Origin of the sequence: Streptomyces sp. 2-1, assembly GCF_048564895.1 — a bacterium.
In the GTDB taxonomy this organism is placed as follows: domain Bacteria; phylum Actinomycetota; class Actinomycetes; order Streptomycetales; family Streptomycetaceae; genus Streptomyces; species Streptomyces phaeochromogenes.
Genome location: NZ_CP183383.1, coordinates 2,975,267 through 3,089,241 on the forward strand (window position 1 = coordinate 2,975,267; position 113,975 = coordinate 3,089,241).

Sequence of the window (113,975 nt, forward strand, 5' to 3'; positions counted from 1 at the left end):
TCTTGAAGAACCGGTCGACGCTGTTCGCCGGGGGTGGTCCGGCGCTCGGCCGGTCTGCCACCTTCTCAGTTTCGGACATGGCGGATGCTCCTCGTTACCTGCGTGTTCAGAGTGCGGATGCTGGCTGGATTGTTCCCTCGTTGAACCGTTTTCAGGTTTTCCCCGTGTTACGGAATCGAGTTCGGCCCGCCATACGATGTTCGAAGCGCTGTACGAGCGCCTGATACTCTCTCGGATCTCGCCCCACAGGACACCGTTCCTTCACACCCGCAACGCAGGGGCCGTATACGCACGTACCCCGTGAGAGCCGTCAGGCGTACCGCGCAGGAACCGACAGGGAGAGGTCGCCCGTGGGCACTGTCGTCGACGACGCCGCCTCCGTGGAGTTCCACGATTTCTTCGAGCGCCACTACGCCGAACTGGCCCGCCTGGCCCATCTGTTGACGGGCGAGCCGGACGCCGCCGACGATCTGGCGGCGGACGCGCTGCTCGCGCTGTGGCACCGCTGGGACCGGGTGCGCGCGGCGGACCACCCGGTGGCGTACGCGCGTGGTGTGGTCGCCAATCTGGCCAGGAGCCGGATCCGCAGCGCGGTGCGTGAGCGCAGACGGATCACGCTGTTCTGGTCGCAGCGCGAGGACAAGACCGAGAATCCTGACATACCGGGCATGGTCGATGTCCAGGAGGCCCTGCGCAGACTGCCGTTCCGCAAGCGGGCGTGCGTGGTTCTGCGGCATGCTTTCGACCTCTCGGAGAAGGACACCGCGCTCTCGCTGGGAATCTCGGTCGGTACGGTGAAGAGCCAGACGTCGAAGGGGATGGCGGAGCTGCAGCGGTTGCTGGGGTCCCAGGAGACTCCGCGGCGGGTGCACGCGGCGGTACTGCGTGCCACCGGAGCCGAAGGGAGGGATCGATGAAGGACGTGCACGAGGAGCTGCGCGCCACACTGCGGGACGCGGCCGAGGCGTATGAGCCCGACCGCGCGCGCATCCTGGCGCGTGTCGAACGCGGCATGGCCGGTACGGAGAGTGCCCGGCACCCCTCCCCGCGGTCGTCCCCGCTCGGCTGGTTCCGGGTCGTCGGCGCCACGGCTGCCGCCGCCGGTGTGCTCGCGGTGGGCGGCTACGCGGTCGCGTCCGCGGTGAAGGACGACAAGGCGGCCGACCAGACGGTCGCGGTCTCCCCCACGCCCGATCCGTCGCCGGAGGCGACGAGCCGCGCCCCGGTCCCGCCGGACCCGGGCAAGTCGTCGCCCCCGCCGGACAGGCCCAGTGCGCCCAACTCCCCGACGGCCGGACCGACTCGGACCGCCCCGGTCGCTCCGCCCGCGAAGGCGGACACCGAGGACGGCCCGCTGTGGTCGGACGGGTCGGTCGACCCGCACAGCAACGAGTTCTGGGCGCAGAGCAATGTGACCCTGAGGACGAGCAAGCAACTCACCTCGCTCACCGTCGTGTTGAAGGTCAAGCAGACCGGCGGGGTCACCTCGGCGGGCGCCTGGCGCTCGGCGCCCGAGGACGACTTCACGGTGACGGTCGCCGAGAAGGACGGCTTCCTCGTCTACACGTGGGTGCTCAAGTCGGGCCGCACGGTGTGGCCGGGCGAGTGGGTGTTCGCCGGCCAGTACGACCACGACCGCGGCGGACGCGACGCCGGAGACGACACGTACGCGGTCGGCGCGCGGGCCGGGGCTCAACAGCTGGGCGTGGCGGGCGACTTCGCGCGTGACGCGTCCGACGACGGCAGCGACAGCTCCGGCGACGGCGACTCGTAAAAAAGTTCCGACGGGCGGCAACCCCCGCCTTCCGGGTGGCGACCAGGAGAAGCAAGGTCACTCTCCCCCCACCTGAAGGAATCGGGACATGACTTCACGCGTGGAACCGGAACGCCGTGCACGGCACCGTCGCAGGGCCGGCCGGAGGCGTGCCGTCGTCGGCGGGCTCTCCGCGTTCGCCCTGACCGGGGCCGCCGTCGTCACCAGCACGATGATGTCGTCGTCGGCGAGCGCCGCCACCACCTGGCCGACCGCCAACGGCAGCGAGGCCGTCTCCGCGACGATCCCCGTGTCGGGGACCCGGGACGGCGGGATGAAGCGCTACTACGGCAGCGGCGATCTGGCCGGTGACGGCCAGGAGGAGGGCCAGGACCCGATCTTCCGGCTCGCCGACGGCGCGACGCTGAAGAACGTCATCATCGGCAAGCCGGGCGCCGACGGCATCCACTGCCAGGGCAGCTGCAATCTGCAGAACGTCTGGTGGGAGGACGTCGGCGAGGACGCGGCCACCTTCCGGGGCGGCAACTCGGCCACCTACACCGTGTACGGCGGCGGTGCGAAGAAGGCCGCGGACAAGGTCTTCCAGCACAACGGCGGCGGCAAGCTCGTCGTCTCCAAGTTCGCCGCCCAGGACTTCAAGACCCTGTACCGCTCCTGCGGCAACTGCTCGACGCAGTACAAGCGCACCTCGATCTTCAACACCATCGAGGTGACCGCGCCCGGTTCGCGGCTGGTCGGCATCAACACCAACTACGGCGACACCGCGGCCCTGCGGGGCATCACGATCATCGGCGACAGCGGCAAGAAGATCGTCCCCTGCCAGAAGTACATCGGCAACAACACCGGTGCCGAGCCGCCGACGAACGGCTCCGGGCCCGACGGCACGCACTGCAACTACACCACCTCCGACCTCACCTACCAGTGACGTACGACCAGGAGCACCGCACTTGAGCACGCACAAGAAGCACCTCACCCGCCGTCGGCTGCTCGCCTCGTCCGCCGTGGGCGTGGCCGGCACCGGCGCGGCCGTCGTGACCGGCACCGGGCTGCTGTCCTCGGCCTCGGCAGCGACGTTCGGGTACACGGACGACGGCTCCAACTACGTGATCGACACGGGCGCCTCGCTCGTCCTCAAGGTGTCCAAGTCGACCGGCGACCTCAACTCGCTTGTCTACAAGGGCAAGGAGTACGAGGGCTTCGAGGGCAAGCACTCGCATGTCGAGACCGGGCTCGGCGCCTCCACCGTCACCATCAAGCAGGTCGGCACGACGATCCTGGTGAAGGTCGCACACGGATCGATCACCCAGTGGATAGCGGCCCGCAGCGGCCAGAACAACGTCTACCTGTGGACCGACAAGGCCGACTCGTCCTTCACCGCGACCCGGTTCATCGTCCGCATCAAGCCGGACATCTTCCCCAACTCGGGTGCCGACGCCTGGACTTCGACCGACACGACCATCGAGGCCTCGGACGTCTTCTCCCGCTCGGACGGCACGACGCACTCCAAGCACTACTCGGGCAAGCGCGTCATGGACTACGAGCACATCGGCTTCACGACCGGTTCGGCCGCGCTGTGGCTGGTGCGGTCCAACCACGAGAAAGCCTCCGGCGGCCCGTTCTACCGCTCGCTGCTGCGCCACACCAACTCCACCAGCGCGGCTCTCTACGAGATCCTGCACTACAACCAGTCGCAGACGGAGCCCGAGCGGTACGGGCTGCAGGGGCCGTACGTCCTGAGCTTCACCGACGGCGGCGCGCCCTCCTCCTCGCTGTTCCACGCCAACCTCGACACGTCCTGGGTGGACGGCCTGGGCATCACCGGCTGGGTGGGCAAGTCGGGGCGCGGCAAGGTGGCGGGCGTCGGCCTCAAGGGCATGGACGCCGACCACGCGTACACCGTGGGCTTCGCCAACTCCGCCGCCCAGTACTGGGCGAAGGCCGCCTCCGGCACGGGTGCCTTCTCGTGCCCGGGGATGCTCCCGGGCACGTACACCCTGACGGTCCACAAGGGCGAACTCGCCGTCCACACACGGGAGGTGACGGTCACGGCGGGCGGCACGACGGCCCTCAACAGCATCACGATCAGCGGTGATCCGAGCAGCGCGGGCACCATCTGGCGGCTCGGTGACTGGGACGGCACGCCCGGCGAGTTCAAGAACGCCGACCTGATGACGTACGCGCATCCGTCCGACGGCCGTGCCTCGAAGTGGACCGGCAACGTCACCATCGGCAGCGGCGGCGAGGCCGCGTCGTTCCCCTGCTACATCTGGAAGGACGTCAACGACGGCATCCTCGTCTACTTCAAGCTGACGGCCGCGCAGGCAGCCGCCGCGCACACCTTGCGCGTCGGGGTGACGACGGCGTACATCAACGGCCGTCCGAGGGTGACGGTCAACGACTGGGTGTCGGCGATTCCGGCCGCGCCGTCACAGCCCTCGACCCGGTCCCTCACCACGGGCTCGTACCGGGGCAACAACCACACGTTCACCTACAACATCCCGGCGACCGCCTGGAAGTCGGACACCAGTCAGTACAACGTCCTCAAGCTGAACGTGGTCAGTGGTTCGACGGGATCGGCGTTCCTGAGTCCGGGCACGTCCTTCGACTGTCTGGACCTGCTGGCCTGAGCTCAGAGCCCGTCTCGCGCCCCGGGGACGTAGAACCCGGCGGAGCTGTTGCCGTAGGCCTCGTTGTCGTCGAGGACGTGAGCGACCGAAGCACCACCTCCGCCGAGTTCGAACCCGTGGCCGCCGCCCTCGAAGGCGGGGTCCTTCCAGCGGTTCTTCCCGTTCCCGTAGGCCGACGAGTGCTCGACGGTGACCGGGCTGGAGAACTGCCAGAGGTCCAGGCCGTCGTCGGAGTTGTCGTGGAGCCGGGCGCCGATGATCCTGTTGCCCGTGCCGGAGCCGAACTTCACGCCGATGCCGTCGGCGTTCCGGCCGTGCCCCGCCGCGTCGTAGTTGCCGTAACTGCGCAGGTTCTGCACGAGGTTGTCCGTCGTACCGTCCCCTCGCAGCGTGAATCCGGAGTCGCCGTTGTCCGCGGTGACCAGGTTCTTGAAGACGCCTCCGACGGACGAGGTGGCGACGAAGCCGAGGGCCGGCGAGTTCTGCCAGGTGATGTCCTGGACGGTCCAGTGGTCGCCGTCGATCCCGGCGAGCGAGGATCCGGCGGCCAGCTTCGCCCCGTCGATCCGTACCTTCTCGCCGTCGTGGGCCCGGAGTGTGATCCGGTCCGAACTCGTGCCGTTCGCCGCCGACTTGAGGGTCCGTGTCGGGTAGTACGTGCCGCCACGCACCCGGATGGTGGTGCCGGCCGTGGCGTTCCTGACGGCGGACTCCAGCTGCGCCGCGGTCGACACGGTCACCGTCGTACCGGCGGCGCTCGCCCCGTCGGGCGAGAGGCCGAGATAGACGCCTCCCGCCCCGGAGGCGACGACCACCGCCGTCGCGACAGAGAGGGTGCCGGTCCTGCGGTGCCGTCCGGTGCCGAGACGCACAGGGACGTTCCTTTCCTGGGCAGCAGGGACAGAGGCGGGGCCGGGGCCGCTTTCTTTACTCGGCCCCGCCTCTGATCCCTGGTCGCCGCCTGCCCTCAAAAGGTTGCCGGGTTCGCGCGAAACGAATCGAAACTTTCGCTCGCCCCGGGGCCGCTCCCACCGATTGACGGCCCCTCCGCCACTGGTGACACTCCGAGGGCAGCCCATCCCAACAGAATCCACCAGACCCCCACAGGATGTGTCATGCGCCCCCGCACCGTGCGAACGCTCCTGATCCCCCTCCTCGCCCTCCTCCTGAGCCTGCTCGCCGCCCCACCGAGCCCGGCGGCCCAGCCCCAGGCCCCACCCGAAGCCCCATCCGGAGCACCTCACGTGACCAAACAGAAGTACGCCGGCTATCTCTTCGCCTACTTCACCGGCGAGGGCACGGCGGACGGCGAGCAGATCCGCTACGCCCTCAGCCGGGGCAACGACCCGCTGCACTGGCGGGAGTTGAACGGCGGCAAGCCGGTGCTCACGTCCACGACCGGCGAGAAGGGCCTGCGCGACCCGTTCGTGATCCGCTCCCCCAAGGGCGACAAGTTCTTCATGATCGCGACCGATCTGCGCATGTACCAGAACTCCAGCGGCAGTTGGGACGACGTCCAGCGCCACGGCAGCAGGTCCATCATGGTCTGGGAGTCCACCGACCTGGTCCACTGGACCGACCAGCGCCTGGTGAGGGTCTCCCCCGACAGCGCGGGCAACACCTGGGCTCCGGAGGCCTATTGGGACGACAAGCTCGGCGAGTTCGTCGTCTTCTGGGCGTCCAAGCTGTACGCCGACGACGACCCGGACCACACCGGCTCGACGTACAACAAGATGATGTACGCGACGACGAAGGACTTCCGTACCTTCAGCGAGCCGAAGGTCTGGGACGACCCCGGCTACTCGGTGATCGACTCGACCGTCGTGAAGAACAAGGGCACTTACTACCGGTACACGAAGGACGAGCGGGACCCCACGTCCTCCAGCCCCTGCTCGAAGTTCATCACCGCGGAGAAGTCGACCTCCCTCACGGACACCTCGTACGACTTCGTGTCGGACTGCATCGGCAGTGGCTCGATCGACCGCGGTGAGGGGCCGACGGTCTTCAAGTCCAACACCGAGGAGAAGTGGTACCTGTTCATCGACGAGTACGGCGGCCGCGGCTACGTGCCCTTCGAGACCACCGATCTCGACTCGGGCCGCTGGACGATGTCGAAGAACTACCAGCTGCCCGCGAGCCCGCGGCACGGCACGGTCATGCCCGTCACGCAGGCGGAGTACGACCGGCTGCTCGCCGCGTATCCAGTCAGCGGCACCTCGGTCGTGGACGCGACGGTGAAGGACCAGAAGGGGTACGCGATCGTCACCGAGGCGGCCTCGAAGGTCGTGCTGCCGATGAAGCCGGGCGAGAACCTCGCGCGGCTCGCACCGAAGCTCTGGCTCGGCGAGGGCGCCACGGTGAGCCCGGCCTCCGGTACGCGCCGCGACTTCCGCAAGCCGCAGAAGTACCAGGTGACGGCGGCCGACGGCACGACCCGCACCTGGACCGTCGAGGCCGTGCCCACCCGTAGCCCGGTCCTGCCGGGGTTGTACGCCGACCCCGACATCCAGTACCTGGACGGCCGTTACTGGATCTACCCGACCACCGACGGCTTCCCGGGCTGGAGCGGCACGAAGTTCAAGGCCTTCTCCTCGAAGGACCTGGTCCACTGGAAGGACCATGGCGAGATCCTCGACCTGGGTCCTGATGTGTCGTGGGCGGACAAGAACGCCTGGGCGCCGGCGATCGCCGAGCGCGACGGCAAGTACTACTTCTACTTCTGCGCCGAGCAGCAGATCGGCGTGGCGGTGGCCGACTCCCCCGCGGGCCCCTTCAAGGACGCCCTCGGCAAACCCCTTGTGGCGAAGGGCGGTTCGCTGCGGGGCCAGATGATCGATCCGGCGGTCTTCACGGACGACGACGGGACGTCGTACCTCTACTGGGGCAACGGCCACGGTTACGTCGTCCCGCTGAACGACGACATGGTGTCGTTCGACGCGTCGAAGATCCAGGACATCACCCCGGACAACTTCCGGGAGGGGTCCTTCGTGGTCAAGCGCAAGGGCACGTACTACTTCATGTGGTCCGAGGACGACACCCGCAGCGAGAACTACCACGTCGCCTACGCGACCGGCCCGTCCCCGCTCGGCCCGTGGACCAAGCAGGGCACGATCCTGTCCAAGCGACCGGAGTACGGCATCCTCGCCACGGGCCACCACTCGGTGGTCAACGCGCCCGGCACGGACGACTGGTACATGGTCTACCACCGGTTCGGCCTGAACGGGCCGGGCCTGGCGGGCGGGGACGGCATGCACCGGGAGACGACCGTCGACCGCATGAAGTTCGCGGCCGACGGCACGATTCTGCCGGTGGTGCCGACCCTGGAGTCGATCAGGCCCGTACGCCGTTAGCGCCGGCTCAGTCCATCGTCGCGCCGATGGTGGTGCTGCCCGTGGTCAGGAACGTGGTCACGGGCAGCGCGCCGTTCGACTGGCGGGCGTTGTACGTGGTCGTCGCGCTGGTGGACCGGAAGGCGGGGGTCGAGATACCCGAGTCCCAGTTGTTGCCGGACGAGACGACCGAGGAACCCTTGCTCACCGAGCCGCCGCTGTTGCCGACCGCCAGGTTCTTGCCGAGCCTGGCGGCGCCGGTGGCGAAGTAGTAGCCCCACTTGGCGTTGGCGTAGGCGGTGGTGCGGTTGATGACGATGGCGCCCTTGTTGCTGTTCTCGGTGAAGCCGTTGCCCGCGTTGTCCCAGGCCGCGGAGTTGTTGACGACATGGGCGACGACCTCGCCGTCGCCGCCCAGCTTGTAGCCGTTGCCGTCGCCCGCGAACGCCGAGTCCGACCAGCGGTTCTTTCCGTTGCCCATGGCCCAGGTGTGCTCGACGGTGACCGGCGACGAGAACGACCAGAAGTCCAGGCCGTCGTCCGAGTTGTTGTAGAGGCGCGCCCCGGTGACGAGGTTGCCGCTGCCCGAGCCGAACTTGATGGCGATGCCGTCCGCGTTCTCGCCGTGGGTGGCGGCGTCGTAGTGGCCGTAGCTGTCGATGTTCCGGACGGTGTTGTTGGTGGTGCTGTCCCCGGTGAGCGTGAAGCCGGAGTCACCGCCGTTGATCGTCTTGATGTTGTCCCAGACGGTCGAGGCGCAGGACTGGCAGACGACCGCGCTGTCCGGGGAGTTCTGGAAGGTGATCCCCGAGACGGTCCAGTAGTCGGCGGTGAGCTTGAAGATCCAGTCCCCGTCGGGAAGGTTCGAGCCGTCGATCTTCACGGTCTCGGAGCCGTACGGCTGGAGGTAAATGCGGCTGGACGACGTGCCGTTGGCGGTCGACTGGAGGGTCGCCGTCGGGTAATAGGTGCCGGCGCGCACCTGGATGATGGTGCCCGCGGTGGCGTTCTTGATGGCGTTGGACAGGTCGGTGGAGTTGCTGACGACCACGGTGGCGGCGTGGGCGTGGGTGGGGATCACGGCGAGTCCGGCACCGAGGGCGAGAACTGCACCTAAAGACAGAGCGGTTCGACGGGACATGGGTGTGGGGACCTTTCGTCGAGTTGTGTGGGGAGATTGCAGGTCACAGGACGGAGTTCAGCCATGCGGGAACCTCGTCCTGCCGGGGTCACGGGGGGGCTACTCAGGACTGGCACTCATAGGGCCTCCAGTCCCCGAGATACGTCTCCCGGGTGTGCGACTCGGCCTCCGCGTCCGTGAGCTGCGGCCGGTTCTCCGGCACCGAAATCACCGCGCCGGGACCGGAGTTGGCGTATTCACGGAAACGCATGGTCTGCCACGGATACGCCTCGCGCATGTTGATGTAGGGCTCCACGGCGTCGATTCCGGGCCCCAGCCAGGTGTCCCGCACGACGAGCGAGGGCCAGGCGGTCGTCTCGTACGAGGGCACCCACGGCCGGGCGATCCTGTACGCGGCGTCCTCGGCACCCGAGGTGATCCGGCACCGCACGGCGAGGAAGCCGTACGGATTCGCGCGGGCCGTGGCCGGGGCGAACACCATGCCCTCGGGTCTGAAGGTGACGTCCCGGTCGAGGGTGTGGAAGTGGCACCGCTCGAAGACCGCCCGTGCCCGCCCGAAGACGAAGTCCACGTCACCCTCGACATAGCAGTCCCGGTAGTACTGCCGGTCGAAGGCGTCGAGCGCGGTGGTGTCCGCGAACAGCGTGTCCTGGTGACCGAGGAACCGCACCCGCTCGAAGCGCGACCGGTCGCCGGTGACGTACGCCGCCACGGCCTGGGTGCCCGTGATGTCGGGGTGGTCGGCGCGCAGCCAGTCGTTGGCCAGGGTGAGGTCCCGGACGGTCAGGCCGGGCGCCGCCGAGGTGAGGGTGGCGGAGCCCGCGGTGCCGTAGGTGCCTCCGCCGGGCCTGGGGGTGCCGTTGGCGTTGTCGAAGACGACCACGGCGGCCCGCGGATCACGGGACGCGCCGCGAAGCGTCAACTGCCCTTTGCCAGCAGGGATGTTGACGACCTCGCGATACGTGCCGGGGTGCACGACGATCGTCCACCCCTCCCCCTCCACGGCGTCCACCGCGTCCTGGACGGAGCCGCCGGGGCGGACGTGCAGGACGCGGCGCCGGGCCTCCGCGAAGGCGGGGGTCGTGCCGACGGCCACCAGGCCACCGGCGATCCCGGTGAGCAGTGTGCGCCGGCGCATGTCAGCACCCCTTCCACGGGGTCCAGTCGCCGAGGTAGGCCTCCCGGGTGTGCGACCGGGCCTCGGAGGAGGTGAGCTGGGGCCGGTTCTCCGGTACGGAGACCACGGCGCCCGGCCCCGTGTTCCGGTACTCGGCGAACCGCTGGTCCTGCCACGGGAAGCCCGACGACATGTTGGTGTAGGGCTCGACCGCGTCGATCCCGGCGCTCATACGGGTCCCGCGCACGGTCAGCATGGGCCGGGCGGTGGTGTCCGAACTGGGCACCCACGGGCGGGCCAGCTTGTAGTAGGCGTCCGGCGCCTCGCTGGAGATCCGGCCACCGGTCACCAGGTAGCCGCGCGGGTTGGCGCCAGCGGTGGAGGGCGCGAACACGAACCCGTACGGTGCCCCGGTCAGGTCATCCCTGATCAGCGTCCGCAAGTGGCAGTTCTCGTAGACGGCCGTGGCCCGCCCGAACACGAAGTCCACGTCACCCTCGACGTAACAGTCCCGGTAGTACTGCCGGGCGAAGGTGCCGAGGGCCATCGAGTCGGCGTACAGGGTGTCCTGATGCCCGAGGAACCGGCACCCCACGAACGCGGACCGGTCGCCCTGCACCTTGATGGCGACGGCCTGGGTGCCGCTGATCCCGGGGTGCTCGGCGCGCAGCCAGTCGTTGGCGAAGGTGAGGTCCCGCGCGGTGAACCCGTCTGCCTGCACGAGGGTGGTCGCCGACCCGGTCGTACCGTACGTGCCGCCGCCGGGCTTCGGAGTACCGGCCGCGTTGTCGTACACGACCACGACGTCCCGCGCCTCGCCGGAGGCCCCGACCCAGGTCATCTCCGTACGGGCGACGCTCACGGAGACCGTCTCCCGGTACGTGCCCGGGGCGATGACGAGGGTGTACCCGCTGCCGCTCGCGGCGTTCACGGCCGCCTGGACGGTGGTGTGGTCGCCGAGGCCACCGGGGTGGACGTACAGGGTGCGCTCGTCCAACCGCGCCGACGGCGAACCGTACCGCCCGAAGGGGCCCCGCCCACGCACGTGGGCCTGTGCCTGTGCCTGAGAGGAGACCCCCAGTGCGAGCGCGGCTCCCACGCTCGCGACGACGAAGGACCGTCTACTGACCGGTGCCGGAAGGGTCATGGTCAGCAGACCTTTCCGGCACCCGCACCGGCACGGCCGCCGACGATGCCGGGCACGGCCCGCGGCGAGTCGACCTTCGTACGGAGGGTCGGGGTCCACCCGGCCCCCGACTGGAGGGTCTCCCCCGGGATCTCGGCGTTGTGGACGGCGATGAGATCGGTCAGCTTCCCGTTGACGTAGTTGTTCTCGGCGGTGAGCGGCGCCTCGTTCCACTTCTTCAGGGTCTTGGCGGCGCTGACACCGGCGGGCAGCGAGAACGCGTTGTCCGAGGCGTACAGCTGCGAGGAGGCGCCGATGCCGAAGGTGTATCCGTACGACTGCCCCTTCGCCACGACGAAGTGGTTGTTGTACGCGTCGACCTGCCCGAACCGGACACGCGGCGCACGCTCCACGATGCCCTCGAAGCGGTTGTGGTGGAGCGTGACCTTGAGCTTGCCGGTGTCGGTCGATCCGGCGCTGTCGCTGTTGCCGATCAGCATGGTCTTGTCGTGGTCCTCGACCGAATTCCAGGACACCGTGACGTAGTTGGCGCCGCGCACGACGTCGAGCAGACCGTCGTGCTGCTGGTAGGTCTGGCCGTAGTACGTCGGCAGGGTGCTGTCCGGGTAGCGGCCATCGGTCAGGGTGTTGTGGTCGACCCACACATGGGTGGAGCCGTAGACGACGACCGCGTCGTACTCGGAGTTCCAGGCCCCGGTGTCGGTGTCGGTCGGGTCCCACTGCGGGAAGCAGTCCAGCGGGGCCTCGATGGTGAGGTTGCGCAGGATGACGTTGTCGACGCCCTTGATCTGCAGGCTGCCGCCTCTGATCCCGGCGTTCTTCCCGACGCCGACGATGGTGGTGTTGGCGGGTACGTTCGCCTTGATCGCCTTGTCCTGGTTGGCGGCGGAGGCGGCCCGCAGGCCCTCGGGGCTGTCGGCGGGCTCCCCGGACAGGTCCTTGTCGAGCCCCCAGTTCTCCGGCGAGTACTTCTCCAGATACGCGTCGAAGTCGTACCCCGGCGCCGCGAAGGAAGCACACCCCTCGGCCACCGGATCGATGACCCCCTTGACCTTGATGATCTTCGGCGCGTCACCGCCGGCCTTCAACGCGGCCTTGAACTCCGCCCAGTTGGTGACGGTGTAGACGTGCTCGGCGGTGGCGGCGGCACCGCCCGTGGTGCTGGTCCCCTCGGATCCCCAGCCATCACCGACGGCGAGGGTCTCACGCCCGAGGTCACGCCCCTGGGCGGCCTGAGGGGCTTCGGCGGCCTGGGCATGGGCGACGGTCCCGGTGACACCGAGGACGAGGGCGGTGCATCCAACGAAGGATGTCATGACATGGGCATGCCACATACGAGAACGCATGAGTGCGGGTTCCTTCCAAGCGAGGAGCAGGGCAACTTACTCAGGGGCGCGGGGAACTGCGCGACCAGCCACAACCGACGGACGGCTATAAACGAACCTTCAGCCGCAGTACTACGACTCGGGCCAACTGATCCAAGACTCAGGAATGACCTCGTCGAGCCGCCGAACATCCCGACGCACCAAAACCCGCCGACGCAGCAACTCCGCACCCACCATCCGAGCCACAGCAATGGCCCCCGGCGGATTGAAATGCGTGTTGTCCTGCTCGGTGGCAGTCCAGTTGAAGTACTTCTTGGTCTCCTCGACACCGAGCCGCTGCCAGAGGGCAATCGACAGCGCCTGAATATCGAGCAAGGCCACCCCCTCCTCCGCGGAGAGGGCCCGAACCGCAGCGGGATATTCACCATGGGTCCCCACGGCATTCCCGTCGGCATCGAACTTCCGCCGCTCCACGGACGTGGCCAGCACGGGCCGCGCCCCCCGAGCCCTCGCCCCGTCGACGTACTGACGGAGATAGTCCTGATACGTAGTCCACGGCTCGGTGTACCGCGTGGGATCGGCGACCTTGGAGTCGTTGTGCCCGAACTGGATGAGCAGGAGATCACCGGGCCGGATCGCGGCGAGAATGACGTCGAGACGCCCTTCGTCGATGAAACTCTTCGAACTGCGCCCGTTCACCGCATGGTTGGCGACAGCCAACCGCTCCCGCAGAAAGAACGGAAGGGCCATGCCCCAGCCGGTCTCGGGCGCGGCATCGGCGTATTTCTGGGCGGCGGTGGAATCACCGGCGATATACAGCGTGCGCTCTCGGGGCCGCCCCTGCGGGGAGGCGGCGGCAGCGGGCCCCGTCGCCGCGACGGCGAGGGGAACAGCGGCAAGTGCCGCGGTGGTGACCTGTCTCCGGGTGAGTGACACGACGATGTGCCTTTCGGACATGGAAAAGCTGCGGTTGGTGCAGGAGGTGGCTCCCAAGTCGCGCCCCTTCAGGGGCGCGGGGAACTGCGCAGTCTTTTAGGGGCGTGGGGAACTGCGCGACCAGCACAACGGCCCCGCAGCTCCCCACGATCGACCCCTGCGAAGGAACAGCGAAGGGGCTATCCCTTCTGCTCGTTCCACTCCGTCTGAGCCGCATTGAGCTGATCGGCCAAGGTGTCCAGGAAGTCCTTGGCACTCATGGACCCGTTCATGACCTTCTGGAACGCCGGCTCGTTGTCCGTCTTGGAAATGGTGTTCCAGTCGGGCAGGTAGTAAGGCAGCTGAACGATGGTCGTAGACCCATCACTCAACGCCTCGGCGGCAAGCTTCGTGGGCTCGGCCTTCGAGACCCACGCGTCCTTCGCGGCGTCGTTGTTCGACGGCACCTGCCCCGCGGCCTCGTTGAACTTGGAGTTCTCCGCCTTAGAGGTCGCGAAGTCGATGAACTTCCAGGCGGCGTCCTTGTTCTTGGAGCTCTTGAACAGGCCAAGACCGTCCACGGGGTTGGAGACCTGGACCCGCTTGCCACCGGGTCCGACCGGCTGCGGAATACCGCGGAACTTGTCGACGCCGAGCGCCTTCACATGGTCCTGGTAGGAGCCCAGGTTGTGGTTGAGCATTCCGATCGTGCCGGAGTCCCACTGGGCGACCATCTTGGTGAAGTCGTTGTTGAGGTCGGCTGCCGGGGTGACCTTCTTGAAGAGGCCCACGTACTTCTCCAGGGCCGCCACGTTCTTCGGGTCGTTGACCGTGGTCTTCTCGTTGCCGCTGTCCCAGAAGGACGTGATGCCGGACTGCCCGTACATCGCGTCGAGGGCCTGGGCTATGGAGCCGGCGCCACCGCGGATGGTGTAGCCGAACTCGTTCTTGCCCTTGTCGGTGAGCTTGTCGGCGGCCTCGTAGAAGTTGTCCCAGGTGGTCGGCTCGTCCAGGCCCGCCTGCTTGAACAGGTCGGTCCGGTAGTAGAGGACGCCGTTGTTGGCGGAGGTCGGGATCGAGTACAGCGTGTCGTCCCGGCCGCCGGCGGCCTTCAGCGACTTGACCATGTCCTCGTTGAGCTTGCCGTTGAGGGAGGACTTGCCGAGTCGGCTGTCCAGCGGCTCCAGCGCGTTCTGGGCGGCGAACCCGGCGAGCATCGCCGCGCCGACACCGCCGACGTCCGGCAGCCCGCCGCCCTGGAGGGCGGTGTCGACCTTGGACTGGTACTCGGTGGCGGCGATCCCGACGTACTCGACCTCGATGTCCGGGTTCTCCTTCTCGAAGTCGGCGATGATCTCCTTCCAGATGTCGGTGCGGACACCGCCGTTGTTGTCCCAGAAGACGACCTTGCCCTTGCCGCTGCCGTCGGCGCCCTTGTCGCCCGCGGACCCGCTGCCGTCGTCGCCGCAGGCCGTTGCGGTCAGCGCGAGTACGGCACTCACGGCGACGGCGGCGGCGGAGCGGCGCGCTCCTCTACTGCTCCTGCGCATACTGGTCTTCATGATCGGCTCTCTTCTTCTGGATCCAACGAGGGTTGTGTCGCTGTGACGTTGTGAAGCTGTGGGGGTCAATGGCGGGCGTGGGGCGCCCGGTTGCCGGTCCCGGCGGGACGGTCTGCAACGGTGTGCGTGCCGAGCCCCCTCTGCGGACCGGAGAACTTGGACACGAGCGCGGGGACGGCCGCCGCCGGGTCGAGCCGGTAGTCGTAGAAGTCCCGCGGGTCGAAGGCCGCGCCCCACGTCTCCTGGCGCCCGCTCGTGTTCTTCAGGATCGACCCGCGCTGCACCAACTCGGCGGTGGCGTCGGCCTGGTAGGGGTGCTGGACGTCCTGGTAGTAGCTGTTCTCGATGACCATCCTGGTCTTGCCGCGCGACCAGTTGCCGTACGTCCATACGGGGTCGCCGGGGTCCGCCTGGGCGGTCATGTAGTTGTTGTAGAGGTGTGCGTAGGCGCAGTTGTCGGCCGACGGGTTGCGCTGCTTCGTGCCGCGGAACCAGTTGTGGTCGATGGTGATCTGCGTCTTCACGTTCGGCGTCCAGCCGATGCCGAAGGTCTTGTTGTTGTTCTCGAAGCGGTTGTAGGAGACGGTGACGTACTCGCTGTCCTTGCGGATGTCGAGCTGCCCGTCGCAGATCCGTGAGAAGCGGTTGTGGTCGATCCAGACGTGGTGGACGGTGTCCATCTGGATGCCGTCGAAGTCGGTGTCCTTGCAGTCCCAGTTGCCCTCGACGTACGAGTCTCGGATCGTCAGGTTGCGGATGATCACGTTGTGGGTGCCGGGCGTGAGGTGCAGCTCGCCCTGGACGAGTTCCCCGGCCGTGCCGACGCCGATGATGGTCTTGTCCGAGGCCACGACGACGTTCGCGCCGAACGGCTCGGCCTTGATCGTCCCGGCGACCCGGATGACGTACGGCTCCTCGGCGGCCGCGTAGCGCTCCAGGTCGGCCTGGGTGGTCACGGTGACGACTTCGCCGCCGGCGCCTCCCGTCGTACCGCCCTCCAGCGACGCGAAACCGTGGGCCTCGGCGGTCCGGCCGGCACTCTCGGACACCGCCTCGGCCGGGGCGACGACCCCGAGCCCCAGTGAGGCCACCAGGGCGGTGACCGTGACCAGGGTCCGGCCGAGGCCAGGGCCGGGCCCGGCACCGAGCCCCAGCCCGGAACCCGGTCCGGGCAAGCGCTTGCTGCTACGGAAGTGCGTCATTGCGGCTCCCAACAGGCTTACTACGGTGATGACTTGAAGCGGTCAGGCAGGTGGTGCGGTGATGACTTGAAGCGATCAGGCAGGTGGCGCGGTGATGCGGAACCGCGTGAACGTGGCCGCTCCGGCGTGTCCTCCGCCGTTCGGCGCGAGTGCGACGAGGCCGAGCAGGGCGCCGACCCAGCGCCAGGGGGTGGCGGCGAAGACCTGACCGGAGGGCTCCCAGCCGGCCCCGAGGTCATGGGAGAAGCGGCAGCGCGCCCCGGCGCCGCTCTCGATCCGCAGCCGTACCCGCCCCTCGGGCGCGAGTCGCGGATGGGCCGCATCCCTCTCCCGCTCGGCGACCGACTCGGCGAACCGGTGCACGAGGTGGACCGTCCCGTCGGCCCCCCGTTCGAGCCCGATCCAGCTGAACGCGTCGCCCAGGACGGCGAGTCCGGCCCGCGCGCCCGGCTCCTCGGCGTCGAGCCTCAGCTCGACCTCGACGGTGCACGGAGTCCCGGGCAGCCGCTGGGTGAGCACGTTCGGTAACTTGCGCAGATCCTGCGCGTCGACCGTCCGTACGCAGGCCAGCCGCAGCCCGTCGCCCGAGTGCTGGGTCGCCCAGCCGTCCTGCGGGTTGGCGGTCCACTGCCACTGCCGTCCGAACCGCCCGCCGGGGAAGTCGTCGTCGGTGGCGGGCGCCGACAAGGGCTGCCGCGGCAGGTCGGGCTTGCGGTGTACGGCGACGGGGGCGCCCTCGTCCCCGAGGACCGGCCAGCCGTCCGTGCCCCAGCGCATCGGCTGGAGGTGGACGACCCTCCCGTACGCGCCCTTCTCCTGGAAGTGCGCGAACCAGTGCTCGCCGGACGGGGTGGTCACCCAGCCGCCCTGGTGGGGGCCGTTGACGTCGGTGTCGCCCTGCTCCAGGACGACCCTCTCCTCGTACGGTCCGAAGAAGTCGCGGGAGCGCAGCGCGCCCTGCCAGCCGGTCTCGACGCCGCCGGCCGGGGCGAAGATCCAGAACCAGCCGTCGTGCCGGTACAGCTTCGGCCCTTCGAGGGTGAACCAGCCGGGTATGCGGTCGCCGTCGACGATCACCTTGCCGTCGTCGAGCAGCCCGGTCGCGTCGGGCCGCATCCGATGGCCGGTGATCCGGTTCTTGATGCCGGAGCGGGACTTGGCCCAGGCGTGCACGAGGTACGCCTCGCCGGTCTCCTCGTCCCACAGCGGGCAGGCGTCGATGAGTCCCTTGCCCGCCTTGACCAGGTGGGGGCGGGTCCAAGGCCCCCGTATCTCGGGGGCGTTGACCTGGAAGATGCCGTGGTCGGGGTCGCCCCAGAAGATCCAGAAGCGGTCCTCGTGGTGGCGCAACGACGGAGCCCAGACACCGCGGTCGTGCCGTGGCTTCCTGAACTCCCGTGCGGGTTCCAGGAGTTGTAAAGCGTGGCCGACGAGTGTCCAGTTGACGAGGTCGCGGGAGTGCAGCAGCGGCAGGCCCGGGACGCGGCCGAAGCTGGAGGCCGTCAGGTAGTAGTCGTCGCCGACGCGGATGAGGTCGGGGTCGGACCAGTCGGCGTTCAGGACCGGGTTGCGGTACGTGCCGTCGCCGAGGTCGGCGGTGAAGGCGGGTGTGCTCTGGCCGCTCATGGGCTCACCGCCTTGCGGACCAGGGCCGCGGCCTCGCCCCGGTCGAGGCGGCCGTCGGCGACGACGGTGACGACCCGGCGTACGACGGTCTCCCCGGCCGGGATGGGCAGCCGTTCCTCGTGGGCGAGGGACGAGCCGACGCCCGGGTACTCGGCGGTGCGCACGAACCACGGGTCGCGGCGGGTCTGCTCGGTGGCCCCGGCGAACACCAGCGTCCAGTTGGTGCCCACGAGCGCCAGCCAGTCGGCGCGTGCGCCGTGCACGGTCTCCTCGCCCTCGGTGCCGGCCGTGAACACCGCGGGCGCGTCGGCCTCCTTGCGGGCCCGCCAGAAGAAGCCGCCGTAGGCCGCTCCGGGTCTGCCGTTGGTCGCCGGGCTGCCGATCGACAGGGGTTCGGCGGTCGTGTTGGTGAGCGAGAACGTGAAGTCCAACGCCCAGGCGGTGTCGGTGAGTTCGGTCGCCGCGGCCGTACGCCGCTCGCGCAGCAACTCACCGCCCGCCGCGATCCAGCGCAGCTCCTCCACGAAGCCGTCCGGGTCGCGCAGCTGGAACGTGGAGTGCCGCTGGGCCCCGTGGTTGTCCAGCTCGGTCGGCCCCTGGTCGCGTACGTACGTGCGACCGCCCCAGAAGTTGAACCCCTCGACGTCGGGAACGGCGACACCGACGCCGAGGTGGTGGATGTGGTCGGCGGGGCTGAGCTCGGTGACAGCCGTGCCGGCCAGGGTGGTGACGGGGTGGAAGTACGGACGCGGCGACAGCTTCGGCGGCAGCTCGGGCCGGGTGACGTAACGGCCGACCGGGCGGCCCGCGACGCGCAGGACCAGCGACTCGTTGTTCATCAGGTGCTCACCTCTTTCGGGAGCGCCCAGGAGGCGCCCAGCTCGGAGTAGAGGGCGAGGGTGTCGGCGGCGGCCGTGACGAGTCCGTCGACTCCGTGCACGATCCGGCGGTTCTCGTCAGCCTTCAGGTACCAGGCGTCGGCGGGCAGCGCGACGGGGTCCGGCGCCTGTCGAATCGCTTCAACGACCTTCATGAAGGCGCCCGTCGAGTCCGGCGCGACCAGCAGGTCGGCCCGGCCTTCGAGGTGCTCGACGAGGTTCTCCAGCAGGTCGGTCCTGTCGTACGTGATCTCCTGCGGACCGTGCCCCGACCGCTGGACGAGGACGCGGTCCTGCTTGTACCAGAAGGTGATCCGGCCGCTGGTGCCGTGCACGAGGACGTACGGCTCGTCGGGGTGCTCGGCGCACAGGGTCGCGGCGACGGTGATCCGGTGGCCGGCCGCGGTGGTGACGCGGACGCAGGAGGTGTCGTCGGACTCGATGTCGTTGGCGCGCAGCAGCTCGGTCTCGATACGGGTGACGTCCTCGGCGCGGGTGGCGCCGTCGAGCGCGAGGGCGGTGGCGACGGCGTGCGCGAGGGGGTTGGTCAGCACCCCGTCGACAACGTCGGCCCCGTTCATCCGGCGCCGCCCGGCCCAGGGTGCGCGGTGGTAGTACTCCTCGGCGCGCGCCCAGGCTCCGGCCCCGCCGATGCCGTCCACCCGGCCGATCGTGCCCTGCGCGATCAGCTCCCGGATCGCGGGCACGGCGTGCGAGCCCATCGACTGGAAGCCGATCTGGCAGACCACCCCGGCCGCGGCCACCCCGTCGGCCATCCGCCGGAATTCGGCGTACGAGGGCGCGGGCGGCTTCTCCAGCAGGACGTGTACGCCCCTGGCCGCGGCCGTCAGCGCGAGGTCGGTGTGGGTGGGGATCGGCGTGCAGATCACGGCGATCGCGGCGCCGGTGGAGTCGAGCAGGGCGCCGAAGTCGGCCGACTGCTCAGGGAGTTCGCCGGGCGCGGTGAAGCCGTCCAGCTCCGCCTCGGTGAGCGGGGTCAGCTCGCAGATCCCGGCGAGGCGGACCAGGCCCTTGTCCTGGAGGCGGCGGATGTTCGCGAGGTGCCAGTGGCCGTGACCGCGGGCGCCCGCGAGGACGACGGGGAGGGGGGACTCGTGCGAGGGCAGGGACCCTGAGGAAGAGATCATGGGTCCTATCGAAGCGGTTCCGGGACCGGTGGCGGTGCTCATCGACCCGGTGGCGGCGCTCATCGCGCCTGTGGCGGTGCTCGTCGGGCCTGTGACGGTGCCCGTCGGGCCTGTGGCGGCGTTCATCGGATCCGCCCCGCTCCCGCGTCGCGCTCGGCTCATCACCCCTTCACCGCCCCGGCGCTGAAGCCCGTGATCAGCCACTTCTGGATGAAGGCGAAGACGATCACGACGGGCACGGCCGCGATGATGCCGCCGGCGGCGAGCGCGCCCAGGTCGACGCTGTCGGCGCTCATCAGGCTGTTGAGGCCGACGGGGATCGTCTGCTTGTCCTGGTTGCTGAGGAACATCAGGGCGAACAGGAAGTGGTTCCAGGAGTGCACGAAGGCGAAGGAGCCGACCGCGATCAGCCCGGGCCGCAACAGCGGCAGGACGACGACCCGGAAGCCCGTGAAGCGGTTGCAGCCGTCGACCCAGGCGGCCTCTTCGAGCGAGTACGGCACGTTCCGGATGAAGCCGCTGATCAGGATCATCGACAGCGGCAGCTGGAAGACGGTCTCGGCGATGATGACGCTGCCCAGCGAGTTGATCATCTGGAGCTCGGCGAAGATCTGGAACAGCGGGACCAGGAGCAGCGCGCCCGGCACGAACTGGGAGCAGAGCAGCGCCAGCATGAAGGCACGCTTGATCTTGAAGTCGAAGCGGGCGAGGGCGTAGCCGCCGGCCAGTGCGACGAGCGTGGTCATGAAGAGCGTGGCGACGCCGACGTAGACGCTGTTCTCGAAGTACGTGCCGAAGCTGCGCTCGTTCCACACCTTCTCGAAGTGCTCGAAGGTCATGGGCCAGGGCACGAGCGAGGTCGAGCCGGGCTTGCGGAGGGCGAAGAGCAGGATCCAGTAGAAGGGGATGAGCGTGAAGAGCAGGTAGATGCCGAGCGGGACGTAGATCTGCCAGCGCGGGGCCTCGTCCCAGGCGCGCCTGCGCTTCCCCGGGCGCTGCGGCGGCTCGTCGGCCACCGGTGCGGGCACGGCCGGAACGACGGTGTCGATGTCCTTGGTGATCACTTGTCCCCGCCTCCGAACTTGCTCAGCCGCAGATAGACCATCGAGAAGAAGAGAAGGATCACGAACGCGACCGTGGTCAGGGCCGAGGCGTAGCCGAAGTTGTGTGCGTCGACGCTGGTGTTGGCGATGTAGAGCGGGAGTGTCGTCGTCTCGCCCGCGGGTCCGCCGCCGGTGAGTGTGTAGAGCAGGTCGACGTTGTTGAACTCCCAGACCGCGCGCAGCAGCGTGGAGAGGATGATGGCGTCCTTGAGGTGCGGCAGCGTGATGTGCACGAACTGCCTGAAGCGGCTGGCGCCGTCGACCTCGGCGGCCTCGTACAGGTCCTTCGAGACGGACTGGAGGTCGGCGAGGATGAGGATCGCGAAGAACGGAACGCCTCGCCAGAGGTCGGCGACCACCGCCGCCGGGAAGACCGTCGAGGTGTCGGAGAGCCAGCTCGTGCCGTAGTCCCCGATGCCCATGTCGGCGAGGTAACGGGTGATGCCCGTCTGGGAGTTGTAGAGGAGCACCCAGATCGCGGAGGTGAGCACCCCGGAGACGGCCCAGGGCGAGAAGACCAGGGCGCGGCCCAGCGAGCGGCCCACGAAGGTCTGGTTGACGATCAGCGCGAGCGCCAGACCGAACAGCAGCTGCAATCCGACCTCGACGACGACCCACTTGGCGCTGAAGACCAGCGTGTCCCAGAACTGCGGGTCCTCGGTGAAGGCGTGCACGAAGTTGTCGAAGCCCGCGAAGCCGTTCCGCCACGGCTTGGTGGGGTTGTAGTTCTGCAGGCTGTAGTAGAAGACGCTGAGCACCGGGTATGCGATGAAGCCCAGCATCAGCAGGCCCGCCGGGGCGATCAGCAGATACGGGAGCCTGCGGGGCGTCGCCGAGCCACGGCGCCGCCGGGGTGGCGCGGGCTTCTTCGCCACGGCTGCGGCTTGGGCCATGACTGTTCTCCGTTCTCGGGGGTGTGCGGGTGGTGCTGTGCGGGTGGCGCTGAGCGCTCGTTCCGTTCGTTTCTTCGCTTCTGTGGAAGCGCTTGCTATCAAGGCAGTGCTGGGTGAAGCGCTTCGCATGCGTCGTTCGAGATCTCGGACAGAAGAGAGCGCCCGATGGGCCGGTCCCTCAGCCCGCGTACGGGTCCTGCACCTTGCCCGGCCGCGCGAGGAACGCGAAGTCGCAGCCGGTGTCCGCCTGGGTGATCTGTTCGTTGTAGAGCGCGCCGTAGCCGCGCTCGTAGCGCTCGGGCGGCGCGGTCCACTCCGCCCGGCGCCGCGCCAACTCCTCGTCGTCCACATTGAGTTGGAGCGCGCGCGACTCGACGTCGAGCGTGATGGTGTCGCCGGTGCGGACCAGGGCGAGCGGCCCGCCGATGTACGACTCGGGCGCCACGTGCAGCACACACGCGCCGTAACTCGTGCCGCTCATCCGGGCGTCGGAGATCCGCAGCATGTCTCGTACGCCCTGCTTCAGCAGGTGGTCGGGGATGGGCAGCATCCCGTACTCGGGCATGCCCGGGCCGCCCTTGGGTCCGGAGTTGCGCAGCACCAGCACGGTGTCGGCCGTGATGCCCAACTCCGGGTCGTTGATGGTGCGTTGCATGGTCCGGTAGTCGTCGAAGACGACCGCGGGACCGGTGTGCTTGAGCAGGTGCGGCTCGGCGGCGATGTGCTTGATGACCGCGCCGTCGGGGCAGAGGTTGCCGCGCAGGACGGCGACTCCTCCCTCGGCGGCGACCGGGTTCTGGCGGGTGCGGATGACGTCGTCGTTGTGCACCTGCGCGGACGCGAGCTGTTCGCGCATGGTGTCGTACGAGACGGTCGGCCGGTCGAGGTGCAGCAGGTCGGTGATCCGCGACAGGAACCCGGGCAGTCCGCCGGCGAAGTGGAAGTCCTCCATGAGGTACGTCCGGCCGCCGGGCCGTACGTTCGCCAGGACCGGCACCGTACGGGCGATCCGGTCGAAGTCGTCGAGGGTGAGCCGGACCCCGGCGCGTCCGGCCATGGCGATGAGGTGGATCACGGCGTTGGTGGAGCCGCCGAGTCCGAGGACCGTCGTCACCGCGTCCTCGAAGGCGTCCGCCGTGAGGATGTGGGACAACTTCCGGTCCTGGCGGACGAGTTCGACGATCCTCAGGCCCGAGGCGGCGGCCATCCGGTCGTGTCCCGAGTCGACGGCGGGGATGCTGGAGGCGCCCGGGACCGTGACCCCGAGGGCCTCGGCGGCGGCGGTCAGCGTGGACGCCGTACCCATGGTCATGCAGTGCCCGGGCGAGCGTGCGAGGCCGCTCTCCAGCTCGGTCATCTCGCAGTCACCGATGAGCCCGGCGCGCTTGTCGTCCCAGTACTTCCACATGTCGGTGCCGGAGCCGAGGACCTCGTTGCGCCAGTGGCCCGGCAGCATCGGTCCGGCGGGCACGAAGATCGCCGGCAGGTCGACGGACGCGGCGCCCATGAGCAGCGCGGGCGTGGACTTGTCGCAGCCGCCCATGAGGACGGCCCCGTCCACCGGGTACGACCGCAGCAGCTCCTCGGTCTCCATCGCGAGCATGTTGCGGTAGAGCATCGGGGTGGGCTTCTGGAAGGTCTCGCTCAGCGTCGACACCGGGAATTCGAGCGGGAAGCCGCCGGCCTGCCACACGCCCCGCTTGACCGCCTGGGCACGGTCGCGGAGGTGGACGTGGCAGGGGTTGATGTCGGACCAGGTGTTGAGGATCGCGATGACCGGCTTGCCGAGGTGTTCCTCGGGGAGGTAGCCGAGCTGGCGGGTGCGGGCGCGGTGACTGAAGGAGCGCAGGCCCTCGGTGCCGTACCACTGGTGGCTGCGCAACTGCCTTGGCGTGTCCGGGACTTGGCCCTCATCCGGGGTGCCGTCGGCGCCCGGCGCCATTGGGTTGGCGTCGGTCATATCGACCACCCCGCGGCGATGGCGGCGACCTCGGCCCGTTCGGACTCGGGGAGCTGCCTGCTCGGCGGGCGGACCTCGCGACGGCACAGGCCGAGCGAGGCCAGGGCCTCCTTCACGACCGTCACGTTGTTGGCGGAGTTGTTGGCCGCGCGCAACTCCTCGAAGCGGCGGATCTGCTCCCACACCTTCATGGCACCCGCGTAGTCGCCGGATCGAAGCGCTTCGATCATGTTCAGCGAAACCGCAGGGGCGACGTTCACGAGGCCCGAGGTGAAGCCCGTCGCGCCCGCCGAGAAGTACGAGGGCGCGTACGGTTCGGCGAGTCCGGCCACCCAGACGAAGCGCTCCAGCCCGGCGTCCCGCGCGAACGCGGCGAAACGGGCCGCGTCCGGCACGGCGTACTTCACGCCGATGACGTTCGGGCAGGCGTCGGCCAGTTCGGCGAGCCGGGCGCCGGCGAGCACCGGGTTGCGGATGTACGGGACGACGCCCAGCTCGGGGACCGCCTCCGCGATGGCCCGGTGGTAGTCGACCCAGCCGCCCTCCGAGACGTACGGGTGGACGGGTTGATGGACCATCACCATCTGTGCGCCGAGCTCGCGGGCGTGGCGGGCGGAGGCGACGGCGGTCGGCACGTCGTGCCCGACACCGACCAGGATCGTCGCCCGGTCCCCCGCCTCCTCGATGGTCAACTCCGTCACCGTGCGCCGCTCTTCGGGGCTCAGGGCGTAGAACTCACCGGTGTTGCCGTTGGGCGTGAGGATGCGTACGCCGCCGTCGAGCACCCGGCGCAGCAGGACGCGGTGGACCTCCTGGTCGATGGAGCCGTCCTCGGCGAACGGGGTCACGGGGATCGCCACCACGTCGGCGAGAGCGGCCCGTCCGGCCTCGAACGCGGTCGTGGTCGCGGTCATTCCTGCTCACCCTTTCCCTGGGCCTCGGGGAAGGCCCGTTGCACGAACGAGGCGATGTGCGAGTGCAGGGCGCGGGCCGCGCCGTCCGAGTCGCCGTCGAGGGCGAGCCGCAGGATCTCCCGGTGCTCGGTGGCCTCGCGCTCCCAGGACGGGTTGGCGGCCCAGGCGACCGCGGAGACCAGGGCGGCCTGGTCACGGACCTCGTCGAGCATCCGGCCGAGCAGCGGGTTGCCGCAGCGGACGTAGAGGGAGCGGTGGAACTCGCGGTTGGCGAGGGAGCGTTGGGCGGTGTCGGTGGCGGCGTCGGCGCGTTCGAGCGCCTCGCGCGCCGTGTCGAGGGAGGAGCCGCGCCGTACGGAGCGCCGCAGCGCCTCCGGCTCCAGGAGCAGCCGCACGTCGTACACCTCGCGCGCCATGTCCGCGTCCACCATGCGCACCGTGACGCCCTTGTACTGGTTCATCACGACGAGCCCGGTACCGGCCAGGGTCTTGAGCGCCTCGCGCACCGGGGTCTTGGACACCCCGAACTGTGCGGCGAGCTCGGTCTCGACCAGAGCCTGTCCCGGGGTCAACTGCCCGGTGAGGATGCGGTGTTTGATCCCTTCGAGCACGAACTGCGTGCGGGAGGGGATCGGCGTGGGCACAGAGGTCATGCGCGCCTCTCGGGGTAACGGAACCCCCGACGAATCAGGGGCTCGCGTATCTGATCTCACGTATCGCGTCTCATATATGACGTACGAAGTACGACGCGATGAAAGTAGGAGCACCCCGGAGTTTCGTCAACGCTTCTGACAAAAGAAGTTCGGGCCTTCTGGCAGAAGAAGGCCCGTCCCGACGGCCGTTGGGCTCAGCGGTGGGCTCAGCCGGTGGGCGCCCACCCCGGGTCCCGGCCGCTCAGACCGATCACCCGGTCCAGCAGGGGCGCCCCCTCCGGCACGGGCACGACGGGCCCGAAGATGGTTCCGCGCGACGGGTCGTCCACCGAGGGCGCGAGCATCGCGTACGCCGCGTTCAGGGCCGCCGCGTCGGGGGCGTACGGCTGGCCGGTCGCCCGGGCCAGGTCCCAGCCGTGCACGACGAGTTCGTCGGCGGCGACGACGCCCGCGATCTCGCCGGGCAGCTCCACACCGCCCGCCCGGGTCTCGCCCGTCCACGCGGCCGGATCGCGCCAGGCCTCGGCCAACTCGCCGAGCACCTTGGGCAGTTCGGCGCGCCAGCCGGGCGTCACGTCCGGCAACTGGGAGGTGGGGTCGGTGTCCGTCGTGGCCCCGAGGTCCTTGCGCCCGGCGTCCCGGAAGGCCGTGGACAGCCCGGCCAGATGCCCGAGCAGATGGCGCACCGCGTACTCCGGACACGGCGTCACGGCGTCCAGCTGTTCCTCCCCCACCTCCTCCGCGAGGCGCGCCACGATCAGGGCCTGCGGCCCCAGGTCAAGGATGCTGGGAGTGGTACCGCCGTCGCCCATGCCGGGCTCCTCTCGTCAGTGGGTCTTCAGGGGGTAGACCGTCGGCCGTACGAAAACTCATCGCTCCCGCCCCCAAGATCGTGCTCAGGAGTCTGGTCAGGCGTTCGAGCCGTCGGGATGCTCGGTGCAACCGGGATACCCGGTGCCCGGGACCGCGAAGGGGAGCCACGCCATGAAGGCGATCGTTCAGGATGCCTACGGATCAGCGGACCTCCTGGAACTGCGCGACATCGACCGCCCCGTGCCCGGCGACGACGAGGTGCTCGTCGAGGTGCGTGCGGCCGGTGTCGGCCCCGAGGTGTGGCACCTGATGACCGGCCGGCCCTATGTGGCGCGCGTGGCCCTGGGACTCCGTAAGCCCAAGAACCCGGTACGGGGCTGGGACGGCGCCGGACGGGTCGAGTCCGTCGGCGCGAAGGTGACCGAGTTCAAGCCGGGCGACGAGGTCTTCGGCAACTGCGAGGGCTCGTTCGCCCAGTACGCGCGCGCCAAGGCCGCGAAGATCGCCCTCAAACCGGCCAACCTCACCTTCGAACAGGCCGTCGCCCTCCCCGTCTCCGGCATGACGGCCCTCCAGGCCCTCAGCGGCAAAGGCCGTCCGCAGCCGGGCCAGAAGGTCCTCGTCATCGGCGCCTCCGGCGGTGTCGGCTGCTACGCCGTCCAGCTCGCCGCGATGTACGGCGCCGAGGTCACCGGTGTCTGCGGCCCCACGGGCGCTGACTTCGTACGTTCCCAGGGCGCCTCGCACGTCATCGACTACACCCGCGAGGACATCACCGACGGCCCGCACCGCTACGACGTCATCGTCGACAACGCGGGCCTCCGCCCCCTGCCCGTCCTCCGCCGCGCCCTCGCTCCGCGCGGCACCCTCGTCATCGTCGGCGGGGAGGGCGGGACCAGCTTCTTCGGCGGTATGAGCCGCGGCCTGCGGGCCGTCACGCTCTCGCCGTTCATCGGCCAGAACCTCCGCAACCTCATCTCGGTCGCGCGCCGCGAGGACCTGCTGACCCTCAAGGACCTCGCCGAACAGGACAAGATCACCCCGCCGATCGACCGCACCTACCCTCTGGCCGAGGCGGCCGACGCCCTCCGCCATCTGGAGAAGGGCCATCCCCGGGGCAAGATCGTCCTCACTGTCTGAACCGGGCGAGGGCCCGGCGGGAGCCGTGCGAGGACCAGGCGAAGGCCCGGCGGGGCTCCGGCGGGGCTCCGGCAGGGCTTCGCCTCATCCCGACGACCCCGCTGCCGCTCCCGCGGTGTCCCCGCTAAGGCACCTGCCCGATGCCCGGCCCGGGGCCTTAGCCCCACGATGACCAGGCATGACGACATGGACATGGGCATGGACACAGACATGGGCGGTGACCCGTGTCCTGCGAGACCGCAACGCGGGTCTGTACCTCGGCGGAGTCGTGGTCTCCGGTTTCGGCTCGTCGGCGATGTGGCTGGTGTCCGGGATCTGGGTGAAGGACCTGACCGGCTCGGACGGCCTGGCCGCCCTCTGCATCTTCGCCCTCTGGGCGCCCACGCTGATCGGCCCGGCCCTCGGCACCCTCACGGACCGCACCCGCCGCCGGCCCCTGCTGGTGTGGACGAACCTGGGCCTGGCCGCACTCCTGCTGCCTCTCTTCATGGTCGACTCCCCCGGCACCCTGTGGATCCTCTTCGCCGTGCTCCTCGTCTACGGAGCGGCCGGCGTCGTCCACGACGCGGCAGAGTCGGCCCTGGTGGCCACGGCCGTCGACAAGCAGCTCCTCGGCGACTTCAACGGCCTGCGCATGACGGCCAACGAGGGCATGAAACTCCTCGCCCCGCTCGCCGGAGCGGGCCTGTACGCGGCGTACGGGGGCGCCCGCGTCGCACTCCTGGACGCGGTCACCTTCGCCCTGGCCGCGGGCCTCTACACCCTCCTGCGCGTCCACGAGCCGAAGCCGCTCACGGCCCCCGCCCCGGCCGGCTGGCGCGCCCAAACCGCCGAAGGCGCGCGCTACTTGTGGAGCCACCCGACCCTGCGCCCACTCGTCCTCGCGGGCGGCACGACCATGCTCTTCTCGGGTCTCAACGGCGCGTTGATCTACGCGGTGGTGGAGGGCCTCGGCCACTCCCCCGCGTACGTGGGTGTCCTGTACGTCGCCCAGGGCGTCGGCTCGGTGGCGGTCGGGCTGGCCGCGGGCCCGCTCCTGCGCCGCCTGGGCGAACGCCGGTTCGCCGGGTACGGCATCGCGCTCACCGCCGTGGCCGTGACGGCCCGCGCGCTCCCCTACGACGCGGTGGTCCTCGCCTCGGCCGCGGCGGTCGGCGTCGGACTCCCCTGCGTACTGATCGCGGCCCTCACCGCGGTCCAGCGCGAGACGCCGGACGCCCTGCTGGGCCGTACGACGGCGACCGCCAACACGCTGCTGTTCGCCCCGACGGCGGTGGGCCTCGCACTGGGCGCGGGTCTGGTCGAACTCGTCGACCACCGGGCGCTGTTGGCGGTTCTCGGGCTCGTACGACTCGTGACGGTCGTGCCCCTGCTGCGAACTCAGCCGAGCCGCGCGAGCGCCTCCGTCACCAGCGACAAGTCCTCGTCGGACGCCAACCCCGCGTGATACAGCCGCACTTCGGTGGCTCCCAGCTCGGCCGCCCGCGCCACGTCCTCGACGAGTGTCGCGGGACGCCCGCCCATCCCGCCGACCACGGTGAAGTTGGCGGCCAGTACGGCCCCGTCAACTCCCTTCTCGGCGAAGGGGATCAGCGGCTCGGGCCCGGCGGCGCACGGTACGACCGCTCCGTCGGCGACCGACAGGATGTGCCCGGGGTCCACACCGACGTTCGCACCGACGCGGTAGGAGACCGGGTCCGCGTGCAGCAGGATCTGGAACCCTTCCGGCGCGGCCTCGCGCACGGCGAGGACGGCCTCCGTCTGGAGGGACCTGGCGACCGAGTCACGCCACGCGCGCGTGGCCGTCGCGAGCTCGGCGCCGAGCAGTTTCTCCACGTCCTCCCAGCCCTCGACGGGAGCCTCGCCCCGCCACACGGGCTCCAGGGCACGCCGGACCGAGGCCGCCAACTCGTCGGGGTCGAGCCCCAGTTGCGTATAGCCGCCCGCGCAGGAGGGACAGAAGCACAGCGACATCAGGTACGTGCCGGCGTCCCCGAGTGCCACGCCGGCCGTCTTGTCGTGGGCGTGCAGATGCGGGAGCCCGTACCAGCCGAGGGACTCCAGTTCCGTGCCCGAGGCGCCGGGACGGATCGCCGCCTCGACGGCCAGATCGACGAGGTACGCGCGCGTGTCCGGCTGCGCGACGCAGGGCGCCCACGGATAGCGGTCCCCATAGGCGTTGACCACCGAGGTGTCCGGAAACTCGGCGCCCATACGGGAGTTGTGCGCGAGCACCACCCACGTGTGCACGTCGAGCCCCGCCTCCGCGAGTGCCGACGCGGCTTCCCCGTACGCGTCCCCGGGCGCCCAGTCCCCGGCGGCGTACGGCCGGAGCCTGCGGCCCTGCCACCGTGCGGCGTCGGTCGGGTAGAGCACGGAGGCGTGCAGCGCGGTGACGATGCGGTGCCGGGGGTGGCGGGGGGTCAGGGCGCGCGTGGAGTGGTACGCGGAGGCGAGCGTCGCCTGCTGGACGCCGAGCCCGGCGATGCGGGCCGCCGCTTCGGGGTCGCCGTTGACGTCCCACGGATAGACGAAGGTCGACGCCTTCACTTGCTCTCCTCCAGAAGCGCGTAGCCCCGCTCGATCAGCTGGGCGAGCTGCTTGACGTGGTCCTCGGACGGCTCGTGCAGCGGCGGCCGCACCTCGCCCACGTCGAGCCCCCTCAGCCGTACGCCCGCCTTGACCAGTGAGACAGCGTATCCGCGGCCCTGTGCGCGCAGTTCGACGAGTGGCCGGTAGAAGCCGTCGAGGAGCCGGTTCACGGTGGCGTCGTCGCCGGAGCCCAGGGCCTGGTGGAAGGCGAGGCCGATCTCGGGCGCGAAGCAGAAGACGGCGGAGGAGTACAGCGTGATGCCGATGCCGCGGTAGGCGAGGCCGGTGAGTTCGGCGGTCGGCAGCCCGTTGAAGTAGAGGAAGTCACCCGGGTACTCGGACCGCACGGCGCTCACGATGCGCTGCATCAGGTCGAGGTCGCCGAGCCCGTCCTTGAAGCCGATGATCCCCTCGGCGCGGGCCAGCGAGACGACGGTGTCGGGCGTGAACACAGCGTTGTCCCGCTGGTACACGATGATGTCGAGCGAGGTGGCGGCCGCCAGTTCCGTGTAGTGCCGCAGCAGCCCCTCCTGCCCGGCGACGACGAGATAGGGCGGCATGGCGAGCAGCCCGTCCGCGCCCGCCTCCTCGGCGAGCCGCGCGTACCGCACGGCGAGCGCGGTCCCGTACCCGGCGCCCGCGACGACGGGGACGCGGCCCGCCGTCTCCTCGACGGCCGCCCGTACGCACTCCTGGAACTCCTCGGGCGTGAGCGCGTGGAACTCCCCGGTCCCGCAGCAGGCGAAGACGGCGGCGGCCCCGGCCTCGACGCCCCGCCGGACGTGCTCGCGGTAGACGTCGAGGTCGACGGCTCCGTCGCGGTCGTACGCGGTGACGGGGAAGAACAGCGGCCCGCTCGGGATACTGAGTCGAGCGGCAAGGGGGGCTGAGGTCACGGGCTCTCCCTAGAGCATGAGCATGCACGCACACGCCGGCTCGTGCACGTTTCTGATCCATGTCCATATCCCTGAACACTTCCACGCTAAGGCGCCCTCTTGGGGGCGGTCAAGCGGGCCAACATGCATTGCGGCAGCAACAAGGGAGCAGAAAGAGCACGGAAGGGGAGCGGATCCCAGCACTGCGCGCGACACTTGACGCGGTCCGTCGACGATCCCTAGCGTGTCCACGGATGTGAATGCCGTACACGGTGACGGCCGCCGATTCAAGGAGACCCGAGGATGCCCGCTCCCCGCACCGTTCTGCTCACCGGCGCCGCCGGCGGTCTCGGCACCCTGATGCGAGGACTGCTGCCCGCCTACGGCTACGAACTGCGGCTCCTCGATCTGCTGCCGATCGAGGGCGAGCCCGGCGCGGTCACCGCGGACCTCGGCGACAAGGAAGCCCTGCGCGAGGCCGTGCGCGGCGTGGACGCGATCATCCACCTCGCGGGCATATCCCTGGAGTCCACCTTCGAGAAGATCCTCAAGGCGAACATCGAAGGCACGTACAACCTGTACGAGGCGGCGCGCGAGGAGGGTGTCCGGCGCATCGTCTTCGCCTCCTCCAACCATGCGGTCGGCTACACCCCGCGCCCCGAGGGCGAGGCGCCCCACGCCCCGGACACACTCATCCCCATCGACACCCCGCACCGCCCGGACACCTTCTACGGCCTGTCGAAGTCGTTCGGCGAGGACCTGGCGCAGTTCTACTGGGACAAGCACGGCCTGGAGACCGTCTCCGTGCGGATCGGCTCCTGCTTCATGGAGCCGACCAGCGTGCGCATGCTGTCGGTCTGGATGAGCCCCGGCGACGGCGCCCGCCTCTTCCACGCGGCCCTGAGCGCCGAGGACGTCGAGCACACCGTCGTCTACGGCTCCTCCGCGAACACCCGCCTGTGGTGGGACCTGACCACCGCCCGGGGGCTCGGCTACGAGCCGCAGGACGACTCCGAGCAGTACGCCGAGAAGCTGATCGCCGAGCAGGGCGAGCTGGACCCGCGGAACCCGGACCACACCCGCCTGGGCGGCCACTTCGTGACCAACCCGCCGGTCTGGCCGTACTGACACTCGCGTCCGGGCCGGGGATCCCGTTGGGCCGCACAGGCCACCTCCGACGCATCCGGCCACCACGCAAGGACCGCCTCACGGGGCGAGCGGGCACCGAACGGACCCGCCCGCCCCGCCGTTCGGGCATGCCCACTGCCCGAATTCCGCTGCACCGCAGGTCCGGCACGGGCAGCCGTCGCTCGTTACGGTCACATACGGGCGCCATCGGGCCCGCAACAGACCTGGTCAGTGGCGCGCACCCGCTGTAGAACTTCCCCCATGGGCCCCACCGGGCCCGAACGGGCAGTGAGCACGGAGAGCGGGTGTCGGGCATGAGCGCGGAAGAACGTCAGCGGGAGATCGTGAAGAGCGCCCGTCGCACCGGCGCCGTCGACGTGAACGAGCTCGCCGCCGAGCTGGGCGTCGCCAAGGAGACCGTACGACGGGATCTGCGCGCCCTGGAGGACCACGGACTGGTCCGCCGCACGCACGGCGGCGCCTATCCGGTGGAGAGCGCCGGCTTCGAGACGACGCTCGCCTTCCGCGCCACCAGCCATGTGCCCGAGAAGCGCCGGATCGCGGCCGCCGCGGCCGAGCTGCTCGGGGACGCCGAGACGGTCTTCGTCGACGAGGGGTTCACCCCGCAGCTCATCGCCGAATCACTCCCCCGGGACCGGCCGCTGACCGTGGTCACCGCGTCCCTGGCCACCGCGGGAGCGCTCGCCGAGGCCGACAACACGACGGTGCTGCTGCTCGGCGGCCGGGTCAGGCCAGGCACCCTCGCGACCGTCGACCACTGGACGACGAAGATGCTCGCCGGGTTCGTCATCGACCTGGCGTTCATCGGAGCCAACGGCATCTCGCGCGAACACGGCCTCACCACCCCCGACCCGGCCGTCAGCGAGGTCAAGTCACAGGCCATCCGGGCCGCCCGGCGCACGGTGTTCGCGGGGGTGCACACCAAGTTCGGCGCCGTGAGCTTCTGCCGGTTCGCGGAGATCAGTGCGCTGGAGGCGATCGTCACCAGCACCTTCCTCCCCACGTCCGAGGCCCACCGCTACTCGATGCAGGGCCCCCAGGTCATCCGGGTCTGAAACAGAGACCGCACCCCAGTCCCCACCCCAGTCCTCAAAGAGTTCGAAAAGCCAACTGACCCACTACAGAGGCACCACACTCCCCGCGTCATCCCATATGTACTGAAAAATCCAGGAGCGATCCATGCGAACCCAGAGCCGACGGAGGCCGCGCGCGACGCTCGTCGCGGTCGCCGCAGGGACGCTGCTCGCCCCGCTGCTCTCCGGTTGCTGGGCCGGAGCGGGCGGAGCGGGCTCCGGTGGCAACTCCATCAACGTCCTCATGGTCAACAACCCGCAGATGGTGGAGCTGCAGAAGCTCACCGCCGCCCACTTCACCAAGGAGACCGGCATCAAGGTGAACTTCACCGTGCTGCCGGAGAACGACGTCCGCGACAAGATCAGCCAGGACTTCGCCAACCAGGCCGGTCAGTACGACGTCGCCACCCTGTCCAACTACGAGATACCGATCTACGCCAAGAACGACTGGCTGCACGAGATGGACTCGTACGTCGCGAAGGACCCGGGCTACGACGAGCAGGACGTCCTCAAGCCCATGCGCCAGTCCCTCACCGCGGACGACGGCAAGCTCTACGGGCAGCCCTTCTACGGCGAGTCGTCCTTCCTGATGTACCGCAAGGACGTGTTCGAGGCGAAGGGCCTCACCATGCCCGAGCGCCCGACCTGGACCCAGGTGGCCGACCTCGCGGCCAAGGCCGACGGCGCCGAGTCGGGCATGAAGGGCATCTGTCTGCGCGGTCTGCCCGGCTGGGGCGAGGTCATGGCCCCGCTCACCACGGTCGTGAACACCTTCGGCGGCACCTGGTTCGACAAGAGCTGGAAGGCGCGGCTCGACTCCCCCGAGTGGGAAGGGGCGGTGAAGTTCTACGTGGACCTCGTCCGCGACCACGGCGAGGCGGGCGCACCCCAGGCCGGCTTCGCCGAGTGCCTCAACAACATGACCCAGGGCAAGGTCGCCATGTGGTACGACGCCACGTCCGCGGCCGGCTCCCTGGAGTCGGCCCAGTCCCCGGTCAAGGGCAAGATCGGCTACGTGCCGGCGCCCGTCGAGAAGACCGAGTCCTCCGGCTGGCTCTACACCTGGGCCTGGGGCATCCAGGACGCGTCCCGGAACCCCGACAAGGCCTGGAAGTTCGTCTCCTGGGCGTCCAGCAAGGAGTACGAGCAGCTGGTCGGCGACGAGATCGGCTGGTCCAACGTCCCGGCCGGCAAGCGCGCCTCCACGTACACCAACGCCGACTACCGCAAGGAGGCCGGTGCCTTCCAGGAGATGACCAAGGAGGCCATCGAGGGCGCCCGGCCCACCGACCCCGGCGTGCAGCCGCGGCCCGCGCCCGGCATCCAGTTCGTCGGCATCCCCGAGTTCACCGATCTCGGCACCAAGGTCTCGCAGGAGATCAGCGCGGCCATCGCCGGACGCCAGTCCGTCGAGTCGGCCCTGAACAAGTCCCAGAAGCTGGCCGAGGAGATCGCCGAGGAGTACGAGGGACGATGACCGCCACAACAACGGCTCCCATAGCCGCACCATCCGTACGCACCGAGAAGCGTCCCTCGGGCCGCATGCGCGCCTGGGCGACCCGGGCCCCGCTCCTCCCCGCCCTGATCTTCATGATCGCCGTGACCCAGCTCCCCTTCGTGGCCACGCTGGTGATCTCCTTCTTCGACTGGAACTCCCTCTACCCGGACGCCCGCAGCTTCACCGGCTTCGGCAACTACTCCGAGGTCCTCACCGACGCGGCCCTGCGCAAGTCGGTCTGGACGACCATCCTCCTGACGGTCACCGTCGTCCTGGCCAGCCTGATCCTGGGCCTGGTCCTCGCCCTCCTCCTGGACCGCAAGTTCCGGGGCCGCGGAGTGGTCCGTACGCTCCTGATCGCGCCCTTCCTCGTGGTCCCCGTAGCGGCCGCCCTGCTCTGGAAGCATGTGCTCTACAACCCTGAATACGGCCTGCTCAATGGGTTGTTGCACTATGTGGGCGGACCGGAGCCGGACTGGATCTCCAACACCCCGCTGCTCGCCGTGGAGATGTCCCTCGTCTGGCAGTGGACACCGTTCATGATGCTGATCCTGCTGGCGGGCCTGCAGAGCCGCGACCACCAGCAGATCGAGGCCGCGAAGGTCGACGGCGCGAGCGACTGGCAGGTCTTCCGCTATCTGACCCTGCCCCACCTGCGCCGCTACCTCGAACTGGGCGCCCTGCTGGGCTCGATCTACATCGTCCAGAACTTCGACGCGGTCTTCACCATCACCTCCGGCGGCCTGGGCACCGCGAACCTGCCCTACACCGTCTACCAGAGCTTCTACCAGGCCCACGAGAACGGCCTCGCCTCCGCGGCCGGCGTCCTCGTCGTCATCGGCTCGATCATCATCGCGACCTTCGCGCTGCGCGTGGTCTCGTCCCTGTTCCGCGAGGAGGTGGGCCGCGCATGAGCGCCACCGCGATCCGTGTACGTCCCCGTAGTACCGAGTCCGGCAACCCCGGCCCGCGCCGCCCCAGGGGAAGGGGCCTCGGCCTGGTCGCCTGGCTCGCCGGGATCGTCTTCTTCCTGCCCATCGCCTGGATGGCCCTGACGTCCTTCCACTCCGAGGAGGACGCGGCGACCAATCCGCCGTCCTTCGGAGCCGCGCTCACCCTCGACGGCTACCGCGAGTTCTTCGGCACGGGCGGCGGCGCGAGCCCCTGGCCGTCACTGATCAACTCGACGGTGGCATCGCTGGCATCAACGCTCCTGGTCCTCGTGCTGGCCCTCCCCGCGGCCTACGCACTCTCCATCCGCCCGGTGAAGAAGTGGACCGACGTCCTGTTCTTCTTCCTCTCCACGAAGATGCTCCCGGTGGTGGCGGGCCTCCTGCCCATCTACCTCTTCGCGAAGAACACCGGAATGCTGGACAACATCTGGCTCCTGGTCATCCTCTACACCTCGATGAACCTGCCGATCGCCGTGTGGATGATGCAGTCGTTCCTCTCCGAGGTCCCGGTGGCGATCATCGAGGCGGCGCAGATCGACGGCGCGAAACTGCCCACCATCCTCGCCCGGGTCGTGGCCCCCATCGCCCTGCCGGGCATCGCGGCCACAGCCCTGATCTGCTTCATCTTCAGCTGGAACGAGCTGCTGTTCGCCCGAGTCCTCACGGGCGTGGTGGCGGAGACCGCCCCCGTCTTCCTCACCGGCTTCATCACCAGCCAGGGCCTGTTCCTGGCGAAGGTGTGCGCCGCGTCGCTCGTGATCTCCCTGCCGGTGCTCGCCGCGGGGTTCGCCGCCCAGGACAAACTGGTCCAGGGCCTGTCGTTGGGAGCCGTGAAATGAAGGCCGCAGTCATCGAGTCCGTGGGCCGTGCCGTCGTGGCCGAGGTCCCGGACCCGACGCCGGGCCCCCGCGAGGTCGTCGTCGAGGTCGCCGCCTGCGGCCTCTGCGGCACCGACCTGCACATCCTCCAGGGCGAGTTCGCCCCCAAGCTGCCGATCGTGCCGGGCCACGAGTTCGCGGGCGAGGTGGTCGGGGTGGGCACCCAGGTCACCGAGCTCTCACTCGGCGACCAGGTGGCCGTGGACCCCTCCCTCTACTGCTACGAGTGCCGTTTCTGCCGTACGGGCCACAACAACCTCTGCGAGCGCTGGGCGGCCATCGGCGTGACGACGGCAGGCGGCGCGGCCCAGTACGCCGTCGCCCCCGTGGCGAACTGCGTCAAGCTCCCCGAACACATCCGCACCCAGGACGCGGCCCTGGTCGAACCCCTCTCCTGCGCGGTCCGCGGCTACGACGTACTGAACTCCCGCCTCGGCGCTCACGTCCTGATCTACGGCTCCGGAACCATGGGCCTGATGATGCTGGAACTCGCGAAGCGGACGGGTGCGGCGAGCGTCGACGTCGTCGACATCAATCCGCAGCGGCTCGAGACGGCCGCGCGGCTCGGGGTCTCGGCGACGGCCACCGGGGCGGACGAGCTGGACCGGCCTCAGGGGTGGGACCTGGTCGTCGACGCCACCGGTAACGCGGCGGCGATCCAGGACGGCCTGGAGCGGGTGGCCAAGGCCGGCACGTTCCTCCAGTTCGGCGTGGCGGACTACTCGACCCGGGTCACGATCGACCCGTACCGCATCTACAACCAGGAGATCACCATCACGGGCTCCATGGCCGTGCTCCACAGCTTCGAGCGGGCGGCGGAGCTCTTCGCCACGGGTGTCCTGGACCCGGACATCTTCATCAGCGACCGCCTGCCGCTGGACCAGTACCCCCAGGCCCTGAACCAGTTCGCCTCGGGCGTCGGCCGAAAGATCGTGGTGGTCCCGTAGGGGGATTTCGCCCCCGCCGCCCCTACCCGTTCCCGTCCCCTGGGGCTCCGCCCCAGACCCCGTGAGGTGGGTTGTCGGGTGGAGGTCGGCTGTTGCTGGCCGCGCAGTTCCCCGCGCCCCTGAAAACCTAGGGGCGCGGGGAACTGCGCAGTCTTTTGGGGGTTCGGGGGCGGAGCCCCTGAGGAAGTGACGGGAATGGGTAGGGGCGGCGGGGGCGAAAAACCCTTGGGCCCGCCCCACCCCACCGACCTACCATCCCCCCATGCCCCGCCCAAACGGCTTCGCCTACACCCACCACCCCGACGGCACGGTAAAGATCACCCACGGCACCCACCCCGCCACCACCCTCCGCGGCCCAAGGGCCACCCAGTTCCTCGCGGAGGTGGAATCCGGCGACCCCCAACTGGTCATGGCCCGCTGGACGGGCAACTACAAACGCGGCAACGAACGAACGGCCCGCAACCACCCCAGAAACCGCCACTGACCACCCCCGACCACCACTGAAGGCCTCTGACCTGCACAGACCCGCGCTGACCCAATTGGCGGGCAGGTAAGGGAACGGTAAAGCGGGCCCGGTCGTTCACGGGTCATGACAGCTATGACCCCCGGCTCGAACATCCCTCTCCCCGTCACCCGCGTGACGGTGGACGTCGCCGCCCCGGTGCGGCTCGACGTATCGGGCCTGCTGCTCACCGCCGACGGCAAGGTGCGCTCCGACGACGACTTCATCTTCTACAACCAGCCGACCGGCCAGGGCGTGACGTACCGCTCCGGCGGCGGCACCAGCCCCGACTCGATCACGGTCGACACGACGGCCGTGCCCCCGGGCATCGAGAAGATCGTCGTCACCGCGAGCCCGGACGCCGCGGGCCAGACGTTCCAGGGCATCGAACCGACGGCGACGATCCGCAACTCCGCCGACAACTCCGTACTGGCGTCCTTCACCCCGCCCCAGCTCGGCTCGGAGACGGCCCTGGTGATCGTCGAGGTCTACCTGCGCAACGGCGCATGGAAGGCCCGAGCGGTCGGCCAGGGATACTCGAACGGCCTGGCGGGCATCGCCACGGACTTCGGCGTGACGGTGGAGGAGCCGGCCCCGGCGGCCCCGGTCGCCCCGCCGGCCCCCACGCTCCAGACCCCGGTCGCGCCCCCGGCCCCGCCGATCAGCACCCCGGCGGCCCCGCCCGCGCCCCCGGCGGCACCCGCAGCCCCCGCCCCGGGCGCCGGGAAGATCAACCTCGACAAGGGCCGCGTAAGTCTCCAGAAGAACCAGACCGTGTCCCTGGTCAAGGGCGGCCGTCCGTTCCTCTCCCAGGTGAAGATGGGCCTCGGCTGGGAGCCGGCGTACCGAGGCAAGGACATCGACCTCGACGCCTCGGTGATCGCCTACGGCCCGCAGCGCAACCACATCGACAGCTGCTACTTCGGCAAGCTCTCGATCGTGAACGGCGCGATCAAGCACTCCGGCGACAACCTCACGGGCGAGGGCGGCGGTGACGACGAGGTGATCGTCGTGGACCTGGGCCGCCTCCCCCAGGAGGTCACGGGCCTGGTCTTCACGGTGAACTCCTTCTCCGGCCAGAAGTTCACCGAGGTCGCCAAGGCCTACTGCCGCCTCCTGGACGCCGCCACGGGCGAGGAGCTGGTCCGCTTCGACCTCACGACCGCCGAGCCGCAGACCGGCGTGATGATGGCCAAGCTCATCAAGCAGTTCTCCGGCGAGTGGGAGATGACGGCCCTCGGCAACTTCGTCAAGTCCCGCACGGTCCGCGGCATGGTGAAGCCGTCGGCCCAGGCGCTGTAGCCCACCGACACACCTCACCACGAACGTACGCGCGGGGCGCCCCCCATCCCGGGGGCGCCCCGCGCGTTCGTGATGACGTGAATGCCGGGTCACATCTTCGTGGCCCCCGCCGCAAGATCCCGGAGGAAGTGCCGAGCCCCGATCAGAAACACGATGATCAGCGGAACGACGCTCATCAACGCACCGGCCATCACCAGGGAGTAGTCGGTGTTGTAGAGGACGTTGAGATTGGCCAGGGCGACCTGAAGGGTGACCCTGTCGGGGTCGATCATGACGACCAGCGGCCAGATGTAGTCGTTCCAGATGCTGATGAAGGTGAAGATGCCGAGGAACGCCAGCGCGGGCCGGAACAACGGCATCGCGACCTGCCAGTAGAGCCGGAAGAAACCGGCGCCGTCGATCCGTCCGGCGTCGAGCAGTTCGTCGGGCAGCGAGTTCTGCGCGTACTGACGCATCCAGAAGATGCCGAAGGCGTTGGCCGCACCGGGAATGATCAGCGCCGTCAGCGAGCCGGCCCAGCCGAACTCCGCCATGGTGACGAACTGCGGCACCAGCGAGAGCTGTGCGGGAATCATGTACGTGGCCAGCAACGCACCGAACAGGAACCTCTTGCCCGGGAACTCGTACTTGGCGAAGGCGAAGGCGGCCAGCGAGTCGAAGAACAGCACCAGCGCGGTCCCGACCACGGCGACGACGATGGTGTTGAACAGCGAGCCGAAGAAGTCGACGGTGTCGAGCACCCGCCCCATGTTGTCCAGGAGATGCGGCCCCGGTACCAGCTTGGGCGGATAGCTGTAGATGTCCTCTGTAGTACCGGAAGCCATCACCACCAGCCAGTAGAAGGGGAACAGCGAGATCAGCACGCCGAGCAGCAGCACACCCCGGACACAAACGCGGGTGAGCCGACTGCCGGCCCCAACGGCGAGCCCCGCACTGCCAGTAGCCCTCTCCTTCCCGTCAACGGCCATTGCGGGCAGCTCCCTTGCGTCGCAGAAGCGACCGGATCCCGGCGCGACCCTCGCGGTCGGAGCCGGAGACGAGCCGCCAGTTGATGAGGGTGAAGACCGCGATGATCGCGAAGAGCAGCCAGCCCATCGCGGCCCCGTAGCCGAACTGGTGGTCCTTGAAGGCCTTCTGCCACAGATAGAGCACGATGGTCATACCTTCCTGACCCGGTCCGCCGATGGTTCCGACATCGGTCGACTGGAACAGCACCTGGGACTCGGTGAAGATCTGCAGGCCGTTGATGGTGGACGTGACGGCGGCGAAGAGGACCACCGGCCGCAACTGCGGCAGCACGACCCGGAAGAGGGTCTGCCAACTGTTCGCCCCATCCACGCGGGCGGCCTCGAAGTGCTCGGTGGGAATGGCCTGGAGGCCCGCCAGGAAGATCAGGGCGTTGTAGCCGACCCACCGCCAGATGATCATGATGGAGAGGGACACCTTGATGCCCCACTCGGAGGACAGCCAGCCGACGCCGTCCATCCCGACCATCCTCAGCGCCGAGTTGGCGAGGCCCGTCTGGGCGAAGACCGAGCCGAAGACAACGGTCATGGCGACCATCGAGGTGACGTTGGGAATGAAGTACGCCACCCGGTACGCACCGGTGAACCGCACCTGAGAGTGCAGCAGGAACGCGAGCACCAGGGCCAGGAACAGCATCGGCACCGTGGACAGGAACCAGATCTCGAAGGTGTTGAGCACCGAGTGCCAGAACACCGAGTCCTCGAGCAGCCACCCGTACTGCTTGAGGCCGACGAAGCGCATGTCACCGATGCCGTCCCAGTCCTGGAAGGACAGGTACAGCGAAAAGACCACCGGAAAAGCACCAAAAACGGCGAACAGTACATAGAAAGGCGAGATCGCGAGAAGGGGCGGCCCATGCCGCCGCCGCCCACCCGGAGCGGTGGCGCGAGAGCGACGACTCTCCGCCCGCCCGCGGCCGTCGGCCGCGGGGGTGCCGGCCTCCGCCGGGTCTGCGACTGTGGCCATGTCAGCTCACCCCCAGCCGGGACAGCGTGGTCTCGGCCGTGTTCACCGCGTCGCGCCAGGCCCGCTCGGGTTTCTTGCCGAGCGATTCCACGTTGGTCAGCTCCTGAAAAAAGGGAGTATTGGCGGTCTCCTCGTACGGGCTGAAATAGACAACGGGAGCCTTCTGGGCGGCCGGACCGAAGACATCGATGGGCCGCTGACCGCCGAAGAAGGGGTCGGGCTTGTGCATCGCGGAGTCGGCGTAGGCGGCGGGAGTGGTGGGGAACAGGGCCATCTCCTGGTAGCTCTTGAGCTGGTTCGCCGGGCCGAGCAGCCACTTCACGAAGGCGAAGGCGCCCTCCGGGTCGCGGCAGTAGCGGGTCAGGGTGACGTACGACCCGCCGTAGTTGGCGGGCCCGTCCGGCATGGTGGTCAGCCGCCAGGCCCCGGACGTCTTCGGCGCGGTGTCCTTCAGTCCGTTGATGGCCCACACCGCGGTGGTCATCGAGGCGACGCGTCCCCCGCCCATGGCGGCGTTGTAGTCGGGCGTGCCGTCCACGATCCGGGCGCTGAGCCCCTGCCGGAGCATCTCCACGGACAGGTCCCAGGCGCGTTTGACGTGGGCCTGGTCGCCGATGAACCGGTTGTCGGCATCCACGAACTGCTTGGGGCTCTGGAGCAGCACCTGCTGAAAAACATTGCCGACGTTGCTCACCAGATACGGCTTGCCGGGTCCCTTCCGCAGCGCCCGCCCGGCGGCAAGGTACTTCTCCCAGGTGGAGACCTCCTCGGCAACCTCTTGCGGCTCATGGGGCAGCCCGGCCCGCCGGAAAAGATCCCGCCGGTAGTAGAGGGCGGTAGGCCCGGCATCGAGCGGGAAGCCGATCATCCGCCCCGAAGGAGCGAAGCACCCCTCCCACTTCCAGTCGAGATACTGATCACGAACGCTCTCCGCACCCAGCGTCCTCAAATCAAGAAACTCATTCTCATCGGGAAAGAACGTGGCGAGGTTGTCGGAGTTCACGACCGTCAGGTCCGGCACATAGGCACGGGCGGCAAGACTGGTGCGTACCTTCGAGTCGATGTCCCCGTCGGGGATCTGAGAGCCCTTCACCTTCAGCCCCGGCACACCGGGTACTGCACGCCGAGCGGTGGCGAGCAGCTTGTCGCTCAGCGAGCCCTTCCAGTACCAGAGGCTCAGGTGATCGGTGCCTGCGGAAGCCGAGCCATTGCCCGCCCCGCATCCCGGCAGACCGAGCAGCGCGGCGCCGAGGGAGGCCCCCAACAACCCCCTGCGGGACATCGTTCGGTGTGGCATAGGCGCGCACTCACTTTCGGGAGGGACAACGATGTCGAGCTCCGTGAACGTTCACGTGAACGTTGCCGTCGAGTATCGAGGCGGCCGAAAATCAGTGTCAAGACATGTGTAAGCGCTATCTGTTGCCGCGTCGGTAACTCAGGCGGAGGCCCGCACCACCAGCTCGGGAACGACCCAGGCGTCCGCGCCGCCCAGCGGCTCCTCGCCGGCCCGCAACCGAACCACCTGCTCAACGGCCAGCCGCCCCAACCGCCGCTTGTCGATATGCAGGGTGGTCAAGGCAGGCTCGACCAACTCCCCCAGGGAAAGCCCGTCAAAGCCCAGAACAGCCAGATCATCCGGAACCCGCAGCCCCCGCCCCCGAGCGGCCCGCATAGCCCCAACAGCGATCAGGTCATTGAACCCAACAACAGCGCTGACCTCCGGCCTCCTACGAAGCAACTGCTCCGCACCCACCCCACCACCAGCCACGCTCTGCTCGGGACACAACACAACCCAACTGTCATCGACAGCCAGCCCATGCCGCCGCACCTCACGCAGAAACGCCTCCCGGCGCTCACCGGGAACCGCACTGCGCTCCCCGTCCAGCATGCCGATCCTGCGATGCCCGGCCCGGACCAGATGAGCAATCCCCTGCTCCATCCCACCGGCGACATCAATCCCGACGGCCCCGAACCGAGTCCGCTGCGGCCCACGCTCCAAGAGCACCAACGGCACACCACCCAGCCGCCGCGCCAGCACGTCGTCCTCGTTCTTGAAGTACCCCACAACGGCATCGGCCTGATGGGACAGCACATCAAGCGCTTCCCGCTCCCGAGCCTCATCGGTACGGGAGTCCCAGACCACCACCTGCCACCCACGCAGCTCGGCGGCCTCCAGAACGCCGGCAGCCACCTCGGGAAAGAACGGATTCATCAGGTCCGGAATCACCAGACCCACCGTCACGGTCCCCTTCCGCACCAGCCCCCGCGCGAACCGGCTGGGCCGATAGTCCAGCACCCGAGCGGCCTCCAGCACCCGCGCCTTGGTCCCCGGATCGATCTCACCCTTGTCATTGACAGCCCGCGAAACAGTCTGCCGCGACACCCCGGCCATCTGGGCAACGTCATGAATGGTGGCCCGCCGGCGCCCCCCACCAGCCTGCCCGCCACCCAACCCCAGCCGCTCATCACCCCGCACGAAGTGCACTGTAACCGGCCACCACAGAACAACAGCCGAGGGAACACCCCACAAACCGGCAGCCGCCAACGCAAGCGGGGCGGGGCCGTGCCGGTATGTCAACGTTCGCGACGTACAGCTCCCGCTGGAAACGCCCACCAGAAAACCCAGGGCAGTACGCCCAGCAGTCGCGAACGTGACATACCGGCACGGCCCCGCCCCACCCACAAAACAAGGCGCAAGCAGGCACTCCACCCGCACCCTCAGAACAAGGCGCTGTAGGCATTCAACGCAGGCTGCCCCCCAAGGTGGGCGTACAAGACAGTCGAGCCCCGCTCGATCTCCCCTCTCCCCACGAGGTCGATCATCCCGGCCATCGACTTCCCCTCGTAGACGGGATCGGTGACCATCCCCTCCATCCGAGCGGCAAGCCGCATCGCGTCCAACGTGGCCTCGTCAGGAATCCCATAGGTACCAGCGTGATACCGCTCGTCCAACTCAACGTCCGCCTCAGCCAACTCCTTCTCCACACCGATGAGTTGCCCCGTCCCATGCGCGATCCGAGCGATCTGCTCACGAGTACGCGCAGGCGCAGCAGACGCATCGATCCCAATGACCCGCCGCGCCCGCCCACCCGCCTCCTCCAACGAGGCGAACCCGGCAACCATCCCCGCCTGAGTGGACCCGGTCACCGAGCAAACCACCACGGTGTCGAAGAAGACCCCCAACTCCCGCTCCTGCTCGGCGACTTCATAGGCCCACCCAGCAAACCCGAGCCCACCAAGAGGATGATCGGAGGCCCCGGCAGGAATGGCGTAAGGCTTCCCACCCCCCTCCGAAACCTCCCGCAGAGCCAGCTCCCAGCTCTCCTTGAACCCGATCCCGAACCCGGCCCGCACAAGCCGCACATCGGCCCCCGCCAGCCGGCTGATCAGAATGTTCCCGACCTTGTCGTACACGGAGTCGGGCCACTCCACCCAACTCTCCTGCACCAGAACACACTTGAGCCCAGCCCGAGCAGCACAGGCAGCAACCTGCCGAGTGTGATTGGACTGAACGCCCCCGATCGAAACAAGCGTGTCGCACCCCGTGGCAAGCGCATCAGCAACGAGATACTCCAGCTTGCGAGTCTTGTTCCCCCCATAAGCGACCCCGGAGTTGCAATCCTCCCGCTTGGCCCACAACGAGGCCCCGCCAAGATGCCCCGTCAGCCGCTCCAGCGGATGAACGGGCGAAGGACCGAACAGCAGGGGGTAACGCTCGTACGAGGAAAGGGACATGACCGGGCCTCCTGGGTTCATTCACCATCGGCGAGGCCTTCGAGCCCCCGCCAGATCTCCGCGGTGACCCGAACGGCCTCGTCCACGTCACCGTCCGCACACGCCTCGATGAGCTGCTCATGCAGCCCGGCCGAACGACAGTTGCCGCCCTCACCGAACCGCCGCCGCTCCAGCCGCCGGATCAAGGGCGTATAGCGCGAAATGGTGGCAGCAGCAGCCCCATTGCCACTCACCCTCACCAACACATCGTGCAACTCGTCATCGGCACGAAGGGCAGCGTCAACATCCCCACCACGCACCGCATGAGCGAACCGAGCATTGGCAGAGCGCATCGCGTTGACGTCAGCCCCCCGCAACCGAGGCACGGCAACCCGCACGACGAGCTCATGCATGGCCCCCACCACGGCAGCCGCGTCCCGCACTTCCCCGGCCACCACCGCGGTCACCCGCGTATAACTCTGCGGTTTGCTCTCCAGCAGCCCTTCGTCGACGAGCCGAGAGAAGGCCTCCCGCACAGGAGCCCGAGACAACCCAAGCCGTTCAGCCAGCTCACCATCCCGTACCACCGCGCCGGGTTCGATCTCCCCGGCCACGATGGCGTCCTTGATCGCTTCGTACGCGCGCTCCCTGAGCAGAGTCCGCCGCACGGGTCGAATGGCATCCACAACTAAAATGTTAGATACCAATTGGGAAGCACACAAGCGTGTGGCCCGCACAAAAGTGCGGGCCACACACTCACACCCCCCTCAGACGGCCCAGGGCCAGTCCGCGTCCCGAGCCCCCTCGAGCAGCGGAACCATCCGAAAAGCCGCATCCGACAGCCCCCCGAAGACATGCCGGTTCCCCGCCCCCGACGGCCCGTGCCCCGCCCGGTACCCCGCGAGGTTCCAGGTGTAGACCGGCACATGCGCCGGAACCTGCTCGGTCGGGTCACCGTAGTGGCTGTACGTGGCCTGCTCGTCGGTGACGATCAGCACACGATCGTGCTTCTTGTAGTGCTTCCGTACGGCCTCGGTCGTATCGGTGCCACCGAGATCACCGAACCGCCCCAGCACCTTGAGCACCGACTCACCTCGGCGGAACGTCACCCGCTTGCTGCTCGTCCCGAACTCGACAAGATCGGCATCCGCAGCCCGCAGCGCGAGCGCCGTACCGAAGATCGCCGCCGCGTCGGCCCGGTTGAGCTCCGAGCGGTCGGACAGCCGCGAGTAGAACATCGACCCGGACCGGTCGACGAGCACGAGCGTCCTGCCACCCAGCGCCGGCACATTGGCCAGCGAGTGACCGAGCGCCTGCTCCAGCGGGTAGGACCAGCGCAGCGAAGGCGCGTGCTGGTAGGCCGCGAGGTACCGGAACGGGAACTGCCGAGAACGCGCGACCTCCGCAGGGTCACTGATCTTCGCGGCGACCTGGGCAGCAACCTCGTCCGAAACCCCGGCCTCATCGAAGTTACGCAGGTTCCGAACCAGCGCCATCCCACCCATGGACGGAATGACGGCCTCCCAGGCAGCCTTGTCCATCGGCCCCTGCAGCCACCCGGCGAGCGCCTCCCAGGTGATGCCCGCGTCGGCGAGACGCTGCGCGCCGTGCGCACCCGTCACCACCTTGCGCCGCTTGGCGGGCCGCAGTGCCATCAGGTCACGGTGGGCCGCAAGAACGGGCAGCGACTTGGGCACTACGGCGGTGTCCGGGTTGTGCCGACGGTCCAGCGCGTACTGGAACAGCTCGCCCTGCCACGGCTTGTCCGGGTCGGGTGCCGCGTGCACGAGGTTGAGGATGTCGCCGAAGCGGTAGCCCTTGGACGCCGTGTCGTACTTCAGCAGCGACTTGCCGCTGTAGAGCCGGCGTACGGCGTCGGCGATGCCGCGCTTCACGGGCTTGGGGATGTTGCGGCCGTACAGCGCGGTCCAGTACGCGAGCAGCTCGCCGGGCTCGTCCGGGCGCCGCAGCACGGAGGCGACGACCTGCCGGTTCGCCGGCCCGTCGGTGGCGCCCGCGTCGAGGCGCGCCTTGACGTACTCGGCGGCGCCGACGATGGACGCGGTCCGCATGTTGCCCTCGCCGCGCAGCCAGGCCAGCATGCTCGCCGTCCACGACGGGTCGCTGACGGCCAGCTCACGGACGAGCGCGGCGAACCGGTCGTCCCGGGCGTCGCCGGTCTCGTAGAAGGTGTTCTGCGAGACGAGGTTGGCGATCGCCAGCAGGAAGAGCTCGGAGCGCGCGTCGCGCTCACGGCCGCGACCGCCCTCGTACGTGCGCAGTACGCGCCCGGTCGAGGTGACCCGCGAAGTGCCCTGGGCCTTGGCCGCCTTGGTGTTGAATCGCGCCATGATGAATTCCCCCGAATTCAGTGGTGTTTCGGAGGAAGGCGCAGCAAATGGAGCGTGCCCGAGATCAGGAGTCGGCGACGGACTTAATCGGATGCTCTACCGGATTGAGCTACATCGACCCGAAGCCGATGACGGGATTTGAACCCGCAACCCTCTGATCCCTGAAGTAACCGCTGCCTTCGCACCGGGCACACACCATTTGCTGCGCCTCCCGAGATCAAGTCGGCGGCGGCCTGGATTCTTTGGAAGAGAAGTAGCCGCCACCATCGCACCGGGAGGTGCATGAAGTTGTGGTGTCCAGAGTTCAAGGCCGGCGGAACCGACGTAGGTGCTCTAACCCCTGAGCTACACCGGCGCGTTGTACCGATGACGGGACTCGAACCCGCGACCTCCCCATTAAGAGTGGAAGTAGGTCCTGCCTTCGCACCTGGACGTTCATCACTGTAGGCCGCGCCCCGAGGGCCGGGCGAACGATTATTTCCGTACGGACGTACCGGAGGAGTCCGGGACGGCCGGGCCGCCATAGGAACTCCCTATACCACCTGCTGACTTTTGGTCTTTGCCCCTCGTTCTTTCGCGAACGTACGGTGAACCGACTCGACGAGGTACGCACCACGACGTACCCGCACAGCTGAAAGAGCAGGCGGCATGACCACAACCGAAAACGAATCAGGAACGCAGGAACTCAAGGGAAAGCGGGCCCTGGTCACAGGTGGTTCTCGCGGAATAGGAGCGGCCATCGTGCGCCAACTCCTGGACGCGGGCGCCGAGGTGCTCACGACGGCCAGGTCGGCGACGAGCACGGTGCCCGAGGGAGCTGCTTTCGTGGCGGCCGACGTACGGACACGGGCCGGCGCGGAGGCGATCGCCGCGGCCGCGCAGGAAGTGCTCGGCGGGGTGGACGTCCTGGTCCACAACGCGGGTGGGGCGCAACCGTACGCGAGCACTTCCGACATCCCCGACGAGGAGTGGCAGGACCAACTGGACCTGAACTACCTGTCCTCGGTGCGGCTGGACTCGCTGCTGGTACCGGGGATGCGGGAACGGCGTTCGGGCGTGATCGTGCATGTCTCCTCGGCCGCGGTGCCCGCCACGCCACCGCCGTTCCTGCACTACACGGCGGCGAAGGCGGCGCTGGAGAACTACAGCCGGGGCCTGGCCCTGGAGCTGGCCCCGTCCGGGATCCGGGTCAACACCGTGACTCCCGGCAGGACCGTCACCCCCGGCGGCGAACTGACGCGGGAGCAGTGGGCGCGCCTGGACCCGACGCAGGGCGAGAGCACCGCCACCGTGCCGCTGGGGCGCGAGGGTCAGCCCGACGACATCGCCGACGCGGTGCTGTTCCTCGCGTCCGAGCGGGCGAGCTGGGTGACAGGGAGCAATCTCGTGGTGGACGGCGGCGAATTCCCCAGGGGCTGACGCCAACGGAACCACTGCTCGCCCGTCGGGACACCGCCCGTCAGAACACCGACGAGAAGGAAGCAGAAGCGGACTCGGACCGGGTAGACCCAGACCAGGTCGACTCGGACCAGGTCTCCTTGCGCAGGAGTTCGAGCAGGGCCGTCTCCGCCGGACCCGCCCCGTGCCGGAGCACGGCGATGACGGGCTGGGACACGACCGGGAACACCGGACGCGCGAGGTGCTCGTAGCCGTGGGGCACCGCGGAGGCCGGGACGAGCGTCACTCCCAGCCCGTGGGCGGCCCAGCGCACAGCAGTCGCCGTCTGGGACACGCGGGCGACCGGGGTCGGGGTCAGGTCGTTGTCCCGCAGCACGTTCAGCAGCACGCCGTCGAGCGCGCTGTCGCGGTCGAACCTCACCCACGGCTCGCCCTCCAGCTCGCGCAGCTCGACCCGGTCCGCGGCGAGCAGCCGGTGCCCGGCGCCCAGCACCACGACGAAGTTCTCGTCGCCGAGGTGGTGGGCGTCGGAGGGGCTCCGCTCGCAGGCCGCCATCAGCGCGAGGTTCACCGCGCCCCGGCGGCACAGCCGCTCCAGTTCGGCGGAGCTCGGCTCCTCGAAGACGGTGACCTCGAGCCGCGGGAAGCGGCGACGCAGCGTGCCCAGGGCGCCCGGCAGCTGCCGCGTGCCGAAGCCCATCTGGGCCGCGACGACCATCTCGCCCACCAGCTCGTCGGCACCGGCCCGTGCCGTCGCCCTCGCCCGCCGTGACGCGCTGACCGCGACCTCCGCCTCCCGCAGGAACGCGCGGCCGACCACGGTGGGCACCAGTCCGGTCGGCGTGCGGGCGAACAGCTGCACGCCGAGTTCCCGCTCCAGGCCGCGGATCTGCTGGGACACCGACGGCTGGGCGACGTGCAGCAGCTCCGCCGCCGCCGTCACCGAGCCCTCCTCGGCAACGGCCAGGGCGTACTCGTACTGGCGAAGGCTCATCGGCTCCGGTCTCCTCCCGCGTCGCAACAAGAGCGACAACACGGGAGGCGACAGCTTTACTCCATGCCCGAGGGCGCTGCGTACGAACCGGAGTTCAGCCGCGCTTCTGACGCCGCCAGGGACCGGTGATCGCCAGCATGATGCCGGGCTCCTGGATGTTGGCGTACAGCGTCTTTCCGTCGGGCGAGAAGGTGACGCCGGTGAACTCGCTGAACTCGGGCTCCTCCTCGGAGCCGATGTTGAGGTCGTTGCGGGCGATGGGGTACGTACGGCCGCTGTCGGTCGCGCCGAAGAGGTGTGAGACGCCCTCGCCGTCCTCGGCGATGACGAGTCCGCCGTACGGGGAGACGGTGATGTTGTCGGGACCGTCGAAGGCGCCGTCCACCGACGGGTCGGGGTTGACGCCGAGGAGGACCTTCAGGGTCAGCGTGCGGCGCTTGGGGTCGTAGAACCAGACCTGGCCGTCGTGCTGGACGGGGCTCTCCGCACGGGCGTACGACGAGACGATGTACGCGCCGCCGTCGCCCCACCACATGCCTTCGAGCTTGCGGGCGCGGGTGATCTCACCGGCGCCGAACTGCTTGCGCACGTCGACGGTCTTCGCGTCGCGGTCGGGGACGTCCACCCAGTCGACGCCGTACACCGTGCCGATCTTCGTGGCGCGGGAGAGGTCGTCGATGAAGTGGCCGCCGGAGTTGTAGCACTTGGGGGCCTGGAGGACGCCCGCGTCGTCGGCGAGGGCGCGGAACCTGCCGTGGCCGTAGTGGAAGCCCTTGGGCGGGGTCCAGCGGTAGAAGAGGCCGTTGGGGCCGGACGCGTCCTCGGTGAGATAGGCGTGGCCGCGCTTGGGGTCGATGACGACGGCCTCGTGGTCGTACCGGCCGAAGAACTTCAGGGGCTTGGGGTTGCGGTTGGCACGGCGGTCGGAGGGGTCGACCTCGAAGACGTAGCCGTGGTCCTTGGTCATGCCGTTGACGCCGGCGCGGTCGGAGTTCTCCTCGCAGGTGAGCCAGGTGCCCCAGGGGGTGCTGCCGCCCGCGCAGTTGGTGGAGGTGCCCGCGATGCCGACCCACTCGGCGACCGCGCCGCCCGGGCGCACCTCGACGACCGTGCAGCCGCCGGACGCGGCCGGGTCGTAGACGAGGCCCTCGGTGAGCGGGACCGGGTACTTCCAGTTGGCGCGCGGGCCCTTCAGCTCGTGGTTGTTGACGAGGAGGGTCGTGCCGCGCGGGCCGTCGAAGGTGGCCGTGCCGTCGTGGTTGGAGGGGGTGAACTCGCCCGACTCCAGCTTGGTCTTCCCGCTGTACGTGATGACGCGGTACCGGAACCCGGCGGGCAGCGCGAGGACGCCCTTGGGGTCGGGCAGCAGCGGGCCGTAGCCGACGGCTCCGCCGTGCCCTCCGCCGTGCCGGTCGGCGTCGTCTCCCATGGTCTCGGTGTCCGTGGACGCGAGGGCGCCGGGCGCGGTGGCGAGCGTACCGACGCTGCCGACCAGGGCGACACCGGCGCCGGTGATCGCGGATCGTCTGGCGAAGTCCCTGCGGGTGAGCGACATGCTGTCTCCTGTGACGGTGGAGTGTGACCGTGGCGAGGGGTGACGCGTGGAGGGTGGCGGACCCGACTGTCGGCCACACGGTCCCGCCCGTGACTGAACGCCGGTTGAACGCGGGCCGACTTCCCAGGGCTCGCTTGCGTGAATCCGGCCGGATCCGGTGGGGTCCCGGTCGGATCCGGTGGGATCCGGTGGGATCCGGCCTCTTCCGCCCGTCCGGAGCAATGCCGCCCCGTACGGCCCATCAGTCCTCGCATGCGAACTGTTGGTCGGAATAATCTCCATACCAAGGACCCGTACGACCACCCATGGGAGGCGAGCCGAAGTGGACGCGCGTCAGGCGAGCCACCGCCATGAGGAACGGCTGATGGCGCTGGCCAATGTGACCGGGGTCGGGAGTGGGCGTGACGAGGAGTCCGGCGAGGACGTCATCGTCGTCTTCGTCACCCGCAAGGTCCCCCGCGACCGGCTCCGCCCCGAGGACGTGGTCCCGGACGAACTGGACGGCATCCCGGTCCGGGTCCTGGCGATGGGCGAGGAAGAGCCCTGACGACCTGGTGTTTCTTCGCCCCGCCGCCCCTACCCGTCCCGTCCCCTGGGGGCTGCCGCCCCCAGACCCCCGCATCGCGCTGAACGCGCTCGTCCTCAAACGCCGGACGGGCTGAGTGGGTGGGCGGGGCTGATGGGGGTGGGTGGGTTGACCGGGGTGGGTGGGGGATCGGCCTGAACGGCCTCGTCCTCAAACGCCGGACGGGCTGAAGGTGTCGGCCCCGGCCGCAATGTATTCAGCCCCTCCGGCGTTTGAGGAGCGGGGGTTCGGGGGCGGAGCCCCCGAGTAAGGGACGGGAATGGGTAGGGGCGGCGGGGGCGAAGAACCCCCCTACCCCCCTTGCTGCGACCGCGCCTTGAACGCAGCCTTCCGCGCCTCCTTGGCCACCCTCTTGTCCGGGTGCAGCCGTCCCATCGCCTCCAGCACATCCGGCGTGGCAGGGTGATCCACCCGCCAGGCCGCCGCGAAGAACCCCCCGTGCTGCGCCGCAAGCCCCTCGACAAGCGCCTGCAACTCCGCGGAGTTCCCCTCCGCGGCAAGCTGCGCGGCAATCGTGTCGACGGTCAGCCAGAAGACCATCCCCTCGGACGGCGGAGGCACGTCCGAGGCCCCCCGCTCGGTGAGCCAGACCCGGGCGAGCCCGCCCAGCTCGGCATCGTCGAGCACGTCACGGAGCGCGGGCGAGGCCTCCGTACCGACCAGCGAGAGAGCCTGCTGGCAGCGCAGCCGCCGCAGCGGCGCCCCGGCGTCGGCCCCCTTCGCCGCCGCGAGCAACTCCCGCGCCGCGGCGAGGGGTTCACGCCGGTCGAGCCACTGCTCGGTCTCGGCCTGCGCGGCGGCCGGCGGAAACGCGGAGGTGCTGTCGAGCAGCACGTCCGCCCCCTTGTCCGCGAGGTCGCCCACCGCGGGCGCCGCGAACCCGACTTCGAGGAGCCGGGCCCGGATCCCGTACACCCCGAGGGGGGTGAGCCGCACCATCCCGTACCGGGAGACGTCCGTGTCGTCGACGGGCGCCGCGGGCTCCTCGTCGGCATCGGCCATGAGGGCCTCGTCGACGGGCTGGAAGTCGACGAGCCCGATCGGCTCAAGGAGCCGGAACTGGTCGTCGAGCCGCATCATCGCGTCCGACACCTGCTCCAGGACGTCGTTGGTGGGCTCCCCCATGTCGTCGGGCACGATCATCGAGGCGGCGAGCGCGGGCAGCGGCACCGGGCCGTCGCCGGGCCCGTCCTCGCTGGAGGTCAGCAGGTAGAGGTTGCCGAGGACGCCGTCGAGGAACTCCGCCTCGGCCTCCGGGTCCCAGTCCAGCTCGGAGAAGTCGATCTCGCCGCCCTCGCCCATGGCCTCCACGATGTCGTCGAGATCGGGCACGCCGGCGTCGGCGAGCACCGCCTCGAGGGCGGCGAGCCACAGTCCCAGCACGTCCTGGGGTGCTCCGGAGAGGACGAGCGCCAGGTCGGCGCCCGCGGTGACGGTGCCCTCCTCCTCGTCCACGACCTCGACGAGCCCGGTGTCGACGGCGACCCGCCAGGCCTCGCTGGCATAGGCAGCGGCATCCCCGCCGTCGAGGCCGAGCTCCGCGGCGGCGGCCGGCAGCTGCTCCTCGACGAGTTCGCCGCCGGCCCCGACCCGGGTGTCAGGACCGGCCCAGCGGGCGAGCCGCACGGCACGCGAGAGAAGCGGCGTGGCGAGGGCGTCCCGCGCGAGCTCCGCTTCGGAGTGCAGACGCACCGGCGGCAGGGGGGAACTGTCTGACATCGGCTGGTTCTCCTAGGACGAACGTTCGGGCGTACATCTCGGACGTACACGAGGCCCGCGGGCCGCCCGGGAAAACGCCTGCCGGCCGCCCCGGACACGCGACCTCAGCCTAGACGGATTTGGACCCATGCCGCCCGGTTCATGAACCTGTCAGAAGTGTTAACTCGGGAAACCTTGACAAGTGCCGTGGCCAGACACGAGATTGACGCGCGTAGAAACTCACGAGTAGCAGTGCATCGCGACTTCTACGCGCGTCACGGACCGCCCCACCGGTTACGGCTCCCCCACGCTTCACCCCTGCCTTTGTTCCACAGCTCCGCCGCTCCACCCTCGTCTTCGCTCCACCCACGTACGCGTCTGTACTCGTTCCACCGCTCCACCCACGTCCGTTCACCGCGCCACCCTCGTCCCGGCGCCCACGCACGTCCCCGGAGGGATCCCGTTGCCGAGCAAGTCTTCCGCACGCATAGCCGCGCTCACCGTCGCCGCCGTCTGTTCCACGGTCTCCGCGGTGGTCGTCACCTCGCCCGCCCACGCGGACGCCGTGGCCGTCCATGACATCCAGGGCTCCACCCGTACGTCCCCGCTCGCGGGCCAGCAGGTCACGGACGTGGCCGGCATCGTCACGGGCACGAGAACCTACGGTTCGTCCCGCGGTTTCTGGATCCAGGGTCCGTCCGCGGACGACGACCCGGCCACCAGTGAGGGCATCTTCGTCTTCACCAGCTCCACGCCGAAGGTCGCCGTCGGCGACTCGGTCACCGTCTCGGGCACGGTCACGGAGTTCGTGCCGGGCGGCGCCGCGTCCGGCAACCAGTCGGTCACGGAGATCACCCGGCCGACGGTGACGGTGGTGTCGAGCGGCAACGCGCTCCCCAAGGCCACGGTCATCGACAGCCGTTCCGTACCTGCCGCGTACACGCCCGAGGGCGACACGGCGGCGAACGGTTCGGTGGGCGCCCTGACGCTGCGGCCGAAGAAGTACGCCCTCGACTACTACGAGTCGCTGGAGGGCATGAACGTCGCGATCGGCTCCTCGCGTGTGGTCACCGCGACCGACCCGTTCTCCGAGCTCTGGGTGACGGTCAAGCCGCACGAGAACCCGACCCGCCGCGGCGGCACGGTCTACGGCGCGTACTCCTCGCAGAACACCGGCCGGCTCCAGATCCAGTCGCTGATCCCGACCGCCACCGAGCCGTTCCCCACGGCGAACGTCGGTGACACCCTCAAGGGCACCACCGAGGGCCCGCTCGACTACAACCAGTTCGGCGGCTACACGCTGACCGCCCGCACCCTGGGCACGGTGAAGGCCGGCGGCCTGGAGCGCGAGACGACGCGCAAGCAGTCGCGTTCGGAGCTGGCGGTGGCGACGTACAACGTCGAGAACCTCGACCCGACGGACGCCACGTTCGCCGCCCACGCGGCCGCGATCGTGGACCACCTGCAGTCGCCCGACATCGTGTCCCTGGAGGAGATCCAGGACAACAACGGCGCGAAGAACGACGGTACGGTCGCCGCCGACCAGACGATGCAGAAGCTGATCGACGCGATCGTCGCCGCGGGCGGCCCGGCGTACGAGTGGCGCTCCATCGACCCGGTGAACCTCGCCGACGGCGGCGAGCCGGGCGGCAACATCCGCCAGGCGTTCCTCTACAACCCGGAGCGCGTGTCGTTCGTGGACCGCGCGGGCGGCGACGCCTCGACGGCCGTCGGCGTGACGAAGGTGCACGGCAAGGCGCAGCTGACCCTCTCGCCGGGCCGTATCGACCCGGCGAACGCCGCCTGGACGAACAGCCGCAAGCCGCTCGCGGGCGAGTTCACCTTCCGCGGCAAGTCGGTCTTCGTGATCGCGAACCACTTCGCGTCGAAGGGCGGCGACCAGTCGCTGCACTCGCAGTTCCAGCCGCCGGCGCGCAGCTCGGAGACGCAGCGCCACCTCCAGGCGACCGCGGTGAACTCCTTCGTCAAGGACATCCTCGCGAAGCAGAAGAACGCGGACGTCGTGACGCTCGGCGACATCAACGACTTCGAGTTCTCGCAGACGACCAAGCTCCTGGAGGACGACGGCGCCCTGTGGTCGGCCGTCAAGTTCCTTCCGAAGAGCGAGCGTTACAGCTATGACTACCAGGGCAACAGTCAGGTCCTCGACCAGATCCTGATCAGCCCGTCGATCCGCAAGGACTGCGACTTCACGTACGACAGCGTGCACATCAACTCGGAGTTCTCCGACCAGATCAGCGACCACGACCCGCAGGTGCTGCGGTTCCGCCCGTAGTCACCGGGGGAAGCCCGTAGTCACCACAGGAAACACGTAGTCGCTGCGGGAACACGCCGGTGAGCCCGGCCCCACGTCAGGGGGCCGGGCTCACCGGTGTCTCCGTGGAACGTCAGGCCCCGAAGGCCCGGTTCAGCCAGCCCTGCCAGGCCGCCTCGTTCCCCTTGGCGTCGGCGCCCGGAGCGAAGTCGTGGACGCTCATGCCGACGGGCGCGCCCCAGTGGTTGCGTCCGAAGAAGCGGATGAGGGCGTCGTCGGTGCGCAGCCCGATGAAGTACGGGTTGCGGAAGTCGACGACGGCGTCCAGCACTTGGCCGTCGGGTCCCTGGGCCCGTACACGCGCTCCCTCGGCGGTGTCGTCCGCGAGGCCGAGCGCCCGGCCGACGGCGGCGAAGGCGTCGGCCCCCTTGGACGCCTCGGGCCCGTCGAACGTGGCGAAGGCCGCAGGCCTGGCCGCGAACTTCGTCAGGTACTCGCGCAGGGTGTGGAGGTAGAAGTCGGTGTGCCTGCTCGCCCCGTCGTACTGGTTGTCCCAGTCGTCGACGAAGATCCCGCTGTGTACGTACCGCACCCAGGCGCGCCGGCCCTCGTCGCGCGGCTCGACGGTGTAGTCGAGCTGGTTGAGGGTCTGCCCGGCGACCTCGTCGACGCCCTCGAGGCGGTTGGTGTACTTGTGCGGCGGGTCCCAGGCGGTGACCGTGGATCCCCAGGGGCCCCGGCCGCCCTCACGTGGCTCGGGGGGCTCCATCGGCCACAGCCAGCCGCCGGTGCCGCTGGTGACGGCGTCCCACACCTGGTCGGGTGTGGCGTCGACCTCGAACTCGCGGGCGATCTCGAATTCCTTGGACATGGTGTGCTCCTGCGCGTCAACTAGGCGTGTCAGTCGGTGAGTTCGGGCACCGCTGCGGGCGCCTCGGAAGCCTTGGGACCCTCGGACGTACCGGATGCGTCGGCCGCATCGGCCGCACCGGACGTCTCAGGTTTGACCGTGGGGTGGACGGCCACGACGATCCGGTGGTCGCGGCCCCCCTCGGCGTCTGGGGAGTCGTACTTGCGGATCAGGGCGCCGACACCGGCCGTCAGCTCCTGGATGAACGCGGCCCGGTCGGCGGCGGAGGCGAAGCGCACCTCGCCGTCCAGCGCGTACGTGGCGAGCCGCTGGCGGGCCTTCGTGGCACCCGTGATGAGCGTGCCGACGTCCCGCACCAGCCGGGCGCCGAGGGCGAGCAGCCACCGCGCCGAGAGCTGGTCCCGGAAGCGGTCCGGGTCGGGCTGCACGGCGGCGAGGGCGATCGGCGAGATGACGTACGACGCCGCCGTCGCCCTCATCAGCCGCTCGGTGACGTTCCCCTTGCGGCGCTCCCCCGCGAGCTCGACCAGGCCGTGCCGCTCCAGCGCCTTCAGGTGGTAGTTCACCTTCTGCCTCGGCAGCCCGACCTTGCCGGCCAGCATGGCGGCCGACGCGGGTCCGGCCGCCAGCTCGGCCAGGAGTCGGCCCCTTATGGGGTCCAGCGAGGCGGCGGCTGCCGCCGGGTCCTCGATCACGGTCACGTCCAACATGACTCCACCGTCTCACCGAAAACTTTTTTTGTCCAGACGGTTCCTGTTGTCGGTGTCAGTCCGTGTCAGTGGTCTTCGGTGTCAGTGGTCTTCTTGACGGCCCGCGCCGTCGTTCACCGTGAACCGGTGATCACTCGGGGACGAGGCCGAGGGCGTGGGTGTAGCGGTGGACCGTGGACTGCTTCAGACCGGGGTACGTCTGTACGCGCTCCCACTCGGGCGTACGGGATCCGACGCCGCCGCCCGGCGAGGCCAGCGCGTCGATGTGGGCCTGCGCGGTCTCCCACTCGGCGTAGTTGAGGACCTTCGTACCGTCGGTGCTCAGGTGGAAGTGGGCGGAGATCCCGCCGGGACTGAGGTCCGGCTCGCTCTCCAGGGCCTCGAACACGGCGTCCACCCAGGCGCGTTGACGGTCGGGGTCCGGTCCCTCGAACTCGATCTCGACGATCACGACGCACCCCGGGATCCTGGTCTCCGCCTCCTGGGTGCCGCTGCGGTAGCGCCGGTAGCGGCCGAGCCCCACCCGCTCGATCCCGGGCACGGCCACGTCGACCTCGTCCACGCGCTCCTGCCGGTGGACCTTCACGAACGCCTCGTAGTCCTGCTCGCTCCGCCACTGCGAGTGGTGCAGCAGGGTCGTGCCGTCCTCCCCGGTGTAGACGTGGTACCCGAGCAGCCCCTCGGCCGGCCACGCCCGGCGCTCCCAGGTGGCGGCGATCGCCTCGACCGTCTCCTTCTGCCGCTCGGGCGTCCCCACCTGCCAGGTACTGAAGAAGGGCGCTCCCACCTCGGGGCGGGTCATCGCGGGATGCGCATCGGTACGACGGGTCATCACGAACTCCAGTGATCGCTGATCGGTGTCCACGACCCCACCCTCGGACCTCAACCCAACTTCAAGTCAAGCACCGGCAGCACGGACGGGGTCCGGCCTCCCGCCGGGCGACAACGGGCACACGACCGAGCGGCGGGCCCGAATGGATCGGCCCCGCCGCTCGCCGTACGGCACCGGTCAGCGACCGGAGCCCGAGGTGTGTACCGGTGTGCGTATCAGTGGTGTCCGTTGTGTCGCCGCCGCAGCAGGCCCGCCGCGACCACCACTCCGGCCCCGGCGATCAGTACGGGCCGGGGGTGCCGCTTTCCGGCCTGGACGGCATTGGTCACGGCCGTGCGCACCGGCTGGGGCACGTTGTCCTGGACGGCGTGACCGGCCTGCGTGGCCCTGCTCTGCACCACGTGCCCTGCCTGCACGGCCTTGTCCTGCACGACATGACCGGCCTGGACGGCCTTGTCCTGCACCACGTGTCCGGCCTCAACAGCCTTGCCCTGTACGACGTGTCCGGCCTCGGTGGCCTTGTCCTGCACGGCGTGGCCGGCCTCGGACGCCTTGCCCTTCAGCTCGGCGCCCCGGGCCCGCGCACGGGCCTTCACGTCGGCCTTGGCGGCCAACTCCTCGACGGTGTCGCCGAGTTGCCCCCGGGTCTCCTGGATCTGCTGTCGCAGCTCGTCCGGGCCCTTCGCGCCGCCGACGGCTTTTCCGGCCGCCTTGTCGGCAGCCTTGCCGGGCTCCACGGGATCGTTGCTGTCCTTCATCGGTGCGCCCTTTCCTTGATCTCGTCGACGTCGGCCCGGACGCTGTCGAGCGCCTCCTCGGGCATCGGCGGGACTGCGCGCCCGAGCTGGGCCCGGCCCGTCCTCGCCAGCACGCCCGCGACCAGGAAGAGCACGGCCGTGACGATGAGCGCCGCCGCCCACACGGGCAGCACGAGGGCGAGCGCGGCCGCACCGGTCGCGGCCAGGGCCATCAGCCCCACGTAGGCGACGGCACCGGCCGCACCCAGCAGCCCGCCGCCGCGTCCCATGCGCCGGCCCTTCTGCGCCAGCTCCTCCTTCGCGAGCCGCACTTCCTGTCGTACGAGCTCGGAGAGCTGTTCGGTGGCCTGTCCGACGAGTTCACCGACCGAGTGCTGCTCGCCCGGCCGCCGGTCCGTAGCTCCGGTCACGGCGTCCCTCCTTTCGTCCGGGACGCCCGAGTACCCTGCCGGGCCGCCGTCACCCCTGTCCGGACCCACGATCGCCGAGTCGTGCCAGCTGGCTCTGGAACCAGTCGAGCCTGGCCTGCAGCAGGGCCGCCTCCGCGACGAGTTCGGAGACGCCGAGCCCCTCGGGCAGGCCGTCACCAGCGCCCGGTACGGCGCCTCCCCCGGCCCGTACCCGCAGCCCTTCCCCGCCCAGCCGGGCGAAGGTCGCGAGCGACACCGCCGTACGGCCGCGCACGCATCCGGCGCAGGAGGCCGCGAAGCCCCGCCAGCCGGGCCGGCCCCATCCCGCGTCGGCCAGCGCCACGGCGACGGCGCCGCACGCGCAGGGGCCGACCGTGGCGGTACGCACCCGCTGCCGCGCGTACCGGAAACCGAGCTCGAAGCGGATATAGGCGCCGAGGACCGTCACTTCGAGGAGTACGGCGCTGCGGTGCTCGGCGGTGCACAGCATGGCCTCGGCCGCCGTGCGCTCGTGCACGCAGTGGAAGCCGCAATCGCAGCGGCGGTGCGGTGCCCGGTGCCGCAGGCCGTAGACGCAGTGCGCCTCGTCCAGCACTCCGTACGGCAGCGCGCCGCCCAGCGACACACCGGTGAACCCGGCCCGGGTGCCGTCCTGGGACAGCATCGGGTGGGCGATCTTGAATCCGGTCGGCGGCTCCGCCGGACGTTCCTCGGGGAGCCGCACCCTCATCGCGCGACCGGAACCTCTTCGACGGCGGACTCCAACTCCTCGGTCTCCTCGGGGAGTCGGAGCTCTTCCTCGTCCAGGCGCGGCTGCTCCTCCGCGATCCCGGTGGCCAGTGCTTTGCCCAGCTTCATGACGCCTCCCGTGACAGACGACCTTCTACCGTCCCCGCCATGGTGACCGAAACGGGGGTGAGTGCCTAGACCGCCCCTGCCACGCCGAATGCCACAACCAATAAGAACCACTTAGCAATATCCCGTAGAAGAATTAAGTGGAGCTTCAGGATGGGTGTGTCGAGACTACCTCCATGACCTCACGACGCACCCCGCCCTTCGGCCGTGCCCTCTGCGCGATGATCACCCCCTTCACCGACGAGGGACTGCTGGACCTGGACGGTGCGCAGCGGCTGGCCGACCGGCTGGTCTCCGAGGGGTGCGACGGGCTGGTGCTGTCCGGGACGACCGGGGAGTCGCCGACCACGACGGACGCCGAGAAGTCGGCGCTCGTACGGGCGGTGGCGGACGCGGTCGGGGACCGCGCCGCGATCGTCGCAGGCATCGGGACCGCCGACACCCGCCACACCGTCGAGCTCGCCCTGGAGGCCGAAAAGGCGGGCGCGGACGGCCTGTTGGTGGTCACGCCGTACTACAGCAGGCCCCCGCAGGACGCCGTCGAGGCACACTTCCGCGCGATCGCGGACGCCTCCGGACTACCGCTCGCGCTGTACGACATCCCGGGCCGCACGGGGACGCGCATCGAGCCGGAGACGATGCTGCGGCTCGCCGGGCATCCGCGGATCGTGGCGGTGAAGGACTGCGCGTACGACCTGCTCGGCACCCAGAAGGTGCTGGCCCGCACGGAGTTGGCGTACTACACGGGCTGCGACGAGTACGTGCTCGCGATGTACGCGATCGGCGGTGCCGGATACATCAGCACGGTGGCGAATGTGACCCCGCGTCACTTCCGTTCGATCCTGGACGCGTTCGACGGCGGCGACCCGGACGAGGCGGTCCGGCTGCAGCAACTCACCATCCCGCTCACGGAGTTGATGATGGCCTCCGGCCTGCCCGGCTCGGTGACGGCGAAGGCCCTGCTGGGCGTCCTCGGTCTGCCCTCAGGACCGGTCCGGGCACCGCTGCGGCCCGCCGGCCGGGATGCGGTCGACGGGCTGCGGACGGCGTACGCGGAGCTGACGGCGCACTCCGACAGGGTGGGCGCGAGCTAGCGCGTGCTGAAAATCGGGCTCCACCGGCCGGGGTAGTCGTCGCTCGCCTTACGGAAGTCGCTCAGCGGTACGACCTTGTTGGTGCCGACGGTCACCAGAAGCAACTGGTTGCGGAACTCCCCCTTGCCGCTGCACTTCTTGGGGTCGCAGCCCCAGGCGATGAGCCGCTTGTTGTCGGCCCAGGCGAGGAGCTGCTGGGCCGGCAGCTTGGCGACACGCTTTCCGGTCCTCGCGTCGTTGACCGCGACGGCGATGTCCGTGCCATTGCCGGCGAAGTCCCCGCCGGCCAGCTTCCCGTCGGGCGAAATGCCCGCCTCGACGTAGGTGATGCGCTTCTCGTCCGGCGCGGGGACCTTGCCGCCGTCCAGGTCGTAGTACTCGCCGTAGGCGTCCGACATCGTGGAGGAGTAGACCAGCGACCCGTCGTGGCTCCAGTCGAAGTCCTCGCGCGTGTTCATGTTCGGGAAGCCGAACTCGTCCTTCAGCAGCGGCACCTCGTGCCAGTCGGACTCGCCGGAGGCCACGTCCACGATGGTGAAGCCGGTCCTACTGGGCACGGGGCCGGGCTCTTTCTTGCCGTTGACACTGATCGGGCGGTCCGCCAGGTAGCGGTCGGGGTTCTTCGCGTACGTGGTCGCGACGAGCCTCTTGCCGTCGGGCGAGAAGGCGACGCCGCCGACTCCGTGGTCCACCGGGATCCAGCGGTCCACCTTGCCGGTGATCAGGTCGAGCAGCCCGATGCGCTTGGCAGGCAGTTCCTGCTCCAGCACGGCGGCGGTGCGCGAACCGGGCGCGACGTCCAGGAAAGCCCACTTCCTGGTCTTCTCGTACTTGCCGGTCTTCTGGTTCAGCAGTCCGTAGGTGGGGGTGCGGATGACGTCCCCGTTGTCCTGCTTGACGTTCGAGGAAACGGAAAACGCGGCGAGCACGGCGTCCCCCGCCGCGATCAGGTCGCGCGGCGGCGACTGGTCGGGGTGCCCGATGATGTCGCTCTTGTTCATCTCACTCGCGGGCCGGACGTCGTCCCCACCGCCGTCCAGCAGCGGAACGGCCACCGCGACGGCGATCACGGCGGCGGTGACGGCCGCGGTGCCCGCGATCCTCCGGGACCGGCGCCGACGCCGGACGGCGAGCACCCGGTCGGCGAAGCCGGCAGGCACGGACACGCTGTCCACGGCCGTCTCACGGAGGGTGTCACGCACCAGTTCGTCGACGTTCACGGACGCACCTCCACGGGCGAGTAGTCACGGGACGGCCGCTGCTCGGCGTCGGCCGGGCCCAATGCGGCCAGTTCCGGCGCGAGAGCCCGCAGTTTGGCGAGCGAGCGGTGGGTGGTGGACCGCACGGTCCCCACCGAGCAGCCGAGGATCCGGGCCACGTCGGCCTCCGGCAGGTCCTCGAAGTAGCGCAGTACGAGTACGGTCCGCTGCCGGGCGGTCAGCCGGGCCAGCGCTCCGCGCATCACGATCCGCAGGTCGGCCGCGGAGGAGGCGTCCGCCGTGGCCGTCCCGCCCGTCCCCTCGGGCGGTTCGGCGACGGTCAGTTCCCGCCGCCGCCACTTCAGCCGCCATCGGCTCACCTGCTGGCGGTACAGGATCTGCCGTACGTACGCCTCCGGCTCATCGATCCGCTGCCACCGGCCGGCCGCCTTGATCAACGCGCTCTGCAACAGGTCCTCGGCCGCGTGCCTGTCCCCGCCGCTGAGCAGCACGGCGGTCTTCAGCAGCGCCGACGACCGGTTCTCCACGAACTCCCGGAACCGCTCGTGCCCTTGGGCATCCATCGTCACCTTCTCTTCCCCAGCGGGCTCTCCCCCGCTCCCACCCGTACAGACGCCCCGGGCGGGCCCTCGCTATGCCTGCCGGCCCGAGGAATTCTCACGGTCCGGTGGCGATTCCCCGCGCCCCCCCAAAAGACAAAAGCTAAGGGGCGCAGCCCCGCTTTCAGGGGCGCGGGGAACTGCGCGGCCAGCCCCACCCACCCGCACCCGAAATCCGACCCCCGAACAACCGAGCGCCCTCCCACACCAAGTGGAAGGGCGCTCGGTTCACAAAACCACCGCGGGACTCAGTTGTGACTGTGGAGAACCTCGTTGAGGCCACCCCACACCGCGTTGTTCGGCCGCGCCTCCACCGTCCCGGTGACCGAGTTCCGCCGGAACAGGATGTTGGACGCACCGGACAGCTCACGGGCCTTGACGATCTGCCCGTCGGGCATGGTGACCCGCGTCCCGGCGGTGACGTAAAGGCCCGCCTCGACGACGCACTCGTCACCGAGGGCGATCCCGACACCCGCCTCCGCCCCGATCAGGCACCGCTCGCCGATCGTGATGCGGACGTTGCCACCGCCGGACAGCGTGCCCATGGTGGACGCGCCGCCGCCGATGTCCGAGCCGTCGCCGACCACGACGCCGGCGGAGATGCGGCCCTCGACCATGGACGTGCCGAGCGTGCCGGCGTTGAAGTTCACGAAGCCCTCGTGCATGACCGTGGTGCCCTCGGCGAGGTGCGCGCCGAGGCGGACCCGGTCGGCGTCGGCGATACGGACGCCCTTGGGCGCCACGTAGTCCGTCATGCGCGGGAACTTGTCGATGGACGTCACGGCCAGGTGGAGGCCCTCGGCGCGGGCGTTCAGCCGGACCTTCTCCACGTCGTCCACGGCGACCGGGCCGAGCGAGGTCCAGGCGACGTTGGCGAGGTGGGCGAACAGGCCGTCGAGGCTCTGCCCGTGCGGCTGCACGAGGCGGTGCGAGAGGAGGTGCAGGCGCAGGTACGCGTCGTGCGCGTCGACCGGCTTCTCGTCGAGCGAGGCGATGACCGTGCGGACCGCGACCACTTCGACGCCACGGCGGGCGTCCGGGCCGATCGCTTTCACGGCGCCCTCGCCGAGCAGCTCCACCGCGCGCTCGGCGGACAGCCGCTCGGAGCCGGAGGGGCCGGGCTCGGCGGCCAGTTCGGGGGCCGGGAACCAGGTGTCGAGGACAGTTCCGTCGGCGGCGAGCGTGGCAAGCCCGGCGGCGACGGCGCCGGTGGTGCGAGTAGCAGTCGTGTCGGTCATGAGGGAAACCTAACCGGCCGGGGCCCACGGGTGCCAACCAGTGCGCCCGGCGTCTCAGGTGCCGGGCGCACCGGGGCCGGTCCGGCGGGGTCGCGCCGGAGGGACCGGGCCGGTCCAGGTCAGGGCCGCTGGTCCTTCCTGTCGACCACGGCCACGTCCAGTCGCACCCCGCTGATGACGGCGTCCCCCTTCTCCCACTGATCGCCGGCGCTCCGGGCCACCCACCGATGGCCGCTGTAGAGGTAGGTGCCGGGGTCCAGGAGGAGTTCGTCCCGGTTCGCCGTCGGGTCCGCGTTCCTGAGGTACACCGCGATGGCGTCGCGGCCCGCCGCGTCCTGGACCTGCGCGGCCCGTACGCCGGGAATCGTGGCCAGGGCCCGGTAGACCTTGGCGAGGTCCTCGGCGTCGTACGCGTATGCCCGGCTGAGGACGGCGGTGAGGGCCCGGTACTCGTGTTCGGTACGGGTCTCGGTCTTGTCGGTGGCGTAGAAGAACGCGCGTGCCTTCGCCCGTACCTTCTTCGGGTCGTCGGGCAGGGCCTTGAGGAACGCGTACTCCTCCCTCGGCGAGTGGTCGTCGCCCGCCTTCCCGTCCTCCATGGACGGGTCGGCGTACTTCATCCAGGTCTCGCTCGTCCCCGGCCGCGAGTCGTCCGTGAGGTTCACCTCGCCGCTCTTGACGTAGATCCACTGGCCGTCGCGGGCGGTGACCGAGGGACCGGCCGCGACCACGTCGGCGGCGTCGGTCAACAGGTCCTTCGCGCTGCCCAGTTCCAGGAAGTATGTCGACCGGGCGCCCGGCAGCGTCTCGTCCCCCTCGCCGCCCACGACCTGGGTGCCGAGCACCGCCGCCAGCGTGATCGCGGCAGCGGCTCCCACCGCGGCGAGCCGCCAGTCGGCGCGCAGGCCCCGGCTCCGGCGACCGCGCGTGGCCTCCCGCAGCAGCGCCTCACGCCCCGGGACGAGCCGTCCGCGCGGGGGCAGGGGTGTGTCGGCCCGCAGTTCGCGAACCGCCGTCATCTCGTCCATGTCAGACCACCTCCGGGGTGTCGGGCAGGAACGCAGGGTCGGCGCCCAGCGCCGTACGCACCTTGCGCCGGGCCCTGTTGAGCCGTGAGCGGACCGTCCCGACCGGGATGTCCAGTGCCTCGGCGACCTCCTGGTAGCTGAGGTCGGCCCAGGCGATGAGCAGCAGTACGTGCCGGTCCCCCGCGGGCAGTGCGGCGAGGGCTCCGGCGAGCGGTGCCTGTGCGGCGACCCGGCTGTCGGTCTCCTCGACCCAGGAGGCGGCGACGGGGTCGTGCCCGGTACGGGCCAGCGCCTTGAGCGCCCGCACCTCGGCGCGGCGCTGCTTGCCGATGAGGTTGCCGGCGATGCCGTACAGCCAGGGGCGTGCGTTGGTGCGGGTCAGGTCGTAGCGGCCGCGGATGCGGAATGCCGTGAGGAAGGTGTCCGCCGTGATGTCGTCGGCTGCGCCGTCCCCGAGGCGCCGGGTCACATACCGGTGGATGTCGGGCGCGTGCCGGTCGTAGAGCCGGGCGAACAGCTCCGGTTCCTCCAGCGACTGGGCGACGACCTCCGCGTCGTCGTGCACCCCGGCCTCAGGTGCCGGTGGTCCGGTCACAAGTCCTCCCCCTGCTTCGTCGTGCCGAGCCTTCCACCCCTGTTCCCCGCAGGGCCGCGAAAGGTTCACGCTCGACGGACGGGAGGTTTCAGGGGATCACCCGCGCCAGCACCTCGCGCGTGTACGCCTCGTCGTACTCCGCCCCCGTCACCAGCACCTGCAGACAGATCCCGTCCATCACCGCGACGAGGGCCCGCGCGGTGACGGGGTCCGTGCGGCAGCCGATCCGCTCGGCGAGGTCCTGGCACCACTCGGCGGCGACTGGCCGCAGCACGGGGCGGCGCAGGGCGGCGAGATAGAGCTCGTACTCCAGCTCCACGCTCGCGCGGTCGCCCCCCAGCCACTCGCCGAGGAGACCGGCGAGCTCACCGGCCAGATCGACCCCGGCGTCCTCCAGCGTGCCCCGCGAGGCGACGATCTTCGCGAAGCCCTCGTTCGTCTGGCGCAGCGCGGCGACCATGAGCTCGTCGAGGGTCTTGAAGTGGTACGTCGTCGAGCCGAGCGGCACATCGGCCTCGGCGGCGACCGAGCGGTGACTGAGCCCGCTGATGCCCTTGTCGGCCACGACACGGATCGCCGCGTCGATGATCCGCTGCCGCCGCTCGGGGTCGTAGCGCCTGACCATCAGCGGGCTCCCGACGGACGGCGCGGGCAGGTCCTCGTCGGACAGAGCCGCATCAGTGCGCCCCGCCCAGGTTAAGCACCACGACCCCGCCGATGATCAGCACGATCCCGGCGAACTTGGCGGTGTTCATGCCCTCACCCAGGAACATGATCCCGATCGCGGCGACGGCCGCCGTGCCTATCCCCGCCCAGATCGCGTAGGCCGTGCCGACCGCGACGGTCTTCAGCGTCTGCGCGAGCAGCGCGAACGCGACGAGGTAACCGATCGCGGTCACCAGCGAGGGCCACAGCTTGCTGAAGCCCTCGCTGTACTTCATGGCGGTGGTGGCGGCGACCTCTGCGGCGATGGCTCCGGCGAGCAGCGCGTATCCCATGTGTACGAGTGTACGCATCGATGCGTACGCCTGTACACAACTCCGGCAGCCTCAGTCGAGAAGCGTTTTCTTCGGCCGCAGCACACAGAATTCGTTGCCCTCGGGATCGGCGAGCACGACCCAGGTGACGTCCTCGCCCTGACCGACGTCCGCCCGCCGGGCCCCGAGCGCGAGGAGCCGGTCGACCTCGGCGTCCCGGTCGTCGGGCGTGAGGTCGATGTGCAGCCGGTTCTTGACCTTCTTGCGCTCGCCGACCGGGACGAAGCAGATGCCGGGCAGGGCGCTCGGGTCTGCCCCGATGACGATCTCGTCCTCGGCCTCGAACAGCACGCGCCAGTCGAGGACCTGGCACCAGAAGCGGGCCAGTGACGGCAGATCGTGGGCGTCGACGACGACTTGATACAGGGAGACAGCCATACGCCGAAGTCTCCCTTCGAGCCCCGGGGGTCGCCACCGGGCCACTGTGCGAATGTGCGCGGCGGACCGTGCTCGTTCGCTCATTTTCCTTATGGCACACGGGAGTTACCGCTGGTTACTGTTCGGCAGCCCGCACCCGCCGTCGTCCCGTTGGAGAGACCATGAGCACAGGAATCCCCCGCCCCCGCGGCCGGTGGCTGCGCGCCCTGACCGCCGGAGCACTCGGCGTGGCCGCGCTCGGCGTGACGTCCTCGGCGGACGGAGCACCGGCCGGCGCGGAGGCCGCCCGCACCGAGACGCCGGTGGCCTCGGCCTCCCCGGTCGCCGGCATCACCGAGACCGTGGTCTCCGTGCGGATCCCGCTGCCCGCCTCGGTCGGCAGCCACCCGGCGCGCTGCGACCGGCTGTCGTATCTGCGTTACCGCTCCTCCGAGGGGCCGTCGAAGTCCGCTGACGCCGACCGGATCCTGGTCGCCCAGCCCGGCATCCTGGAGGGCGCGGGCGCCTTCGACAGCGTGGCCCGCAACACGGTGAGGGCGGCGGCCGAGAAGGGCGAGCACATCGAGTTCTGGGCCCTGGACCGACGCTCCAACTGCCTTGAGGACAACGCCGGGATCTCAACGGGCAGCACCGCCAAGGCTGTTGGCTACTACTACGAGGGCGAGAAGGTCGAGGGGCGCTCCTTCGACGGGTTCCTGACGAGCGATCAGACGGGCTGGCTGGCCGAGGTCGGTCTGGAGCGCACGGTCCGCGACCAGTACGACCTGCTGTCCGCCGAACTGCCCGACCAGAGGCTCCGCAAGGAGAAGGTGATGTGCGGCGGACACTCGCTCGGCGGCGTCCTCACCGGTGTCTTCGCCACCTGGGACTTCGACGGGAACCCCGCGACGACGGCGGACGCGGGCTTCAACCAGTGCGCGGGCTACTTCGCCCTGGACACGACGATCGCCACCAACCTCGATGACCTGAACGGCACTTCGGGCACCCTCAACGGCGGCCTGCTGCCCAAGGGCACGGTCCCGGAGACGGGCCTCGGCTACACCGTCGTACAGGCCGGTCTGCGCAGCGGTGTCCTGCCCCGCTTCCTCGCGCTGCCCGCGGTGATCAACCCCGAGATCATGAACGTCCTCGCGATCAGCGGCCTCGCCGCGCGCACCGCGCCCGACGCCCGGTCCACGCTCCAGGAGGACCTGCCGTCGAACGCCAACATCGAGACGACGTCCCGCACGATGTTCTCCAAGGACGCGGCCGTCTTCCTGTCGGGCAAACCCACGATCCGCGACTTCCGGCTCACCAACGCGGCGGTCCTGGGCGCCTTCATGGACGACAACTCGGCCCCGCTGTCCTTCATCCAGACCAGCGTGGGCCTCTTCGACGGCGGCCGGCTCGTGGACAAGAACTTCCCGGTCTCGAACGACGTACAGGGCTCACCGGCCCTGTTCGGTACGGAGCTGAAGGCGATCCCGGACCAGCCGGCCGGCCCGCTCTACACCTGGCGGAACTTCGACCGGATCGGCGCGCCGGACGACCCGGTGCACCGCTCGGCCGACGGCACGCCGTTCACGACGGCCGCCAAGGAGGTCTCGGACATCGGGGAGCTGGCCCGCAGCCTCTCCGAGCAGCCGCTGGACTTCACCGAGGACTACTTCCCGACGAAGCTGGTCACCGACCTCTCCCTGGTCGACGACGCGCGGATCGCCCGGAACATGGCGCACCCGGGCGGTCTGACCGCGAATCCCACGATCACCTTCGTCGCGGGCGACGGGATCCTCGCGGACCACATCCCGGCGGACAAGAACCCCGTGGTCCTGCCCGGCTACCAGCATCTGGACGTGCTCACGGCGGCCCCGGTCCAGAACGGCGGATCCCGCGAACGGATCGCCACGCTCCTGTCGGCCTTCGCGACGCGTTAGGCGATCTCTTTCATAACGTGTTGGCCCCTGAAAGGAACCTCCGCCTCCGCCCGGAGAGCCGGCGGCCCGGCGCCCGAACTCCCCGCCCCGGGCGCCGGGATCGTCCCTCTCCGGGCCTCTGATCTCGAATCCTTAAGTCTTGAACTATCTTTCCCCGGACCCCCGGACCCGACGAGCACCGTCAACTGGCCGCCGAACCCCCGGCGTTCCTGGCAGAAACCGCTCTCAGAAACGCTACGCGGGGGCCACAAGTTCTACTAATGTTCCCCTCGTCGCGCACGCGGATCCCCCGGCCACAGCCGTCACGCGTGTCCGCGGCCCACGCCTCCTCTTGTGCCACGACCCACCTGACCGATCCGCGTCCGCCTCGGGCGACGCTGGGGGAACCTCGCATGCCTGAAAGAAATCCCGGGTCCGCTCCCGACCCGTCCGGCCGCCCCGCGAAGGTGTGGGAGACCGGCGAAACCCTGGACGAGTCACGCGTACCCGGAACCCGCAGGCTCTGGCTTGCGGGAGCACTCCTCGTGGCGGTTCTCGCCTCCACCGTCACAGCCGTCGTCGTGCTCGACGACGACCCGGACACCTCGGCGAAGGGGAAGACCAAGAACACCACCTCCTCGGCGGACGAGCCGCTCATACCCAGCCCGCCCCCCGCCACGGCGCCCAGCGGGAAGAGCGGCCTCGCCGCCCCCGATTCCTCCAAGGCCGTCGCGGACGGTTCCGCCTCGCCCGAGGCCCAGCAGCAGGGCGGCACGAAGCCGGACTCGACCCCTCGGCCGTCCAAGTCCTCCTCCGCCAAGCCCCCCGCGTCCAAGCCCGCCTCCTCGGGGAAGTCCGTCCAGGCGGTCAACTACCCCGACCGCTACTGGCGCGTCGAGCGCGATTCGGTGCGACTCGACCAGGTGGGCTCCCGCAGCTCGTCGCGGACCAGGGACGAGGCCACCTTCAAGGTCGTCCCCGGTATCGCGGACTCCAGCTGTGTGTCGTTCTCCCTGGGCAACAACCGCTATCTGCGCCACTACCAGTTCCGGCTCCGCGCCGACCGCCACAACGGCTCCGAGCTCTTCAAGCAGGACGCCACGTTCTGCCCCCGCCCGACGGGCTTCAACGACGCGGTCATGCTGGAGTCGTACAACTACCGCGGCCGCTTCCTGCGCCACCGCAACTTCGAGGTCCGCCTCGAATCGTTCGACAACAGCCACCTCTACCGGGCGGACTCGGCGTTCAGGCTCGTGAAGGGCCTGGGCTGAGCGACTCCCCGGCAGCCGGGGTCGGCCGACCCCGGCTCCGCCCCGGACGACAGACGAACGCGGCCCCCGGCATCATGCCGGGGGCCGCGTTCGTACAACTCGGAATCAGACGTTGAAGCCCAGCGCGCGAAGCTGGTCGCGGCCGTCGTCCGTGATCTTGTCGGGGCCCCACGGCGGCATCCACACCCAGTTGATGCGGAGCTCGTTGACGAGGCCGTCCGTGGCGGACTTGGCCTGGTCCTCGATGACGTCGGTGAGCGGACAGGCCGCAGACGTCAGGGTCATGTCGATCGTCGCGATGTTCGCGTCGTCGATGTGGATGCCGTAGATCAGCCCGAGGTTGACGACGTCGATGCCCAGTTCGGGGTCGACTACGTCGTACAGGGCCTCGCGGACTTCTTCCTCGGAGGCCGGTTTCATCTCGATGGTCTCGCTCATGCGGTCTTCCTTTCGGCGTCGGCCTCGCCCAGGGCCTGGGCCGTCGCGTCCTTCCAGGCCATCCAGCTCAGCAACGCGCACTTCACGCGGGCCGGGTACTTGGAGACCCCGGCGAACGCGACCGCGTCCTCGAGGATCTCCTCCATCGCGTCGTCCGGCTCGATACGGCCCTTGGACTGCATCAGCTCCAGGAAGGTCTCCTGGATCTTCTGCGCCGCGGCCAGGTCCTTGCCGACGAGCAGCTCGTTCAGCACGGAGGCCGAGGCCTGGCTGATGGAGCAGCCCTGGCCCTCGTACGAGACGTCGCTGATCTTCGTGCCGTCGTACTTGACGCGCAGCGTGATCTCGTCGCCGCACGTCGGGTTGACGTGGTGCACCTCGGCGTCGCCATCTCGAAGACCGCGCCCGTGGGGGTGCTTGTAGTGGTCCAGGATGACTTCCTGGTACATCGAATCAAGCCTCACGACTCAGCCAGCTCCTCAGCCGAAGAAGTTCCGTACGTGCTCCAGGCCGTCGACCAGAGCGTCGATCTCGGTCGGCGTGGAGTACAGATAGAACGACGCTCGTGTGGTCGCAGGAATTCCGTACCGCAGGCAGACGGGCCGCGCGCAGTGGTGACCCACGCGCACCGCGATGCCCTGCTCGTCGAGAACCTGGCCCACGTCGTGCGGGTGGATGTCACCCAGCGTGAACGAGATCGCCGCGCCGCGGTCCTCGGCCGTCGTCGGGCCGATGATCCGCAGGTCCGGCACCTCGCCGAGCCTCTTCACCGCGTACTCGGTGAGCGCGTGCTCATGGGCGAGGATCTTGTCCATGCCGATCGCGCTCAGATAGTCGATGGCCGCACCCAGACCGACCGCCTGCGCGATCGGCGGGGTACCCGCCTCGAACTTGTGCGGAGCGGGAGCGTACGTCGACGAGTGCATCGACACCGTCTCGATCATCTCACCGCCGCCGAGGAACGGAGGCAGGTCCTCCAGGAGCTCCTGACGGCCCCAGAGAACGCCGATACCGGTCGGGCCGCACATCTTGTGGCCGGTGAAGGCCACGAAGTCGGCCTGCAGGGCCTGTACGTCCATCGGCATGTGCGGGGCGGCCTGCGAGGCGTCGATGCAGACCAGCGCGCCGACCTCCTGCGCACGGCGCACTATCGCCTCGACCGGGTTGACCGTGCCCAGGATGTTCGACACAAGCACGAAGGAGACGATCTTCGTCTTCTCGGTGATGATCTCGTCGATGTTGGACAGGTCGAGCCGGCCGTCGTCGGTGAGGCCGAACCACTTCAGCTTCGCGCCCGTGCGCTGCGCGAGCAGCTGCCACGGCACGATGTTGGAGTGGTGCTCCATCTCCGTGATGACGATCTCGGTCTCGTGGTCCACGCGGTAGGGCTCGTCGGCCCAGCCGAGCATGTTGGCCACGAGGTTGAGCGACTCGGAGGCGTTCTTCGTGAAGATCACCTCGTCGCGGCTCGGCGCGTTGATGAACGCGGCGACCTTGTCGCGCGAACCCTCGTACAGCGCCGTGGCCTCCTCCGCGAGCACATGCACACCGCGGTGGACGTTGGCGTTGTAGCGCTCGTAGTACTCGTTCAGGGCGTCCAGTACCTGGCGCGGCTTCTGCGAGGTCGCCGCGTTGTCCAGGTACACGAGCTTCTGACCGTCGTGGACCGTGCGGTCCAGGATGGGGAAGTCCTTGCGGATCGCCTCGGTGTCGAGGAGGCCCGGCAGCTGTGTCACGCGGATGCGCCACCCTTCACGTACTTGTCGTAGCCCTCGGCCTCGAGCTGGTCGGCGAGCTCCGCGCCGCCCGACTCGGCGATGCGGCCGTTCGCGAACACGTGCACGTGGTCGGGCTTGATGTAGCGCAGGATGCGCGTGTAGTGCGTGATCAGCAGGGTGCCGACCTCGCCCGACTCGCGGACCCGGTTGACGCCCTCGGAGACGACGCGCAGGGCGTCGACGTCCAGGCCGGAGTCGGTCTCGTCGAGGATCGCGATCTTCGGCTTGAGGAGCTCCAGCTGAAGGATCTCGTGGCGCTTCTTCTCGCCGCCGGAGAAGCCCTCGTTCACGTTGCGCTCGGCGAAGGCCGGGTCCATGTTGAGGCGCTCCATGGCCCCCTTGACCTCCTTCACCCAGGTGCGCAGCTTGGGGGCCTCGCCGCGGATCGCCGTGGCGGACGTACGGAGGAAGTTGGACACCGAGACGCCGGGGACCTCGACCGGGTACTGCATCGCGAGGAACAGGCCGGCGCGGGCGCGCTCGTCGACGGACATCTCCAGGACGTCCTCGCCGTCGAGGGTGACGGTGCCGCCGGTGATCGTGTACTTGGGGTGACCAGCGAGCGAGTAGGCGAGCGTCGACTTGCCGGAGCCGTTCGGGCCCATGATGGCGTGGGTCTCGCCCTGCTTCACGGTGAGGTCGACGCCCTTGAGGATCTCCTTCGTGGCGTTGTCGGCCTCGACGGTGACGTGCAGGTCGTGGATTTCAAGCGTTGCCATGGGTTCCTCAGGACTCCTGGGTGAGGGAGACGAGCACGTCGTCCCCTTCGATCTTTACGGGGTATACGGGGACGGGGCGCGTCGCGGGCAGGCCGGACGGTTTGCCGGTGCGGAGGTCGAACGCGGAGCCGTGCAGCCAGCACTCGATCTGACAGTCCTCCACCTCGCCCTCGGAGAGCGAGACGTTCGCGTGCGAGCAGATGTCGTTGATCGCGAACACCTCCCCCTCGGTCTTCACGACCGAGACCGGCGTGCCGTCGAGCTCCACCCTCTTGGGGGTGTCGTCCTCCAGCTCGCCCAGCCCACAGGCGCGTACGAATGTCGACGAGGCAGTCATCAGACCGACGCCTCCAGCTCCTCGTCGATCCTGGCGAGAAGGCGCTCCTGGATGTCGTCGACGCGGATCTGCTGGACCAGTTCGGCGAAGAAGCCTCGGACCACCAGACGGCGGGCCTCGTCGGCCGGGATGCCGCGGGCCATCAGGTAGAAGAGCTGCTCGTCGTCGAAGCGGCCGGTCGCCGAGGCGTGGCCGGCGCCGACGATCTCGCCGGTCTCGATCTCCAGGTTCGGCACGGAGTCGACGCGGGCGCCGTCGGTCAGAACCAGGTTCCGGTTCATCTCGTAGGTGTCCGTGCCCTCGGCCGTGGCCTCGATGAGGACGTCGCCGATCCACACCGCGTGGGCGCCGTCGCCCTGGAGCGCGCCCTTGTAGGCCACGTTCGACTTGCAGTGCGGGGCGTTGTGGTCGACCAGGAGGCGGTGCTCCTGGTGCTGGCCGGCGTCCGTGAAGTACAGGCCGAAGAGCTCGGCCTCGCCGCCGGGGCCGGCGTAGGCGACCCGCGGGTGGAGGCGTACGAGATCGCCGCCGAAGGTGACCACGAAGGACTTGAAGGTGGCGTCCCGGCCGATCAGCGCGTTGTGCTGGCCGACGTGGACCGCCTTGTCGTCCCAGTCCTGGACGGAGACCACGGTGAGCCTGGCGCCGTCACCGAGGACGTAGTCGACGTTGGCGGCGAGCACGGCGTCACCGGTGTGGTCGATGACGACGACGGCCTCGGCGAAGGCTCCGAGCTCCACGACCTGGTGGCCGTAGGCGACGCCGCCCTCGCCGTGCACGGCGATGCGGATCGGCTCGGTGAGGACCGTCTCCTTGGGGACGGTGATCACACCGGCCTGCTCGAAGGCCGAGTACGCCTGGGCGGCGACGCGGTCCACCGGGGTGCCCGCCTTGCCGAGCCGGGCGTCGTCACGGCCGACGGTCTCGACAGTGACGCCCTCGGGCGCGTCGATGGCGACCTTCACGCCGACGCCGGTCGCGACCGCGGTGCCGTCGTGCAGCCCGCGCAGGCGCTCCAGCGGGGTGAACCGCCACTCCTCCTCGCGGCCGTGGGGGACCGGGAAGTCCGCCACGTCGAAGGACGGGGGCGCGCTCATGCGCGTGGCGACGGTCGACTCGGCGGCCACCGCGATCGATCCGGCGGTGGTGGAAGACCCCACCGTGGAGTTCTGAGCCTCAGCCATGGCTGTCGTAGTGCTCGCTTTCTATTACGATCCTCGGCTCGTCCCTCAAGACGCGCCGCCTGCTGCCTGGACGCAAGGGTGCGTCAGCCGACCGCGCCCTCCATCTGCAGCTCGATCAGCCGGTTGAGCTCAAGGGCGTACTCCATGGGCAGCTCCTTCGCGATGGGCTCGACGAAGCCGCGCACGATCATCGCCATCGCCTCGAACTCGGTCATGCCGCGGCTCATCAGGTAGAAGAGCTGGTCGTCACTGACCTTGGAGACGGTGGCCTCGTGGCCCATGGACACGTCGTCCTCGCGGACGTCCACGTAGGGGTACGTGTCGGAGCGGGAGATGGTGTCGACGAGCAGCGCGTCGCAGAGCACGTTCGACTTGGAACCGTGGGCGCCCTCGCCGATCTCGACGAGACCGCGGTAGGACGTACGGCCGCCACCACGTGCCACGGACTTGGACACGATGTTGGAGGAGGTGTTCGGCGCCATGTGGACCATCTTGGAGCCGGCGTCCTGGTGCTGGCCCTCGCCCGCGAAGGCGATGGACAGGGTCTCGCCCTTGGCGTGCTCGCCCATCAGGTAGACGGCCGGGTACTTCATGGTGACCTTGGAGCCGATGTTGCCGTCGACCCACTCCATGGTCGCGCCCTCGTAGGCCACGGCGCGCTTGGTGACCAGGTTGTAGACGTTGTTCGACCAGTTCTGGATCGTCGTGTAGCGGCAGCGGGCGCCCTTCTTCACGATGATCTCGACGACCGCGGAGTGCAGGGAGTCGCTCTTGTAGATCGGCGCCGTGCAGCCCTCGACGTAGTGGACGTAGGCGTCCTCGTCGACGATGATCAGCGTCCGCTCGAACTGGCCCATGTTCTCCGTGTTGATACGGAAGTAGGCCTGGAGCGGGATCTCGACGTGCACGCCCTTCGGCACGTAGATGAAGGAGCCGCCGGACCACACCGCGGTGTTCAGCGACGCGAACTTGTTGTCGCCGACCGGGATGACCGTGCCGAAGTACTCCTTGAAGAGCTCCGGGTGCTCCTTCAGGGCGGTGTCGGTGTCCAGGAAGATGACGCCCTGCTCCTCCAGGTCCTCACGGATCTGGTGGTAGACGACCTCGGACTCGTACTGGGCCGCGACACCGGCGACGAGGCGCTGCTTCTCCGCCTCGGGGATGCCGAGCTTGTCGTACGTGTTCTTGATGTCCTCGGGCAGGTCCTCCCAGGACTCCGCCTGCTTCTCCGTGGAGCGCACGAAGTACTTGATGTTGTCGAAGTCGATGCCCGACAGGTCCGAGCCCCAGTTCGGCATGGGCTTCTTCTCGAAGAGGCGCAGGCCCTTGAGGCGGAGCTTGGTCATCCACTCCGGCTCGCTCTTCTTCGAAGAGATGTCCCGGACGACGTCCTCGTTGATGCCGCGCTTGGCAGAGGCACCGGCCACGTCGGAGTCGGCCCAGCCGTATTCGTACGTACCCAGACCCTCGAGCTCGGGGTGGGCAGTCTCCTCAATGGGGAGCGTCATGCGGGGTTCCTCCCGGCGGTACTTGCAGATGCGTCATGGCCGTGAAAATCGTGCTTGGAAATCTTTGGGATGAAGGTGGTGCAGACACCGTCGCCGTGGGCGATGGTGGCCAGCCGCTGGACATGCGTGCCGAGCAACTGGGAGAAGATCTCTGTCTCCGCCTCGCAGAGCTGCGGGAACTGTTCGGCGACATGGGCGACCGGGCAGTGGTGCTGGCAGAGCTGCTCGCCGACCGGTGCGCTGCGCGCCGTAGCAGCGTACCCGTCCGCGCTCAGGGCCTTGGCCAGCGCTTCGGCGCGCTTTTCGGGGGCGGCGGCCTCGACGGCCTTGCGGTACGTGTCGGCCTGGGCCGCCATCCTGGCGCGGGCGAAGGCCACGACGGCCTCGTCCCCGCCCTCGCGCTCCGCGATCCAGCGCAGGGCGTCGGCGGCGAGCTTGTCGTAGGACTGGTCGAAGGCGTCCCGGCCGCAGTCGGTCAGGGCGAACACCTTGGCGGGCCGCCCGCGCGTACGAGCGCCGTAGACCCGCTGTTCGCGGGCCTCCACCACGTCGTCCGAGACGAGCGCGTCCAGGTGCCGTCGCACGGCGGCCTGGGTGAGGCCCAGCCGCCCCGCGAGGTCGGTCACGGTCGACGGGCCGTGGTCCAGGATGGACCGCGCGACCCGGTTGCGCGTCGAGCGCTCACCGGTCGCGAGTTCCTCCTGCGGGGCCTCGCCAACGTTTTTCACAACGCCATTGTTGCGTAATTCCTCAGAGACTGACAAGCCGCGTCCACGCCGCGAGGGGTGCGGTGCATCACTTAGGTAAACCTAATCTGACCTGCGGGAATGATCTTTGATCGATCAATTCGGTGGCAGCGCGCGGGGTTGTCGGGGAGACTCCCGAACCATGCCGACACCCCCTCCGACCGGCCCTCTAGTCACCCGCGCCACCCTCGCGGAGGACCTGCGCGCGCTCGGCGTACGCCCCGGCGAGACCCTCCTCGCACACTCGTCGCTGCGCTCCCTCGGATGGGTCAACGGCGGCTCGGTCGCAGTCGTCGAAGGACTGCTCGACGCGCTCGGTCCGGACGGCACGCTCGTGGTCCCCACCCAGTCCGGCGGCCTCTCCGACCCCGCCCTGTGGACCGCCCCGCCCGTGCCCGAGGCCTGGTGGGAGACGATCCGCGACACGATGCCCGGATACGACCCGCTCGTTACGCCCACACGAGGGGTGGGCGTGGTCCCGGAGACCGTACGCACCTGGCCGGGCGCCCTGCGCAGCGCGCACCCGCAGACCTCGTTCGCGGCGATCGGGCCGCGCGCGGCGAAGATCGTCGAGGACCACGCCCCGGACTGCCGCCTCGGCGAGCGCAGCCCGCTGGCCCGCCTGGAGGCCATGGGCGCCCGCGTCCTGCTGCTCGGCGCGGGCTACGACTCCTGCACCGGCTTCCACCTCGCCGAATACCGGATCCCCTCACCGCGTGTCGAGGTGGGACGGCCGGTCCGTACGCCCGAGGGTTCCCGCTGGGAGGTCGTGACCGAGGTGTCGATCAGCTCGGAGCGGTTCGACGAACTGGGCGCCGACTTCGAACGGGACCGTCCCGTCGTACGGGGGCTGGTGGGCGCGGCCGACACCCGGCTGTTCCCCGTGGCCGACGCGGTGGCGTACGCGGAGCGGTGGCTTCAGACGCACCGTTCACGCGAGGAGTGGGTCACCGACGACGCGCCCGCCTCACGCCGCTCGTGACTCGACCCGCCCTCCGTGCTCCGCCCGGCCGTCCCTAGACTTGGCGCTCATGCGAAGTGAGGCCGCCCATGCGTAGTGAGACCGTCGTCCAGGTCAGTGGCCTGGTGAAGCGGTACGGCAGGAAAACCGCGGTGGACGGCCTGGATCTGGTGGCCCGGGCGGGCATCACCGCCGTCCTCGGGCCCAACGGCGCCGGCAAGACGACCACCGTCGAGACCTGCGAGGGGTATCGCAGGCCGGACTCCGGGACGGTCCGGGTGCTGGGCCTCGACCCGGTGCGCGAGGCCTCCGCGCTGCGCCCCCGCATCGGCGTGATGCTCCAGTCCGGCGGTGTCTACTCCGGCGCCCGCGCCGACGAGATGCTCCGCCACGTGGCCAAACTGCACGCGCACCCGCTGGACGTGGACGCCCTCATGGAGCGCCTGGGCCTCGGCAGCTGCGGCCGCACGACGTACCGGCGGCTCTCCGGCGGCCAGCAGCAGCGCCTCGCGCTCGCCATGGCCGTGGTCGGCCGCCCCGAACTGGTCTTCCTGGACGAGCCGACCGCGGGGCTCGACCCGCAGGCCCGCCGGGCCACCTGGGACCTCGTACGCGATCTGCGCGCCGACGGCGTCTCGGTCATCCTCACCACGCACTACATGGACGAGGCCGAGCAGCTCGCCGACGACGTGGCGATCATCGACGCGGGCCGGGTCATAGCGAAGGGCACCCCCGAGGAGCTGTGCCGCGGCGGCGCCGAGAACACCCTGCGCTTCTCCGGCCGCCCCGGCCTCGACGTGGCCTCCCTCCTCAAGGCCCTCCCGGCGGACTGCACGGCGGCCGAGCTGACGCCGGGCTCGTACCGCGTGGGCGGCAAGGTCGACCCGCAGCTCCTCGCGACCGTCACCACCTGGTGCGCCCAGCACGGGGTGATGCCGGAGAAGATCTCGGTGGAGCGGCACACCCTGGAGGACGTCTTCTTGGAGCTCACCGGTAAGGAGCTGCGCGGATGACCGCGGGAACGGACGCCCGGACGACGGGCGAGGGCACGGGCATGTACGCGCCGCGGCCGGGAGCCGCCCCGCTCCCCCGCATGATCGCGGCGCAGGCGGCGCTGGAGACGAAGATGCTGCTGCGCAACGGCGAGCAGCTGCTTCTGACGGTGATCATCCCGACACTGCTGCTGGTGCTGTTCAGCGCGGTGGACATCGTCGACACGGGCGAGGGAAAGGCGGTCGACTTCCTCGCGCCCGGCATTCTCGCGCTCGCCGTGATGTCGACGGCGTTCACCGGCCAGGCGATCGCCACGGGCTTCGAGCGGCGCTACGGCGTGCTGAAGCGGCTCGCCGCCTCGCCGCTGCCCCGCTGGGGGCTGATGGCGGCCAAGACCCTCTCCGTCCTGGTCACCGAGGTCCTCCAGGTGCTCCTCGTCACGGTGATCGCCCTGGCCCTCGGCTGGTCGCCGGAGGGCAATCCGCTCGCCGTGCTGCTGCTCCTGATCCTGGGTACGGCGGCCTTCTCGGGCCTCGGCCTGCTCATGGCGGGCACGCTGAAGGCGGAGGCCACGCTGGCCGCCGCGAACCTGGTCTTCCTGCTGCTGCTCGTGGGCGGCGGGGTCGTCGTCCCGCTGGACAAGTTCCCGGACGCGGCCCAGGACCTGCTCGGCCTGCTGCCGATCTCGGCGCTGTCGGAGGGCCTGCGGGACGTGCTCCAGCACGGGGCGGGCATGCCGTGGGGGAACCTCGGGATCCTCGCCGTATGGGCGGTCGTGGGCCTCGCGGCCGCCGGGAAGTTCTTCCGCTGGGAGTGACCGGGCGACGGCCGGCGACCGACGCGGGGAGGGGGCTCGTGAAAGCGTGCACAAGCTGCCCCCTACGATGGAGCCCGTGCCAAACGTGACCCGAGCCGATGCCGCCCAAGCCGTGCGCAACCCGCTCGCCTTCATCGCCGAACGCTGGACCCCGTCGCCCCGGACGGTCCAGCGCGCCGCCCTCGCCGCGCTCGTCATGGCGGTACTGATCGTGGTGACCGGAGGCGCCGTCCGGCTGACCGGCTCGGGCCTCGGCTGCCCGACCTGGCCCAAGTGCACCGACGACTCGCTCACCACGACGAGCGCGATGGGCGTGCACGGCGTGATCGAGTTCGGCAACCGCATGCTGACGTACGTCCTGTGTGCCGCGGTCGGCTGGGCGATCATCGCCGCGCGCTCGCAGAAGCCCTACCGGCGCAGCCTCACCCGGCTCGGCTGGGCGCAGTTCTGGGTCGTCATGGGCAACGCGGTCCTCGGCGGCGTCGTCGTCCTGGTGGGCCTCAACCCGTACACGGTCGCCGCTCACTTCCTGCTCTCCACCGCCCTGATCGCCGTCGCCACGGTGATGTGGCAGCGCACCCGCGAGGGCGACGACGCTCCGCGTCCGCTGGTCGGCAAGCCGGTGCAGCAGATGGCGTGGATCCTCGTCGCCGTCACCGTGCTGCTGATCGCGGTGGGTACGGTCGTCACCGGCGCGGGTCCGCACGCGGGCGACTCCAGCGAGGTCGAGCGCATCCCGCTGAACTGGGAGAACGTCACCAAGCTGCATGCCGTGCTGGCCTGGATCGTGGTGACGATGACCTTCGCCCTGTGGTTCGTCCTGAGGGCCGTCGACGCGCCCAAGGGTCCCCTGCACCGCACCCGCGACCTCTTCCTGGTGCTCCTCGCCCAGGGCGGCATCGGGTACGTCCAGTACTTCACCGACCTTCCGGAGGTCCTGGTCGGCCTCCACATGTTCGGCTCCTGCCTGGTGTGGATCGCCACCCTCCGCGTCCTGCTGGCACTGCGGGAACGGCCGGAGGTCGTGGCGGACCTGCCCGCCCAGTCGACACAGTCGTCGCTCACACGCGCGTGACGGCCCCGCGGGTGACGTGGTCGCGCGTCACGTGAGGCACGCGCAGGTCCCGCGCACGCCACGTGAGGCACGCGCAGATCATTCGTACGCGGCCACCAGACGGTCGATCGCCGGGCCGAGGTAGCCGCGGGTCAGCTCCGACCTGCGGGCCGTCCACTCCTGGGCCGGTGCCGTCGGCTCCTCGTAGCGTCGCCCTCTGACGTCCGCGACCAGTTCGTCGGGTGCGCCGAGACCGGGCAGCAGATCGAGGGCCTCGCGCTTGGTGATCAGGCGCCCGTCCTTCAGGGTGACCGTGGCACGGGCGTAGGTGACCAGTCCCAGGTCGACCCAGACGTCCTGGGTCCAGTTGTCGGTCCGGTCCACCTGCCGGCGCCAGAAGTCCCGCTGGTCCCGTACGACGAACCCGGCCAGCTCGTCGTCCGTCACCGGCGGCAGCAGACGCCCGGGCGGCTCCCCCTCCAGGACCAGCCCGAAGGTGTGCAGCTCGCGCCGGGTCACCGGTGTGACCGTCCGTTTGAAGAGCTGCTGATGCGCCCACGTGAGGTGCCGCCGCTCCGCGCCGTCGACCGTGTCGCGTGTCAGGTAGCTGCAGTGCAGCTTGGCCACGAGCGGTTCGGCGCGCAGGCGGGCATGCAGCCGGGCCACCTTCCAGAGCGTCCTCGCCTTGATCGGACCGTCCAGGACCACGATGAGATCCAGGTCGCTGATGCCCTCCCGGTAGTCGCCCCCGCCGAGCGAGCCGTGGGCCCATACGGCGGCGGGGGCGAGATCGCGCAGTTCGGTGCGGAAGCGGTCGAGGAGCCGGTCGGTCGCGTCGCTGCGTGTCATACGCACAGTCTGTACAGCTCGCCCCACCCGGTACACCCGTCTCACTCCACCCCGTACACCCGTCGCGCGTTCCCCGCCGCGATCAGCCCCGCCACCCGCTGCGCGTCGGTCAGCGACCAGGCGCCCTCGGCCACCCAGGTACCGAGCACCTTGGCGAGCGCCTCGCGGAAGAGACGTGCTCCGACCACATGGAGTTCGGGCAGACCATGTGCGCCGCTGGAGAAGAGGAGCTTGCCGAAGGGGGCGAGCTCCAGGATCTCGGAGAGGACGGCGGACGCGCGGGCCCCGGTGCGGACGAGGGCGGCGCCCAGATCGGCGTACACATGCGGGAAGACCCCGGCGAGATGCGCCGCGTGGCGGTGGTACGGGTAGCCGTGCAGCAGGACCAGGTCGGTGCCGAGGCCGGCCGTCGCGCGGGCGAAGTCGGTGAGCAGGACCGGGTCGTTGCGGTCGATGCGCAGGCCGGGCTCGCCGAGCCCCGCGTGCAGCTGGAGCGGCAGGCCCGAGGCGACCGCGATCCACAGCAGATGCCTGAGCAGCACCGGATCGCTCAGTTCGCCGCCCACCCGGCGCCCGGCCAGCCACCGCGCCGCCGCGCCGCGCACCTCTCCGGGGCCGGGCGGTTCGGGCGCGAGCGCCAGCCCGTGGCGTAAGCCCGCCACCGAGGTGAAGGCCACGGCGCTCGCGGCCGCCCCGTGCACCGATTCGGCGAGGTTGGCGAGGAACGACTCGACGGTGCCCGAGGTGTCGGCGACCTGCTCGGCGAGCGGCTCCAGGCGGACGATCTCGTGGGCGCGCGCGGCTCCCGTGGAGGCCATCTCGCCGGGCCCCGTCAGATCGCCCGGCAGACCGGTGTCGACCAAGTAGGTAGTGATCCCGCTCCCCCGCAGCAGCCTGCGCCCCGCCTCCAGGACACCGAGTTCCCGGCGTCGGGCGAGGTAGCGGGCGGGCGGACAGTGGGGCTCGAGGCCCAGCAGGGGCGGACACCAGCGGCGTACGGCGAAACCGGTCTGTGTGTCGAAGAACGTGGTCCCTGCGGCGGGCGGGCCCTCGCCCCGGGCGAGGTGGGCCTCGAAGGTGCCGAGACCCAGCTCCGTCCGCAGCACGCCGTGGCAGTACTGATCCACCAGCGACGGCGTTTCGATCATCCGGACTCCCCGCGAATGGGCCCTGCCTTTATTGAAGGGCCTAACGGGTGAACCGGGTTTCAGGTGTTGGGCGGGCACACCCCGTGCGAAGCGCTCCGCGGGTTTTGGGGTGGGGTGCGGGGTGGAGGGCTGCGGGGTGAGGGTGCCGCTTGTCCTAGGTGCGGGTCTGATGTGGCTGGGTGCGCGGTTCCTCGCGCCCCTGAGGGGGACCAGGTCAGCGCCTCTGGAGGGGCGCAGGTCATACCTCTGGAGGGGACCGGGTCGGCGCCTCTGGAGGGGACCAGGTCATACCTCTGGAGGGGCCCGGGTCAGTGCCCCTGGAGGGGGTCAGGTCAGGTGTTGCTTGGGCCGCCCAGTTGGATTCCTGCCATGCGGGTCCACTCGTACGGGCCCGTTTTGACCTTGTTCGCGAACTCGCCGTCGAAGTCGTCGTGGGTGGTGATGCCGGACTTCTTCACGGCCTGTTCGGCGATGGCGAAGGTGGGGGCCACGAGGTCGCCCCAGCCGCCGTCCTCGCCGACCAGGACGATCCGCGCGCCCTTCTGGCCGATGTACGCGATCTGCCCCTCGGCGCCGCCGTGGGCCTGCGCGAAGGAGGAGATCTGCTTGGCGAGCTTCGCCGCCCGGCGCTCGGCCTTGGCGTCCTGCTTCGCGCCGGCGCCCTCGTCAACCTGCTGGGTGTCTGCCATACCTGGATGCTACCGACGGGTAGATCCACCGGCGACGGGGGTGGTGCGTGGGGTTGGCCACTCGCGTCAGCGGAGGAACGGGTCCACGGCCACCGCCACGAACAGCAGCGACACGTAGGTGATGGACCAGTGGAAGAGCCGCATCTCCTTCAGCTTGGCGCCCACGGCGCCGTCCTTCGCGCGGGTCTGCAGGCCGTGGGCCTCCCAGAGCCAGAAGCCGCCGGTCACGAGGGCGACGACCGTGTAGAACCAGCCCGTGTAACCGAGCGGCGTCAGGAGCAGGGAGACGGCGACCATGGCCCAGCTGTAGAGGACGATCTGCCGCGCGACGACCTTGTTGGAGGCGATGACGGGCAGCATCGGAACGCCCACGCGCGCGTAGTCCGCCTTGACCTTCATGGAGAGCGGCCAGTAGTGCGGCGGCGTCCAGAAGAACATGACGAGGAAGAGGATGATCGGCGCCCACGACATGGAGTTCGTGACGGACGACCAGCCGATGAGTACCGGAAGACAGCCGGCGATACCGCCCCACACGATGTTCTGCGAGGTACGGCGTTTGAGGATCATCGTGTAGACGACGACGTAGAAGAGGAGCGCTCCGAGCGACAGCCACGCGGACAGCCAGTTGACGGCGAATCCGAACAGCAGCGTCGAGACGATCGCGAGCGTGATGCCGAAGGCGAGGCACTCGCGTGGGCTGACCATGCCGGTGACCAGTGGACGCTGTGCGGTGCGCTCCATGAGCGCGTCGATGTCACGGTCGATGTACATGTTCAGGGCGTTGGCACCGCCCGCGGAGAGGTAGCCGCCGACGCAGGTGAGGAGCACCAGCTTCAGATCGGGCACACCCTGCTGCGCGAGGAACATCACCGGAACGGTGGTGATCAGCAGCAGCTCGATGATCCGCGGCTTGGTGAGAGCGACGAACGCCTTGACCCGAGCCCAGAACGGCCGGTGGTTCGTGCCCCGCTTCGCGCCCTGACTCGTCCCGAGCACTCCCGCAGGACGGGATTCAACGGCCGTCACGCACACCCCTGACAGAGACATTTCAGCGAGCTCCGGGTGTGAACTCCCGGTAAAGGCTCGCGCGTACCACGCCACTGTAGACGTTGCCCAGACCCCGGCCTTCGCGGGGGTCGGGTCGTGTTGAAAGGCCTCCGCGCAGGACTGATCGGCATTGCGTTGAGCAGTCGGATGAGCGGCTCCGTATTCACTTGCCGAACACGGAACGCGCCGGTCGGGAGGCGGAAGAGGGAGAGTCCCGGCAGTCTGGAATGACTCGAAAAAATGCGCGTTCCTACGGGGGTAGGCTCGACAGCGAGCCGGTGGGCGCGACGTGCACCGGCATTCGACATGTGGAACATGTGGAGAGGAGCCCTGACCCAGGGTGAGCACCAAGCCGACCACAACAGACCTCGAGTGGACCGAATTGGACCAGCGGGCCGTCGACACCGCCCGCATCCTGGCCGCCGACGCCGTACAGAAGGTCGGCAACGGCCATCCGGGTACGGCGATGAGCCTGGCGCCCGCCGCCTACACCCTCTTTCAGAAGGTGATGCGGCACGACCCGGCGGACCCCGACTGGACCGGCCGCGACCGCTTCGTGCTGTCTGCCGGTCATTCGTCCCTGACCCTCTACACCCAGCTCTACCTGGCCGGCTTCGGTCTTGAGCTGGACGACCTGAAGTCCTTCAGGACGTGGGGCTCCCGCACCCCGGGCCACCCGGAGTACGGGCACACCCCCGGTGTGGAGACCACCACCGGCCCCCTCGGCCAGGGTGTCGCCAACGCGGTGGGCATGGCCATGGCCGCCCGCTACGAGCGTGGCCTGTTCGACCCGGAGGCGGCCCCCGGCACCTCCCCGTTCGACCACTTCATCTACGCGATCGCCGGTGACGGCTGCCTCCAGGAGGGCATCTCCGCGGAGGCGTCCTCCATGGCCGGCCACCAGCAGCTCGGCAACCTGGTCCTGCTGTGGGACGACAACCACATCTCGATCGAGGGCGACACCGAGACTGCCGTCTCCGAGGACACCGTCAAGCGCTACGAGGCGTACGGCTGGCACGTGCAGCGCGTGGCCCCGAAGCCGGACGGCGACCTCGACCCGCACGCGCTCTACGACGCGATCGAGGCCGCGAAGCTGGTGACCGACAAGCCGTCGTTCATCGCGATGCGCTCGATCATCGCCTGGCCCGCTCCGAACGCGCAGAACACCGAGGCCGCGCACGGCTCGGCGCTCGGCGACGACGAGGTCGCGGCCACCAAGCGGGTGCTGGGCTTCGACCCGGAGAAGGCCTTCGAGGTCTCCGACGAGGTCATCACCCACACGCGCGCGCTGGGCGAGCGCGGCCGTCAGGCCAAGGCGGAGTGGGAGAAGTCGTTCCAGGAGTGGCGCAACGGCAACGCCGAGCGTGCCGCCGAGTTCGACCGCATCGCCGCGACCGAGCTGCCCACCGGCTGGGAGGAGAAGCTCCCGGTCTTCGAGGCGGGCAAGGGCGTCGCCACGCGTGCGGCCTCCGGCAAGGTGCTCCAGGCGCTCGGCGCGGTCATCCCCGAGCTGTGGGGCGGCTCGGCCGACCTGGCGGGCTCGAACAACACGACGATCGACAAGACCTCGTCGTTCCTCCCGGCGGACAACCCGCTGCCTGAGGCGAACCCGTACGGGCGCACGATCCACTTCGGTATCCGTGAGCACTCGATGGCCGCGGAGATGAACGGCATCGCGCTGCACGGCAACACCCGTATCTACGGCGGCACCTTCCTGGTGTTCTCCGACTACATGCGCAACGCGGTCCGCCTGTCCGCGCTGATGCACCTGCCGGTGACGTACGTGTGGACCCACGACTCCATCGGTCTGGGCGAGGACGGTCCGACGCACCAGCCGGTCGAGCACCTCGCCTCCCTGCGCGCCATTCCGGGCCTCAACGTCGTCCGTCCGGCGGACGCCAACGAGACCGCGATCGCCTGGCGCGAGATCCTCAGGCGCTACACCAAGGTCTTCGGCAAGGGTGCCCCGCACGGCCTCGCGCTGACCCGCCAGGGCGTACCGACGTACGAGGCCAACGAGGATGCGGCGAAGGGTGGTTACGTGCTCTTCGAGGCGTCCACCGGGACCCCGGAGGTCGTTCTCATCGCGACCGGTTCCGAGGTGCACGTGGCCGTCGACGCACGTGAGCAGCTGGAGGCCGCGGGCACCCCGACCAGGGTCGTGTCCATGCCCTCCGTGGAGTGGTTCGAGGAGCAGGACCAGGGGTACCGGGACAGCGTCCTGCCGCCGAGCGTGAAGGCACGGGTCGCGGTCGAGGCCGGTATCGGTCTCACCTGGCACAAGTACGTGGGGGACGCCGGCCGCATCGTTTCCCTGGAGCACTTCGGTGCTTCGGCCGACGGCAAGGTGCTCTTCCAGGAGTTCGGGTTCACTGCCGAGAACGTCGCGAACGTCGCCCGGGAATCGATCGCCGCAGCCCAGCGCTGACGCTGACATACGACACGTAGGAGATGCATTTTCCATGACAGACGCACTGAAGCGCCTCTCCGAGGAAGGCGTCGCGATCTGGCTGGACGACCTGTCGCGCAAGCGGATCACGTCCGGCAACCTCGCCGAACTGATCGACCAGCAGCACGTCGTGGGCGTCACCACCAACCCGTCGATCTTCCAGAAGGCGATCAGCAGCGGTGACGGTTACGAGCAGCAGCTCAGTGACCTCGCCGCCCGCAAGGTCACCGTCGAAGAGGCCATCCGCATGATCACGACGGCGGACGTCCGTGACGCCGCCGACATCCTGCGCCCGGTCTACGACTCCACGCAGGGCCAGGACGGCCGGGTCTCCATCGAGGTCGACCCGCGCCTGGCGCACAACACCCAGGCGACCGTCGCCGAGGCCAAGCAGCTGGCCTGGCTCGTCGACCGTCCGAACACGCTCATCAAGATCCCGGCGACCAAGGCGGGCCTGCCCGCGATCACCGAGACGATCGGCCGGGGCATCAGCGTCAACGTCACGCTGATCTTCTCGCTGGAGCGCTACCGCGAGGTCATGGACGCCTACCTCGCGGGCCTGGAGAAGGCCAAGGCCGCCGGGATCGACCTGTCCGGCATCCACTCCGTGGCGTCGTTCTTCGTGTCCCGCGTGGACACCGAGATCGACAAGCGGCTGGACGCCCTGGGCACCCCCGAGGCGAAGGCCGCCCGCGGCAAGGCGGGTCTCGCCAACGCGCGACTGGCCTACGAGGCGTACGAGGAGGTCTTCTCCTCGGACCGCTGGGCCGCCCTCGACAAGGCGCAGGCCAACAAGCAGCGTCCGCTGTGGGCCTCGACCGGCGTCAAGGACAAGGCCTACAAGGACACCCTGTACGTCGACGACCTGGTCGCGCCGAACACGGTGAACACCATGCCGGAGGCGACCCTGGCCGCCGCCGAGGACCACGGCAAGATCACCGGCAACACGATCGCCGGTACGTACGAGCAGTCCCGTGCCGAGCTCGAAGCGGTCGAGAAGCTCGGGATCTCGTACGACGACGTGGTCCAGCTCCTGGAGGACGAGGGCGTCGAGAAGTTCGAGGCGTCCTGGAACGACCTGCTCAAGTCGACCGAGGCAGAGCTCGAGCGCCTCGCCCCCTCGGAGGGCTGAAATCTTGTCAAGCAGCAATCCGCTGCGTGACCCGGCGGACCGACGGCTCCCGCGTATCGCGGGGCCGTCGGGCCTCGTCATCTTCGGGGTCACGGGCGATTTGTCCCGTAAAAAGCTCATGCCTGCCGTTTATGACCTTGCCAACCGCGGTCTGCTGCCGCCGGGCTTCTCCCTGGTCGGCTTCGCGCGCCGTGAGTGGGCGAACGAGGACTTCGCCCAGGAGGTGCACGACTCCGTCAAGGAACACGCCCGTACGCCGTTCCGTGAGGAGGTCTGGCAGCAGCTCGTCCAGGGGATGCGCTTCGTCCAGGGCACCTTCGACGACGACGACTCGTTCGAACGTTTGCGCGAGACGATCGGCGAGCTGGACAAGGCACAGGGCACGGGCGGCAACTTCGCCTTCTACCTGTCCGTGCCGCCGTCCGCCTTCCCGGTGGTCATCCGGCAGCTGAAGAAGCACGGTCTCGCCGACCAGTCGAGCGGCTCCTGGCGGCGCGCGGTCATCGAGAAGCCCTTCGGCCACGACCTCAAGTCGGCCGAGGAGCTCAACGCGACCGTCGAGGAGGTCTTCGCCCCGGACCAGGTCTTCCGCATCGACCACTACCTGGGCAAGGAGACCGTCCAGAACATCCTGGCGCTGCGCTTCGCCAACCAGATGTTCGAGCCGATCTGGAACCGGTCCTTCGTGGACCACGTGCAGATCACGATGGCCGAGGACATCGGCATCGGGGGCCGCGCCGGCTACTACGACGGCATCGGCGCCGCCCGTGACGTCATCCAGAACCACCTGCTCCAGCTGATGGCCCTCACGGCCATGGAGGAGCCCGCCTCCTTCGACGCGGACGCGCTCGCCGCCGAGAAGACCAAGGTGCTCGGCGCGGTGAAGCTGCCCCAGGACCTGGGCGAGAACACGGTTCGCGGTCAGTACGCCGAGGGCTGGCAGGGCGGCGAGAAGGCCGTCGGCTATCTCCAGGAAGACGGTATCGACCCCAAGTCGAAGACCGACACGTACGCGGCGATCAAGGTGGAGGTGGACAACCGCCGCTGGGCGGGCGTCCCGTTCTACCTCCGTACGGGCAAGCGCCTGGGCCGCCGTGTCACCGAGATCGCGGTCGTGTTCCAGCGTGCCCCGCACTCCCCCTTCGACCACACGGCGACGGAGGAGCTGGGCCAGAACGCGATCGTCTTCCGCGTCCAGCCCGACGAGGGCATCACGGTCCGCTTCGGCTCCAAGGTCCCCGGCACCTCCATGGAGATCCGGGACGTCTCGATGGACTTCGCGTACGGCGAGTCCTTCACGGAGTCGAGCCCGGAGGCGTACGAGCGTCTGATCCTGGACGTTCTCCTGGGTGACTCGAACCTCTTCCCGCGCACCGAGGAGGTCGAGCTGTCCTGGAAGATCCTCGACCCGATCGAGGAGTACTGGGACAAGCACGGCAAGCCGGCGCAGTACCCGTCCGGTACGTGGGGGCCCGTCGAGGCGGACGAAATGCTCAAGCGAGACGGACGGAGCTGGCGTCGCCCATGAAGATAGATCTCACGGACACCACGGCCAGCAAGATCAACAAGGCGCTGGTGAAGGGCCGCCGGGCCATCGGCACGCCCGCCGTCGGCATGGTCCTCACCCTCGTCATCGTCACCGACGAGGAGAACGCGTACGACGCCCTGCGCGCCGCCAACGACGCCTCGCGCGAGCACCCCTCGCGCACGCTCGTGGTGATCAAGCGCGTCTCGCGTTCGCCGCGTGACCGCACGAAGTCGCGGCTGGACGCCGAGGTGCGGGTCGGCGCGGACGCGGGCACCGGCGAGACGGTCGTCCTGCGGCTGTACGGCGAGGTCTCCGACCACGCCCAGTCCGTCGTCCTGCCGCTGCTGCTGCCGGACGCGCCGGTGGTGGTCTGGTGGTCGGTGGACGCCCCGCGCGATCCGGCGGGCGACCCGCTGGGCGCGCTGGGCCAGCGCCGGGTCACCGACAGCTACGCGGCCGAGAAGCCCGTCCACGAGCTGCGGTCCAGGGCCGAGAGCTACGAGCCGGGCGACACCGATCTGGCCTGGGCCCGGATCACCCCGTGGCGCTCGATGCTGGCCGCCGCCCTCGACCAGATCGACTGCGAGGTCGTCTCCGTCGAGGTGGCGGGCGAGGAGTCCAACCCGAGCGTCGAGCTGCTCGCGATGTGGCTCGCCGACCGCCTCCACGTGCACGTCCGGCGGGCCGTCTCCGCGGGTCCCGGTCTGACCCAGGTGCGCCTGGAGACGACCGGCGGCCCCATCACGCTGCACCGGTCGGACGGGGCGATGGCCACGCTGGCGCTGCCCGGCCAGCCGGACCGCGCGGTGGCTCTCAAGCGGCGTGAGACGTCCGAGCTGCTCGCGGAGGAGCTGCGCAGGCTCGACCCGGACGACACGTACGCGTCCGCTCTGCGGTTCGGGGTGGACCGGCTGGGCGGGATCCCGTCGGCCACGCAGCGGGCCGATGTGTCCGCTCGCGGCCCGGAGTCCCTGCCGGTTCGGCAGAAGGCGCCGGAATCGTCGGCGGAGTCGGCGGCCCCGGCCAAGGCGTCCGAGCCGGCTCTGCCCGCCTCCCCGGCGGGTGACGGCGAAACCGGGCGTCCGACTCCGGCCCAGATGCCCCCGGTCAAGAAGGCGGACTCGCCATGACTGCTCCCCAGCTGGTGGTTCACCGGGACAAGGAACTGATGGCCCAGGCCGCCGCGGCCCGGCTCATCACGAAGGTCGTGGACGCGCAGGCCTCGCGCGGTTACGCCTCGGTCGTGCTGACCGGTGGCCGCAACGGCAACGGGCTCCTCGCGGCGCTCGCCGCCGCGCCCGCCCGGGACGCCATCGACTGGGGACGGCTCGAACTGTGGTGGGGCGACGAGCGGTTCCTCCCCGAGGGCGACCCGGAGCGCAATGTCACCCAGGCCCGGGAGGCGCTGCTCGACTCGGTGCCGCTCGACCCGAAGCGCGTGCATGCCATGCCCGCGTCGGACGGGCCCTTCGGCAAGGACGCGGACGCGGCGGCGGAGGCCTACGCGGCCGAACTCGCCGAGGCCGCCGGGCCGGAGAACCACGGTCCGGTTCCGACCTTCGACGTGCTGATGCTCGGCGTCGGTCCGGACACGCATGTGGCGTCGCTCTTCCCCGAGCTGCCGGCCGTCCGTGAGACCGAGCGGACGGTGGTGGGGGTCCATGGCGCCCCCAAGCCGCCGCCGACCCGGGTCACGCTCACGTTGCCCGCGATCCGGGCCGCGCGGGAGGTGTGGTTGCTGGCGGCGGGTTCGGACAAGGCGGAGGCTGCGGCGATCGCGCTGTCCGGCGCGGGGGAGATCCAGGCCCCGGCGGCCGGGGCCCGTGGCCGGTCGCGCACCCTGTGGCTGCTGGACTCGGCCGCGGCGTCCCAGCTGCCGCGCTCGCTGTATCCGCCGGCTTCACCCTGACGGGTGGGTGGTAGGGGCGGCGGGGGCCTTTTTCGCCCCCGCCGCCCCTACCCATTCCCGTCCCTTACTCGGGGGCTCCGCCCCCGAACCCCCGCTAAAAGATTGCGCAGTTCCCCGCGCCCCTAGGTTTTCAGGGGCGCGGGGAACTGCGCAGTCCAGCCATGAGAGTGCTCGTCACCACGTAGCAGGCCGCGCTGCGTTGACGTTCAATCAGTAACAGCATGCACGGACTCCGGTCACAACTCTTGACGTGTGGTTCACGTGGATGAAGCATTCATCGGCGAGAGAGCGCTCCCAGAACTCCCCATCGTTCATTTCATGAACCAGGAGTGTCGCCCCCATGAGCCCTTCCCCCACAGATTCCTCGTCCTCAGGCAGAACTCCCCTCGCCCGCCGGTCGGTTCTCGGCGCCGCGGCCGCTGCGGCGGCCGCGCCAGGGCTGCTCGCCCTGTCGTCGTCGGCGGCATCCGCCGCTCCCGACCGCGCCCGGGCCCTGCCGGGAGGTGGCGATCTCGGCCCGAACGTCATCGTCTTCGACCCGTCCACCTCCGGTATCCAGGCCAGGCTGGACCAGATATTCGCCCAGCAGGAGACGGCCCAGTTCGGCACGGGCCGCTATCAACTGCTGTTCAAGCCGGGCACGTACAGCGGGCTCAACGCCCAACTCGGCTTCTACACCTCGATCGCCGGGCTCGGCCTGTCCCCCGACGACACCTCGATCAACGGCGACATCACCGTTGACGCGGGCTGGTTCAACGGCAACGCCACCCAGAACTTCTGGCGTTCGGCGGAGAACCTCGCGATCACTCCCGTCAACGGCACCAACCGGTGGGCCGTCGCACAGGCCGCACCCTTCCGGCGGATGCACGTCCGGGGCGGTCTCAACCTCTCCCCCAACGGCTACGGCTGGGCCAGCGGCGGCTACATCGCCGACAGCCGCATCGACGGCACGGTCGGTCCGTACTCGCAGCAGCAGTGGTACACCCGCGACAGCTTTGTGGGCGGCTGGCTCAACGCCGTCTGGAACATGGTGTTCTCGGGCGTCGAGGGCGCCCCGGCGCAGACCTTCCCGAACCCGCCGTACACCACGCTCAACACCACGCCGATCTCCCGCGAGAAGCCGTTCCTCTACCTCAACGGCACGGAGTACCGCGTCTTCCTGCCGGAGAAGCGCGTCAACGCGCGCGGCACCACCTGGGGAAACGGCACGCCTCGCGGTACGTCACTGGCGCTGACGCAGTTCTACGTGGCGAAGCCCGGCGTCACCGCCGCCACCCTCAACGAGGCGCTCACTCAAGGCCTGCACCTGCTGCTGACGCCGGGGATCTACCACCTCGACCGGCCGATCCAGGTCAACCGTGCCAACACCGTGGTCCTCGGCCTCGGTTACGCCACCCTGATCCCGGACAACGGTGTCACCGCGCTCAAGGTGGCCGATGTCGACGGCGTCCGCCTCGCGGGCTTCCTCATCGACGCCGGGCCCGTCAACTCCGCCACACTCCTCGAGGTCGGTCCCACCGGCGCTTCGGCCGACCACTCCGCCAACCCGACCACGGTGCAGGACGTCTTCATCCGCATCGGCGGCGCGGGCGCCGGCAAGGCCACCACCAGCATGGTGATCAACAGCCGCCACACGATCATCGACCACACCTGGGTCTGGCGCGCCGACCACGGCGCCGGAGTCGGCTGGGAGACCAACCGGGCCGACTACGGCGTCCGCGTCAACGGCAACGACGTGCTGGCCACCGGGCTGTTCGTCGAGCACTTCAACAAGTACGACGTCCAGTGGAACGGCCAGCGCGGACGCACGATCTTCTTCCAGAACGAGAAGGCGTACGACGCCCCGAACCAGGCCGCCATCCAGAACGGTGCGATCAAGGGGTATGCGGCCTACAAGGTCGCCGACACCGTGACCACGCACGAGGCATGGGGCATGGGCAGCTACTGCTACTACAACGTCAATCCGGCGATCCTCCAGCACCACGGATTCGCGACGCCGGTCAATCCGAACGTGAAGTTCCACAACATCATGGTCATCTCACTCGGCGGTCAGGGTCAGTACGAGCGCGTCATCAACGACACGGGCTCGCCGACCTCGGGAACGAACACAGTGCCGTCCGTGGTGACCTCGTACCCCTGACCGGACCACCGTGAGGGACTGGTAGGGGGGCGGGGGCAGGAAATCCACCCCCGCCCCCGCCTCCCAGGGACGTCACTTCACCGACCCCGCCATCACCCCCTGCACAAAGTGCTTCTGGAACGCGAAGAACACCACCACCGGCACCACCAGCGACAGAAACGCCCCGGGCGCGAGCACATCGATGTTGCTGCCGAACTGCCGGATCTGGGACTGGAGTTCAACCGTCAACGGCTGCGAGGAGCTGTCGGCGAAGAGCAGCGCGACGAGCATGTCGTTCCAGACCCACAGGAACTGGAAGATGGCGAGAGAGGCGATGGCCGGCCGCCCCACCGGCAGCACTAGCCGCGTGAAGATCCGCCACTCCCCGCCCCCGTCCATCCGAGCCGCCTCCAGCATCTCCTTGGGCATCTCCGCGAAGTAGTTCCGCAACAGGAAGATCGCGAACGGCAGCCCGTACGAGACGTGGAACAGCACGACTCCGGGAATCGTGCCGAACAGCCCCATCTGCCCGAAGAGTTTGGCCACCGGCAGCAGCCCGATCTGCACGGGCACCACCAACAGCGCGACCACCAGCAGGAAAAGGGGGTCACGGCCGGGGAAGTCCAGCCAGGCGAAGGCGTACCCGGCGAGCGCGGCGATGACGACGACGAGAAATGTGGTCGGCACCGAGATCAGCACCGTGTTCCAGAACGCCTGAGTCATCCCTGAATTGCCCAGCAGCGCCGAGTAGTTGTCGAAGGACAGCTGCCCGGGAGAGGCCAGCGCGGTCCACCAGCCCCCCGTCGCGGTCTCCTGGGCGGACCGCAGCGAGGAGAGGAACAGCCCGGCGAGCGGAGTGAGCCAGATCAGGCCGACCAGTACCAGGAACGCCTGCACGAGGCTGCTCGCGAGCCCCCGCCTGATCGCGTTCATCGCTGACTCCCTCGGAAACGGCGGACGTTGAAGACCATGGCGGGGATGACCAGAAGCAGGAGCAGGACGCCCAGCGCACTGCCCAGGCCCTGGTTGTTGCCGCCGCCGAAGGACACCAGCCACATCTGGGTGGCGAGCACGGTGGCGTCCTCCTGCACCGGACCCGGCGCGATGATGTAGACGAGGTCGAAGACCTTCATCACGTTGATCACCAGGGTCACGAAGACCACGGTGAGGACGGGCGCGAGCAGCGGCACGGTGATCCGGCGGAAGATCTGCCACTCGTTGGCGCCGTCCATCCGGGCCGCCTCCAGTGCGTCGCGCGGCAGGGCGGCGAGCCCGGCCCCGATCAGCACCATCGCGAAGCCGGTCCAGATCCACAGATACGCGCCGATGATGGCGGGCGTCACGAGCGCGGGACCGAGCCAGGAGATGCCCTCGTACGGCGCGGCGAAGTTCGAGGCGGGCAGCCGCACGGTGTACGAGCCCGGATCGAGGCCCTGGAAGCGGAAGGAGCCGTCGGCCGCAGTGGTGGCGCTCGCGACCGCCTTCCCGTCGCGCACCGCCTCGACCTTCATCGCGGGCAGTCCGCTCTCGGACCTGTCGACCTTGCCCTGCTCCCCTCCCCCGCCCCGGGTGAAGTCCAGGTAGACGACACCGCGCAGTTCGTCGGCCGACGCCTTCCCGGTCGTCGCCGGATACGCGGGTCGCGCGCTCCCCGGCAGGTCCTCGGCGCGTACGCCCACCAGGCCGAGCCCGACGGTGTCGCCGGGAGACGCGGCGGCCGTCGTACCGTACGAGCCGTCCGCGGCCTTGGTCAGGCCCTGGCCGTCGCGGGCCCGGGCGTTCGGGTACGACGACGCGTCCTTGAACGCGTCGTGCACGGAGACGGCGGCGGCGTTCAGGACGCCCTTCTCCGGGTCCTCGTCGTACGCGAGCCGGAAGATGATGCCCGCGGCGAGGAAGGAGACGGCCATCGGCATGAACAGCAGGAGCTTGAACGCCGTTGCCCAGCGCACCTTTTCGACCAGGACGGCCAGGACGAGGCCGAGCCCGGTGAGCAGGGTGGGCGCGATGACGACCCAGATGGCCGTGTTCCGGACGGCCTTGAGCGTGGCGGGGTCGCGGAACATCTCGGTGTAGTTGTCGCCGCCCACGAACCGGTCGCCGGAGGCGTCGAAGAAGCTGCGGCCCACGGAGAACAGCACGGGGTAGACGACGAGCGCGCCGAGCAGGAGCAGGGCGGGGAAGACGAACGCGACGGCGATGATGCGCGCCCGGCGCCGGGCGCGGCGCCTGCGTTCGCGGTCGACCGGGGCGGCGGGCGGCGGACTCGCCTCTTTGACGAGCGTGGCGGTCACGGCGATCAGCCCTTGTACGCCTTGGCCGCCGCCTGCTCCAGCGCGGCGGCGGTCCCCTTCGGGTCGGACGGGTCGCGCAGGAAGTCCTGGAGGAGCTTCCACTCGCCGGCGCCCTTGGTGCCGCCGAACGCGGCCGGGGCCTGGTCCGACATGTCGAAGCGGACCGAATCCCCGGCGTCCACCAGGGACTTGGCGGTCTCGCGGGTGATGTCGTCGCCGTAGGAGGCGAGATCGAGCTTCTTGTTCGGGGAGAGGAAGCCGCCGACCTCGGCCCAGACCGCGGAGGCCTCGGGAGTCGCGAGGTACTCCAGGAACTCCATGGCGGCCTTCTGGCTCTTGCCGTCCTTGAGGACGACGGCCGCGTCGCCGCCGCTGACCACGGGTGCCTGGCCGTCACCGACCGCGGGGAAGGGGAAGAAGTCCGCGTCCTCGCCTATCTTCCTGCCGAACTGGTCCTTGGCGACGCCGGCCACGAAGTCGCCCTCGTAGACCATGCCCGCCGTGGGCTCGGGTCCGAAGACCTTCTCGACGGAGCCGGGGAAGTCGGTGTTGAGCGCGCCCTTCTGGCCGCCGGCTATCAGCTCCTTGTCCTTGAAGAGCTTGCCGAGGGTGGTGAGGGCCTCGACCACGGTCGGGTCGGTCCACTTGATCTTGTGGGCGGCCAGGGCGTCGTACTTCTCGGGGCCTGCCTGCGAGAGGTAGACGTTCTCGAACCAGTCGGTGAGGGTCCAGCCGTCCTGGCCGGCGACGGAGAAGGCCGCGAGGCCCGACTCCGAGACGGTCTGCCCGGCCTTGAGCATGGCGTCGTACGTCGTCGGCGTCTTGACGCCCGCCTCGTCGAGGGCGTCGGGGCTGTACCAGACGGTCGACTTGTGGGCGGCCTTGAAGTAGAGGCCGTACAGGGTGCCGTCGACGCTGCCGTAGTTCTTCCACACGCTCGCGTAGTTGGCGTCGACGGACTTCTGGGCGGTCTTGGAGAGCGGCTTGAGCCAGCCCTCCTTCGCGAACTGCTGGAGCACGCCGACCTGCGGGACCATCACCACGTCGGGGGCGTTGCCGCCTTCGATCTTGCTGCCGACGACCGTGGAGACGTTGTCGCCGGTGGAGGTGAACTGGGTCTTGGCGCCGGTCTTCTCGGTGAACGCGTCCAGGACCTTCTGGAAGTTCTTCTGCTCGCTGCCGGACCAGACACCGGCCACGTTGATCGTCTGGCCGTTGAGCGGCTTGTCGCCGCCGCCTGCGGAGACGTCGCCGCCTCCGCAGGCGGTGGCACCGACGGAGAGCGCGAGGGCTATGCAGCTCGTGAGCAGGGTCGTACGTCGTCGCATCATCATTGATGTCCTTCGAGGGCAGGGGAATTGACGGGTGATCAACTGGAGCGGGTGATGGCGGAGTTGGTGGCTCAGGGGTTGGTGCAGTCGCTGATCCACCAGGCGGCCGTCGAGCCGGGCAGGACGCCGGGCGCGCAGGGGCCGCTGGACAGCAGGGGGGTGCCGGAGACCGGCGCGGGCGTCGGTGCCGTACCGAAGTTGACGGCGCATACGAGGCCGTCGCCGCGGACGAAGGCGAGGACGCCGGGCTGGGTGTCCAGCCAGCGCAGCGCGCCCTCGCCCAACTGGGGCAGTCCGGCCCGCAGTTGGAGTCCGTCTCGGTAGAGGTGCCAGAAGGAGTGGGTGTCGGCGAGGGCGCGGTCGGTGGCGTACTCGGCGAAGTAGGCGGGCTGCGGCAGCCACGGCTTGGCGCTCTCGGCGCCGGAGGTGAAGCCGAACGGCGAGGCGTGTCCCGACCACGGCAGCGGCACGCGGCAGCCGTCGCGGATCCGGGCGCGGCTGCCGGTGCGGCGGAAGATCGGGTCGGTGAGCACGTCGTCGGGCAGATCGACGACCTCGGGCAGCCCGAGCTCCTCGCCCTGGTAGATGTACGCGGCTCCGGGCAGCGCCAGCATCAGCAGCGCGGCGGCGCGGGCGCGGGCGGCACCCAGGCCGCTGCCCTCGGTGCCCAGTTCGCCGTAGCGGGTGACCGTGCGGACCTGGTCGTGGTTGTTGAGGACCCAGGTGACCGTCGAGCCGGTGCCCGCGATGTCCTGCATGGCGTGGGAGATGACCTTGCGGAAGGCGTCCGCGTTCCAGGGCGCGCTGAGCAGGTCGAAGAAGAAGGCCTGGTGCAGCTCGTCGTGGCGTACGTACAGGGCGTGTTCGCGGGCGGTCGGCACGGAGACCTCGCCCACGAGCAGCCGCTCCTGGCCGTCGCGGGCGGTGTACTCCTCGCACACGGACCGCCAGTGGCGCCAGACGTCGTGGACCTCGGGCTGGTTCCAGGCGAGCGGGTTGACCGAGTCGCGGGTGCGGGCGTCGGCCTCGGGGTCGGGCGAGTCCGGCAGGTCGGGGTGCTTGTAGAGGCCGGCGGCGACGTCGATGCGGAAGCCGTCGACGCCCCGGTCGAGCCAGAAGCGCAGGGCGTGGTCGAAGTGGGCTCCGACCTCGGGGTTGCGCCAGTTCAGGTCGGGCTGCTCGGTGGTGAACATGTGCAGGTACCACTGGCCGGGGGTGCCGTCCTGCTCGGTGACCCGGCTCCAGGCGGGGCCGCCGAACATGGAGTGCCAGTTGTTGGGCGGTTCGGAGCCGTCCGGGCCGCGGCCGTCGGCGAAGTGGAAGCGGGCGCGGGCCTCGCTGCCCGGCGGCGCGGCCAGCGCCTCCCGGAACCACGGGTGCTCCTCCGAGCAGTGGTTGGGGACGATGTCCAGCAGCACCTTGATGCCGAGCCGCCGGGCGTCCGTCATCAGCAGGTCGAACTCGCTGAGGTCGCCGAAGACCGGGTCGACGTCGCAGTAGTCGGCCACGTCGTAGCCGTGGTCGTGCTGCGGCGAGGGGTAGAAGGGGCTCAGCCAGACGCCGTCGACGCCCAGCTTCTTCAGATACGGCAGTCCGGCCCTGACCCCGGCGAGATCGCCGATGCCGTCCCCGGTGCTGTCCAGAAAGCTCCGGACGTAGACCTGGTAGATCACTGCGTCGCGCCACCAGCGGTGCTTGTCGATCGTCACCCGTTGACCTGTCTGTGCGTGCCTCCGGTTATGCATGCATGTTAAGTAGCCGTGTCGCGCAGGTGTCAACGAGTAGGCGGAGAGTCCTCAGAAATTGGGGTTTAATAACAGGATATTTCTATCCAATGAGACCGAAGACGAGACGTGCGCGTTACCTAACAAGTAACTAGGATCCGTCGAGTGCGCCGGATGAGGGTTCAGCCCCGGCGGGAGATGTCCGCCAGCTCGCGTGCGAGACGTCGCACCGCGGCCTCGGGCGTCTGACGCCCGGTCATCGCGTCCTGCACCACGGCCTGCACGGCCAGGCTGACCTGGTCGTAGCGCGGGCTCTTGGGACGCGGCGCCGCCGCCGCGACGCTCGCGCGCAGCGTCGGCAGATACGGGAACCGCCGGATCAGCTCCGGGTCCCGGTAGAGCGCGGCCCGCACGGGCGGCAGCGCGCCCTTGGTGAGGACCAGCCGCTGCACCCGCTCGCTCGTCAGGTAGGCGATGAGTCGCGCGGCGGAGTCGGGGTGGCGGGCATGCGCGCTGACCGCGAGGTTGGAGCCGCCGAGCACACTCGCGCCCGGCCCGTCGGGCCCGGGCAGCGGCACCGCGCCGATCTTCCCGGCGACCGCCGAGCCCTTGGCGGAGGCGCCGACATAGGCGTACGGCCAGTTGCGCAGGAAGAGGAGACGGCCGTCCTGGAAGGCCTGCTTGGACTCCTCCTCCTTGTACGTCAGTGCCTTCTTCGGGATCCAGCCGTCACGCACGCCGCGGGCGAGGAAGCCGATGCCCTCGCGGGCCGCCGCCGAGTCGACGGTGACGCGCTCGCCCTCGTCGCCGAGGATCGTGCCGCCCGCCGAGTAGACCGCCTCGGCGGCGTTCACCGTGAGCCCCTCGTAGGGCAGGAACTGGCCCGCGTAGCCGTCGAGTCCGTACTTCGGCGCGATGGCCTTCGCCTGTTTCTCCAGCTCGGCCCAGGTGCGCGGGGGCGCGACGCCCTCCTTGTCGAGGATGTCCTTGCGGTAGAGGAGCAGTCCCGCGTTGGTGACGTACGGGACCGCGTACAGCCGTCCGTCGTACGTCGCCGTGTCCTCGACCTGCGGCAGGAAGCCGTCGAGCGGGAAGCGGTCCCGGGACAGCGGGGAGATCCAGCCGGCGGCGGCGAACTCCGAGGTCCAGGCGACGTCGATGTTGAGGATGTCGAAGCGGTTCCGGTCGCCGCCGCGCAGGTCGGTGGTCATCTGCGCGTGGGTCTCGTCGGCGGAGTCCGGGAGTTCGACGAGGGTGACCTTCTCGCCGGGGTGGGTACGGTTCCAGCCGTCCAGCAGCGGACCCAGATAGCTGGTGAGATCCCCCGCGGTGGCCAGCGTGAGCGGACCCCGGCCGCCGCCGCGCGCTCCGTCGGCCTGCGCGCCCGAGGCGACGTAACCGGTCAGAACCACCGCCGCGACCAGGAGTCCCCTACCCGCGGCATGTATCCACCGCATAGGTTCCTCCTTGGTACTCCGGCTGCCGGGCACCTTCGCCCGGAGTCAGAGGCCATGTATACCTGTTAGGTATGGGCGATACTAGGGCCTGCGGCACATCGGCCCCTCAACACCGGCTGGAGCGCCCCGAAGGCGAACCGAGAGAAAAGGCGGAGGAGAGCACTGGTGCGGCTGCCCCTCCTGGCCCTGCTGGCGCGCGGCCCGGCCCACGGATACGAGCTCAAGCAGGACCTTGAGCAACTGCTGGGCTCCGCGTACCCTCAGCCGAACGTCGGCCAGATCTATGTGACGCTCGGCCGCCTCGAGAAGTCGGGACTGATCGAGGGCGAGGAAGTCGAGCAGTCGAGCCGGCCCAACAAGAAGATCTACCACCTCACCGACGCCGGGCGTGAGGCGCTGCGCGCCTGGTACGAGGAGACGGCGGACGAGCCGCGCGTGCGGGACGAGTTCTTCATGAAGCTCGCCCTCGCACCGCAGACCGGACTCGCCGACCAGATCACCCTGATCAACAAACAGCGGCGCGAGTACCTGAACACCATGCGCAGCCTGTCGAAACTCGCCGCCACCGAGAGCCGGGACAACCGCATCTCCCAGCTGCTCATAGAGGGCGCCATGCTGCATCTGCAGGCCGACCTCGACTGGCTGGAACGCTGCCAGGAGGAATTGGAGGAGCTGGAGTGAGCCGCACCGCTCCTTCGTCGCGCGCCGAGGGCGCTCCCCTGCTGCGTGCCGAGGGCCTGGTCAAGACCCACTACGGCGAGGGCGCCCCCGCTCATGCCGTGCGGGGTGTGGATCTCGCCGTACGGCAGGGTGAGTTCGTCGCCGTCACGGGCCCCTCGGGGGCCGGGAAGTCGACGCTGCTGCATCTGCTCGGCGGGCTCCAGCGACCGGACTCCGGCAGCATCTGGCTGGACGGCGCGTGCACGGACGCGTACAGCGAGGCCCGCTGGGCGGTCGAGCGCCGGCGTCGCATCGGCATCGTCTTCCAGTTCTTCAACCTGGTCTCGAACCTGTCGGTCGCCGACAACGTCGAGCTGCCCGCCCTGCTCGCCGGCCTCTCCCCCAAGCAGGCGCGCGCCGAGCGCGAGCGGCTCCTCGCCGAGCTGGGCCTGGAGGGCAAGGAGCGCAGCATGCCGGGCGAGCTGTCCGGCGGCGAGCAGCAGCGGGTCGCGCTGGCCCGCGCCCTGGTCAACCACCCGCCCCTGCTGCTGGCCGACGAGCCCGCGGGCAGCCTCGACAGCAAGGGCACCCGCGAGGTGACCCGGCTGTTGTCCCGCTTCCACGAGCGCGGCCAGACCATCGTGCTGGTCACCCATGACGCACGGCTCGCGAGCGCCGCGGACCGGGTGATCAGCTTCTTCGACGGCCGTATAGCCGACGATGCGGAGCTCGGCGCCGCGCCCGCGCGCCGCGGCACGGGCATATCCGGCGTGCTGGAACTGAGGGACTGAGCGGCGTGCGCGATCCCCTGTCGAAGGCCATCCGCCGGAACCTCTCCGCCGTGCACGGGCCGCGGAACCGGCCCCTCGCGCGCGGAGCGCGGAACCGGCCCTCCGTGCGCGAGCCGAGGGGCTGAGCCGCCGTGCGGGCCACCCTGCGCTGGGCGCACGCCGATCTGCGCACGCATCGCGGCGAGGCGCTGTTCATCGTGCTCGCCACCACCGGGATCGTCGCCTCGCTGCTGCTGGCCACGGCGCTCTTCGGGTACGCGACCAACCCCTGGCAGCGGGTCTTCACCCAGTCGCAGGGCGCGCACGTGTGGATCCACACCGGCCCGTCGGCGGACGCGCGCGCACTCGCCGAGGTGGACGGCGTCACGTCCGTCGCGGGCCCGTACCCCACCGCCGCGGCCTCCGTCGAGTCGCGCGGCACCCGGGCCTCCGTCGAGCTGCGCGGCATCGTCGGCCGGCCCGCGACCGGCCGTCCGCTGCTGACCTCCGGCCGCTGGCTCGACCCCGCCGCACCGGACGGTGTGGTGCTGGAGAGCAGCCTGGCCCGGGCGCTGTGGGCCGAGCCCGGGGACACGCTCACCGTGCCCGGCACCGCCCGGACCCTGACCGTTCTCGGCGTCGCCGACAGCGCCGAGCCCCGCTACAGCCCCGGGGAGCGGCCGGGCCTCGTGTGGGCCCTCCCGTCCGCCGTGCGGCAGACGGACGGGCGCGGCGGCCAGGTGACCGGCCTGCGGCTGACCGATCCCGGTGACACGAACTACGCCGTCCAGCGGGCCGTCACCCTGCTCGGCGCCGGAGCGGTCACCGACGTCTCGCACTGGCAGCAGGCACGGTCGGAGGCCCAGGGCGGCAACCGGCTGCTCGGCCAGGTCCTCGGACTGTTCGGTCTGGGTGCCCTGGTCGCCGCCGCGCTCGCCGTGCACGGTGCGATCGGCACCCGTATCCGCGGCCATCTGCGGGACATCTCGGTCCTGAAGGCGATCGGCTTCACCCCGGGCCAGGTGGTGCGGATCTTCCTGCTCCAGCATGTGGCGTTCGCGCTCCTCGGCGCGGTGCTCGCCACCGTCCTCATCCAGGCCCTGGGCAGCCGGGTCCCGGGGCGTCTCGGGGACGCGGTCGGTGTGTGGCAGGGGCTGCCGGGTCACACGGCGGCGCTGCTCGCCGTGCCCGTGGCCGCGGTGCTGTTCATCGCCGCGACGACGGGGCTCGCGGCCTGGCGTGCCGGACAGGTGCCTCCGGTGCCGGGGCTGCGGGCCGCGGCCCCGCTGGGCGGCCGGCTGTCGGGCCTGGCGCGCGGGGCGCTCGGGCTGCGGCTGCCGTCCGCGCTGGTCCTGGGCTGGCACAAGGCGTTCTCGCGCCGCCCCCGCTCGCTGGCCACTCTCGCCCGGCTGGCCCTGCCGCTGCTGCTGATCGTCGTGGCCATGAGCGCCTGGACCACCATCGACCGCTTCCAGACCAGGCCCGACCAGGTCGGCCTCGCCGCCGCGCTCACCGTACGGGCCGACGAGACCCTGACCGATCCGGACGTACGCGCTCTGCTGGCCCGGAACCCGCAGGTCGACGCCGTCCACCCGGGCGTCGAGGTGGCCGCCCTGGTCCCCGGCCAGACGGGCACGATCGCCCTGCGCGGACTGGGCACGCAGGAGGATCCGTACCCGTTCTCGCTGGCGGAGGGTCGCCCCGCGCTCGGCCCCGACGAGGCGGTGGCCGGTCAGGGTCTGCTCGACCTGCTGGACGTGCGCGTCGGGGCGTGGGTGCGCATCACGGTGGGCGCGGAGCCGCAGATCCTGCACATCGTGGGGCGCAGCATCGAGCCGGAGAACGGCGGCCGGGTCATCTCCACCTCGCTCGACACACTCCGGGAGAACCACCCGGGCCTCGGGCCGGCCCTCTACCAGCTCCAGCTGCACCCCGGCGCCGACCCGCAGCGGGTGGCCGCGGAGCTGACCGAGGCCGCGCACGGAGACATCAGCGTGCACGCCGTGCCGAACCCGGCCGACGGGCTCTCACCGCTGCGCGGAGTCGTCGTCGGACTGATCGCTGTGCTGGCCCTGATCGGCCTCATCGAGCTGCTCACGGCGATCGGCGGCACGGTCCGCGAGGGCGAGCGGGATCTGCTGGCGCTGAAGGCGATCGGGCTGACTCCGCGGCAGATCACGGCGATCACGGTGACGGCCACGGGGTGCACGGCGCTGGGCGCGGTCCTCGTCGCGGCGGCGCTGGGGGTGCCGCTCGCCCACTGGCTGATCGACGCGCAGGGCAGGTCGAGCGGTATCGGCGCCGGGATCGCCCGGGGCCCCTCCCCCGGACACCTACTCCTCCTCGGCACGGCCGCCGTGCTCGGCGCCGCCGCGCTCGCCGCCCTGCCCGCGGCCCGGTCGGCCCGCCGCCGGCTCGCGGACACACTGAGCGCGGTGGCCTGAGCCACCGGGTCAGACCGGGGCGGTCGAGTCAGGCAGGTCAGGACCGGTACGGCGGCTGCGGCGGCTGGGGCGGTCCGTACGGGTTGTTGCCGTGGACGTACGGCGGATGCGGCACCCCGTTGCCGGGCGGGTACGGCTGGCCCGGCGGCATGTACGGCTGACCGGGAGGCGCGTACGGCTGGCCCGGCGGCGGGTACATGTTCCCCTGGGGCGGCACGAACCCGTTGTTCGGTGCGTACGGCCGCGGCGCCGGGAGCGTCGACGGATGCGCGGACAGCCGGATGCCGTGGTGGCGGCGGAGCCGGTGCATCTCCAGGGCCGCGATGCCCGTGACCGTCAGCGGGGCGCCCAGGATGAAGACGACCCCCAGCTTGAAGCTGAGCCCGTGCAGATCACCGGTGACCAGGTCCGGAAGGGCCATCAGCCATGTCGTCACGGTGGCGAGCAGCGCCGGCAGGGCGCGGTGCACGGCGGCGGAACCGAAGAAGTTCCCGGACAGCTGCACGGCCCCGTACATCAGCATGCCGGTGATCCACATCGCCGGCAGGCCGAGCACCACCGTCCAGATGGTTCCGAGCTGGATCGAGAGCTGCCACAGCAGCACCGTCCCGACGACCATGACGATGAAGAGGAGCAGCAGCTTGAGCGAGTTGAACAGGGACCCGCGCAGCTCGCGGATCCTGCCGGTGCGCCGCCAGACGAAGAGCATGACGCCCACGGTCAGCGGGGTGATGAACAGCAGCACGAGGGCCGCCACCACGATGTTCTCGAGCACCTCGTTGAAGTCGAACTTGCCCTCAACGAACGTGTACACGCCGAACGCCGCCACAGCTCCGGCAACGACGCGCACCCGCTTGAGGCGCTCCACCGACGGATCGACCGCCGGCGGGATCCACGCCGGGTGGAACACCGCCTGGGCCACGGCCTTGGGCTGCAGAATCGACGCCACCGACAGGTTGCGGCTGAGCCATCTTCCGCGCGAACCAGCCATGTTCAGCTCCCCCGAGCCCTCGACGCCATGATCGCCGGGAATTCTACGGGAGGCGAACGGTCACCTCACCGTCCACCTCCCGACCCACACGACTACTCCACGACTACTTCCGGCCCCGCAGTTCCCGGTACTTGGCCACGAGCGCGGTGGTGGACTCGTCGAGGCCCGGCACGTCCGCACCCTCCGTCAGCGCGGGCTCCACACGCTTGGCGAGGACCTTGCCGAGCTCGACGCCCCACTGGTCGAAGGAGTCGATGTTCCAGATCGCGCCCTGCACGAACACCTTGTGCTCGTAGAGGGCGATGAGCTGGCCGAGCACCGACGGGGTGAGCTCGCGCGCGAGGATGGTCGTCGTCGGGTGGTTGCCCTTGAACGTCTTGTGCGGCACCAGCTCCTCGGGCACGCCCTCCGCCCGCACCTCGTCCGGCGTCTTGCCGAAGGCCAGCGCCTGCGTCTGCGCGAAGAAGTTGGCCATCAGCAGGTCGTGCTGGGCGACCAGACCCGGCAGCAGATCGGCGACCGGCTCGGCGAAACCGATGAAGTCCGCCGGGATCAGCTTCGTGCCCTGGTGGATGAGCTGGTAGTAAGCGTGCTGTCCGTTGGTGCCCGGCGTGCCCCACACGACGGGACCCGTCTCCCACTCCACGGGACGCCCGTCACGGTCCACGGACTTGCCGTTGGACTCCATGTCGAGCTGCTGCAGGTACGCGGTGAACTTGGACAGGTAGTGCGAGTACGGCAGCACCACGTGCGACTGGGCGTCGTGGAAGTTGCCGTACCAGACGCCCAACAGGCCGAGGAGCAGCGGCACGTTGGACTCGGCGGGCGCGGTCCTGAAGTGCTCGTCGACAAGGTGGAAGCCGTCGAGCATCTCCCGGAAGCGGTCCGGGCCGATCGCGATCATCAGCGACAGACCGATCGCCGAGTCGAACGAGTAACGGCCGCCGACCCAGTCCCAGAACTCGAACATGTTGGCCGTGTCGATACCGAAGTCCGCGACCTTCTCGGCGTTCGTCGACAGCGCCACGAAGTGCTTGGCGACGGCTTCCTGACCGGCCTTCAGCTCGGTGAGCAGCCAGTTGCGGGCGGAGGTCGCGTTGGTGATCGTCTCGATGGTGGTGAAGGTCTTCGAGGCGACGATGAACAGCGTCTCGGCCGGGTCCAGGTCGCGGACGGCCTCGTGGAGGTCGGCCCCGTCCACGTTCGACACGAAGCGGACGGTCAGGTCCCGGTCGGTGAAGGACCGCAGTACCTCGTACGCCATCGCCGGGCCGAGGTCGGAGCCGCCGATGCCGATGTTCACCACGTTCTTGATGCGGCTGCCGGTGTGCCCGGTCCACTCGCCCGAACGGACGCGCTCGGCGAAGCCGGCCATCTTGTCGAGGACGGCGTGCACGGCCGGTACGACGTTCTCGCCGTCGACCTCGACGACCTCGTCGCGCGGGGCGCGCAGCGCGGTGTGCAGGACCGCGCGGTCCTCGGTCGTGTTGATCTTCTCGCCGCGGAACATGGCGTCCCGCAGTCCGAACACGTCCGTGGCGGCGGCCAGCGCGCGCAGCAGCCGCAGTGTCTCGTCGGTGACGAGGTGCTTGGAGTAGTCGACGTGCAGATCGCCGACCTGAAGCGTGTATCCGGTGCCGCGTCCGGGGTTCTGGGCGAACAGCTCGCGGAGCTGTGCCTCGCCGAGTTCCTCCCGGTGCCCGGCCAGAGCGGTCCACTCGGGTGTCTGGTCGAGCCTGGTACGGCTGTCTGCGTTCATGTGGGACTTCCGCCTCTTTCCTGCCTGTGCTGCGTACCTTGCCCCGCTGCCGGTCCCAACCTAATTGATCAGGGCGGAACGTGAGCTGTCGTCCCGCCGTCGTCCGGCTCAACAACAGATACGTCCGGCTGGAGCACGCGTATCAGCGCGTCAGGGGAGAAGGCACGGGCAGAGTCCCGGTGCGCGTCCCAAACACGTCCGGCCGGACACCCGTGGGTATCCGGCCGGACCTCAACTCCTAGATCTCGCCCCGCAGTTTGGCGAGCGCCTCGGCGAGGATGGCCTCGCCGTCCGCGTCGCTGCGCCGTTCCCGTACGTACGCGAGGTGCGTCTTGTACGGTTCGGTGCGCGGCGGGTCCGGCGGGTTGTCCCGGTCCTGTCCGGCGGGGAAGCCGCAGCGCGGGCAGTCCCAGGTATCGGGGACCTGCGCGTCGCTGGCGAAGCTGGGCTGCGTCTCGTGCCCGTTCGAGCACCAGAAGGAGATGCGCAGCCGCGGCGCGGACTCGCCACGCTCGGCCTCGCCCATCGGCCCCGCCCCGACCCGGCTTCCTCGGATCGCGTTGCCACTTGCCACGGTCGTAACTCCCTGCGTAATGGTGCCGCAAAGCGAGTCGGCGTTTCGCTTCGCTGCGAGCGCCTCAGTCTACGTAAGGCCCAACGCGCGTCTAGTAGATGGAGTTACACCCCGCCGCAAGACGCAAGCCCCATGATAGGCCGCGCTTGCGGGCGCGTACCGTACATGGGGCCTTACGTGCGGAATGTGCTTGCGTAATGTGCGTTTGTGCTGCTGTTCCGATGTTGGGCGGTGATCAGTTGTTGACCTTCATGAGAAGGCCCAGCACCACAATGGACGCGAACCACAGCAAACCGACCACCACGGTGATGCGGTCCAGGTTGCGCTCGGCGACCGAGGAGCCGCCGACGGAGGACTGCATGCCGCCACCGAACATGTCGGACAGGCCGCCGCCCTTCCCCTTGTGCATCAGCACCAGCATCATCAGCAACAGGCTGAAGACGATCAGGGCGATCGAGAACCCCATAACCACGGCTGGACCAACTTCCTCGGACTTGGAACGGACGACGGGGGCCGGTGCTTCGGGTACGAAGCAGCCCGGCCCCCGCAAGGGTACGACGTAACGCCGCTACGGCCTACTCGCAGGTCGCCGGTTCGTTACGGAACGCGGCTCACTGGTCGCGGAAGCGGACGATCTTGACGAACTCCTCGGAGTCCAGGGACGCGCCGCCGACCAGGGCACCGTCGATGTCGGGCTTCGCCATGATCTCGGCGACGTTGCCGGCCTTGACGGAGCCGCCGTACTGAATCCGGACGGCATCGGCCAGTTCCTGCGTGTACAGCTCGGCGAGCTTGCCGCGGATCGCCGCGCAGACCTCCTGGGCGTCGTCGGAGCCGCAGACCTTGCCGGTGCCGATGGCCCAGACGGGCTCGTACGCGATCACGATCGTCTCGGCCTGCTCGGCCGGGAGGTCCTTGAGACCGCCCTCGACCTGCGCGAGCGTGTGCGTGACGTGGTTGCCCGCCTCGCGGACGTCCAGCTCCTCGCCGACGCACAGGATCGGGGTGAGGCCGTGCTTGTAGGCGGCCTTGACCTTGGTGTTCACGACGTCGTCGGTCTCGTTGTGGTACTGGCGGCGCTCGGAGTGGCCGATCGCCACGTAGGTGCACTTGAGCTTGGCCAGCATCGAGCCGGAGATCTCGCCGGTGTAGGCACCGGAGTCGTGCGCCGAGATGTCCTGGGCGCCGTACTTGATCTTGAGCTTGTCCCCGTCGACCAGGGTCTGCACCGAGCGGAGGTCGGTGAAGGGCGGCAGGACCGCGACCTCACAGGCCTCGTAGTCCTTGTCGGCCAGGGCGAAGGCGAGCTTCTGGACATGGGCGATGGCCTCGAGGTGGTTGAGGTTCATCTTCCAGTTGCCCGCCATCAGCGGCGTACGAGTGGTCATACGGGGTCAGTCCTCCAGTGCGGCGAGGCCGGGGAGCGTCTTGCCCTCGAGGTATTCGAGGGAGGCGCCGCCGCCGGTCGAGATGTGGCCGAATGCCGTCTCGTCGAAGCCCAGGATGCGGACGGCCGCGGCGGAGTCGCCACCGCCGACGACCGTGAAGGCCGGGGAGTCGAGAAGGGCCTGGGCGACCGCCTTGGTGCCCTCGGCGTAGTCGGGGTGCTCGAAGACGCCCATCGGGCCGTTCCAGAAGACCGTGGCGGCGTCGGTGAGCTTCGATGCGTACAGCTTGCGGGACTCCGGACCGATGTCCAGGCCCATCTGGTCGGCCGGGACGGCGTCCGCGGCGACGGTGGTGGGGTTGGTGGGCGCCTTGGCCTTCAGGTCGGGGAAGCCCGCGGAGACCACCACGTCGACCGGGAGGATCAGCTCGACGCCGTTCTTCTCGGCCCTCTCGATGTACTCCTGGACCGCCGGGATCTGGTCCTCCTGGAGGAGGGACTTGCCGATCTCGTAGCCCTTGGCCTTGAGGAAGGTGTACGCCATGCCGCCGCCGATCAGCAGCCGGTCGGCCTTGCCGAGCAGCTGGTCGATCACGGCGAGCTTGTCGGAGACCTTGGCGCCGCCGAGCGCGACCACGTAGGGGCGCTTGACGTCCTCGGTGAGCTTCTTCAGGACGCCGACCTCGGTGGCGATGAGGTAGCCCGCGTAGTGCGGCAGCCTCGCCGGGAGGTCGAAGACCGAGGCGTGCTTGCGGTGCACGGCACCGAAACCGTCGCCCACGTAGACATCGGCAAGGGCGGCGAGCCGGTCGGCGAACTCGCCGCGCTCGGTGTCGTCCTTGGACGTCTCGCCGGCGTTGAAGCGGAGGTTCTCGATGACCGCGACCTGGCCGGGCTGCAGCCCGTTCACGGCGTCGTGCGCGGCGGGGCCGACCGTGTCCTGGGCGAAGGCCACGGGCGCGCCCAGCAGCTCGCCGAGGCGCTCGGCGGCGGCGAGCAGCGAGAAGGCGGGGTCCGGGGCGCCCTTGGGGCGGCCCAGGTGCGAGGCGACGACCACCTTGGCGCCCGCCTCGGCGAGGGCCTTGACGGTGGGCAGGACGGCGCGGATGCGGCCGTCGTCGGTGATGCGGCCTTCGGCCAGCGGCACGTTCAGATCGGCGCGGACGAAGACCCGCTTGCCGTCCACGCCTTCGGCGAGAAGTTCGTCGATCGTCTTCATGAGGGGGCTCCTAGAGAAGGCTCAAGTGGTCCGAGAGGGCTGGTCGATCAGCACGCGGCACAGGGCTCGGGCAGCGCGGCGGTGCGCTGCCCGAGCCCTGTGCTCACATCGAAAGGCCTTGCTCTGGGACTTAGAGCTGGCCGCCGACGAAGACCGTGAGGTCCACGAGGCGGTTGGAGTAGCCCCACTCGTTGTCGTACCAGCCGAGGATCTTCACCGTGTTGCCCTCCTGGACCATGGTCAGGGAGGAGTCGAAGGTGCAGGAGGCCGGGTCGCTGACGATGTCCGAGGAGACGATCGGGTCCTCGGTGTACGCCAGGTAGCCCTTGAGGTCGCCGTCGTCGGAGGCCTTCTTGAACGCGGCGTTGACCTCGTCCTTGGTGACCTCGCGCTGCAGCGTCACGACCAGGTCGGTGGCCGAGCCGGTCGGGACCGGGACGCGCATCGCGATGCCGTCGAGCTTGCCCTTGAGCTGCGGGAGGACCAGCGCGGTGGCCTTCGCGGCACCCGTGGTGGTCGGGATGATGTTCTCGGCGGCGGCACGGGCGCGGCGCAGGTCCGAGTGCGGGAAGTCCAGGATGCGCTGGTCGTTCGTGTACGCGTGGACCGTCGTCATCAGGCCCTTGACGATGCCGAAGTTCTCGTCGAGAACCTTGGCCATCGGCGCCACACAGTTGGTGGTGCAGGAGGCGTTCGAGATGACGTGGTGGTTCGCCGGGTCGTACTTGTCCTGGTTGACGCCCATCACGATGGTGATGTCCTCGTCCTTGGCCGGAGCCGAGATGAGGACCTTCTTGGCGCCACCGGTGATGTGCTTCTCGGCGTCGGCCTTCTTGGTGAAGATGCCGGTCGACTCGATGACGATGTCGACGCCCAGCTCGCCCCACGGGATGTCGGCGGGGTTGCGCTCGGAGAGCACCTTGATCGTCTTGCCGTCGACGGTGATCGTGTCGGCGGTGTGCGACACCTCGGCCTTGAGTCGGCCCAGGATGGTGTCGTACTTCAGCAGGTGAGCGGTGGTCGCGGTGTCACCCAGGTCGTTGACAGCCACGATCTCGATGTCTGCACCCTGCTCCAGCAGCGCGCGGAAGTAGTTACGACCGATGCGGCCAAAGCCGTTGATGCCTACGCGGATCGTCACGAACCGATCTCCTCGTTAGGAACGCCGGCTTTGGACGCCGGCGAGTTTGTATGGGATGTCCCCGACCGCCTACGACCCTACCTCCCTGACGCTCCCGGAGTGACATCGAGTGCCGCATACACGGCAGGGCGGTCCGTACCCACCAGTAGGGGTACGGACCGCCCGGGCTTGACGCCCTTGTTCGCCCTTGTCAGCTGCGCAGAGCCGCCAGGGCCTTGCCGAGCAGGGCCGTCCGGTCGGCCGCCGCGGTGACGTGCTCGAGGCCGAAGCCGAGGAGCACGGTGTCACGCGTGGTGACCGCTCCGTACGTCTTGAAGAGTTCGCCCGACAGGCCCCAGTCGTTCACGACCGCGGGGCTGCCCGCGGGCGGCCCCGGGACGCTCCAGGCGCCGAGCGACGTCTCGAAGCCGTCGGTCTGGCCGGCCGTGCCGCCGATGACGACGGAGGCGTTGTCGGCGAGCACACCGTGGCCGCCCGATCCCGGGTCGGTGATGTAGCTCAGCGACACCTCCACCGTCTTTCCGGCGTACGCGGAGAGATCGAAGTTGACCTCCTGCCAGCCGTCGGAGGCCCCGGTGAAGCTGTTCCAGGAGCCGCTCGTGCCGGTCGCGGTGCAGCCGGCGGAGCCCGGGGTCAGATAGCGCTTGAGGGCGGGGTGCGCCTGGATGAAGTACCCGGCCTCGCACTCCACGGGAACCGCGGTGCTGGTGGCGCCGCCCTTCTCGGGGAGGGTCGTCCAGTCGTCGGCCCCGGCCGTGTGCGCTTCGAGCGCCGCGTGGTCGTAGCCGGCCTCGGTGTCCCACAGGAGCTGCGTGCGCAGGGTGGGTGCCTGGGCCGCGGTGACCCCGGTGAGGTCGATGGTGCGGGTGAGACGGTTCCAGGCGTAGTCGGAGTGCGTGACCGCCGCCATGGAGGCGCCCTCGAAGGGACCGTAGGGGTTGACGGTCCCCGGGTACGCTCCCGCTCCCGCGCTCGCGAACTGCGGGAACGTCTCGACCGGAAGCGTGTCCGAGGTGACGCTGTAGGCGCCCGCCGCGTTCAGCGGGTTGCCCGGTGCGCCGCCGAGCGCTCCGGTGGCTCCGGCGAGCTTGCCCGAGCCGGTGAAGGACGTGACGCCCGGCGTCGTCGTACGGGAGTAGGCGCCGAGGTAGTACTGGCTGAAGTCGTTCGTCAGGGCGCCCGGCAGTGCGACGTTGCCGCCCGCCTGTTCGCCCGCCTCGATCAGCTTGCCGCCCTCGTTGAGGTAGGCGCGCAGCTGCAGCTGGGTGGCGTAGCCGGGGCGGTCGGCGCCCGTGTAGTGGACGACGGTCTTGAAGTGACCGAGGACGCCGAGCGCGTCCGGCACGCCCTGGGTGGCGACGTCCCAGACGAGGGCCTTGCGGCCGTTGGCCTTCAGGGCGTCGACGTAGGTCTGTGCCTGTGTCGCTGCGGCGGCACCCTCCTCGGCGACCACCAGCGTGTCGGCGCGCGGCCGCTGGGCCACGGTGTAGGTGAAGCGCTCACTGGCGGTGGGCTTCCCGCTCTTCGTCTCGCCGGTGAACCAGACCTCGACCTTGTCGCCGGGGTCGCCGTCCGCCACGAAGGCGCGGTACTCGTCGAAGTAGAGGTTGTCCTCGCCGCCGAAGGTCTCGCCGCCCTTCCAGGGCTTGAGCGCCATGTCCTCCGTACGGCCGCCGTTGACGCGGTACCTGAGCTCCTTGTCGCGTACGGACTTACGGGCGACGACCGTGATCTCCTGGTCGGCGCCGCGGGAGTACGACGTGGTGAAGGGGGCCGGGGTGAAGTCGGGGGCGTCGATGCCGACCGAGGACTTCGGCTGGTCGGGCTTGGCGGCGCTCTCGGCGACGGAGAGCGCGAAGGGGATGTTCTTGGCGAACTCCTGCTGGATCAGCTTCTCGTCGTCCGGGAAGGTGAAGATCGACTCGCAGTCCACCGCGTTCCAGGCGTCGTTCGGGTCGACGTTCGACGCGGTCTGGCAGGTCGACATCTCGGGGGTGAACATCGCCGTGCCGTTGACGTTGGACGCGTGGCCGTCGGCCTCGCCGTTGGTCGTGTAGAGCTCGGAGGAGACCTGCGGGCGGTAGCCGGGGATCGCCGGGTTCTCGGGGGTTCCTGCGAGCGACTTGTAGAGCACGTCGTCCGGGCTCGGCGTCGCCACCTGCCAGCCGACTCCGTAGAGGATCAGTTCGGCGGCGGAGTGGTAGTTGATGCCGTAGTCGAAGCCGATGCGCTTCTCGAAGGCGTCCAGCGCCTTGGTCTCGGGCTCGGAGCCGGGGCTCGCGCCGCGGTAGGTCTGGCTGGTCGGGTACGGCGACGAACCCTCGTCGTCGTAGCCCCACTTGTAGGAGAAGTTGCGGTTGAGGTCGACGCCGTCACCGGTGGTCCAGGCGCCGTCGCCGTTGACGTCGCGCATGTTCTTGCGCCACTGGCGG

At 69.6% G+C, this 113,975-nt stretch carries 104 protein-coding genes and 1 pseudogene (2 of these 105 running past the window's edge); 35 read left to right on the forward strand and 70 right to left on the reverse strand.

Annotated features, from left to right (window positions below):
• On the reverse strand, positions 1-79 hold the 5' portion of the coding sequence (locus ACN20J_RS13090; RefSeq protein ID WP_419665936.1) for an NCS2 family permease. It extends 1,373 nt beyond the left edge of the window; only the first 79 of its 1,452 coding nucleotides appear in the window; its start codon is at positions 77-79; its stop codon lies off the left edge, out of view.
• Between the two features lie 271 nt (positions 80-350).
• Here ACN20J_RS13090 and ACN20J_RS13095 point away from each other — a divergent pair, with 271 nt between their 5' ends.
• The 4 genes from ACN20J_RS13095 to ACN20J_RS13110 all read left to right on the forward strand — a co-directional run bounded on the left by ACN20J_RS13095 (position 351) and on the right by ACN20J_RS13110 (position 4,401).
• A complete protein-coding gene (locus tag ACN20J_RS13095; RefSeq protein ID WP_189840545.1) occupies positions 351-917 on the forward strand; it encodes a SigE family RNA polymerase sigma factor in 567 nt (188 codons plus the stop codon).
• The gene (locus tag ACN20J_RS13100) at positions 914-1,774 is read left to right on the forward strand and encodes a hypothetical protein (RefSeq protein ID WP_419665937.1); all 861 of its coding nucleotides are present in this window, start codon (positions 914-916) and stop codon (positions 1,772-1,774) included. The genes ACN20J_RS13095 and ACN20J_RS13100 overlap by 4 nt, the downstream gene beginning before the upstream one ends.
• Positions 1,775-1,862: 88 nt before the next feature.
• Positions 1,863-2,699 (forward strand): pectate lyase, encoded by an 837-nt coding sequence (locus ACN20J_RS13105; protein ID WP_419665938.1) that lies wholly within the window; start codon positions 1,863-1,865, stop codon positions 2,697-2,699.
• 22 nt (positions 2,700-2,721) lie between these two features.
• Positions 2,722-4,401, forward strand: coding sequence for a rhamnogalacturonan lyase B N-terminal domain-containing protein (locus ACN20J_RS13110; protein ID WP_419665939.1), 1,680 nt, complete (start codon positions 2,722-2,724; stop codon positions 4,399-4,401).
• A gap of 32 nt (positions 4,402-4,433) precedes the next feature.
• Here the strand turns inward: ACN20J_RS13110 and ACN20J_RS13115 are convergent.
• A pseudogene (locus ACN20J_RS13115) lies at positions 4,434-5,273 on the reverse strand (right-handed parallel beta-helix repeat-containing protein); the annotation flags it as partial.
• Between the two features lie 243 nt (positions 5,274-5,516).
• Between ACN20J_RS13115 and ACN20J_RS13120 the strand changes: the two are divergent.
• On the forward strand, positions 5,517-7,751 hold the full coding sequence (locus ACN20J_RS13120; protein WP_419665940.1) for a family 43 glycosylhydrolase: 2,235 nt from the start codon (positions 5,517-5,519) through the stop codon (positions 7,749-7,751).
• Between the two features lie 7 nt (positions 7,752-7,758).
• Here ACN20J_RS13120 and ACN20J_RS13125 read toward each other — a convergent pair whose 3' ends face one another.
• The 10 genes from ACN20J_RS13125 to ACN20J_RS13170 form a co-directional block, all read right to left on the reverse strand.
• On the reverse strand, positions 7,759-8,871 hold the full coding sequence (locus tag ACN20J_RS13125; RefSeq protein WP_364195176.1) for a right-handed parallel beta-helix repeat-containing protein: 1,113 nt from the start codon (positions 8,869-8,871) through the stop codon (positions 7,759-7,761).
• A gap of 103 nt (positions 8,872-8,974) precedes the next feature.
• Positions 8,975-10,009: a pectinesterase family protein gene (locus ACN20J_RS13130; protein WP_419665941.1), complete on the reverse strand. Its 1,035-nt coding sequence runs from the start codon at positions 10,007-10,009 to the stop codon at positions 8,975-8,977.
• Position 10,010: 1 nt separating this feature from the next.
• Positions 10,011-11,135, reverse strand: coding sequence for a pectinesterase family protein (locus tag ACN20J_RS13135; protein WP_419665942.1), 1,125 nt, complete (start codon positions 11,133-11,135; stop codon positions 10,011-10,013).
• A 2-nt stretch (positions 11,136-11,137) separates the two neighbouring features.
• Positions 11,138-12,481: a pectate lyase family protein gene (locus ACN20J_RS13140; protein ID WP_419665943.1), complete on the reverse strand. Its 1,344-nt coding sequence runs from the start codon at positions 12,479-12,481 to the stop codon at positions 11,138-11,140.
• A gap of 111 nt (positions 12,482-12,592) precedes the next feature.
• Positions 12,593-13,396, reverse strand: a complete 804-nt coding sequence (locus ACN20J_RS13145; RefSeq protein ID WP_419668876.1) for a rhamnogalacturonan acetylesterase — start codon at positions 13,394-13,396, stop codon at positions 12,593-12,595.
• A gap of 179 nt (positions 13,397-13,575) precedes the next feature.
• Positions 13,576-14,937, reverse strand: a complete 1,362-nt coding sequence (locus tag ACN20J_RS13150; RefSeq protein ID WP_419665944.1) for an ABC transporter substrate-binding protein — start codon at positions 14,935-14,937, stop codon at positions 13,576-13,578.
• Positions 14,938-15,002: 65 nt separating this feature from the next.
• Positions 15,003-16,139 carry a pectate lyase family protein gene (locus tag ACN20J_RS13155; protein WP_419665945.1) on the reverse strand — a complete coding sequence of 379 codons (1,137 nt, stop codon included), beginning with the start codon at positions 16,137-16,139 and terminating at the stop codon, positions 15,003-15,005.
• Between the two features lie 75 nt (positions 16,140-16,214).
• Positions 16,215-17,765, reverse strand: a complete 1,551-nt coding sequence (locus ACN20J_RS13160) for a glycoside hydrolase 43 family protein (RefSeq protein WP_190230226.1) — start codon at positions 17,763-17,765, stop codon at positions 16,215-16,217.
• On the reverse strand, positions 17,762-18,604 hold the full coding sequence (locus ACN20J_RS13165) for a PmoA family protein (RefSeq protein ID WP_419665946.1): 843 nt from the start codon (positions 18,602-18,604) through the stop codon (positions 17,762-17,764). The genes ACN20J_RS13160 and ACN20J_RS13165 overlap by 4 nt, the downstream gene beginning before the upstream one ends.
• Positions 18,604-19,791: a Gfo/Idh/MocA family protein gene (locus ACN20J_RS13170; protein ID WP_419665947.1), complete on the reverse strand. Its 1,188-nt coding sequence runs from the start codon at positions 19,789-19,791 to the stop codon at positions 18,604-18,606. Before ACN20J_RS13170 ends, ACN20J_RS13165 begins: the two co-directional genes overlap by 1 nt.
• Between ACN20J_RS13170 and ACN20J_RS13175 the strand changes: the two genes are divergently transcribed.
• On the forward strand, positions 19,790-19,978 hold the full coding sequence (locus ACN20J_RS13175) for a hypothetical protein (protein WP_190230228.1): 189 nt from the start codon (positions 19,790-19,792) through the stop codon (positions 19,976-19,978). The genes ACN20J_RS13170 and ACN20J_RS13175 overlap by 2 nt on opposite strands.
• On the opposite strand, the gene ACN20J_RS13180 is transcribed toward ACN20J_RS13175, so the two are convergent.
• The 6 genes from ACN20J_RS13180 to ACN20J_RS13205 all read right to left on the reverse strand — a co-directional run bounded on the left by ACN20J_RS13180 (position 19,953) and on the right by ACN20J_RS13205 (position 26,126).
• On the reverse strand, positions 19,953-20,855 hold the full coding sequence (locus ACN20J_RS13180; protein ID WP_055616477.1) for a carbohydrate ABC transporter permease: 903 nt from the start codon (positions 20,853-20,855) through the stop codon (positions 19,953-19,955). The two genes, ACN20J_RS13175 and ACN20J_RS13180, sit on opposite strands and share 26 nt — an antisense overlap.
• Positions 20,852-21,787: a carbohydrate ABC transporter permease gene (locus ACN20J_RS13185; protein WP_055616478.1), complete on the reverse strand. Its 936-nt coding sequence runs from the start codon at positions 21,785-21,787 to the stop codon at positions 20,852-20,854. The genes ACN20J_RS13180 and ACN20J_RS13185 overlap by 4 nt, the downstream gene beginning before the upstream one ends.
• A gap of 178 nt (positions 21,788-21,965) precedes the next feature.
• The gene (gene araD / locus ACN20J_RS13190; RefSeq protein ID WP_419668877.1) at positions 21,966-23,729 is read right to left on the reverse strand and encodes an L-arabinonate dehydratase; all 1,764 of its coding nucleotides are present in this window, start codon (positions 23,727-23,729) and stop codon (positions 21,966-21,968) included.
• 14 nt (positions 23,730-23,743) lie between these two features.
• Positions 23,744-24,661, reverse strand: a complete 918-nt coding sequence (locus ACN20J_RS13195; protein WP_361899909.1) for a dihydrodipicolinate synthase family protein — start codon at positions 24,659-24,661, stop codon at positions 23,744-23,746.
• Positions 24,658-25,314: a GntR family transcriptional regulator gene (locus ACN20J_RS13200; protein ID WP_055616480.1), complete on the reverse strand. Its 657-nt coding sequence runs from the start codon at positions 25,312-25,314 to the stop codon at positions 24,658-24,660. The genes ACN20J_RS13195 and ACN20J_RS13200 overlap by 4 nt, the downstream gene beginning before the upstream one ends.
• A 206-nt stretch (positions 25,315-25,520) precedes the next feature.
• Positions 25,521-26,126 carry a TIGR03086 family metal-binding protein gene (locus tag ACN20J_RS13205; RefSeq protein WP_419665948.1) on the reverse strand — a complete coding sequence of 202 codons (606 nt, stop codon included), beginning with the start codon at positions 26,124-26,126 and terminating at the stop codon, positions 25,521-25,523.
• 172 nt (positions 26,127-26,298) lie between these two features.
• Between ACN20J_RS13205 and ACN20J_RS13210 the strand changes: the two genes are divergently transcribed.
• A complete protein-coding gene (locus ACN20J_RS13210; protein WP_189840528.1) occupies positions 26,299-27,267 on the forward strand; it encodes an NAD(P)-dependent alcohol dehydrogenase in 969 nt (322 codons plus the stop codon).
• Between the two features lie 178 nt (positions 27,268-27,445).
• The gene (locus ACN20J_RS13215; RefSeq protein ID WP_189840527.1) at positions 27,446-28,714 is read left to right on the forward strand and encodes an MFS transporter; all 1,269 of its coding nucleotides are present in this window, start codon (positions 27,446-27,448) and stop codon (positions 28,712-28,714) included.
• On the opposite strand, the gene ACN20J_RS13220 is transcribed toward ACN20J_RS13215, so the two are convergent.
• Entirely contained in the window at positions 28,648-29,817 is a 1,170-nt protein-coding gene (locus ACN20J_RS13220) for a hypothetical protein (RefSeq protein WP_189840526.1), read from the reverse strand. The genes ACN20J_RS13215 and ACN20J_RS13220 overlap by 67 nt on opposite strands.
• The gene (locus ACN20J_RS13225) at positions 29,814-30,755 is read right to left on the reverse strand and encodes a 5-dehydro-4-deoxyglucarate dehydratase (RefSeq protein WP_189840525.1); all 942 of its coding nucleotides are present in this window, start codon (positions 30,753-30,755) and stop codon (positions 29,814-29,816) included. The genes ACN20J_RS13220 and ACN20J_RS13225 overlap by 4 nt, the downstream gene beginning before the upstream one ends.
• 282 nt (positions 30,756-31,037) lie before the next feature.
• Between ACN20J_RS13225 and ACN20J_RS13230 the strand changes: the two genes are divergently transcribed.
• The 8 genes from ACN20J_RS13230 (at position 31,038) to ACN20J_RS13265 (ending at position 39,036) form a co-directional block, all read left to right on the forward strand.
• On the forward strand, positions 31,038-31,862 hold the full coding sequence (locus ACN20J_RS13230) for an NAD-dependent epimerase/dehydratase family protein (protein ID WP_189840524.1): 825 nt from the start codon (positions 31,038-31,040) through the stop codon (positions 31,860-31,862).
• Positions 31,863-32,167: 305 nt separating this feature from the next.
• Positions 32,168-32,938 (forward strand): DeoR/GlpR family DNA-binding transcription regulator, encoded by a 771-nt coding sequence (locus tag ACN20J_RS13235; RefSeq protein ID WP_189840523.1) that lies wholly within the window; start codon positions 32,168-32,170, stop codon positions 32,936-32,938.
• Positions 32,939-33,062: 124 nt separating this feature from the next.
• Entirely contained in the window at positions 33,063-34,433 is a 1,371-nt protein-coding gene (locus ACN20J_RS13240) for an ABC transporter substrate-binding protein (protein WP_189840522.1), read from the forward strand.
• Positions 34,430-35,368, forward strand: a complete 939-nt coding sequence (locus ACN20J_RS13245) for a carbohydrate ABC transporter permease (protein ID WP_190230233.1) — start codon at positions 34,430-34,432, stop codon at positions 35,366-35,368. The genes ACN20J_RS13240 and ACN20J_RS13245 overlap by 4 nt, the downstream gene beginning before the upstream one ends.
• Positions 35,365-36,246, forward strand: coding sequence for a carbohydrate ABC transporter permease (locus ACN20J_RS13250; protein WP_189840520.1), 882 nt, complete (start codon positions 35,365-35,367; stop codon positions 36,244-36,246). The genes ACN20J_RS13245 and ACN20J_RS13250 overlap by 4 nt, the downstream gene beginning before the upstream one ends.
• Positions 36,243-37,232 (forward strand): zinc-dependent alcohol dehydrogenase family protein, encoded by a 990-nt coding sequence (locus ACN20J_RS13255; RefSeq protein WP_189840519.1) that lies wholly within the window; start codon positions 36,243-36,245, stop codon positions 37,230-37,232. Before ACN20J_RS13250 ends, ACN20J_RS13255 begins: the two co-directional genes overlap by 4 nt.
• Before the next feature lie 262 nt (positions 37,233-37,494).
• On the forward strand, positions 37,495-37,716 hold the full coding sequence (locus tag ACN20J_RS13260; protein ID WP_189840518.1) for a hypothetical protein: 222 nt from the start codon (positions 37,495-37,497) through the stop codon (positions 37,714-37,716).
• A 114-nt stretch (positions 37,717-37,830) separates the two neighbouring features.
• Complete coding sequence (locus tag ACN20J_RS13265; protein ID WP_189840662.1) at positions 37,831-39,036, forward strand: TerD family protein; 1,206 nt, start codon at positions 37,831-37,833, stop codon at positions 39,034-39,036.
• 89 nt (positions 39,037-39,125) lie between these two features.
• On the opposite strand, the gene ACN20J_RS13270 is transcribed toward ACN20J_RS13265, so the two are convergent.
• The 7 genes from ACN20J_RS13270 to ACN20J_RS13300 form a co-directional block, all read right to left on the reverse strand.
• Positions 39,126-40,004: a carbohydrate ABC transporter permease gene (locus ACN20J_RS13270; RefSeq protein WP_189840517.1), complete on the reverse strand. Its 879-nt coding sequence runs from the start codon at positions 40,002-40,004 to the stop codon at positions 39,126-39,128.
• Positions 39,994-41,028: a carbohydrate ABC transporter permease gene (locus ACN20J_RS13275; protein ID WP_189840516.1), complete on the reverse strand. Its 1,035-nt coding sequence runs from the start codon at positions 41,026-41,028 to the stop codon at positions 39,994-39,996. Before ACN20J_RS13275 ends, ACN20J_RS13270 begins: the two co-directional genes overlap by 11 nt.
• A 1-nt stretch (position 41,029) precedes the next feature.
• Positions 41,030-42,325: an ABC transporter substrate-binding protein gene (locus ACN20J_RS13280; RefSeq protein WP_259333579.1), complete on the reverse strand. Its 1,296-nt coding sequence runs from the start codon at positions 42,323-42,325 to the stop codon at positions 41,030-41,032.
• Positions 42,326-42,463: 138 nt separating this feature from the next.
• On the reverse strand, positions 42,464-43,504 hold the full coding sequence (locus ACN20J_RS13285) for a LacI family DNA-binding transcriptional regulator (protein WP_259333578.1): 1,041 nt from the start codon (positions 43,502-43,504) through the stop codon (positions 42,464-42,466).
• Positions 43,505-43,746: 242 nt separating this feature from the next.
• Positions 43,747-44,763, reverse strand: a complete 1,017-nt coding sequence (locus ACN20J_RS13290; protein WP_361923455.1) for a 1-aminocyclopropane-1-carboxylate deaminase — start codon at positions 44,761-44,763, stop codon at positions 43,747-43,749.
• Positions 44,764-44,780: 17 nt separating this feature from the next.
• Positions 44,781-45,428 carry a GntR family transcriptional regulator gene (locus tag ACN20J_RS13295; protein WP_361923458.1) on the reverse strand — a complete coding sequence of 216 codons (648 nt, stop codon included), beginning with the start codon at positions 45,426-45,428 and terminating at the stop codon, positions 44,781-44,783.
• A gap of 81 nt (positions 45,429-45,509) precedes the next feature.
• Positions 45,510-47,093 carry a TROVE domain-containing protein gene (locus ACN20J_RS13300; RefSeq protein ID WP_419665949.1) on the reverse strand — a complete coding sequence of 528 codons (1,584 nt, stop codon included), beginning with the start codon at positions 47,091-47,093 and terminating at the stop codon, positions 45,510-45,512.
• A gap of 648 nt (positions 47,094-47,741) precedes the next feature.
• Between ACN20J_RS13300 and ACN20J_RS13305 the strand changes: the two genes are divergently transcribed.
• On the forward strand, positions 47,742-48,512 hold the full coding sequence (locus tag ACN20J_RS13305; protein ID WP_419665950.1) for an SDR family oxidoreductase: 771 nt from the start codon (positions 47,742-47,744) through the stop codon (positions 48,510-48,512).
• Between the two features lie 40 nt (positions 48,513-48,552).
• On the opposite strand, the gene ACN20J_RS13310 is transcribed toward ACN20J_RS13305, so the two are convergent.
• Positions 48,553-49,485, reverse strand: a complete 933-nt coding sequence (locus ACN20J_RS13310; protein ID WP_419665951.1) for a LysR family transcriptional regulator — start codon at positions 49,483-49,485, stop codon at positions 48,553-48,555.
• Positions 49,486-49,579: 94 nt separating this feature from the next.
• Positions 49,580-51,040: an alkaline phosphatase PhoX gene (locus ACN20J_RS13315; RefSeq protein ID WP_190230240.1), complete on the reverse strand. Its 1,461-nt coding sequence runs from the start codon at positions 51,038-51,040 to the stop codon at positions 49,580-49,582.
• 322 nt (positions 51,041-51,362) lie between these two features.
• On the opposite strand from ACN20J_RS13315, the gene ACN20J_RS13320 reads away from it, so the two are divergent.
• Complete coding sequence (locus tag ACN20J_RS13320) at positions 51,363-51,587, forward strand: hypothetical protein (RefSeq protein ID WP_246575375.1); 225 nt, start codon at positions 51,363-51,365, stop codon at positions 51,585-51,587.
• 330 nt (positions 51,588-51,917) lie between these two features.
• Here ACN20J_RS13320 and ACN20J_RS13325 read toward each other — a convergent pair whose 3' ends face one another.
• Positions 51,918-53,345, reverse strand: a complete 1,428-nt coding sequence (locus ACN20J_RS13325; protein WP_419665952.1) for a hypothetical protein — start codon at positions 53,343-53,345, stop codon at positions 51,918-51,920.
• Positions 53,346-53,787: 442 nt separating this feature from the next.
• Here ACN20J_RS13325 and ACN20J_RS13330 point away from each other — a divergent pair, with 442 nt between their 5' ends.
• Positions 53,788-55,620 carry an endonuclease/exonuclease/phosphatase family protein gene (locus tag ACN20J_RS13330; protein ID WP_419665953.1) on the forward strand — a complete coding sequence of 611 codons (1,833 nt, stop codon included), beginning with the start codon at positions 53,788-53,790 and terminating at the stop codon, positions 55,618-55,620.
• A gap of 112 nt (positions 55,621-55,732) precedes the next feature.
• Here the strand turns inward: ACN20J_RS13330 and ACN20J_RS13335 are convergent, their stop codons facing one another.
• The 7 genes from ACN20J_RS13335 to ACN20J_RS13365 form a co-directional block, all read right to left on the reverse strand.
• Complete coding sequence (locus tag ACN20J_RS13335) at positions 55,733-56,470, reverse strand: SRPBCC family protein (RefSeq protein WP_189840507.1); 738 nt, start codon at positions 56,468-56,470, stop codon at positions 55,733-55,735.
• 29 nt (positions 56,471-56,499) lie between these two features.
• Positions 56,500-57,180, reverse strand: a complete 681-nt coding sequence (locus tag ACN20J_RS13340; protein ID WP_190230243.1) for an ArsR/SmtB family transcription factor — start codon at positions 57,178-57,180, stop codon at positions 56,500-56,502.
• 130 nt (positions 57,181-57,310) lie between these two features.
• Positions 57,311-58,012, reverse strand: coding sequence for an antibiotic biosynthesis monooxygenase (locus tag ACN20J_RS13345; protein ID WP_419668878.1), 702 nt, complete (start codon positions 58,010-58,012; stop codon positions 57,311-57,313).
• A gap of 215 nt (positions 58,013-58,227) precedes the next feature.
• The gene (locus tag ACN20J_RS13350) at positions 58,228-58,770 is read right to left on the reverse strand and encodes a DUF3618 domain-containing protein (protein WP_364197780.1); all 543 of its coding nucleotides are present in this window, start codon (positions 58,768-58,770) and stop codon (positions 58,228-58,230) included.
• Entirely contained in the window at positions 58,767-59,180 is a 414-nt protein-coding gene (locus ACN20J_RS13355) for a phage holin family protein (protein WP_361904079.1), read from the reverse strand. The genes ACN20J_RS13350 and ACN20J_RS13355 overlap by 4 nt, the downstream gene beginning before the upstream one ends.
• Before the next feature lie 49 nt (positions 59,181-59,229).
• Positions 59,230-59,910 carry a hypothetical protein gene (locus ACN20J_RS13360; protein ID WP_189840503.1) on the reverse strand — a complete coding sequence of 227 codons (681 nt, stop codon included), beginning with the start codon at positions 59,908-59,910 and terminating at the stop codon, positions 59,230-59,232.
• A complete protein-coding gene (locus tag ACN20J_RS13365) occupies positions 59,907-60,038 on the reverse strand; it encodes a hypothetical protein (RefSeq protein ID WP_257678063.1) in 132 nt (43 codons plus the stop codon). Before ACN20J_RS13365 ends, ACN20J_RS13360 begins: the two co-directional genes overlap by 4 nt.
• Before the next feature lie 173 nt (positions 60,039-60,211).
• Between ACN20J_RS13365 and dapA the strand changes: the two genes are divergently transcribed.
• Positions 60,212-61,129, forward strand: coding sequence for a 4-hydroxy-tetrahydrodipicolinate synthase (gene dapA, locus ACN20J_RS13370; protein ID WP_419665954.1), 918 nt, complete (start codon positions 60,212-60,214; stop codon positions 61,127-61,129).
• On the opposite strand, the gene ACN20J_RS13375 is transcribed toward dapA, so the two are convergent.
• The 8 genes from ACN20J_RS13375 to ACN20J_RS13410 form a co-directional block, all read right to left on the reverse strand.
• Positions 61,126-62,349 carry a WD40 repeat domain-containing protein gene (locus ACN20J_RS13375; protein WP_189840501.1) on the reverse strand — a complete coding sequence of 408 codons (1,224 nt, stop codon included), beginning with the start codon at positions 62,347-62,349 and terminating at the stop codon, positions 61,126-61,128. The two genes, dapA and ACN20J_RS13375, sit on opposite strands and share 4 nt — an antisense overlap.
• Entirely contained in the window at positions 62,346-62,912 is a 567-nt protein-coding gene (locus tag ACN20J_RS13380) for a SigE family RNA polymerase sigma factor (protein WP_189840500.1), read from the reverse strand. The genes ACN20J_RS13375 and ACN20J_RS13380 overlap by 4 nt, the downstream gene beginning before the upstream one ends.
• Positions 62,913-63,196: 284 nt before the next feature.
• Positions 63,197-64,186 carry a 2,3,4,5-tetrahydropyridine-2,6-dicarboxylate N-succinyltransferase gene (dapD, locus tag ACN20J_RS13385; RefSeq protein WP_189840499.1) on the reverse strand — a complete coding sequence of 330 codons (990 nt, stop codon included), beginning with the start codon at positions 64,184-64,186 and terminating at the stop codon, positions 63,197-63,199.
• A gap of 119 nt (positions 64,187-64,305) precedes the next feature.
• Complete coding sequence (locus tag ACN20J_RS13390) at positions 64,306-65,214, reverse strand: CU044_5270 family protein (RefSeq protein WP_361922426.1); 909 nt, start codon at positions 65,212-65,214, stop codon at positions 64,306-64,308.
• Position 65,215: 1 nt separating this feature from the next.
• A complete protein-coding gene (locus ACN20J_RS13395; RefSeq protein WP_359730418.1) occupies positions 65,216-65,809 on the reverse strand; it encodes an RNA polymerase sigma factor in 594 nt (197 codons plus the stop codon).
• 88 nt (positions 65,810-65,897) lie between these two features.
• Complete coding sequence (locus ACN20J_RS13400) at positions 65,898-66,434, reverse strand: TetR/AcrR family transcriptional regulator (RefSeq protein ID WP_189840496.1); 537 nt, start codon at positions 66,432-66,434, stop codon at positions 65,898-65,900.
• A 52-nt stretch (positions 66,435-66,486) separates the two neighbouring features.
• A complete protein-coding gene (locus ACN20J_RS13405; RefSeq protein ID WP_189840495.1) occupies positions 66,487-66,807 on the reverse strand; it encodes a DMT family transporter in 321 nt (106 codons plus the stop codon).
• Positions 66,808-66,858: 51 nt separating this feature from the next.
• On the reverse strand, positions 66,859-67,224 hold the full coding sequence (locus ACN20J_RS13410; protein ID WP_361922428.1) for a VOC family protein: 366 nt from the start codon (positions 67,222-67,224) through the stop codon (positions 66,859-66,861).
• A gap of 161 nt (positions 67,225-67,385) precedes the next feature.
• Between ACN20J_RS13410 and ACN20J_RS13415 the strand changes: the two genes are divergently transcribed.
• Positions 67,386-69,137 carry a hypothetical protein gene (locus ACN20J_RS13415; RefSeq protein WP_361922430.1) on the forward strand — a complete coding sequence of 584 codons (1,752 nt, stop codon included), beginning with the start codon at positions 67,386-67,388 and terminating at the stop codon, positions 69,135-69,137.
• 392 nt (positions 69,138-69,529) lie between these two features.
• Positions 69,530-70,387 carry an AbfB domain-containing protein gene (locus ACN20J_RS13420; RefSeq protein WP_190230247.1) on the forward strand — a complete coding sequence of 286 codons (858 nt, stop codon included), beginning with the start codon at positions 69,530-69,532 and terminating at the stop codon, positions 70,385-70,387.
• A 105-nt stretch (positions 70,388-70,492) separates the two neighbouring features.
• Here the strand turns inward: ACN20J_RS13420 and ACN20J_RS13425 are convergent, their stop codons facing one another.
• The 8 genes from ACN20J_RS13425 to ACN20J_RS13460 form a co-directional block, all read right to left on the reverse strand.
• Entirely contained in the window at positions 70,493-70,825 is a 333-nt protein-coding gene (locus ACN20J_RS13425; RefSeq protein ID WP_055610947.1) for a metal-sulfur cluster assembly factor, read from the reverse strand.
• Entirely contained in the window at positions 70,822-71,289 is a 468-nt protein-coding gene (gene sufU, locus ACN20J_RS13430; RefSeq protein WP_055610946.1) for a Fe-S cluster assembly sulfur transfer protein SufU, read from the reverse strand. The genes ACN20J_RS13425 and sufU overlap by 4 nt, the downstream gene beginning before the upstream one ends.
• 15 nt (positions 71,290-71,304) lie before the next feature.
• Positions 71,305-72,561 carry a cysteine desulfurase gene (locus tag ACN20J_RS13435; protein WP_055610945.1) on the reverse strand — a complete coding sequence of 419 codons (1,257 nt, stop codon included), beginning with the start codon at positions 72,559-72,561 and terminating at the stop codon, positions 71,305-71,307.
• Positions 72,558-73,322 carry a Fe-S cluster assembly ATPase SufC gene (gene sufC, locus ACN20J_RS13440; RefSeq protein ID WP_266741007.1) on the reverse strand — a complete coding sequence of 255 codons (765 nt, stop codon included), beginning with the start codon at positions 73,320-73,322 and terminating at the stop codon, positions 72,558-72,560. Before sufC ends, ACN20J_RS13435 begins: the two co-directional genes overlap by 4 nt.
• A gap of 7 nt (positions 73,323-73,329) precedes the next feature.
• Entirely contained in the window at positions 73,330-73,659 is a 330-nt protein-coding gene (locus ACN20J_RS13445) for a non-heme iron oxygenase ferredoxin subunit (protein WP_055610943.1), read from the reverse strand.
• Positions 73,659-74,843 carry a Fe-S cluster assembly protein SufD gene (gene sufD, locus ACN20J_RS13450; RefSeq protein WP_361904051.1) on the reverse strand — a complete coding sequence of 395 codons (1,185 nt, stop codon included), beginning with the start codon at positions 74,841-74,843 and terminating at the stop codon, positions 73,659-73,661. The genes ACN20J_RS13445 and sufD overlap by 1 nt, the downstream gene beginning before the upstream one ends.
• Before the next feature lie 83 nt (positions 74,844-74,926).
• A complete protein-coding gene (sufB, locus tag ACN20J_RS13455; RefSeq protein ID WP_189840490.1) occupies positions 74,927-76,351 on the reverse strand; it encodes a Fe-S cluster assembly protein SufB in 1,425 nt (474 codons plus the stop codon).
• Positions 76,348-77,079, reverse strand: a complete 732-nt coding sequence (locus ACN20J_RS13460; RefSeq protein ID WP_055610940.1) for a helix-turn-helix transcriptional regulator — start codon at positions 77,077-77,079, stop codon at positions 76,348-76,350. The genes sufB and ACN20J_RS13460 overlap by 4 nt, the downstream gene beginning before the upstream one ends.
• A 160-nt stretch (positions 77,080-77,239) precedes the next feature.
• On the opposite strand from ACN20J_RS13460, the gene ACN20J_RS13465 reads away from it, so the two are divergent.
• The 4 genes from ACN20J_RS13465 (at position 77,240) to ACN20J_RS13480 (ending at position 80,943) form a co-directional block, all read left to right on the forward strand.
• A complete protein-coding gene (locus ACN20J_RS13465; protein ID WP_419665955.1) occupies positions 77,240-78,079 on the forward strand; it encodes an aminoglycoside N(3)-acetyltransferase in 840 nt (279 codons plus the stop codon).
• Positions 78,080-78,147: 68 nt separating this feature from the next.
• Positions 78,148-79,071 (forward strand): ABC transporter ATP-binding protein, encoded by a 924-nt coding sequence (locus ACN20J_RS13470; protein WP_189840488.1) that lies wholly within the window; start codon positions 78,148-78,150, stop codon positions 79,069-79,071.
• A complete protein-coding gene (locus ACN20J_RS13475) occupies positions 79,068-79,868 on the forward strand; it encodes an ABC transporter permease (protein ID WP_362308696.1) in 801 nt (266 codons plus the stop codon). Before ACN20J_RS13470 ends, ACN20J_RS13475 begins: the two co-directional genes overlap by 4 nt.
• Before the next feature lie 67 nt (positions 79,869-79,935).
• The gene (locus ACN20J_RS13480; protein WP_055610936.1) at positions 79,936-80,943 is read left to right on the forward strand and encodes a COX15/CtaA family protein; all 1,008 of its coding nucleotides are present in this window, start codon (positions 79,936-79,938) and stop codon (positions 80,941-80,943) included.
• Positions 80,944-81,021: 78 nt separating this feature from the next.
• On the opposite strand, the gene ACN20J_RS13485 is transcribed toward ACN20J_RS13480, so the two are convergent.
• The 4 genes from ACN20J_RS13485 to ACN20J_RS13500 form a co-directional block, all read right to left on the reverse strand.
• On the reverse strand, positions 81,022-81,771 hold the full coding sequence (locus ACN20J_RS13485) for a nucleotidyltransferase domain-containing protein (protein ID WP_419665956.1): 750 nt from the start codon (positions 81,769-81,771) through the stop codon (positions 81,022-81,024).
• Between the two features lie 41 nt (positions 81,772-81,812).
• Complete coding sequence (locus ACN20J_RS13490) at positions 81,813-82,919, reverse strand: amidohydrolase family protein (RefSeq protein WP_190230252.1); 1,107 nt, start codon at positions 82,917-82,919, stop codon at positions 81,813-81,815.
• Between the two features lie 332 nt (positions 82,920-83,251).
• Positions 83,252-83,608 (reverse strand): hypothetical protein, encoded by a 357-nt coding sequence (locus tag ACN20J_RS13495; protein WP_189840485.1) that lies wholly within the window; start codon positions 83,606-83,608, stop codon positions 83,252-83,254.
• 66 nt (positions 83,609-83,674) lie between these two features.
• A complete protein-coding gene (locus ACN20J_RS13500) occupies positions 83,675-84,640 on the reverse strand; it encodes a heme o synthase (protein WP_055615860.1) in 966 nt (321 codons plus the stop codon).
• Positions 84,641-84,995: 355 nt separating this feature from the next.
• Here ACN20J_RS13500 and tkt point away from each other — a divergent pair, with 355 nt between their 5' ends.
• The 6 genes from tkt (at position 84,996) to ACN20J_RS13530 (ending at position 93,813) form a co-directional block, all read left to right on the forward strand.
• The gene (tkt, locus tag ACN20J_RS13505; protein WP_419665957.1) at positions 84,996-87,083 is read left to right on the forward strand and encodes a transketolase; all 2,088 of its coding nucleotides are present in this window, start codon (positions 84,996-84,998) and stop codon (positions 87,081-87,083) included.
• A gap of 34 nt (positions 87,084-87,117) precedes the next feature.
• Positions 87,118-88,236 carry a transaldolase gene (gene tal, locus ACN20J_RS13510; RefSeq protein WP_189840483.1) on the forward strand — a complete coding sequence of 373 codons (1,119 nt, stop codon included), beginning with the start codon at positions 87,118-87,120 and terminating at the stop codon, positions 88,234-88,236.
• A 1-nt stretch (position 88,237) separates the two neighbouring features.
• Positions 88,238-89,764, forward strand: a complete 1,527-nt coding sequence (gene zwf / locus ACN20J_RS13515) for a glucose-6-phosphate dehydrogenase (RefSeq protein ID WP_372505509.1) — start codon at positions 88,238-88,240, stop codon at positions 89,762-89,764.
• Positions 89,761-90,894, forward strand: coding sequence for a glucose-6-phosphate dehydrogenase assembly protein OpcA (opcA, locus tag ACN20J_RS13520; RefSeq protein WP_419665958.1), 1,134 nt, complete (start codon positions 89,761-89,763; stop codon positions 90,892-90,894). The genes zwf and opcA overlap by 4 nt, the downstream gene beginning before the upstream one ends.
• Positions 90,891-91,673 carry a 6-phosphogluconolactonase gene (gene pgl, locus ACN20J_RS13525; protein ID WP_361922448.1) on the forward strand — a complete coding sequence of 261 codons (783 nt, stop codon included), beginning with the start codon at positions 90,891-90,893 and terminating at the stop codon, positions 91,671-91,673. Before opcA ends, pgl begins: the two co-directional genes overlap by 4 nt.
• 340 nt (positions 91,674-92,013) lie before the next feature.
• Positions 92,014-93,813: a coagulation factor 5/8 type domain-containing protein gene (locus ACN20J_RS13530; RefSeq protein ID WP_419665959.1), complete on the forward strand. Its 1,800-nt coding sequence runs from the start codon at positions 92,014-92,016 to the stop codon at positions 93,811-93,813.
• Between the two features lie 72 nt (positions 93,814-93,885).
• On the opposite strand, the gene ACN20J_RS13535 is transcribed toward ACN20J_RS13530, so the two are convergent.
• From ACN20J_RS13535 to ACN20J_RS13555, 5 genes are all read right to left on the reverse strand, one after another.
• The gene (locus ACN20J_RS13535; protein ID WP_189840478.1) at positions 93,886-94,725 is read right to left on the reverse strand and encodes a carbohydrate ABC transporter permease; all 840 of its coding nucleotides are present in this window, start codon (positions 94,723-94,725) and stop codon (positions 93,886-93,888) included.
• Positions 94,722-96,086, reverse strand: a complete 1,365-nt coding sequence (locus tag ACN20J_RS13540) for an ABC transporter permease subunit (protein ID WP_419665960.1) — start codon at positions 96,084-96,086, stop codon at positions 94,722-94,724. The genes ACN20J_RS13535 and ACN20J_RS13540 overlap by 4 nt, the downstream gene beginning before the upstream one ends.
• 5 nt (positions 96,087-96,091) lie before the next feature.
• Positions 96,092-97,417 (reverse strand): ABC transporter substrate-binding protein, encoded by a 1,326-nt coding sequence (locus ACN20J_RS13545; RefSeq protein WP_189840655.1) that lies wholly within the window; start codon positions 97,415-97,417, stop codon positions 96,092-96,094.
• A 71-nt stretch (positions 97,418-97,488) separates the two neighbouring features.
• Positions 97,489-99,162 carry a glycoside hydrolase family 13 protein gene (locus tag ACN20J_RS13550; RefSeq protein ID WP_419665961.1) on the reverse strand — a complete coding sequence of 558 codons (1,674 nt, stop codon included), beginning with the start codon at positions 99,160-99,162 and terminating at the stop codon, positions 97,489-97,491.
• Positions 99,163-99,323: 161 nt separating this feature from the next.
• Entirely contained in the window at positions 99,324-100,598 is a 1,275-nt protein-coding gene (locus ACN20J_RS13555; protein WP_362304136.1) for an ABC transporter substrate-binding protein, read from the reverse strand.
• Positions 100,599-100,763: 165 nt separating this feature from the next.
• Between ACN20J_RS13555 and ACN20J_RS13560 the strand changes: the two genes are divergently transcribed.
• The 3 genes from ACN20J_RS13560 to ACN20J_RS13570 all read left to right on the forward strand — a co-directional run bounded on the left by ACN20J_RS13560 (position 100,764) and on the right by ACN20J_RS13570 (position 104,472).
• Positions 100,764-101,279, forward strand: a complete 516-nt coding sequence (locus tag ACN20J_RS13560; RefSeq protein WP_189840474.1) for a PadR family transcriptional regulator — start codon at positions 100,764-100,766, stop codon at positions 101,277-101,279.
• On the forward strand, positions 101,276-102,049 hold the full coding sequence (locus tag ACN20J_RS13565; protein WP_189840473.1) for an ABC transporter ATP-binding protein: 774 nt from the start codon (positions 101,276-101,278) through the stop codon (positions 102,047-102,049). Before ACN20J_RS13560 ends, ACN20J_RS13565 begins: the two co-directional genes overlap by 4 nt.
• Before the next feature lie 131 nt (positions 102,050-102,180).
• The gene (locus tag ACN20J_RS13570; RefSeq protein ID WP_419665962.1) at positions 102,181-104,472 is read left to right on the forward strand and encodes an ABC transporter permease; all 2,292 of its coding nucleotides are present in this window, start codon (positions 102,181-102,183) and stop codon (positions 104,470-104,472) included.
• Between the two features lie 37 nt (positions 104,473-104,509).
• Here ACN20J_RS13570 and ACN20J_RS13575 read toward each other — a convergent pair whose 3' ends face one another.
• The 8 genes from ACN20J_RS13575 to ACN20J_RS13610 all read right to left on the reverse strand — a co-directional run.
• On the reverse strand, positions 104,510-105,463 hold the full coding sequence (locus ACN20J_RS13575) for a hypothetical protein (RefSeq protein ID WP_364186180.1): 954 nt from the start codon (positions 105,461-105,463) through the stop codon (positions 104,510-104,512).
• Positions 105,464-105,566: 103 nt separating this feature from the next.
• Positions 105,567-107,222 (reverse strand): glucose-6-phosphate isomerase, encoded by a 1,656-nt coding sequence (gene pgi / locus ACN20J_RS13580; RefSeq protein ID WP_419665963.1) that lies wholly within the window; start codon positions 107,220-107,222, stop codon positions 105,567-105,569.
• A gap of 238 nt (positions 107,223-107,460) precedes the next feature.
• On the reverse strand, positions 107,461-107,796 hold the full coding sequence (locus ACN20J_RS13585) for an RNA polymerase-binding protein RbpA (RefSeq protein ID WP_003957010.1): 336 nt from the start codon (positions 107,794-107,796) through the stop codon (positions 107,461-107,463).
• Positions 107,797-108,031: 235 nt separating this feature from the next.
• Positions 108,032-108,262 (reverse strand): preprotein translocase subunit SecG, encoded by a 231-nt coding sequence (gene secG / locus ACN20J_RS13590; protein WP_055615078.1) that lies wholly within the window; start codon positions 108,260-108,262, stop codon positions 108,032-108,034.
• Positions 108,263-108,407: 145 nt separating this feature from the next.
• Positions 108,408-109,184 carry a triose-phosphate isomerase gene (gene tpiA, locus ACN20J_RS13595; RefSeq protein ID WP_361995349.1) on the reverse strand — a complete coding sequence of 259 codons (777 nt, stop codon included), beginning with the start codon at positions 109,182-109,184 and terminating at the stop codon, positions 108,408-108,410.
• Positions 109,185-109,190: 6 nt separating this feature from the next.
• Complete coding sequence (locus ACN20J_RS13600) at positions 109,191-110,402, reverse strand: phosphoglycerate kinase (RefSeq protein ID WP_364186176.1); 1,212 nt, start codon at positions 110,400-110,402, stop codon at positions 109,191-109,193.
• A gap of 130 nt (positions 110,403-110,532) precedes the next feature.
• Positions 110,533-111,543: a type I glyceraldehyde-3-phosphate dehydrogenase gene (gene gap / locus ACN20J_RS13605; RefSeq protein ID WP_055615081.1), complete on the reverse strand. Its 1,011-nt coding sequence runs from the start codon at positions 111,541-111,543 to the stop codon at positions 110,533-110,535.
• A 190-nt stretch (positions 111,544-111,733) separates the two neighbouring features.
• Positions 111,734-113,975 carry the 3' portion of a M14 family zinc carboxypeptidase gene (locus ACN20J_RS13610; RefSeq protein WP_419665964.1) on the reverse strand. It continues 713 nt past the right edge of the window, so 2,242 of the gene's 2,955 nt are visible here — the last part of the coding sequence; the start codon falls outside the window, past its right edge; its stop codon occupies positions 111,734-111,736.

Bases quoted from the DNA above. Each gene is read 5' to 3' on its own strand.
- ACN20J_RS13100 (WP_419665937.1), top strand. From the start codon at position 914: ATGAAGGACGTGCACGAGGAGCTGCGCGCCACACTGCGGGACGCGGCC.
- ACN20J_RS13105 (WP_419665938.1), top strand. From the start codon at position 1,863: ATGACTTCACGCGTGGAACCGGAACGCCGTGCACGGCACCGTCGCAGG.
- ACN20J_RS13120 (WP_419665940.1), top strand. From the start codon at position 5,517: ATGCGCCCCCGCACCGTGCGAACGCTCCTGATCCCCCTCCTCGCCCTC.
- ACN20J_RS13125 (WP_364195176.1), bottom strand. From the start codon at position 8,871: ATGTCCCGTCGAACCGCTCTGTCTTTAGGTGCAGTTCTCGCCCTCGGT.
- ACN20J_RS13130 (WP_419665941.1), bottom strand. From the start codon at position 10,009: ATGCGCCGGCGCACACTGCTCACCGGGATCGCCGGTGGCCTGGTGGCC.
- ACN20J_RS13135 (WP_419665942.1), bottom strand. From the start codon at position 11,135: ATGACCCTTCCGGCACCGGTCAGTAGACGGTCCTTCGTCGTCGCGAGC.
- ACN20J_RS13140 (WP_419665943.1), bottom strand. From the start codon at position 12,481: ATGCGTTCTCGTATGTGGCATGCCCATGTCATGACATCCTTCGTTGGA.
- ACN20J_RS13150 (WP_419665944.1), bottom strand. From the start codon at position 14,937: ATGAAGACCAGTATGCGCAGGAGCAGTAGAGGAGCGCGCCGCTCCGCC.
- ACN20J_RS13155 (WP_419665945.1), bottom strand. From the start codon at position 16,139: ATGACGCACTTCCGTAGCAGCAAGCGCTTGCCCGGACCGGGTTCCGGG.
- ACN20J_RS13160 (WP_190230226.1), bottom strand. From the start codon at position 17,765: ATGAGCGGCCAGAGCACACCCGCCTTCACCGCCGACCTCGGCGACGGC.
- ACN20J_RS13165 (WP_419665946.1), bottom strand. From the start codon at position 18,604: ATGAACAACGAGTCGCTGGTCCTGCGCGTCGCGGGCCGCCCGGTCGGC.
- ACN20J_RS13175 (WP_190230228.1), top strand. From the start codon at position 19,790: ATGGGTCCTATCGAAGCGGTTCCGGGACCGGTGGCGGTGCTCATCGAC.
- ACN20J_RS13170 (WP_419665947.1), bottom strand. From the start codon at position 19,791: ATGATCTCTTCCTCAGGGTCCCTGCCCTCGCACGAGTCCCCCCTCCCC.
- ACN20J_RS13185 (WP_055616478.1), bottom strand. From the start codon at position 21,787: ATGGCCCAAGCCGCAGCCGTGGCGAAGAAGCCCGCGCCACCCCGGCGG.
- araD (WP_419668877.1), bottom strand. From the start codon at position 23,729: ATGGCGCCGGGCGCCGACGGCACCCCGGATGAGGGCCAAGTCCCGGAC.
- ACN20J_RS13195 (WP_361899909.1), bottom strand. From the start codon at position 24,661: ATGACCGCGACCACGACCGCGTTCGAGGCCGGACGGGCCGCTCTCGCC.
- ACN20J_RS13200 (WP_055616480.1), bottom strand. From the start codon at position 25,314: ATGACCTCTGTGCCCACGCCGATCCCCTCCCGCACGCAGTTCGTGCTC.
- ACN20J_RS13205 (WP_419665948.1), bottom strand. From the start codon at position 26,126: ATGGGCGACGGCGGTACCACTCCCAGCATCCTTGACCTGGGGCCGCAG.
- ACN20J_RS13210 (WP_189840528.1), top strand. From the start codon at position 26,299: ATGAAGGCGATCGTTCAGGATGCCTACGGATCAGCGGACCTCCTGGAA.
- ACN20J_RS13215 (WP_189840527.1), top strand. From the start codon at position 27,446: ATGACGACATGGACATGGGCATGGACACAGACATGGGCGGTGACCCGT.
- ACN20J_RS13230 (WP_189840524.1), top strand. From the start codon at position 31,038: ATGCCCGCTCCCCGCACCGTTCTGCTCACCGGCGCCGCCGGCGGTCTC.
- ACN20J_RS13240 (WP_189840522.1), top strand. From the start codon at position 33,063: ATGCGAACCCAGAGCCGACGGAGGCCGCGCGCGACGCTCGTCGCGGTC.
- ACN20J_RS13245 (WP_190230233.1), top strand. From the start codon at position 34,430: ATGACCGCCACAACAACGGCTCCCATAGCCGCACCATCCGTACGCACC.
- ACN20J_RS13250 (WP_189840520.1), top strand. From the start codon at position 35,365: ATGAGCGCCACCGCGATCCGTGTACGTCCCCGTAGTACCGAGTCCGGC.
- ACN20J_RS13255 (WP_189840519.1), top strand. From the start codon at position 36,243: ATGAAGGCCGCAGTCATCGAGTCCGTGGGCCGTGCCGTCGTGGCCGAG.
- ACN20J_RS13260 (WP_189840518.1), top strand. From the start codon at position 37,495: ATGCCCCGCCCAAACGGCTTCGCCTACACCCACCACCCCGACGGCACG.
- ACN20J_RS13265 (WP_189840662.1), top strand. From the start codon at position 37,831: ATGACCCCCGGCTCGAACATCCCTCTCCCCGTCACCCGCGTGACGGTG.
- ACN20J_RS13270 (WP_189840517.1), bottom strand. From the start codon at position 40,004: ATGGCCGTTGACGGGAAGGAGAGGGCTACTGGCAGTGCGGGGCTCGCC.
- ACN20J_RS13275 (WP_189840516.1), bottom strand. From the start codon at position 41,028: ATGGCCACAGTCGCAGACCCGGCGGAGGCCGGCACCCCCGCGGCCGAC.
- ACN20J_RS13280 (WP_259333579.1), bottom strand. From the start codon at position 42,325: ATGCCACACCGAACGATGTCCCGCAGGGGGTTGTTGGGGGCCTCCCTC.
- ACN20J_RS13290 (WP_361923455.1), bottom strand. From the start codon at position 44,763: ATGTCCCTTTCCTCGTACGAGCGTTACCCCCTGCTGTTCGGTCCTTCG.
- ACN20J_RS13300 (WP_419665949.1), bottom strand. From the start codon at position 47,093: ATGGCGCGATTCAACACCAAGGCGGCCAAGGCCCAGGGCACTTCGCGG.
- ACN20J_RS13305 (WP_419665950.1), top strand. From the start codon at position 47,742: ATGACCACAACCGAAAACGAATCAGGAACGCAGGAACTCAAGGGAAAG.
- ACN20J_RS13310 (WP_419665951.1), bottom strand. From the start codon at position 49,485: ATGAGCCTTCGCCAGTACGAGTACGCCCTGGCCGTTGCCGAGGAGGGC.
- ACN20J_RS13315 (WP_190230240.1), bottom strand. From the start codon at position 51,040: ATGTCGCTCACCCGCAGGGACTTCGCCAGACGATCCGCGATCACCGGC.
- ACN20J_RS13325 (WP_419665952.1), bottom strand. From the start codon at position 53,345: ATGTCAGACAGTTCCCCCCTGCCGCCGGTGCGTCTGCACTCCGAAGCG.
- ACN20J_RS13335 (WP_189840507.1), bottom strand. From the start codon at position 56,470: ATGTCCAAGGAATTCGAGATCGCCCGCGAGTTCGAGGTCGACGCCACA.
- ACN20J_RS13340 (WP_190230243.1), bottom strand. From the start codon at position 57,180: ATGTTGGACGTGACCGTGATCGAGGACCCGGCGGCAGCCGCCGCCTCG.
- ACN20J_RS13345 (WP_419668878.1), bottom strand. From the start codon at position 58,012: ATGACCCGTCGTACCGATGCGCATCCCGCGATGACCCGCCCCGAGGTG.
- ACN20J_RS13350 (WP_364197780.1), bottom strand. From the start codon at position 58,770: ATGAAGGACAGCAACGATCCCGTGGAGCCCGGCAAGGCTGCCGACAAG.
- ACN20J_RS13360 (WP_189840503.1), bottom strand. From the start codon at position 59,910: ATGAGGGTGCGGCTCCCCGAGGAACGTCCGGCGGAGCCGCCGACCGGA.
- ACN20J_RS13365 (WP_257678063.1), bottom strand. From the start codon at position 60,038: ATGAAGCTGGGCAAAGCACTGGCCACCGGGATCGCGGAGGAGCAGCCG.
- dapA (WP_419665954.1), top strand. From the start codon at position 60,212: ATGACCTCACGACGCACCCCGCCCTTCGGCCGTGCCCTCTGCGCGATG.
- ACN20J_RS13380 (WP_189840500.1), bottom strand. From the start codon at position 62,912: ATGGATGCCCAAGGGCACGAGCGGTTCCGGGAGTTCGTGGAGAACCGG.
- dapD (WP_189840499.1), bottom strand. From the start codon at position 64,186: ATGACCGACACGACTGCTACTCGCACCACCGGCGCCGTCGCCGCCGGG.
- ACN20J_RS13390 (WP_361922426.1), bottom strand. From the start codon at position 65,214: ATGGACGAGATGACGGCGGTTCGCGAACTGCGGGCCGACACACCCCTG.
- ACN20J_RS13400 (WP_189840496.1), bottom strand. From the start codon at position 66,434: ATGGTCAGGCGCTACGACCCCGAGCGGCGGCAGCGGATCATCGACGCG.
- ACN20J_RS13405 (WP_189840495.1), bottom strand. From the start codon at position 66,807: ATGGGATACGCGCTGCTCGCCGGAGCCATCGCCGCAGAGGTCGCCGCC.
- ACN20J_RS13410 (WP_361922428.1), bottom strand. From the start codon at position 67,224: ATGGCTGTCTCCCTGTATCAAGTCGTCGTCGACGCCCACGATCTGCCG.
- ACN20J_RS13415 (WP_361922430.1), top strand. From the start codon at position 67,386: ATGAGCACAGGAATCCCCCGCCCCCGCGGCCGGTGGCTGCGCGCCCTG.
- ACN20J_RS13420 (WP_190230247.1), top strand. From the start codon at position 69,530: ATGCCTGAAAGAAATCCCGGGTCCGCTCCCGACCCGTCCGGCCGCCCC.
- ACN20J_RS13425 (WP_055610947.1), bottom strand. From the start codon at position 70,825: ATGAGCGAGACCATCGAGATGAAACCGGCCTCCGAGGAAGAAGTCCGC.
- sufC (WP_266741007.1), bottom strand. From the start codon at position 73,322: ATGGCAACGCTTGAAATCCACGACCTGCACGTCACCGTCGAGGCCGAC.
- ACN20J_RS13445 (WP_055610943.1), bottom strand. From the start codon at position 73,659: ATGACTGCCTCGTCGACATTCGTACGCGCCTGTGGGCTGGGCGAGCTG.
- sufD (WP_361904051.1), bottom strand. From the start codon at position 74,843: ATGGCTGAGGCTCAGAACTCCACGGTGGGGTCTTCCACCACCGCCGGA.
- sufB (WP_189840490.1), bottom strand. From the start codon at position 76,351: ATGACGCTCCCCATTGAGGAGACTGCCCACCCCGAGCTCGAGGGTCTG.
- ACN20J_RS13465 (WP_419665955.1), top strand. From the start codon at position 77,240: ATGCCGACACCCCCTCCGACCGGCCCTCTAGTCACCCGCGCCACCCTC.
- ACN20J_RS13470 (WP_189840488.1), top strand. From the start codon at position 78,148: ATGCGTAGTGAGACCGTCGTCCAGGTCAGTGGCCTGGTGAAGCGGTAC.
- ACN20J_RS13475 (WP_362308696.1), top strand. From the start codon at position 79,068: ATGACCGCGGGAACGGACGCCCGGACGACGGGCGAGGGCACGGGCATG.
- ACN20J_RS13480 (WP_055610936.1), top strand. From the start codon at position 79,936: ATGGAGCCCGTGCCAAACGTGACCCGAGCCGATGCCGCCCAAGCCGTG.
- ACN20J_RS13485 (WP_419665956.1), bottom strand. From the start codon at position 81,771: ATGACACGCAGCGACGCGACCGACCGGCTCCTCGACCGCTTCCGCACC.
- ACN20J_RS13490 (WP_190230252.1), bottom strand. From the start codon at position 82,919: ATGATCGAAACGCCGTCGCTGGTGGATCAGTACTGCCACGGCGTGCTG.
- ACN20J_RS13495 (WP_189840485.1), bottom strand. From the start codon at position 83,608: ATGGCAGACACCCAGCAGGTTGACGAGGGCGCCGGCGCGAAGCAGGAC.
- tal (WP_189840483.1), top strand. From the start codon at position 87,118: ATGACAGACGCACTGAAGCGCCTCTCCGAGGAAGGCGTCGCGATCTGG.
- opcA (WP_419665958.1), top strand. From the start codon at position 89,761: ATGAAGATAGATCTCACGGACACCACGGCCAGCAAGATCAACAAGGCG.
- pgl (WP_361922448.1), top strand. From the start codon at position 90,891: ATGACTGCTCCCCAGCTGGTGGTTCACCGGGACAAGGAACTGATGGCC.
- ACN20J_RS13530 (WP_419665959.1), top strand. From the start codon at position 92,014: ATGAGCCCTTCCCCCACAGATTCCTCGTCCTCAGGCAGAACTCCCCTC.
- ACN20J_RS13535 (WP_189840478.1), bottom strand. From the start codon at position 94,725: ATGAACGCGATCAGGCGGGGGCTCGCGAGCAGCCTCGTGCAGGCGTTC.
- ACN20J_RS13545 (WP_189840655.1), bottom strand. From the start codon at position 97,417: ATGATGCGACGACGTACGACCCTGCTCACGAGCTGCATAGCCCTCGCG.
- ACN20J_RS13550 (WP_419665961.1), bottom strand. From the start codon at position 99,162: ATGCATAACCGGAGGCACGCACAGACAGGTCAACGGGTGACGATCGAC.
- ACN20J_RS13555 (WP_362304136.1), bottom strand. From the start codon at position 100,598: ATGCGGTGGATACATGCCGCGGGTAGGGGACTCCTGGTCGCGGCGGTG.
- ACN20J_RS13575 (WP_364186180.1), bottom strand. From the start codon at position 105,463: ATGGCTGGTTCGCGCGGAAGATGGCTCAGCCGCAACCTGTCGGTGGCG.
- pgi (WP_419665963.1), bottom strand. From the start codon at position 107,222: ATGAACGCAGACAGCCGTACCAGGCTCGACCAGACACCCGAGTGGACC.
- secG (WP_055615078.1), bottom strand. From the start codon at position 108,262: ATGGGGTTCTCGATCGCCCTGATCGTCTTCAGCCTGTTGCTGATGATG.
- tpiA (WP_361995349.1), bottom strand. From the start codon at position 109,184: ATGACCACTCGTACGCCGCTGATGGCGGGCAACTGGAAGATGAACCTC.
- ACN20J_RS13600 (WP_364186176.1), bottom strand. From the start codon at position 110,402: ATGAAGACGATCGACGAACTTCTCGCCGAAGGCGTGGACGGCAAGCGG.